The organism is Streptomyces sp. V3I7 (assembly GCF_030817495.1).
GTDB lineage: Bacteria > Actinomycetota > Actinomycetes > Streptomycetales > Streptomycetaceae > Streptomyces.
Map to the genome: position 1 here is coordinate 2,384,885 of NZ_JAUSZK010000001.1, position 113,719 is coordinate 2,498,603.

99 protein-coding genes, 2 tRNA genes and 5 pseudogenes (2 of these 106 cut by a window edge) are annotated in these 113,719 nt (G+C 71.8%); 54 read left to right on the forward strand and 52 right to left on the reverse strand.

The window, feature by feature from the left end; all coding sequences use genetic code 11:
• The 11 genes and pseudogenes from QFZ74_RS11100 to QFZ74_RS11150 all read right to left on the reverse strand — a co-directional run.
• On the reverse strand, positions 1–250 hold the 5' portion of the coding sequence (locus QFZ74_RS11100) for a tyrosinase family protein (protein WP_307620642.1). It extends 617 nt beyond the left edge of the window; only the first 250 of its 867 coding nucleotides appear in the window; it begins with the start codon at positions 248–250; its stop codon lies off the left edge, out of view.
• Positions 234–755: a tyrosinase family oxidase copper chaperone gene (locus tag QFZ74_RS11105; protein ID WP_307620643.1), complete on the reverse strand. Its 522-nt coding sequence runs from the start codon at positions 753–755 to the stop codon at positions 234–236. Before QFZ74_RS11105 ends, QFZ74_RS11100 begins: the two co-directional genes overlap by 17 nt.
• A 177-nt stretch (positions 756–932) precedes the next feature.
• Positions 933–1,448: pseudogene (locus QFZ74_RS11110) on the reverse strand (hypothetical protein).
• Positions 1,445–2,133 (reverse strand): annotated as a pseudogene (locus tag QFZ74_RS11115) (vitamin K epoxide reductase family protein). The pseudogenes QFZ74_RS11110 and QFZ74_RS11115 overlap by 4 nt, the downstream one beginning before the upstream one ends.
• Positions 2,133–2,630, reverse strand: coding sequence for a DUF5949 family protein (locus tag QFZ74_RS11120; protein ID WP_307620644.1), 498 nt, complete (start codon positions 2,628–2,630; stop codon positions 2,133–2,135). The pseudogene QFZ74_RS11115 and the gene QFZ74_RS11120 overlap by 1 nt, the downstream one beginning before the upstream one ends.
• A 144-nt stretch (positions 2,631–2,774) precedes the next feature.
• Complete coding sequence (locus QFZ74_RS11125; protein ID WP_307620645.1) at positions 2,775–3,065, reverse strand: hypothetical protein; 291 nt, start codon at positions 3,063–3,065, stop codon at positions 2,775–2,777.
• Positions 3,066–3,194: 129 nt separating this feature from the next.
• Positions 3,195–3,827 (reverse strand): hypothetical protein, encoded by a 633-nt coding sequence (locus tag QFZ74_RS11130; protein ID WP_307620646.1) that lies wholly within the window; start codon positions 3,825–3,827, stop codon positions 3,195–3,197.
• A 250-nt stretch (positions 3,828–4,077) separates the two neighbouring features.
• The gene (locus tag QFZ74_RS11135) at positions 4,078–4,317 is read right to left on the reverse strand and encodes a chaplin (protein ID WP_307620647.1); all 240 of its coding nucleotides are present in this window, start codon (positions 4,315–4,317) and stop codon (positions 4,078–4,080) included.
• A 274-nt stretch (positions 4,318–4,591) separates the two neighbouring features.
• Positions 4,592–5,422 carry a chaplin gene (locus QFZ74_RS11140; protein ID WP_307624116.1) on the reverse strand — a complete coding sequence of 277 codons (831 nt, stop codon included), beginning with the start codon at positions 5,420–5,422 and terminating at the stop codon, positions 4,592–4,594.
• A gap of 135 nt (positions 5,423–5,557) precedes the next feature.
• On the reverse strand, positions 5,558–5,812 hold the full coding sequence (locus QFZ74_RS11145) for a chaplin (protein WP_307620648.1): 255 nt from the start codon (positions 5,810–5,812) through the stop codon (positions 5,558–5,560).
• A gap of 239 nt (positions 5,813–6,051) precedes the next feature.
• Positions 6,052–6,462 carry a rodlin gene (locus tag QFZ74_RS11150; protein WP_307620649.1) on the reverse strand — a complete coding sequence of 137 codons (411 nt, stop codon included), beginning with the start codon at positions 6,460–6,462 and terminating at the stop codon, positions 6,052–6,054.
• A 263-nt stretch (positions 6,463–6,725) separates the two neighbouring features.
• On the opposite strand from QFZ74_RS11150, the gene QFZ74_RS11155 reads away from it, so the two are divergent.
• Both QFZ74_RS11155 and QFZ74_RS11160 read left to right on the forward strand, forming a co-directional pair.
• Positions 6,726–7,136 carry a rodlin gene (locus tag QFZ74_RS11155; RefSeq protein ID WP_307620650.1) on the forward strand — a complete coding sequence of 137 codons (411 nt, stop codon included), beginning with the start codon at positions 6,726–6,728 and terminating at the stop codon, positions 7,134–7,136.
• A gap of 301 nt (positions 7,137–7,437) precedes the next feature.
• On the forward strand, positions 7,438–7,848 hold the full coding sequence (locus QFZ74_RS11160; protein WP_307620651.1) for a rodlin: 411 nt from the start codon (positions 7,438–7,440) through the stop codon (positions 7,846–7,848).
• A 91-nt stretch (positions 7,849–7,939) separates the two neighbouring features.
• Here QFZ74_RS11160 and QFZ74_RS11165 read toward each other — a convergent pair whose 3' ends face one another.
• From QFZ74_RS11165 to iolC, 9 genes are all read right to left on the reverse strand, one after another.
• Entirely contained in the window at positions 7,940–9,859 is a 1,920-nt protein-coding gene (locus QFZ74_RS11165) for a long-chain fatty acid--CoA ligase (RefSeq protein WP_307620652.1), read from the reverse strand.
• A gap of 99 nt (positions 9,860–9,958) precedes the next feature.
• A complete protein-coding gene (locus tag QFZ74_RS11170; protein WP_307620653.1) occupies positions 9,959–10,825 on the reverse strand; it encodes an ABC transporter permease in 867 nt (288 codons plus the stop codon).
• Positions 10,822–13,479, reverse strand: coding sequence for a CocE/NonD family hydrolase (locus tag QFZ74_RS11175; RefSeq protein ID WP_307620654.1), 2,658 nt, complete (start codon positions 13,477–13,479; stop codon positions 10,822–10,824). Before QFZ74_RS11175 ends, QFZ74_RS11170 begins: the two co-directional genes overlap by 4 nt.
• A 153-nt stretch (positions 13,480–13,632) precedes the next feature.
• Positions 13,633–15,039 carry an APC family permease gene (locus QFZ74_RS11180; protein ID WP_307620655.1) on the reverse strand — a complete coding sequence of 469 codons (1,407 nt, stop codon included), beginning with the start codon at positions 15,037–15,039 and terminating at the stop codon, positions 13,633–13,635.
• 301 nt (positions 15,040–15,340) lie between these two features.
• Positions 15,341–16,843, reverse strand: a complete 1,503-nt coding sequence (gene mmsA / locus QFZ74_RS11185) for a CoA-acylating methylmalonate-semialdehyde dehydrogenase (RefSeq protein ID WP_307620656.1) — start codon at positions 16,841–16,843, stop codon at positions 15,341–15,343.
• 14 nt (positions 16,844–16,857) lie between these two features.
• Complete coding sequence (iolD, locus tag QFZ74_RS11190; RefSeq protein ID WP_307620657.1) at positions 16,858–18,780, reverse strand: 3D-(3,5/4)-trihydroxycyclohexane-1,2-dione acylhydrolase (decyclizing); 1,923 nt, start codon at positions 18,778–18,780, stop codon at positions 16,858–16,860.
• Entirely contained in the window at positions 18,777–19,610 is an 834-nt protein-coding gene (iolB, locus tag QFZ74_RS11195; protein WP_307620658.1) for a 5-deoxy-glucuronate isomerase, read from the reverse strand. The genes iolD and iolB overlap by 4 nt, the downstream gene beginning before the upstream one ends.
• 7 nt (positions 19,611–19,617) lie before the next feature.
• Complete coding sequence (locus QFZ74_RS11200; RefSeq protein ID WP_307620659.1) at positions 19,618–20,562, reverse strand: deoxyribose-phosphate aldolase; 945 nt, start codon at positions 20,560–20,562, stop codon at positions 19,618–19,620.
• Positions 20,559–21,509, reverse strand: a complete 951-nt coding sequence (iolC, locus tag QFZ74_RS11205; protein ID WP_307620660.1) for a 5-dehydro-2-deoxygluconokinase — start codon at positions 21,507–21,509, stop codon at positions 20,559–20,561. The genes QFZ74_RS11200 and iolC overlap by 4 nt, the downstream gene beginning before the upstream one ends.
• Before the next feature lie 178 nt (positions 21,510–21,687).
• Here iolC and QFZ74_RS11210 point away from each other — a divergent pair, with 178 nt between their 5' ends.
• Both QFZ74_RS11210 and QFZ74_RS11215 read left to right on the forward strand, forming a co-directional pair.
• Entirely contained in the window at positions 21,688–22,623 is a 936-nt protein-coding gene (locus tag QFZ74_RS11210; RefSeq protein WP_307620661.1) for a sugar phosphate isomerase/epimerase, read from the forward strand.
• A gap of 216 nt (positions 22,624–22,839) precedes the next feature.
• Positions 22,840–23,040, forward strand: coding sequence for an AlpA family transcriptional regulator (locus tag QFZ74_RS11215; RefSeq protein WP_307620663.1), 201 nt, complete (start codon positions 22,840–22,842; stop codon positions 23,038–23,040).
• A 59-nt stretch (positions 23,041–23,099) separates the two neighbouring features.
• On the opposite strand, the gene QFZ74_RS11220 is transcribed toward QFZ74_RS11215, so the two are convergent.
• Complete coding sequence (locus QFZ74_RS11220) at positions 23,100–24,143, reverse strand: zinc-dependent alcohol dehydrogenase family protein (RefSeq protein ID WP_307620664.1); 1,044 nt, start codon at positions 24,141–24,143, stop codon at positions 23,100–23,102.
• A gap of 166 nt (positions 24,144–24,309) precedes the next feature.
• On the opposite strand from QFZ74_RS11220, the gene QFZ74_RS11225 reads away from it, so the two are divergent.
• The 3 genes from QFZ74_RS11225 to QFZ74_RS11235 all read left to right on the forward strand — a co-directional run bounded on the left by QFZ74_RS11225 (position 24,310) and on the right by QFZ74_RS11235 (position 27,400).
• Positions 24,310–24,576, forward strand: coding sequence for a hypothetical protein (locus QFZ74_RS11225; protein WP_307620665.1), 267 nt, complete (start codon positions 24,310–24,312; stop codon positions 24,574–24,576).
• 116 nt (positions 24,577–24,692) lie between these two features.
• Positions 24,693–24,932 carry a heavy-metal-associated domain-containing protein gene (locus QFZ74_RS11230; protein WP_307620666.1) on the forward strand — a complete coding sequence of 80 codons (240 nt, stop codon included), beginning with the start codon at positions 24,693–24,695 and terminating at the stop codon, positions 24,930–24,932.
• A gap of 134 nt (positions 24,933–25,066) precedes the next feature.
• Positions 25,067–27,400, forward strand: a complete 2,334-nt coding sequence (locus tag QFZ74_RS11235) for a cation-translocating P-type ATPase (protein WP_307620667.1) — start codon at positions 25,067–25,069, stop codon at positions 27,398–27,400.
• Between the two features lie 501 nt (positions 27,401–27,901).
• Here QFZ74_RS11235 and QFZ74_RS11240 read toward each other — a convergent pair.
• The 3 genes from QFZ74_RS11240 to QFZ74_RS11250 all read right to left on the reverse strand — a co-directional run bounded on the left by QFZ74_RS11240 (position 27,902) and on the right by QFZ74_RS11250 (position 32,415).
• Positions 27,902–29,191, reverse strand: a complete 1,290-nt coding sequence (locus QFZ74_RS11240) for a citrate synthase (protein WP_307620668.1) — start codon at positions 29,189–29,191, stop codon at positions 27,902–27,904.
• 178 nt (positions 29,192–29,369) lie between these two features.
• Positions 29,370–31,634 carry an ATP-dependent RecD-like DNA helicase gene (locus tag QFZ74_RS11245; RefSeq protein ID WP_307620669.1) on the reverse strand — a complete coding sequence of 755 codons (2,265 nt, stop codon included), beginning with the start codon at positions 31,632–31,634 and terminating at the stop codon, positions 29,370–29,372.
• A gap of 238 nt (positions 31,635–31,872) precedes the next feature.
• Positions 31,873–32,415, reverse strand: a complete 543-nt coding sequence (locus QFZ74_RS11250; protein WP_307620670.1) for a hypothetical protein — start codon at positions 32,413–32,415, stop codon at positions 31,873–31,875.
• Between the two features lie 108 nt (positions 32,416–32,523).
• Between QFZ74_RS11250 and QFZ74_RS11255 the strand changes: the two genes are divergently transcribed.
• A complete protein-coding gene (locus QFZ74_RS11255) occupies positions 32,524–33,456 on the forward strand; it encodes a bifunctional helix-turn-helix transcriptional regulator/GNAT family N-acetyltransferase (protein ID WP_307620671.1) in 933 nt (310 codons plus the stop codon).
• A complete protein-coding gene (locus QFZ74_RS11260; protein WP_307620672.1) occupies positions 33,453–34,256 on the forward strand; it encodes a sugar phosphate isomerase/epimerase in 804 nt (267 codons plus the stop codon). Before QFZ74_RS11255 ends, QFZ74_RS11260 begins: the two co-directional genes overlap by 4 nt.
• 9 nt (positions 34,257–34,265) lie before the next feature.
• On the opposite strand, the pseudogene QFZ74_RS30415 reads toward QFZ74_RS11260, so the two are convergent.
• Positions 34,266–34,466, reverse strand: a pseudogene (locus QFZ74_RS30415) (AhpC/TSA family protein); the annotation flags it as partial.
• A 43-nt stretch (positions 34,467–34,509) separates the two neighbouring features.
• Complete coding sequence (locus tag QFZ74_RS11270; protein WP_307620673.1) at positions 34,510–35,034, reverse strand: CGNR zinc finger domain-containing protein; 525 nt, start codon at positions 35,032–35,034, stop codon at positions 34,510–34,512.
• Positions 35,035–35,110: 76 nt separating this feature from the next.
• On the opposite strand from QFZ74_RS11270, the gene QFZ74_RS11275 reads away from it, so the two are divergent.
• Positions 35,111–35,728 (forward strand): LysE family translocator, encoded by a 618-nt coding sequence (locus QFZ74_RS11275; protein WP_307620674.1) that lies wholly within the window; start codon positions 35,111–35,113, stop codon positions 35,726–35,728.
• A 140-nt stretch (positions 35,729–35,868) separates the two neighbouring features.
• Positions 35,869–37,773: a glycoside hydrolase family 3 protein gene (locus QFZ74_RS11280; protein ID WP_373462368.1), complete on the forward strand. Its 1,905-nt coding sequence runs from the start codon at positions 35,869–35,871 to the stop codon at positions 37,771–37,773.
• 105 nt (positions 37,774–37,878) lie between these two features.
• Here the strand turns inward: QFZ74_RS11280 and QFZ74_RS11285 are convergent, their stop codons facing one another.
• The 4 genes from QFZ74_RS11285 to QFZ74_RS11300 all read right to left on the reverse strand — a co-directional run bounded on the left by QFZ74_RS11285 (position 37,879) and on the right by QFZ74_RS11300 (position 44,577).
• Positions 37,879–39,315 (reverse strand): S28 family serine protease, encoded by a 1,437-nt coding sequence (locus tag QFZ74_RS11285; RefSeq protein ID WP_307620675.1) that lies wholly within the window; start codon positions 39,313–39,315, stop codon positions 37,879–37,881.
• A gap of 90 nt (positions 39,316–39,405) precedes the next feature.
• On the reverse strand, positions 39,406–39,798 hold the full coding sequence (locus QFZ74_RS11290) for a hypothetical protein (RefSeq protein ID WP_307620676.1): 393 nt from the start codon (positions 39,796–39,798) through the stop codon (positions 39,406–39,408).
• Positions 39,799–39,893: 95 nt separating this feature from the next.
• Complete coding sequence (locus QFZ74_RS11295) at positions 39,894–43,622, reverse strand: ABC transporter ATP-binding protein (RefSeq protein ID WP_307620677.1); 3,729 nt, start codon at positions 43,620–43,622, stop codon at positions 39,894–39,896.
• 103 nt (positions 43,623–43,725) lie between these two features.
• Positions 43,726–44,577 (reverse strand): serine hydrolase, encoded by an 852-nt coding sequence (locus tag QFZ74_RS11300; protein ID WP_307620678.1) that lies wholly within the window; start codon positions 44,575–44,577, stop codon positions 43,726–43,728.
• 228 nt (positions 44,578–44,805) lie between these two features.
• On the opposite strand from QFZ74_RS11300, the gene QFZ74_RS11305 reads away from it, so the two are divergent.
• Both QFZ74_RS11305 and QFZ74_RS11310 read left to right on the forward strand, forming a co-directional pair.
• Positions 44,806–45,210 carry a peptidase inhibitor family I36 protein gene (locus QFZ74_RS11305; RefSeq protein WP_307620679.1) on the forward strand — a complete coding sequence of 135 codons (405 nt, stop codon included), beginning with the start codon at positions 44,806–44,808 and terminating at the stop codon, positions 45,208–45,210.
• 139 nt (positions 45,211–45,349) lie between these two features.
• The gene (locus tag QFZ74_RS11310; RefSeq protein WP_307620680.1) at positions 45,350–46,483 is read left to right on the forward strand and encodes a hypothetical protein; all 1,134 of its coding nucleotides are present in this window, start codon (positions 45,350–45,352) and stop codon (positions 46,481–46,483) included.
• Between the two features lie 295 nt (positions 46,484–46,778).
• Here the strand turns inward: QFZ74_RS11310 and QFZ74_RS11315 are convergent, their stop codons facing one another.
• The 3 genes from QFZ74_RS11315 to QFZ74_RS11325 all read right to left on the reverse strand — a co-directional run bounded on the left by QFZ74_RS11315 (position 46,779) and on the right by QFZ74_RS11325 (position 50,973).
• Positions 46,779–48,464: a thiamine pyrophosphate-binding protein gene (locus QFZ74_RS11315; protein ID WP_307620681.1), complete on the reverse strand. Its 1,686-nt coding sequence runs from the start codon at positions 48,462–48,464 to the stop codon at positions 46,779–46,781.
• On the reverse strand, positions 48,461–49,438 hold the full coding sequence (gene speB, locus QFZ74_RS11320) for an agmatinase (RefSeq protein WP_307620682.1): 978 nt from the start codon (positions 49,436–49,438) through the stop codon (positions 48,461–48,463). The genes QFZ74_RS11315 and speB overlap by 4 nt, the downstream gene beginning before the upstream one ends.
• Positions 49,439–49,512: 74 nt before the next feature.
• Entirely contained in the window at positions 49,513–50,973 is a 1,461-nt protein-coding gene (locus QFZ74_RS11325; RefSeq protein WP_307620683.1) for a sodium:solute symporter, read from the reverse strand.
• A gap of 193 nt (positions 50,974–51,166) precedes the next feature.
• On the opposite strand from QFZ74_RS11325, the gene QFZ74_RS11330 reads away from it, so the two are divergent.
• Positions 51,167–52,873, forward strand: a complete 1,707-nt coding sequence (locus QFZ74_RS11330) for a PucR family transcriptional regulator ligand-binding domain-containing protein (protein ID WP_373462369.1) — start codon at positions 51,167–51,169, stop codon at positions 52,871–52,873.
• 81 nt (positions 52,874–52,954) lie between these two features.
• Positions 52,955–53,743, forward strand: coding sequence for a phosphatase (locus tag QFZ74_RS11335; RefSeq protein ID WP_307620685.1), 789 nt, complete (start codon positions 52,955–52,957; stop codon positions 53,741–53,743).
• A 95-nt stretch (positions 53,744–53,838) separates the two neighbouring features.
• Here the strand turns inward: QFZ74_RS11335 and QFZ74_RS11340 are convergent, their stop codons facing one another.
• From QFZ74_RS11340 to QFZ74_RS11360, 5 genes are all read right to left on the reverse strand, one after another.
• Complete coding sequence (locus tag QFZ74_RS11340) at positions 53,839–54,261, reverse strand: hypothetical protein (RefSeq protein WP_307620686.1); 423 nt, start codon at positions 54,259–54,261, stop codon at positions 53,839–53,841.
• A gap of 299 nt (positions 54,262–54,560) precedes the next feature.
• Entirely contained in the window at positions 54,561–55,436 is an 876-nt protein-coding gene (locus tag QFZ74_RS11345) for an acyl-CoA thioesterase II (RefSeq protein ID WP_307620687.1), read from the reverse strand.
• Between the two features lie 34 nt (positions 55,437–55,470).
• Entirely contained in the window at positions 55,471–56,628 is a 1,158-nt protein-coding gene (locus tag QFZ74_RS11350) for an acyl-CoA dehydrogenase family protein (RefSeq protein ID WP_307620688.1), read from the reverse strand.
• 113 nt (positions 56,629–56,741) lie between these two features.
• Positions 56,742–57,326, reverse strand: coding sequence for a Uma2 family endonuclease (locus tag QFZ74_RS11355; RefSeq protein ID WP_307624118.1), 585 nt, complete (start codon positions 57,324–57,326; stop codon positions 56,742–56,744).
• Positions 57,327–57,381: 55 nt separating this feature from the next.
• The gene (locus QFZ74_RS11360; RefSeq protein ID WP_307620689.1) at positions 57,382–57,987 is read right to left on the reverse strand and encodes a TetR/AcrR family transcriptional regulator; all 606 of its coding nucleotides are present in this window, start codon (positions 57,985–57,987) and stop codon (positions 57,382–57,384) included.
• A 96-nt stretch (positions 57,988–58,083) separates the two neighbouring features.
• Between QFZ74_RS11360 and QFZ74_RS11365 the strand changes: the two genes are divergently transcribed.
• From QFZ74_RS11365 to QFZ74_RS11380, 4 genes are read left to right on the forward strand one after another with little or no spacing between them, the layout of a single operon-like run.
• Positions 58,084–59,700, forward strand: a complete 1,617-nt coding sequence (locus tag QFZ74_RS11365) for a carboxyl transferase domain-containing protein (protein WP_307620690.1) — start codon at positions 58,084–58,086, stop codon at positions 59,698–59,700.
• Between the two features lie 11 nt (positions 59,701–59,711).
• Positions 59,712–61,733, forward strand: a complete 2,022-nt coding sequence (locus tag QFZ74_RS11370; protein ID WP_307620691.1) for an acetyl/propionyl/methylcrotonyl-CoA carboxylase subunit alpha — start codon at positions 59,712–59,714, stop codon at positions 61,731–61,733.
• Complete coding sequence (locus QFZ74_RS11375) at positions 61,730–62,674, forward strand: hydroxymethylglutaryl-CoA lyase (RefSeq protein ID WP_307620692.1); 945 nt, start codon at positions 61,730–61,732, stop codon at positions 62,672–62,674. The genes QFZ74_RS11370 and QFZ74_RS11375 overlap by 4 nt, the downstream gene beginning before the upstream one ends.
• A 5-nt stretch (positions 62,675–62,679) precedes the next feature.
• Entirely contained in the window at positions 62,680–63,840 is a 1,161-nt protein-coding gene (locus QFZ74_RS11380; protein ID WP_307620693.1) for an acyl-CoA dehydrogenase family protein, read from the forward strand.
• A 55-nt stretch (positions 63,841–63,895) separates the two neighbouring features.
• On the opposite strand, the gene QFZ74_RS11385 is transcribed toward QFZ74_RS11380, so the two are convergent.
• Both QFZ74_RS11385 and QFZ74_RS11390 read right to left on the reverse strand, forming a co-directional pair.
• A complete protein-coding gene (locus QFZ74_RS11385) occupies positions 63,896–64,525 on the reverse strand; it encodes a biliverdin-producing heme oxygenase (protein ID WP_307620694.1) in 630 nt (209 codons plus the stop codon).
• Positions 64,522–65,667 carry a polyprenyl synthetase family protein gene (locus tag QFZ74_RS11390; protein WP_307620695.1) on the reverse strand — a complete coding sequence of 382 codons (1,146 nt, stop codon included), beginning with the start codon at positions 65,665–65,667 and terminating at the stop codon, positions 64,522–64,524. The genes QFZ74_RS11385 and QFZ74_RS11390 overlap by 4 nt, the downstream gene beginning before the upstream one ends.
• 213 nt (positions 65,668–65,880) lie before the next feature.
• Here QFZ74_RS11390 and QFZ74_RS11395 point away from each other — a divergent pair, with 213 nt between their 5' ends.
• From QFZ74_RS11395 to QFZ74_RS11420, 6 genes and pseudogenes are all read left to right on the forward strand, one after another.
• A complete protein-coding gene (locus QFZ74_RS11395) occupies positions 65,881–66,930 on the forward strand; it encodes an ABC transporter substrate-binding protein (protein WP_307620696.1) in 1,050 nt (349 codons plus the stop codon).
• A gap of 55 nt (positions 66,931–66,985) precedes the next feature.
• Positions 66,986–67,835 (forward strand): annotated as a pseudogene (locus tag QFZ74_RS11400) (siderophore-interacting protein).
• A gap of 154 nt (positions 67,836–67,989) precedes the next feature.
• Positions 67,990–69,432, forward strand: coding sequence for a lysine decarboxylase DesA (gene desA, locus QFZ74_RS11405; RefSeq protein ID WP_307620697.1), 1,443 nt, complete (start codon positions 67,990–67,992; stop codon positions 69,430–69,432).
• On the forward strand, positions 69,416–70,699 hold the full coding sequence (locus QFZ74_RS11410) for a lysine N(6)-hydroxylase/L-ornithine N(5)-oxygenase family protein (protein WP_307620698.1): 1,284 nt from the start codon (positions 69,416–69,418) through the stop codon (positions 70,697–70,699). The genes desA and QFZ74_RS11410 overlap by 17 nt, the downstream gene beginning before the upstream one ends.
• Positions 70,700–70,725: 26 nt before the next feature.
• Positions 70,726–71,265, forward strand: coding sequence for a GNAT family N-acetyltransferase (locus QFZ74_RS11415; RefSeq protein WP_307624119.1), 540 nt, complete (start codon positions 70,726–70,728; stop codon positions 71,263–71,265).
• On the forward strand, positions 71,262–73,031 hold the full coding sequence (locus QFZ74_RS11420) for an IucA/IucC family siderophore biosynthesis protein (RefSeq protein WP_307620699.1): 1,770 nt from the start codon (positions 71,262–71,264) through the stop codon (positions 73,029–73,031). Before QFZ74_RS11415 ends, QFZ74_RS11420 begins: the two co-directional genes overlap by 4 nt.
• Before the next feature lie 60 nt (positions 73,032–73,091).
• Here QFZ74_RS11420 and QFZ74_RS11425 read toward each other — a convergent pair whose 3' ends face one another.
• A complete protein-coding gene (locus QFZ74_RS11425) occupies positions 73,092–74,663 on the reverse strand; it encodes a beta-N-acetylhexosaminidase (protein WP_307620700.1) in 1,572 nt (523 codons plus the stop codon).
• Between the two features lie 116 nt (positions 74,664–74,779).
• On the opposite strand from QFZ74_RS11425, the gene QFZ74_RS11430 reads away from it, so the two are divergent.
• From QFZ74_RS11430 to glmS, 3 genes are all read left to right on the forward strand, one after another.
• Positions 74,780–75,664, forward strand: coding sequence for a DUF4429 domain-containing protein (locus tag QFZ74_RS11430; protein ID WP_307620701.1), 885 nt, complete (start codon positions 74,780–74,782; stop codon positions 75,662–75,664).
• Between the two features lie 130 nt (positions 75,665–75,794).
• Positions 75,795–76,052 carry a hypothetical protein gene (locus tag QFZ74_RS11435; RefSeq protein ID WP_307620702.1) on the forward strand — a complete coding sequence of 86 codons (258 nt, stop codon included), beginning with the start codon at positions 75,795–75,797 and terminating at the stop codon, positions 76,050–76,052.
• Between the two features lie 26 nt (positions 76,053–76,078).
• Positions 76,079–77,896 (forward strand): glutamine--fructose-6-phosphate transaminase (isomerizing), encoded by a 1,818-nt coding sequence (gene glmS / locus QFZ74_RS11440; protein ID WP_307620703.1) that lies wholly within the window; start codon positions 76,079–76,081, stop codon positions 77,894–77,896.
• A gap of 146 nt (positions 77,897–78,042) precedes the next feature.
• Here glmS and QFZ74_RS11445 read toward each other — a convergent pair whose 3' ends face one another.
• Positions 78,043–78,603 carry a GPR1/FUN34/YaaH family transporter gene (locus QFZ74_RS11445; protein ID WP_307620704.1) on the reverse strand — a complete coding sequence of 187 codons (561 nt, stop codon included), beginning with the start codon at positions 78,601–78,603 and terminating at the stop codon, positions 78,043–78,045.
• A 184-nt stretch (positions 78,604–78,787) separates the two neighbouring features.
• Complete coding sequence (locus QFZ74_RS11450; protein ID WP_307620705.1) at positions 78,788–79,315, reverse strand: universal stress protein; 528 nt, start codon at positions 79,313–79,315, stop codon at positions 78,788–78,790.
• A gap of 322 nt (positions 79,316–79,637) precedes the next feature.
• On the opposite strand from QFZ74_RS11450, the gene QFZ74_RS11455 reads away from it, so the two are divergent.
• From QFZ74_RS11455 to QFZ74_RS11480, 6 genes are all read left to right on the forward strand, one after another.
• Positions 79,638–79,937, forward strand: a complete 300-nt coding sequence (locus QFZ74_RS11455; protein WP_307620706.1) for a hypothetical protein — start codon at positions 79,638–79,640, stop codon at positions 79,935–79,937.
• Between the two features lie 378 nt (positions 79,938–80,315).
• Positions 80,316–81,530: a helix-turn-helix domain-containing protein gene (locus QFZ74_RS11460; protein WP_307620707.1), complete on the forward strand. Its 1,215-nt coding sequence runs from the start codon at positions 80,316–80,318 to the stop codon at positions 81,528–81,530.
• 135 nt (positions 81,531–81,665) lie between these two features.
• A complete protein-coding gene (gene orn, locus QFZ74_RS11465; protein WP_307620708.1) occupies positions 81,666–82,268 on the forward strand; it encodes an oligoribonuclease in 603 nt (200 codons plus the stop codon).
• A 116-nt stretch (positions 82,269–82,384) separates the two neighbouring features.
• A tRNA-His gene (locus QFZ74_RS11470) sits at positions 82,385–82,457 on the forward strand.
• Between the two features lie 261 nt (positions 82,458–82,718).
• The gene (locus QFZ74_RS11475) at positions 82,719–82,841 is read left to right on the forward strand and encodes an HAD family hydrolase (RefSeq protein ID WP_307620709.1); all 123 of its coding nucleotides are present in this window, start codon (positions 82,719–82,721) and stop codon (positions 82,839–82,841) included.
• A 56-nt stretch (positions 82,842–82,897) separates the two neighbouring features.
• The gene (locus tag QFZ74_RS11480) at positions 82,898–83,335 is read left to right on the forward strand and encodes a GNAT family N-acetyltransferase (RefSeq protein ID WP_307620710.1); all 438 of its coding nucleotides are present in this window, start codon (positions 82,898–82,900) and stop codon (positions 83,333–83,335) included.
• 134 nt (positions 83,336–83,469) lie between these two features.
• On the opposite strand, the pseudogene QFZ74_RS11485 reads toward QFZ74_RS11480, so the two are convergent.
• Positions 83,470–84,526: pseudogene (locus QFZ74_RS11485) on the reverse strand (LacI family DNA-binding transcriptional regulator).
• Between the two features lie 248 nt (positions 84,527–84,774).
• On the opposite strand from QFZ74_RS11485, the gene QFZ74_RS11490 reads away from it, so the two are divergent.
• The 4 genes from QFZ74_RS11490 to QFZ74_RS11505 are packed head-to-tail and all read left to right on the forward strand — an operon-like array spanning position 84,775 to position 89,525.
• Positions 84,775–86,097 (forward strand): ABC transporter substrate-binding protein, encoded by a 1,323-nt coding sequence (locus tag QFZ74_RS11490; RefSeq protein ID WP_307620711.1) that lies wholly within the window; start codon positions 84,775–84,777, stop codon positions 86,095–86,097.
• Complete coding sequence (locus tag QFZ74_RS11495; protein ID WP_307620712.1) at positions 86,094–87,122, forward strand: carbohydrate ABC transporter permease; 1,029 nt, start codon at positions 86,094–86,096, stop codon at positions 87,120–87,122. Before QFZ74_RS11490 ends, QFZ74_RS11495 begins: the two co-directional genes overlap by 4 nt.
• Positions 87,119–88,006 carry a carbohydrate ABC transporter permease gene (locus tag QFZ74_RS11500; protein ID WP_307620713.1) on the forward strand — a complete coding sequence of 296 codons (888 nt, stop codon included), beginning with the start codon at positions 87,119–87,121 and terminating at the stop codon, positions 88,004–88,006. The genes QFZ74_RS11495 and QFZ74_RS11500 overlap by 4 nt, the downstream gene beginning before the upstream one ends.
• Positions 88,007–88,064: 58 nt before the next feature.
• On the forward strand, positions 88,065–89,525 hold the full coding sequence (locus tag QFZ74_RS11505) for a GH1 family beta-glucosidase (protein ID WP_307620714.1): 1,461 nt from the start codon (positions 88,065–88,067) through the stop codon (positions 89,523–89,525).
• 14 nt (positions 89,526–89,539) lie between these two features.
• Here the strand turns inward: QFZ74_RS11505 and QFZ74_RS11510 are convergent, their stop codons facing one another.
• Positions 89,540–90,409 carry a spermidine synthase gene (locus tag QFZ74_RS11510; RefSeq protein WP_307620715.1) on the reverse strand — a complete coding sequence of 290 codons (870 nt, stop codon included), beginning with the start codon at positions 90,407–90,409 and terminating at the stop codon, positions 89,540–89,542.
• A gap of 66 nt (positions 90,410–90,475) precedes the next feature.
• Entirely contained in the window at positions 90,476–90,877 is a 402-nt protein-coding gene (locus QFZ74_RS11515) for a hypothetical protein (RefSeq protein WP_307620716.1), read from the reverse strand.
• 285 nt (positions 90,878–91,162) lie between these two features.
• On the opposite strand from QFZ74_RS11515, the gene QFZ74_RS11520 reads away from it, so the two are divergent.
• Complete coding sequence (locus QFZ74_RS11520) at positions 91,163–92,608, forward strand: hypothetical protein (protein ID WP_307620717.1); 1,446 nt, start codon at positions 91,163–91,165, stop codon at positions 92,606–92,608.
• A 9-nt stretch (positions 92,609–92,617) separates the two neighbouring features.
• Here the strand turns inward: QFZ74_RS11520 and QFZ74_RS11525 are convergent, their stop codons facing one another.
• Positions 92,618–93,214: a histidine phosphatase family protein gene (locus tag QFZ74_RS11525; RefSeq protein WP_307620718.1), complete on the reverse strand. Its 597-nt coding sequence runs from the start codon at positions 93,212–93,214 to the stop codon at positions 92,618–92,620.
• Between the two features lie 175 nt (positions 93,215–93,389).
• Here QFZ74_RS11525 and QFZ74_RS11530 point away from each other — a divergent pair, with 175 nt between their 5' ends.
• The 7 genes from QFZ74_RS11530 to QFZ74_RS11560 all read left to right on the forward strand — a co-directional run bounded on the left by QFZ74_RS11530 (position 93,390) and on the right by QFZ74_RS11560 (position 99,787).
• On the forward strand, positions 93,390–94,352 hold the full coding sequence (locus QFZ74_RS11530; protein WP_307620719.1) for a phosphatase PAP2 family protein: 963 nt from the start codon (positions 93,390–93,392) through the stop codon (positions 94,350–94,352).
• A complete protein-coding gene (locus QFZ74_RS11535) occupies positions 94,303–95,451 on the forward strand; it encodes a hypothetical protein (protein ID WP_307620720.1) in 1,149 nt (382 codons plus the stop codon). The genes QFZ74_RS11530 and QFZ74_RS11535 overlap by 50 nt, the downstream gene beginning before the upstream one ends.
• Positions 95,442–97,031 (forward strand): hypothetical protein, encoded by a 1,590-nt coding sequence (locus tag QFZ74_RS11540; protein WP_307620721.1) that lies wholly within the window; start codon positions 95,442–95,444, stop codon positions 97,029–97,031. The genes QFZ74_RS11535 and QFZ74_RS11540 overlap by 10 nt, the downstream gene beginning before the upstream one ends.
• Positions 97,028–98,365, forward strand: coding sequence for an AAA domain-containing protein (locus QFZ74_RS11545; protein ID WP_307620722.1), 1,338 nt, complete (start codon positions 97,028–97,030; stop codon positions 98,363–98,365). Before QFZ74_RS11540 ends, QFZ74_RS11545 begins: the two co-directional genes overlap by 4 nt.
• A 250-nt stretch (positions 98,366–98,615) precedes the next feature.
• Positions 98,616–98,987, forward strand: coding sequence for a hypothetical protein (locus QFZ74_RS11550; RefSeq protein WP_307620723.1), 372 nt, complete (start codon positions 98,616–98,618; stop codon positions 98,985–98,987).
• Positions 98,988–99,120: 133 nt separating this feature from the next.
• On the forward strand, positions 99,121–99,723 hold the full coding sequence (locus tag QFZ74_RS11555; RefSeq protein ID WP_307620724.1) for a bifunctional DNA primase/polymerase: 603 nt from the start codon (positions 99,121–99,123) through the stop codon (positions 99,721–99,723).
• A tRNA-Lys gene (locus QFZ74_RS11560) sits at positions 99,714–99,787 on the forward strand. The genes QFZ74_RS11555 and QFZ74_RS11560 overlap by 10 nt, the downstream gene beginning before the upstream one ends.
• 88 nt (positions 99,788–99,875) lie before the next feature.
• On the opposite strand, the gene QFZ74_RS11565 is transcribed toward QFZ74_RS11560, so the two are convergent.
• Positions 99,876–101,090 carry a M6 family metalloprotease domain-containing protein gene (locus tag QFZ74_RS11565; protein ID WP_307624120.1) on the reverse strand — a complete coding sequence of 405 codons (1,215 nt, stop codon included), beginning with the start codon at positions 101,088–101,090 and terminating at the stop codon, positions 99,876–99,878.
• 359 nt (positions 101,091–101,449) lie between these two features.
• Between QFZ74_RS11565 and QFZ74_RS11570 the strand changes: the two genes are divergently transcribed.
• Positions 101,450–103,315, forward strand: a complete 1,866-nt coding sequence (locus tag QFZ74_RS11570; protein ID WP_307620725.1) for a bifunctional diguanylate cyclase/phosphodiesterase — start codon at positions 101,450–101,452, stop codon at positions 103,313–103,315.
• Here the strand turns inward: QFZ74_RS11570 and QFZ74_RS11575 are convergent.
• The 3 genes from QFZ74_RS11575 to QFZ74_RS11585 form a co-directional block, all read right to left on the reverse strand.
• Complete coding sequence (locus QFZ74_RS11575) at positions 103,294–104,382, reverse strand: LLM class flavin-dependent oxidoreductase (protein WP_307624121.1); 1,089 nt, start codon at positions 104,380–104,382, stop codon at positions 103,294–103,296. The two genes, QFZ74_RS11570 and QFZ74_RS11575, sit on opposite strands and share 22 nt — an antisense overlap.
• A 798-nt stretch (positions 104,383–105,180) precedes the next feature.
• Complete coding sequence (locus tag QFZ74_RS11580) at positions 105,181–105,912, reverse strand: aspartate/glutamate racemase family protein (RefSeq protein WP_307620726.1); 732 nt, start codon at positions 105,910–105,912, stop codon at positions 105,181–105,183.
• Complete coding sequence (locus QFZ74_RS11585; RefSeq protein WP_307620727.1) at positions 105,909–106,697, reverse strand: aspartate/glutamate racemase family protein; 789 nt, start codon at positions 106,695–106,697, stop codon at positions 105,909–105,911. Before QFZ74_RS11585 ends, QFZ74_RS11580 begins: the two co-directional genes overlap by 4 nt.
• 315 nt (positions 106,698–107,012) lie before the next feature.
• Between QFZ74_RS11585 and QFZ74_RS11590 the strand changes: the two genes are divergently transcribed.
• A complete protein-coding gene (locus QFZ74_RS11590; RefSeq protein ID WP_307620728.1) occupies positions 107,013–107,981 on the forward strand; it encodes a D-2-hydroxyacid dehydrogenase in 969 nt (322 codons plus the stop codon).
• A gap of 16 nt (positions 107,982–107,997) precedes the next feature.
• The gene (locus tag QFZ74_RS11595) at positions 107,998–109,425 is read left to right on the forward strand and encodes an amidase (RefSeq protein ID WP_307620729.1); all 1,428 of its coding nucleotides are present in this window, start codon (positions 107,998–108,000) and stop codon (positions 109,423–109,425) included.
• Here the strand turns inward: QFZ74_RS11595 and QFZ74_RS11600 are convergent.
• A complete protein-coding gene (locus tag QFZ74_RS11600; protein ID WP_307620730.1) occupies positions 109,406–109,924 on the reverse strand; it encodes a DUF3830 family protein in 519 nt (172 codons plus the stop codon). The genes QFZ74_RS11595 and QFZ74_RS11600 overlap by 20 nt on opposite strands.
• Positions 109,925–109,971: 47 nt before the next feature.
• Between QFZ74_RS11600 and ehuB the strand changes: the two genes are divergently transcribed.
• From ehuB to QFZ74_RS11625, 5 genes are all read left to right on the forward strand, one after another.
• Positions 109,972–110,898 (forward strand): ectoine/hydroxyectoine ABC transporter substrate-binding protein EhuB, encoded by a 927-nt coding sequence (ehuB, locus tag QFZ74_RS11605; protein ID WP_307620731.1) that lies wholly within the window; start codon positions 109,972–109,974, stop codon positions 110,896–110,898.
• The gene (gene ehuC, locus QFZ74_RS11610) at positions 110,895–111,623 is read left to right on the forward strand and encodes an ectoine/hydroxyectoine ABC transporter permease subunit EhuC (protein WP_307620732.1); all 729 of its coding nucleotides are present in this window, start codon (positions 110,895–110,897) and stop codon (positions 111,621–111,623) included. The genes ehuB and ehuC overlap by 4 nt, the downstream gene beginning before the upstream one ends.
• Positions 111,620–112,270: an ectoine/hydroxyectoine ABC transporter permease subunit EhuD gene (gene ehuD, locus QFZ74_RS11615; protein ID WP_307620733.1), complete on the forward strand. Its 651-nt coding sequence runs from the start codon at positions 111,620–111,622 to the stop codon at positions 112,268–112,270. Before ehuC ends, ehuD begins: the two co-directional genes overlap by 4 nt.
• Entirely contained in the window at positions 112,260–113,042 is a 783-nt protein-coding gene (gene ehuA / locus QFZ74_RS11620; RefSeq protein WP_307620734.1) for an ectoine/hydroxyectoine ABC transporter ATP-binding protein EhuA, read from the forward strand. The genes ehuD and ehuA overlap by 11 nt, the downstream gene beginning before the upstream one ends.
• Before the next feature lie 620 nt (positions 113,043–113,662).
• Positions 113,663–113,719, forward strand: partial view of an IclR family transcriptional regulator gene (locus tag QFZ74_RS11625; protein WP_307620735.1) — the start only. It continues 702 nt past the right edge of the window; only the first 57 of its 759 coding nucleotides appear in the window; it begins with the start codon at positions 113,663–113,665; the stop codon falls past the right edge of the window.

Sequence of the window (113,719 nt, forward strand, 5' to 3'; positions counted from 1 at the left end):
CGGTCACCGACGCGTCGACCCGGCGCAGGGCACGCTCCAGGTCCAGCAGGTACTGCCGGTGCCAGGGCAGGAACGAGGGCGTCATGTGGGCGGCGCGCAGGCGGCGGTCGCCGTCGCCGATGAAGTGGTCGACGTGGACGCGTACGAACTCGTCGTACTCGCCCCGCCGTTTGATCTCCAGCAGCGCCTTGACGAACCGCCGCCGCTCCCCGCGCGTCAGCGCGCTCACGTCCTTACGCACGTACGCCATGCGGTCCCCCCATGTGCGCGTGCGCGCCGACCGGGCCCGGGGCCATGTCGCGCAGCCGCTGCGCGGGGCCGAGCTGGTCGACGGCGGCACGGGTCGCCTCCAGCGGGGTCCGGTAGGAGCTGTAGTGGTCGAGCATGCTCAGCCAGGTCCCGTCGGCGCGGCGCATCAGGTGCAGCGGGTGACCGTCCACGGTGACGTGCCAGTCGCCCCCGTCGGCGACCCGCCCCACCGCGGGGATCGCGATCCCCTGGATACGGCGGCCGTGGTACGTCTCCTCGAAGGCGTCGCGGTCGCTCTCGCCCGCAGGCGGCTGGGGGCGGGAGGCCGCGACGACGGGGGCGAGGGCCAGGGCCGCTGCGGAGGCGAGCAGCCCCCGCCCCAGCTCCCGCCGCGTCCGCCCGTGCGGCCCGCTCGCCACCCGGCTCCCCGTCTCCCGGTTCCCCGTCTCCCGGCTCTCCGTCTCCCGGTCCGCACCGACCGGTACTCCGCCGACACTGACGGCCATGGCTCACTCCTCGTACGGTTCGGTTGTCCGCAGCGGTAACCGCCCGAGCGGGCACATGGTTACCGACGCGCGGCCATACGGCGGTGAGCGCGGCGACGACGCCGACGGCACCGGGGCGTCCACGACGCCCCGGTCCGCTCGGGTTCCGCTGCCGAATTCCCTTGTCCGGGTACGGGGTTACAGGCCTGGGCCCATTCCCAGGTTCGCGCCGGAGACCGTGCGCAGGGCCGGGGTGAGCACGCCCACCTGGGGGAGCCGCGGGTCGGGCAGGCCGAAGTGGTCGGGGTTCGGCGCGGTCAGCGGGGCGTCGGCCGTGAGGCCGGGGGCGAGGGCGTCGAGGCCGGCGGCGGGGGCGTCGACGCCCACGTGGTCGAAGCCCTGACCGACGGCGTGCGGCACGGGCGCGCGCAGGCCGGCGCCGGGCAGGCCGCCGTTGAGCGGCAGTTGGGGCACCACGCAGTCCGGCAGGAGCCGGCCCTCGACCTACCGCGGCCCCTCAAGCGCGCCCGGCGCCGGAACCGGCAGTTCCCCGCCGACCGTGGGCAGTTCGACGTTGAGGGATTTCTCGACGCCGTCCAGCGGGACGGGGACGGGAACCGCCCCGATCGCGGCGGCGGGGGTCGCGGCGGCTCCGACGGCGGCGGCGACGCCGGTGACGATGGCGGCGAGGGTTCCTCGGGTGCTGGGCTTCATGTCAGGTCCGGTCCTTTTCGCGGTACGGGAGATGCGTCCTCCGTACCGACCAACGAGCCGGGAAACGACACCAGTGCGGGATTCCCCCGGACGCGGCAATAGTCAGCTCGTCCAGAAGTCCCACCACGGGTGAGAATCAGAACGCCGACGACCGCGAGGTGCAACAGCGGCAGCACCCAGGTGAACTCGTCGAGGAACGACACCGCCCGGCGCGGCGCGGGCAGGAAGCGGTTCCGTACGACGCTCGACGCGACGTACCAGAACATCAGGATCGTCGCCGCCCAGGCCAGACAGCACCACAGGCACAGCGCGCCGATCCGGTACAGCGACTCGAACGGGAGCCAGGTCACGAACCCGACGCCGAACAGGCACCCGGCCTCCAGGCCGAGCCAGTACCAGCCGGTGAACCGCGCGCCCGCCAGCAGGCTCACGCCGACGCAGGCCACGGCGGAGTAGGCGACGAGGCCCAGCATCGGGTTGGGGAACCGAAGACCCGGGCCTGGTCGCTCTTCATCACGCTGCCGCAGGACACCACCGGGTTCAGGCTGCAGCCCGGGGTGAAGCCCGGGTCCTGGAGCAGTCTGAACTCGTCGAGGGTGATGACCCAGGACGCCGGCAGGCCGGCCGCCGCGGTGAGCACCAGCAGGAGCGCGAACGCCCGGCTGCCGCCTGCGGTCCTGGCCATCAGCCGCGCAGGCTGCGGGCGGGCAGGAGGACGTGCGCGGCGGCGTTCAGGGTCTCGTCGGCGCCGGCGAAGGCGGCGAGCGCGGGCGGGTCGACCGGGGTGCCCGGACGGCCCTCGGGCCAGGGGCGGGCAGTGAACAAGAGGTAGGCGCAGCCGCGTTGCCGCACCGCCGCGAGCCACTCCGGCGGGGCGGGGCACTGCGCGTTGAGCGGCGGCATGGTGACGACGGCCTGGCCGCCCTCTACGAGCAGGGTGATCGGCAGGCTGGGCCTGGTGGTGCCGTCGACGAGCTTTCCGAGCGGCAGCCCGTTGTCCCTCAGCAGTCGCTGGACGGCGGCGGCCGTCATGCCGGGACCGCCCTCGGCGTCCCCCAGGGAGTAGGCCAGCAGGTACGGCATGTCGGCCCCGTCGGAGGCCTCGCCGCTCCAGGCCAGCATGACGATCGTGCCGAGTTCGGCCGCGCGGAAGGGGTGCGTTGGGCTTGGGGTTGAGGTCACCGCGCGACCTTATCGACGGGCCCGCGCGCGGCCGGGCGCGCTCTCACCCGACCGGCGGATACCGCGGGGGGTGCTCCACACGAACGAGGGACGCCTCACGACGTCCCTCGAACACCACGCACGCGGCCGGGTGCCGGCCGCCGGTCAGCTCTGCAGCGGCAGGCCGCCCAGCAACGGGTTGTGCTGGTTGAGCGCGGTGGTCGCGCCCTTGACGGTGTTGAGCACGGAGTCCTTGTTCTCGGTGTCGAGAGCATTGGACTGGTGCTGGAGCGGCATCACGTCGTCCACCTGGAGGGGGTGCGCGGCGAGCGTGTCGACGGCGCCGTTGAGGCTGGTGGGCGGGAGGTCGGAGGCGGTCTGGGCGAACGCGGGCGCGGCCATGCCGGCGAGGGCCACGGAACCGGCGACGACTACGACGGCCTTCAGGGACTTCATCGTGTTCCTTTCTCAGGCAACTCGCGTCACCTCAGGGAATTCTGACGCTCTGTCCAACGAGTCCCGGCCGGGCCGGAAACCCCGCCGCCACAAGACATATGAGATCCCACGCAGAGGGAGCGCCTCGGGTCACCCGCTCGACGCCGACAGGTCCGCCAGGGCCGGCTCGGGCAGGCCGCCGCCGAGCAGCGTCGCGGCGACGAGGTCGACCAGGCCGGTCACCACGCCGGTGGCGGTGGGGAGCACCAGACCGGTGTCTCCGGAGGTGACGGCCTGCAGCAGGCTCTCGACCGACTTCTGCAGGTCGGCGAGCACGTCGCCCTGGAGGTCCCCGGCCGCGGGCGCCTTCGCGTCGCCCTGCCCGGGCAGCGAGCCCGCGCCGGTCGCCGGTGCGGCCTCGACGGCCGACATGGACGGCGGGGTGATGGCGGACGTCTCGGGCGCGGCCGGGGGCGCCGCGGTGATCTTCTCGATGGCCGTCTTCACGGCGTCGACGAACTTCTGGGCGGCGGCGGGGGCGAGTTGGCCGTTCTTGAGTGCCTGGTCGAGGAGGTCGGTGACCGGCTGGAGCACGGTCCCGAGAGCGCCCAGGGTGGCGACCTGGGCGAGCAGCGCGTCCGCGCCGGGAACGGGCGCACGGGATGCCGCGTGCGTGCGCTCCCGGGCCGAGTCGGCTGCGACGGCGGCCGGGACGGCGGCGCCGACGAGGACGGTGGCACAGAGAGCGGTGGACGCGAGACGCCCCGCGGGCAGACCACGCATGGGGGGTGTTCCTTTCGATGTGCGTCGGATCGTGATGCCCACCGTGGGATCGCCCGTCGCCCCCTGCAACCGCTCCGGCACCCCACGCGACCGGCCGCCCGTCGTTCGGGCGGCATCGTCCCTGGTGGGGCCGCCTGTCAAGGACGCCGCGCCGGGATGCGCCCGCCGTCGCCCGTTCGGCGGAACGCGAACCGGCCGCCCTCCCGCGGGAAACCGCGGGGGACGGCCGGTGGGGGATCCGCTGCGCCGGTCAGTAGTTGCCGCAGGGGTTGCCGAACGCCGGGTTCAGCAGCGCGATGACGTTGACGGTGTTGCCACAGACGTTGACCGGCACGTGGACCGGGACCTGGGCGACGTTGCCCGACGCAACGCCCGGGGATTGGGCGGCGCCGCCGTACGCGCCACTGTCGGCGGCGGCGGCACCGGCACCGCCGGCTACGGCCGCGACGGCAACGGTGGTCAGGGCCAGGCCCTTGGCGATACGCGACATGGAGAAGTGCTCCTTGGGGGTCGGTCGGTCGAGAGGAACATCCGGGCGGTGATGCCCGGCGCTGTGTCAACGCGCTGTACCGCCGGGGGTTGTGCCGCCAAAGGAGTGATCTCCGGTCGGACCGGGCTGTGACCAGCACGAACGGCAGGGGCACGGTGGGCCCCCGGATCGCGCATGCCCCTGACAGGGAGCTGCCGGTGCGGAGGGAGAGGTCCGCACCGGCGGGGTGCTTCGGTACATGGGTGCCGGGCGTTGCCGTCCGGCACCCGGTGGGTCACCTGTGGGAGCCGGCTCGGCCTCGGCGGTACAGGATCGTGCCGCCCGCGATCAGTGCGGCGCTGAGCGCGGAGGCCGCCAGCATCGCCTCGCTGCTGCTGCCGGTGTGCGGCAGGGTCGGCGGGTGGTGCCACGGGGGTGCCGAGGTGGGCGGCGCCGTCGTCGGTGGCGTCGTGGGCGGCCTCGTCGTGGGTGGCGGCGTGGTGGGGGGCTTCGTCGTCGGCGGCTTCGTCGGCGGCGGAGGTGTCGTCGGCGGCGGAGGTGTCGTCGGCGGCTTCGTCGTCGGCGGCTTCGTCGTCGGCGGCTTCGTGGTCGGCGGGGGGCTGGTGGGCGGCGGCGTCGTGCAGTCGTTGCCGTAGGCGGGGTTGAGCGCGCCGACGACGTCCACCGAGTTGCCGCAGACGTTCACCGGTACGTGGACGGGGACCTGCACGCTGTTGCCGGAGCCGATGCCGGGCGAGCCCGTCGCCTGGCCGGACGCCGAGGCGCCCGAGGAGCCGGTGGCGGTGCCGGCGGACGGCGTCTCGTGCGACCGGCTGCGCGGGCCGCCGCCGCTGCCGTGGCTCGCACCGCCGTGACGCGGGGTGCTCGCGGCGCTCTGCGGCGAACCGGAGCTATTGGCACAGGAGTTGCCGAACGCCGGGTTGAGCGCGGCGGCCACGTCGACGGTGTTGCCGCAGGCGTTCACCGGCACGTTCACCGGCACCTGAACATTGTTGCCCGACGCCACGCCGGGCGACCCCACGGCCGCTCCGTCCGCGTTCGAGTCGGCGAGCGCGGTACTGCCGTAGAGGGACAGAATGCTCGTCGCGGCGGCGGCCACGACCACTCCCCTGCTCAGGGTCTGTCGCAATCTCGTTGTCTTCCTGCTTGAAGAAGTGGGGAGGCCGGCCCCGGAGCGAAGAATCGAATCGACGGTCCGAGGCCGGCCTGGCACAGCCAGAGGCTGCGGTGTGTCGCGCCGTCAGCCGTTGTTGGCGCAGGCGTTGCCACCGGCGGGGTTCAGCAGACCGATGATGTCCACCGTGAGGCCGCAGGCGTTGACGGGAATGTGCACGGGGACCTGGACGACGTTGCCGGACAGCACACCCGGGTTACCGACAGCGGCACCCGAGGCGTCGCCGTCCGCGAAGGCCGGGGCGGCCATACCGAGAGCCAGAATCGCACCCGCGACGACGGCAGCGGTCTTCTTCATGAACTTTCCCTTCTCCGCGGTCATGCCTTGATGACGGCCGAAACCGAGCGGGAGCCTTGGACGCCCGCACCATGACCGACAGCTGTAAAACGAGGAATAGACCGCGGAGGAAACTACAGAACGCGAGCCGCGGGGTAATTCACTCGAACGCCTTCACAGAATTAACACGCAGGAAGGAGCGATTCACCCGGACGCAGAAGACCGCCCGGGCGGTGGTGCATGAAACACCACGCACGCCGGGCGGCCTTTACGGAGAATTCGGATCAGCTGTTGCCGGTTCCGTTGCCGGACAGCGCCGAGATGTCGTCCAGGACGTGCGAGACCGGCTCGTCGCCCTTGGCCTGCGTGGAGTTCTCGGCGCACTGCTGGGTCTGCGGCGACGACAGGACGGGGATGTCCTGGACGGCGATCGGGATCGCGCCGAGGACCGAGCCCACGTTGGCCTTGATCGGCGCCCCGACGCACAGCTTGTTCAGCGAGCCCTGGACCAAGGTGGCCTGGGGGCTCATGGAGCCGGACGTGGCCGCATTGCCGAACGACTCGGCGGCACCGACGCCGCTGGCGGAGGAGGTGCCCTGGTCGTTGCCGGTGGCAAGCGCCTGCGGGGCGACCGCCGCCGACGCACCGACGACGGACACGGCGACCGCCGCCACGGCCATTGCCTTCTTCAGCATTTCGCTTTCCTTTCCTGGCTCCCAGCCAAGATGCATGCATGTTCCTGCTGCCCCATCAACCCGATCCACTCCGAATGGTTGCGGCGCGTCACTCGTTCGGATCGTGCAGTCACCGGAAAACCACGGAAATCCCGGGCTCTTACGGCGATCACCGTCAAGGCCGGTATGTGCGCCATTGGAGTGAACGACAGGAACCGAACCGGCCGCGGGCAGTTGAAACAGGACGCTCCGGTGGACGGGGTTTCTCCAGAAGGGAATCGCAAGTGATCAAGAAGGTTCTGGCTTCCGCCACGATCGCCGCCTCCGTCGTCGGTGTCTCGGCCGCGGCCGCCCCGCAGGCGCTGGCCACCGGCAACGACCAGGGCACCAGCTCCGCGAGCGGTGTCGGTGCCAGCCAGGCGTTCGGCAACTCCTACACGACCGGCAACATGAGCCCGCAGATGGCGCTCATCCAGGGCTCCTTCAACAAGCCCTGCATCGGTCTGCCGGCCAAGGCCAACCTGGGCTCGCTCGTCGGCGCGATCCCGGTCGCCGTCCAGGACGTCCCGGTGCTGTCCTCCCCGCAGACCCAGCAGTGTGTCGAGAACTCGACGCAGGCCAAGGGCGACGAGGCGCTGTCGCACATCCTCCAGGACATCCCGATCCTGTCGGCGAACGGCACCGGCAACAAGTGACCTGACCGGCCCCCCGGGCCGGCCTGTCCCGGACCTCTTCCCGGGCTTCATCCAGCGGGCCGCCGATCCGATCGGCGGCCCGCTGGGCTGCGTTCGGAGGGCCGACGCCCCTCCCCCTCCGGAGCCGCGCGGCTCCCGCTCCGGCCCCGTTCGGGAGCCGTTCCCCAACACCCAAGGGGCGCTTGTGACTTCATCCGACTGCGCTGGGCCGATCGGGTCACACGCCGCAACCCGGGGCGGGTCGAAACCGTTGACGATCATGCAACTCCCCCACGGAGTCCGCCATTCGAAGGGAACGAACATGAAGAAGCTGTGGGCAACCGCCGCTGTCGCCGCCTCGGTCGCCGGCCTCACGGCCGCGGCCGCCCCGCAGGCGCTCGCCACCGGTAACGACAACGGCACGTCCTCCGCCAGCGGCGTGAACGCCACGTCGGAGTTCGGCAACTCGGCCACCTCCGGTGACATGAGCCCCCAGCTGTCGCTGGTCCAGGGCTCGCTGAACAAGCCCTGCGTCGGCCTGCCGGCCAAGGCGAACGTCGGCTCGGTCGTCGGCCTGCTCGTCCCGGTCGCCGTCCAGGACATCCCGGTCCTGTCCTCGCCGCAGACCCAGCAGTGCACCGAGAACTCCACCCAGGCCAAGGGCGACGAGCCGCTCTCGCACATCCTGGACGACATCTCGGCGCTGTCTGCCAACGGCAACGGCAACAGCTGAGTCCTCCCGCGCTTGCCGCAGCACGGCGGGTCACCGGTTTCCCGGTGACCCGCCGTCGCGTTGTGCCGCCGTACACCGGCTCCGTCGTATGTCAGCGCCGGTACAGTTCCTCGATCTCCCGCGCGTACGCCGCCGTCACCGCGTGCCGCTTGACCTTGAGCGAGGGCGTGAGCAGCCCGTTGTCCTCGGTGAACTCCCCCTCGACCAGGACGAAGTCCCGGATCGACTCGGCGCGCGAGACGGCCGCGTTGGCATGGTCGACGGCGCGCTGCACCTCGGCGCGCAACCGCGGGTCCCCCACGAGCTCGGCCATCGGGGTGTCGGCGGGCAGCTTGCGGACGGCGAGCCAGTGGGCGACCGCCTCGGGGTCCAGGGTGATCAGGGCGGCGACGTAGGGGCGGTTGTCGCCGACGACGAGGCACTGGCCGACCGGGGCGCGGCTGCGCAGCCGGTCCTCCAGGACGGCGGGGGCGACGTTCTTGCCGCCGGAGGTGACGAGGATGTCCTTCTTGCGGCCGGTGATCGTGAGGTAGCCGTCGGCGTCGAGGGAGCCGAGGTCGCCACTGGCGAACCACGCGTCCCTGAGCACCGCGTCCGTCGCGGCCGGGTTGTTCCAGTACGCCCCGAAGACGAGCCCGCCCTTGATGAGCACCTCGCCGTCGTCGGCGATGCGGACGGCCGCGCCGGGGACGGGCTGGCCGACCGTGCCGGGGCGGGGTTTCAGCGGGGGGACCACGGTGGCGGCGGCGGTGGTCTCGGTGAGGCCGTAGCCCTCGTAGACGATGATTCCGGCGGCGTAGAAGAAGAGGTTGAGGTCGCGATCGAGCGGGGAGCCGCCGCTGATGGCGTAGCGCATGCGGCCGCCGAGTTCCCTGCGGATACGCCGGTAGACCAGCAGGTCGTACAGGGCCCAGGCGGCGTACAGGCCGGGGCCGGGGCCCTTGCCGGTGCCCAGGAACTTGCGCAGGTAGGCCTCGCCGAAGCGGACCGCGACGCGCTCGGCGCGGTCGAAGGAGGCGCCGCGGCCGATCTTCTCGGCGGTCGCGCGCCCGGTGTCGTGGATCCTCTCGAAGAGGTACGGCACCCCGACCAGGAAGGTCGGCCGGAACTCCCTTAGCGCTGGCCGCAGTTCGTCGGGCGTGACGCTGGGGAAGTGGCCGGTCTCGATGCGGGCCATCAGGCAGGCGATCTGGAGGGTGCGGCCCATGATGTGGGCGAGCGGCAGGAACAGCAGGGTCGACGCGGTCTGGCCGGTGACCGCCTTGAAGACGGGGTGGAGCAGTTCGACCGTGTTGGCCGCCTCGGCGTGCAGGTTGCCGTGGGTGAGGACGCAGCCCTTGGGGCGGCCGGTGGTGCCGGAGGTGTAGCAGATCGTGGCGATGGTGCCCGGGGTCAGGGCGGCACGGCGCCGGGTGACCTCCTCGTCGGAGATCTCCCGGCCGAGCTCGGTGAGTTCGGCGAGGGCGCCCTCGTCGAGGGTCCACACGCGCGGGCGTTCGGGGTGGCTCGCGGTGCTGGCGGTGACCGTGGCGGTGTGCTCGGCGGTCTCGGTGACGACGTACCGGGCGCCGGAGTCGCGGACGATCCACTCCACCTGCTCGGCGGAGGAGGTGGCGTAGACGGGCACGGTCCGGCCGCCGGCCGCCCAGATCGCGAAGTCGAGGACGGTCCACTCGTAGCGGGTGCGGGACATGAGCGCGACGCGGCCGCCCGCTTCGAGGCCGACCGCGATCAGGCCCTTGGCGGCGGCCAGGACGTCGGCGGCGAAGGCGGCCGCGGTGACCGGCCGCCAGGTGCCGCCCTCGCGGCGGCGCAGGACCACCGTATCCGGGGCCTCGGCGGCGTTGGTGAAGGGCAGGTCGGCCATGGAGCCCTTCGCCGGGGCCGGGACGAGGGCCGGGGTACGGGCCTCGCGCACGACGCCGTACTCGTCCCTGAGGGTCTCCACCCGGACGCGGGCCGCCAGGTCGGCGCGCTGTGCGGCCCGCTTCAGATCCCTGCGTACGCCCATGACGGCTCCCGGTCGTGGCTGACGGTGACGTACTGCCCGGGAGGCCAACCTACTCACGCGTAGGCGTGGGTCAATGGATCCGACAGCGCCACCGGTGTCTCAGGAGACGATGTCCTTGCGGGCGAAGCCCCTGAAGGCCAGGGCGAACAGCACGAGCGCGTACGTCACCGAGACCGAGGTGCCCTGGATCATGCCGGACCACTCGGGGTGCGGCTGTACGGCGTCGGCCCAGGCGAACTGCCAGTGCGCGGGCAGGAAGTCGCGCCAGTCGCCGAGGGCGGTGACGGCGTCCAGGACGTTGCCGACGATGGTCAGACCGACCGCTCCGCCGACCGCGCCGAGCGGGGCGTCGGTCCTGGTCGACAGCCAGAACGCCAGAGCGGCGGTGACCAGTTGGGACACGAAGACGTACGCCGTGATCACCACGAGCCGCTGGGCGGCGGTGCCCGCGTCGAGCGCGCCGCCGGTGGGGATCTGCAGCGGGCCCCAGCCGTAGGCGGCCGTGCCGACGGCGAGCGCGACGAGCGGCAGCAGCACCATCGCGGCCAGGCTGAGCCCGAGCCCCACGGTGAGCTTGGACCACAGCAGCCGGGCCCGGGGCACGGGCGCGGCCAGCAGATAGCGCAGGGAGGACCAGCCGGCCTCGGAGGCCACCGTGTCCCCGCAGAACAGGGCGATGGGGATGACGAGGAGGAAGCCCGCCGACACGAACAGGTTCACCGCGGCGAAGTTGGCGCCGGACGCGGTGGCCGTGTCCAAGAGCGTGATGCGGTTGTTGCGGCCACCCGGGTCGCCGCCGATCGCGAAGGCGAGAAGCAGCACGAAGGGCAGGGCGGTGAGGATCGCGCCCATGACCAGCGTGCGGCGGCGCTTCAGCTGGCGGGCCAGCTCGACCCGCAGCGGCAGGGTGTGTCCGGGCCGGTAGCCGGGGGCCACCTCCGCCGAGGGCTCGGCGAGGGTGCTCATGCGGAACCTCCGATCAGGGTGAGGAAGGCGTCCTCGAGCCGGCGGTGCGGGCCGACCGACTCCACGGACACGTCCAGCCGGACGAGTTCGGCGACCAGGCGCGGAGTGCTGCCGCCGGGGTCGAGGCGGACGAGGAGCCCGTCCGGCGTGCGGACGGCGGAGGCGACGCCGGGCAGGGCGGCCACCTTCTCGACGACCGGGTCCTCCAGGGGCGCGGCGGCGGTGACGAGCAGCGTGTCGCCGGAGCCCACGATCTCGCCCACCGGGCCCGCCTGGACCAGTCGGCCGCGGTCCATCACCACGAGGTGGGTGCAGGACTGCTCGACCTCGGCCAGCAGGTGGCTGGAGACGATCACCGTGCGGCCGCCGGCGGCGTACCGGATCATCACCTCGCGCATCTCGCGGATCTGGGGCGGGTCGAGGCCGTTGGTCGGCTCGTCGAGGATGAGGAGGTCGGGCAGGCCGAGCATGGCCTGGGCGAGGGCGAGGCGCTGGCGCATGCCCTGGGAGTAGGTGCGCACCGCGCGGGCGAGCGCGTCGCCGAGGCCCGCGATCCGCAGGGCCTCGTCGAGGTGGGCGTCCTCGGCCGGGCGGCCGGTGGCCCGCCAGTACAGCTCCAGGTTCTCCAGGCCGGAGAGGTGCGGCAGGAAGCCCGCGCCCTCCACGAAGGCGCCGACCCGCGACAGCACGGGCGCGCCCGGCCGGACGGCGTGGCCGAAGACGCGGATCTCGCCCTCGTCCGGCGTGATGAGCCCCATCAGCATGCGCAGGGTCGTCGTCTTGCCCGCGCCGTTCGGCCCGAGCAGGCCGAGCACCTGCCCCTTGTCCACCTGGAAGGACAGTTCCCGGACCGCATACCGGTCCGCCGACCTCGCGTACCGCTTGCTCAGGTCCGTGATCTGGAGGGGGACGTCGGCGAGGGCCGGGTCGGGCGCGGGGTGCGCGGTGCGGCGGCGGCCGGTCAGCAGCAGGGCCAGGGCGACCAGCGCGCCCGCGAGGGGCAGCCACCACACCCAGGCGGGCAGCGTCGGCGGCGCGGTCGTCACACCGGGGGCGGTCGGCACGTGCAGGTCGCCCTTCAGGGAGACGGTGTACGTCGCCGGGGACGCCGGGGAGGCGTAGCCGAGGTCGGTGGAGGCGAGGACCAGGCGGAGCCGGTGGCCCTTCTGGACCTGGTGGTCGACCGGCGGGAGCGTGACCGTGACGTCCTTGCCGGAGCCGGATCCCGCACCCTCGACCCGCAGGGGCGTGACCAGTTGGGAGGGCAGCACCTGCCGGCGTCCGCCGGGCCCGACGTCGTACACCTTCGCGAAGAGGACGGCGTCCTCGCTCGTCGACCGTACGTGCGCGGTCGCCGTGGGGGAGCCGGTGATGCGCAGGTCGCGGCGCATGGGCGCGGAGTCGAAGCGGGCGTACTGGCCGGGGAAGTCGAAGGACACCCCGACGCCGAGCGCGGACATCTGGCCGAGGCCGCCGCCGTCGAGGCCGGGCAGGGCGGAGAGGGCGGGCGGGCTGGCGCCGGCCGGGTTGGTGACGCGCTGCTCGCCGCCGCGCAGCGCGACCGGGCGCGGGTGGCCGTCGAGTCCCGGGTACGTTCCCGAGCTCGCGCCCCGCAACCGGGCCGCGCCGTCGGTGGAGTCGACGCCTCCGGTGCGGGTGACGCGGAAGGCGGGGCCGGTGTCGGCGGACCGGTCGCCCTTGAGGTAGCGGTCGAACCAGGCCGTCACGCGGGCCTGGACACGCGCCGTCTCCATGTCGCCGCCGTCGTGTCCGCCCGCGATCCAGTCGACGTCGACCGGGGCGCCGTTCGCCCGGATCGCCTTCTCGGCGGCGTCGGAGTGGGCGAGGGTGAACAGGGAGTCGGTCTGGCCCTGGAACAGCAGCGTGGGGACCTTGATGCGGTCGGCGACGGCGACCGGTGAGCGCTCCTGGAGCAGCTTGCGCGCGGCCGCGTCCGGCTTGCCGGCCGTGGCGACCCGGTCGTACATCCGGCACAGCGCGGGCTCGAACTCCTCGCAGCCGCCGCCGGTGTTGTAGAAGAGTCCGGCCCACAGCCGCTTGAACACCCCGCCCGGGAAGAGGGCGTCGGCGAGGTTCCAGTAGGTGATCGCCGGGGCGATGGCGTCCACCCGGTGGTCGTACCCGGCGGTGAGCAGGGAGACCGCGCCGCCGTAGGAGGCGCCGGCCATGCCCACGCGCGGGTCGCCGGGCCCGTCGAGCTCGACCTGGGGCTGCTGGGCGAGCCAGTCCACCAGCCGTGTGGCGTCGGCCACTTCACCGCGGGGGTCGTTCAGCCCGATCGGGCCGGTCGAGCCGCCGAAGCCGCGCGCGGACCAGGTCAGGACGGCGTATCCGTGCCGGGCGAGGTCCTCGGCCTGCTGCCGCAGGTCCGCCTTGCTGCCGCCGAAGCCGTGCGCCAGCAGGACGGCGGGGCGTCTGCCCGGGGCCGTGGAGGTGAAGTAGGAGGTGTCGACGCGCACTCCGCCGCCCATGGCCATGACCTGGTCGGTCCGGCGCACCTGGGGTACGTCGTCGGAGGCGACGGCCGTCGTCCACGTACCCGCACCGGCGAGCACGACGACGGCGGCCGCGGCGGCCACTATCCGCCGCGGCCCCCGAAACAGCCTCCGCAGTCCGGCGGTTCGAAGATCCATGTCCCCCACCGTACGGGTCACCCTCGCCGACCCGAAGCGCCTGCGAGGCTGAACCTCCGCCCCTCCCGAGGGAGTACGGGCCCGGTGCGGCATACCGCGGCCGTGGTACGGAGGCTGACGTTCCGTCGTCGGCGGGCGTCGTGCTGCCGTGTGTCAGGCCCGCGCGTCCTCCGGGATGGAGACCAGCCAGTGGGTGGCGTGGCGGGGGCGGAGGTAGAGGGCCCAGTAGAGGGTGGCGACGGCGGTGATGCCGCCGGTCCACAGCAGGTAGCTCATCTCCTGCTGGCTGAGGATGTAGGCCAGGACGGCGATGAGCAGCACCGGCATGGCGGGCCACAGGGGCATGCGCCAGGCGGGCGTCTCGCGGTGGGCGCCGCGGCGGGCGAGCAGGGCGGCGACCGCGACGAGCAGGTACATGGCGGTCACCGAGACGCCGGTGACGCCGTACAGGGTGTCCAGGTTGACGAAGCAGAGCAGGGCGCCGGGGACGCCGACCGCGAGGGTGGCGACCCACGGGGAGCCGAAGCGGCCGAGCTTGGCGAAGAGCTGGTTGACCGGCTCGGGCCAGGCCTTGTCGCGGGCCGAGGCGAACAGGACGCGGGAGTTCTGGATGACCATCACGATGCCCGCGTTGACGATCGCGAGGGCCACGCAGAGGCTGACGAAGGTACCGACGGCGGTGTTCGACCAGGCGGTGACCATGGAGCTGATGTCGCCGCCGGTCAGCTCCTTCAGGTCCGAGGCGCCCAGGGTGATGGCGACGACCGGCACCAGGATGATCACGGAGGAGATGGCGAGGGTGGCCAGGACCGTGCGGGCGACGGTGCGGCGCGGGTTCTCCAGTTCCTCGGAGAGGTAGACGGCCGTGGAGAAGCCCTGGGTGACGAAGAGGGCGATGGCGAGGCCGGAGACGACGAGCATGCCGGTCACGGTGTCCGTGTGGTGGCCGGTTCCCGCGACCTGCATCGACAGCAGGCTGCCCGGGCCGCGGTGGCTGTGCGTGAAGCCGAGCAGGGCGACGACCGCGGCGGCGATGACCTCCAGCACCAGGAAGACGCCGGTGATCCAGGCGTTGGCGCGCAGGTCGAGCAGGCCGGCGAGGGTGGCGAGCAGCATCACGCCGGCGCCGGCCATCGCCGGGTCGAGGTGGACGAGCGGCGCGAGGTAGTCGGCGGTGCCCATCGCGATGACCGGCGGCACGATCAGCACCACCAGCAGGGACAGCACGAAGACGAGCCAGCCCGCCAGCCGTCCGGCGAGCGTCGACACCATGGCGTACTCGCCGCCCGCGCTGGGGATGAGCGTGCCGAGCTCCGAGTAGCAGAACGCCACCGCGATGCAGAGCAGGGAGCCGATGGCGATGGTGAGGGCGGTGGCGGTGCCGAGCGAGCCGAACAGGTCGGGGACCACGACGAACAGCGTGGAGGCCGGTGTCACGCACGACAGGGTCAGCAGGGTCCCGCCGACCACTCCGATGGAGCGCTTGAGCGTCTGGGGGCGGTCCGAGGTCCCCTCGGGGACGGGGTCGGCGGCCGGGGCTGAGCGGAGCGTGTCGGTCATACGGGGGTCCGATCGACTCGTGCGGTGATGGCTCGTACGGGAGCGCTATCGCCTCCGGAAGGCTCGTGGCGTACGTCTCTCTCGCTCCCAGGCGCTGCATCGAACACCGACGAAAACCATTGCGTCAATGGGTGTCCACCTACGGAATTCGTAGGTGAACAGCGGCTGTTGGCGCGCTTACAGCAGCATCACGCCCAGATTTCCCCGCCGTTCCTCCATACGGGAACCGCAGGTGCCGCCGCGAAAAAAAATCGGGCCCGGAAGCAGCGGTGACTGCCTCCGGGCCCGGGATCCCGCGGGCTCAGTGGTTGCGCGGGAACCCGAGGTCGACGCCGGCCGGGGCCTCGGAGGGGTCGGGCCAGCGGGTGGTGACGACCTTGCCGCGGGTGTAGAAGTGCGTGCCGTCGTTGCCGTAGATGTGGTGGTCGCCGAAGAGCGAGTCCTTCCAGCCGCCGAAGGAGTGGTAGCCGACGGGGACCGGGATCGGCACGTTGACGCCGACCATGCCGGCCTCGACCTCGAGCTGGAAGCGGCGGGCGGCGCCGCCGTCCCGGGTGAAGACCGCGGTGCCGTTGCCGAAGGGGGAGCTGTTGATCAGCGCCACGCCCTCCTCGTACGTGTCGACGCGCAGCACGCACAGCACCGGGCCGAAGATCTCGTCCCGGTAGGCCTTCGCGTCGGTCGGCACCTTGTCGAGCAGCGAGATGCCGATCCAGTGGCCGTCCTCGAAGCCCTCGACCGTGAAGCCGGTGCCGTCGAGGACGACTTCGGCTCCCTCGGCGGCGGCACCGGAGACGTACGAGGCCACCTTGTCGCGGTGGGCGGCGGTGATCAGCGGGCCCATCTCGGACGTGGGGTCGTTGCCCGGACCGATCTTGATCTTCTCGGCGCGCTCGCGGATCTTCTCCACCAGCTCGTCGCCGACGGAGCCGACCGCGACGACCGCGGAGATGGCCATGCAGCGCTCGCCCGCGGAGCCGTACGCGGCGCTCACCGCGGCGTCCGCCGCCGCGTCCAGGTCGGCGTCGGGCAGGACCAGCATGTGGTTCTTGGCGCCGCCGAGCGCCTGGACGCGCTTGCCGTGCGCGGAGGCGGTGGCGTGGATGTGCCGGGCGATCGGGGTCGAGCCGACGAAGGAGACGGCCTTGACGTCCGGGTGCTCCAGCAGCCGGTCGACGGCCACCTTGTCGCCGTGGACGACGTTGAGGACACCGTCGGGCAGCCCGGCCTCGGCGAGCAGTTCGGCGAGGCGGTTGGCGGCTGACGGGTCCTTCTCGGACGGCTTGAGCACGAAGGTGTTGCCGCAGGCGATGGCGAGCGGGAACATCCACATCGGCACCATGGCCGGGAAGTTGAACGGCGTGATGCCCGCGACGACGCCGAGCGGCTGGCGGATCGCGGCCACGTCGACCCGGCTGGCGACCTGCGTCGACAGCTCGCCCTTCAGCTGCACGGTGATGCCGCACGCGAGGTCGACGATCTCCAGTCCGCGCGCCACCTCGCCGAGGGCGTCGGAGTGCACCTTGCCGTGCTCGGCGGTGAGCAGCTCGGCGATCTCGTCGCGGTGGGCGTCGAGCAGGGCGCGGAACCGGAAGAGGATAGCGGTCCGCTGGGCCAGCGAAGACTGGCCCCAGGTCGCGAAGGCGTCCTTGGCGGCGGCGACCGCCGCGTCGACCTCGTCGACCGTCGCGAAGGCGACCCTCGTGGTGACGGCGCCGGTCGCCGGGTCGGTGACCGGCCCGTACGTCCCCGAGGCGCCTTCGACGGTCTTGCCGCCGATCCAGTGGTTGACGGTCTTCGTCATGCCCGGTCACTCCTTCACAGATGGCGGCGTCGGGTCGACACGTGCCGTTCGTACAGCTCGCGTGCCTTGACCGCCGACGGTCGGGTCGCGGTCTCGGCCACAGGAACATCCCACCAGGCCTGGGCTCCGGGCGCGCCCGACACAGTGTCGTCCGTTTCGGTCTCGACGTAGACACATGTGGGGGTGTCGGCGGCGCGCGCCTCGGCGAGCGCCGCGCGCAGCTCCCCCGCAGTCGCCGCCCGCAGCACGCGCATGCCGAGGCTGGCGGCGTTGGCGGCGAGGTCGACGGGCAGGGGGTCGCCCGTGTAACCGCCCTCGGGGCCCTGGTAGCGGTAGGCGGTGCCGAACCGCTCGGCGCCCACCGACTCCGACAGGCCGCCGATCGAGGCGTACCCGTGGTTCTGCACGAGCAGCATCTTGATCGGGATGCCCTCCTGCACGGCGGTCACGATCTCGGTCGGCATCATCAGGTACGTCCCGTCGCCGACCAGCGCCCACACGTTCCTCTCCGGCGCCGCGAGCCGTACCCCGATCGCGGCCGGGATCTCGTAGCCCATGCATGAGTAGCCGTACTCCACGTGGTACTGGTCCCGCGACCGCGCCCGCCACAGCTTGTGCAGGTCGCCGGGGAGGGAGCCGGCGGCGTTCACGATCACGTCGGTCTCGTCGACCACGGCGTCGAGCGCGCCCAGCACCTGCGCCTGGGTCGGCCGTGCGCCGGGATCGGGGGCGGCGTAGGCGGCGTCGACGCGCCGCTCCCAGCGCCGCTTCTCCTCGCCGTACTCGGCCACGTACGTTTCCTCGACCCGGTGTTCGTGCAGTCGGAGCGCCTCGGTCAGCTCCTCCAGGCCGCTGCGCGCGTCCGCGATCAGCGGCAAACCGGCGAGCCGGTGGCCCTCGGACGGGGAGAGGGTGAGGTTGACGAAGCGGACGTCCGGGTTCTGGAACAGGGTGCCGGAGGCGGTGGTGAAGTCGGTCCAGCGGGTGCCGACGCCGATCACCAGGTCGGCGGTGCGGGCCAGTTGGTCCGCGGTGGCGGTGCCGGTGTGGCCGATGCCGCCGACGTCCTGCGGGTGGTCCCAGCGCAGGGAGCCCTTGCCGGACTGGGTGGAGGCGACCGGAATGCCGGTGGCCGCTGCGAACTCGGCGAGCGCCTCCTCGGCGCGGCTGTGGTGGACACCGCCGCCCGCGACGACGAGCGGCCGGCGCGCGGCGCGGATCGCCCGTACGGCCGCGGCGAGTTCGGCCGGATCCGCACCCGGACGCCGTACGGTCCATACGCGCGTCGCGAAGAACTCCTCGGGCCAGTCGTACGCCTCGGCCTGGACGTCCTGGGGCAGCGCGAGCGTCACGGCACCTGTCTCGGCGGGGTCGGCGAGCACGCGCATCGCCTGGAGCGCGGACGGGATCAGGGCCTCGGGCCGGGTGATCCGGTCGAAGTACCGCGACACCGGGCGCAGGCTGTCGTTGACCGACACATCGCCCGCGTACGGGACCTGGAGCTGCTGGAGGACCGGGTCGGCGGGGCGGGTGGCGAAGGTGTCGCCGGGCAGGAGCAGTACCGGCAGGTGGTTGATGGTGGCGAGGGCGGCGCCGGTGACGAGGTTGGTGGCGCCGGGGCCGATGGAGGTCGTCACCGCGTGCGTGGACAGCCGGCCCGACTGCCGGGCGTAGCCGACCGCCGCGTGCACCATGGCCTGTTCGTTGCGGCCCTGGTGGTACGGCATCACGGGGGGTGTGGCGGGTGTCTCCCCACTGGGCACAGTGGCGTACTCGACGAGGGCCTGCCCGATCCCGGCGACGTTGCCGTGCCCGAAGATGCCCCACGTCGCGCCGATCAGCCGCTGCCGTACGCCGTCCCGCTCGGTGTACTGCGCGGAGAGGAAGCGGACGAGCGCCTGTGCGACGGTGAGCCGCTCAGTGGCCGGCGAGGTCATCGGTAGCCCTCCGTGTGCTCGGGGTGGAAGCGGATCCGCCATTCCCGGCTCTCGCCGGGTCCGGCCATGACGTTGAGGTAGTACATGGCGTGGCCGGGCTGGGCGACGGACGGGCCGTGCCAGCCGTCCGGGACGAGGACGACGTCGCCGGTGCGGACCTCGGCAAGGACGTCGGCGCCGCCCTCCCGCGAGGGGAACACCCGCTGGTAGCCGAAGCCGTGCGGCCCGTCGATCTCGAAGTAGTAGATCTCCTCCAGCTCGCACTCCTCTCCCGGCCGGTGCTCGTCGTGCTTGTGCGGCGGGTACGAGGACCAGTTGCCGCCGGGCGTGATCACCTCGACGGCGATGAGCCGGTCGCAGTCGAAGGCGTCGGCGGCGGCGAAGCCCCGCACCTGGCGGGCGCAGGTGCCGCTGCCGCGCTGTTCGACGGGGACCTCCGGCGCGGGGCCGTAGCGGGCGGGGAGTCGTCGCTCGCACTTCGCTCCTGCCAGGGCGAAGCGGCCTCCCGCGCCGGAGGCGATCTGGACCCGGGCGTCACGGGGCGCGTACACGAAGTCGGAGACTGCCGCGAACACGCTTTCCCGTCCCAGGATGTGAAACTCTCGGTCCTCTTGGTCCTCTGCGCCGTCCTCGACACGCACCGTACAGCCGCCGCTGAGCGGAAGCACGATCCACTCCCTCTCACCGGTGACGAATGTGTGCGTGGCCCCCGGATCGAGTGCGAGGACCCGCAGCGCGCCGTACGTCCACCCGGCCCGCGCGGGGTCGACGTCGACGGCGTACGGGCCGCGCGCGGCCGCGCCGTCGGGCAGGTACAGGTCTTCGGTCATGCGGTCCTCACAGCGGTCCTGTCGCGGTGTCCACGAGCGTGGCGGCGGTGTCCACGGCGGCCGTCACGTCGCCGTCCGCCGGATACAGCAGCGAGCGGCCGACCACCAGGCCGCGCACGGTGGGGAGTTGGAGGGCGCCGCGCCACTTCTCGTACGCGGCGAGCTGGTCCTCGGGATCGTCGCCCGGGTCGCCGCCGAGGAGGACGGCGGGCAGCGTGGAGGTCTCCAACACGCGGGCCATGTCGTCGGGGTGCTCGGTGACGGGGATCTTCAGCCAGGTGTAGGCCGAACTGCCGCCCAGGCCGGAGGCGATGGCGATGGCCCGGGTGACCGCCTCGGCGCTCAGGTCGTTGCGCAGCCGGCCCTTGGGGGTGCGGCGGCTGATGAACGGCTCGACGAACAGCGGGAGTCGGCGGGCCGCCATGGCGTCGACGGTACGGGCGGCGGACTCCAGGGTGGTGAGGGAGCCCGGGTCGTCGAGGCAGACGCGCAGGAGCAGCTTGCCCGCGTCGAAGCGGCGGCGCTCGATGGCCTTCGGGCGCAGGCCCGTGAAGCGGTCGTCCAGTTCGAAGGAGGCGCCGTGCAGACCGCCGCGGTTCATCGAGCCGAGGACGACCTTGCGGTCCAGGGCGCCGAGCAGCAGCAGGTCGTCGAGGATGTCGGCGGTGGCGAGGACGCCGTCCACCCCGGGGCGGGACAGCGCCAGGCACAGGCGTTCCAGGAGGTCGGCGCGGCGGGCCATGGCCAGGGCGCGGTCGCCGACGCCGAGGATGCCGCGGGCCGTGTGGTCGGCGGCGACGATCAGGAGCCGGCCGCGCGGTCCGAGCAGCGGCCTTCTGATCCGGGCGGCGGCGGCCTCGGCGATGGCCTCGGGGTGATGGGTGCGGGTGTGGACGAGCGCGGGCACGTCGACCCGTACGTGTCCCTCGCCGTGGGCCTGGGCGGTCGTCATCGCACCGCTCCCGCGGCGAGGGCGGCGGCCACCTCGTCCGGGGTGGGCATCGCCGAGGAGCACTCCAGCCGGGAGGCGACGATCGCGCCGGCCGCGTTGGCGTGCCGCATGATCTGCCCCAACTCCCAGCCCGAGAGCAGCCCGTGGCACAGGGAGCCGCCGAAGGCGTCGCCGGCGCCGAGCCCGTTGAGGACGGTGACCGGGAGCGGCGGGACCTCGGCGGACTCGCCGTTCCGGCCGACCGCCAGGACGCCCTCGGGTCCCTGTTTGACGACGGCGAGTTCGACCCCGGCGTCGAGCAACGCGCGGGCGGCAGCGTGCGGTTCGCGGGTCCCGGTGGCGATCTCCACTTCGTCGAGGTTGCCGACGGCGACGGTGGCGTGGCGCAGGGCCTCGGCGTAGAAAGGGCGGGCGGTGTCCGGGTCGGCCCAGAACATGGGGCGCCAGTCCAGGTCGAAGACCGTCGGGCCGGCCCTGGCGCGGTGGGCGAGCGCCGTGAGGGTGGCCGTGCGGCTGGGCTCCTCGCTCAGCCCGGTGCCGGTGACCCAGAAGACGCGGGCGTCCCGGACGGCGTCGAGGTCCAGCTCGCCGGCCTCGATCTCCAGGTCGGGGGCCTTGGGCCGGCGGTAGAAGTACAGCGGGAAGTCGTCCGGCGGGAAGACCTCGCAGAAGGTGACCGGGGTGGGCAGCCCGGGGACCGGGGTGACCCAGCGGTCGTCGACGCCGAAGCCGCGCAGGGCCTCGTGCGCGTAGACGCCGAACGGGTCGTCACCGGTGCGGGTGATGACGGCGGTACGCCGGCCGAGGCGGGCGGCGGCAACCGCGACGTTGGTGGCCGACCCGCCGAGGAACTTGCCGAAGGTCGACACGCGCGCGAGCGGGACGCCCGTCTGCATCGGGTAGAGGTCCACGCCGATCCGCCCCATGGTGATCAGGTCGTACCCCATCGGCATCCCTTCCGCGTCCCACGGTGCGCCGGCGCCTGAGGGGGTTGTGCCCTCGGGTCACCTGGTCCGCGCGGCTCTCCCCGGTTTGTAGCCCCGCACCCGAAGCCCTGTCAATGCTTTGTCCGGACATTCGGACCAGTGCTTGACACCCCTTTCCCGGACCCGCACGCTGGCGGCCATGACGTCGCTGTCATCCCGGTCCTCCCAGTCTCCCGATTCCCCCCTCTCCCGCATCCGCGTCGGTTCGGCGCCCGACTCCTGGGGCGTCTGGTTCCCGGACGACCCGGTCCAGGTGCCCTGGCGGCGCTTCCTCGACGAGGTCGCCGAGGCCGGCTACGAGTGGATCGAGCTGGGGCCGTACGGCTATCTGCCCATCGACCCGGCCGTCCTCACCGAGGAGACGGCCCGGCGCGGTCTGACGGTGTCGGCCGGCACGGTGTTCACGGACCTCCACCACGGCCCGGGTGTCTGGGAGCGGACCTGGGAGCACGTCTCCCGCGTCGCCGCCCTCACCCAGGCCATGGGCGCCCGCCACCTCGTCGTCATCCCGTCCTTCTGGCGCGACGACAAGACCGGCGAGGTGCTGGAGCCGGACACGCTCACCCCGGACCAGTGGCGCGACCTGACCTCGCTGACCGAGCGGCTGGGGCGCCGGGTGCGCGAGCTCTACGGCCTGGCGATCGTCGTCCACCCGCACGCCGACACCCATATCGACGGCGAGGAGAACGTCGCCCGCTTCCTGGACGGCACCGACCCCTCCGCCGTGTCCCTGTGCCTGGACACCGGGCACTACGCGTACTGCGGCGGGGACAGCGTCGAGCTGATCGAGACGTACGGCGAGCGCATCGGCTATCTGCACCTCAAGCAGGTGGACCCGCGGGTGCTGGCCGGCGTACGGGCGAACGGCACGCCGTTCGGACCGGCGGTCGCGCAGGGCGTGATGTGCGAGCCGCCCGCCGGGGTGCCCGCGCTGGAGCCGGTCCTCGCGGCGGCCCGGAAGCTGGACGCCGACCTGTTCGCCATCGTCGAGCAGGACATGTACCCGTGCGATCCGGACCGGCCCCTGCCGATCGCACGCCGCACCCGCGCGTTCCTGAGGTCGTGCGGGGCGTAGCCCCACGTTTGCCTCGACTGTGTAACAAACTCCCCCTTCCTGTCACACATGTCACGTGTACGCGCGCTCTCGGTCACACCCGCACGACAGGCACCACCCTCCCCTTCGGGCTCGTCGTTCACCGGACACAGGCTTGGTGATCGCCAGCACAGCGCCCGGCTACCCCGACGACCGCTCCCCGGTCGCCGCCGCGGCGTGCGCAGGGAGGTGCGAGTCATGACCGACCGAAGGCTCTGGTCCTACAAGGAGATCGCGGCGCACATCAAGGTGCAGCCGGACACCGTACGGTCCTATCGCAAGCACGGGCTGCTGCCCCCGCCCGACCACGTGGAGGGGGGCAAGCCCTTCTGGTACGCGGACACCGTCCGCTCCTGGGTCGCCTCCCGGCCCGGCAACCGGGGCAGAAGAGAGGCCTGAGGCGGATCCGGAGGACTGAGACCGGAGGCGGGAGGCGGGAGGCCGGAGAAGGATCCGGCTCAGCTCCAGGGTTCGATGACCGTGACGCCCGCGCCCGGCGCCGTGCCCATCGCGGCGAGGGCGGCGGGGGCCGCGTCCAGGGAGATGGTGGACGTCACCAGCAGATCGGGGCGCAGGACGCCCGTGCGGACCAGTTCCAGCATGCCCGGGTAGGTGTGCGCGGACATGCCGTGGCTGCCGAGGAGTTCGAGCTCCAGCGCGATGACGCGGGCCATGGGGACGGGCGTGGTGCCGTCGGGCGAGGGCAGCAGGCCGACCTGGACATGGCGGCCGCGGCGGCGCAGGGAGCCGGCCGAGGCCGCGCAGGTGGCGGGTGAGCCGAGGGCGTCGAGGGAGAGATGGGCGCCGCCGCCGGTCAGCTCGCGGACGGCGGCGGCCGGGTCCGGTACGGCCGAGGCGTCCAGGCACTCCGCCGCCCCGAACTTCCGCGCCAGGTCCAGGGCGCGCGGTGAGACGTCCACGGCGACCACCCGTGCTCCCGACGCCGCCGCGATCATCACCGCGGACAGTCCCACGCCCCCGCAGCCGTGCACCGCGACCCACTCCCCCGCCGCGACCCGGCCCTGCTGCACGACCGCGCGGAAGGCGGTGGCGAAGCGGCAGCCGAGGGCGGCGGCGGTGGCGAAGGTCATCTCCTCCGGCACCGCGACCAGGTTCACGTCGGCGTGGTCGAGCGCCACGTACTGGGCGAAGGAGCCCCAGTGGTGGAAGCCGGGCTGCGTCTGCCGTTCGCACACCTGCTGATCGCCCGCCGCGCAGGCGGGGCAGCGGCCGCAGGCGCAGACGAAGGGCACGGTGACCCGGTCCCCCGGGCGCCAGCCGGTCACCCGGGCGCCCACCGCCTCGACGACACCGGCGAGTTCGTGACCGGGCACGTGCGGGAGAATGATGTCCGGATCGTGCCCCTGCCAGCCGTGCCAGTCGCTGCGGCACAGCCCGGTCGCCCCGACCCGTACGACCACGCCGTGCTCGGGCGGCTCCGGGTCCGCCACCTCCCGTACCTCGGCCGGCTCCCCGTATCGCTCGAACACCACAGCCCTCATGCGCCGCACCCTCCCCGTCCGTGAATCCGTGACTGTCCCGACCGATACCCGACGCGAGCGCGCATCAGCCGCGCTCCCGCTCTGCGCCGGCGGGCGCGACTGCATAAGGTGCGGACAAAGCAACCCATCGGTGTGCACAACCCCCGCAGGATGACGAGGGATCGCCGTGACCCACGCCCCGCCGCCCGACGCACCCCGCCGTGCCCGCATCCCGGGCCCGCGGCACTCCCCGCCGCCGCGCCGCCGCCCGCGGGCGAGCTCGTGGCGCCGGCGACTGTGGGGCGCGGCGGCGCTGTGCACGCTGACCGCCCTGGTCACGCAGGCGGTCCGGCACCCCGCCTCGCCGCCCGCGCTGGCCCTGCTCGGCGGCGTCCTGTTCTGCTCGGCGTACGCGGTGCGGACGTACCGGCGGCACGGCCGCGACGCGGAGTGAGACCGGCGGCGCCATCGCTGGAGTAATACCCCCTAGGGGTATAGTGTGAGTAACGCGGGCCCCCTGGGGACCCGTCCGGTACCACCCGCATCACGTCGCCGACGAGGAGTCATGCCATGAGCGCCCAGACCGACACCAAGGGCCCCGTCACCGCCGTCTACAAGGTCAGCGGGATGACCTGCGGCCACTGCGAAGGCGCCGTCTCGGGCGAGATCTCCGAGATCCCGGGCGTCAGCTCGGTGAAGGCGGTCGCCTCGACCGGCGAGGTCACCGTCGTCTCCGCCGGCCCGCTCGACGAGCAGGCCGTCCGCTCCGCCGTCGACGAGGCCGGCTTCGAGCTCGTCGGCGCCCGCTGAGCCCCGGAGTTCGACACTGAGCCCCCGAGCTCGACACCCCTTGACACCCACCTCCTGGCCCGGGCCGTAGGGATCCACTGCCGGTCGGCCGATACTGGATCCATACGGCCCGGTCCGTCGTCTGGAGTCCGGACATGACCACCAGCATCACCACAGGAACCACGGGCGAGGCACCGGCGCAGGCAGCGGCCGGCGCCCGGGTCGAGCTGCTCATCGGCGGGATGACCTGCGCCTCCTGCGCCGCCCGGGTCGAGAAGAAGCTCAACCGCATGGACGGCGTCACCGCCACGGTGAACTTCGCGACGGAGAAGGCGAAGGTCGCCTACCCCCCGGGGGTGGAGGTCGCCGATCTGATCGCCACCGTGGTGAAGACGGGCTACACCGCCGAGGAGCCCCCGCCGCCGCGGCCCGCACCCGAGCCGGAGCCCGGCGCCCCGCAGGACGCCCCGGACCCCGAACTCGGCACGCTCCGCCACCGGCTGCTCGTCTCCGTGCTGCTGGCCGTCCCCGTCGTCCTGCTCGCGATGGTCCCGGCCCTGCAGTTCGAGAACTGGCAGTGGCTCTCGCTCACCCTCGCCGCGCCGGTCGTCGTCTGGGGCGGATGGCAGTTCCACCGGGCCGCCTGGACGAACCTGCGGCACGGCGCCGCCACCATGGACACGCTCGTCTCGGTCGGCACGATGGCCGCGTTCGGCTGGTCGCTGTGGGCGCTGTTCTTCGGCGACGCGGGCATGCCGGGCATGCACGACGCGTTCCGCCTCACCGCCTCCCGCATGGACGCCGCGTCCACGCTCTACCTCGAAGTGGCCGCCGGTGTCGTCGCCCTGATCCTGCTCGGCCGCTACCTGGAGGCCCGCTCCAAGCGGCGCGCGGGCGCCGCCCTGCGAGCCCTGATGGAGCTGGGCGCCAAGGACGTGGCGGTACTGCGATACGAGGGGGGCGAGCGCGAAGCGCTCCCGGTCGAGGGCGGTGGCGGGCGACGGGCGGGCGGGCGCGAGGTGCGCATACCGGTGAGCGAACTGGCCGTCGGCGACCGGTTCGTCGTACGCCCCGGCGAGAAGATCGCCACCGACGGCACGGTGGTCGAGGGCACCTCCGCGATCGACGCCTCGATGCTGACCGGCGAGTCGGTGCCGGTGGACGTCGGCGCCGGGGACACAGTCACCGGGGCCACGGTCAACGCGGGCGGGCGGCTCGTCGTCGAGGCGACCCGGGTCGGCTCGGACACGCAGCTCGCCCGGATGGCCCGGCTGGTGGAGGACGCGCAGAACGGCAAGGCCGAGGTACAGCGGCTGGCCGACCGGATCTCCGCGGTGTTCGTGCCGGTCGTCATCCTCATCGCGCTCGGCACGTTCGGGGTCTGGCTGGGCGTCACCGGTGACGTCGCCGCCGCCTTCACGGCCGCCGTGTCCGTCCTGATCATCGCCTGCCCCTGCGCCCTGGGCCTGGCCACGCCGACCGCGCTGATGGTCGGCACCGGCCGGGGCGCGCAGCTCGGCATCCTCATCAAGGGCCCCGAGGTCCTGGAGTCCACGCGCCGCGTCGACACGGTCGTCCTGGACAAGACCGGCACGGTCACCACCGGCCGGATGACCCTCCAGGAGGTGTACGCCGCCGAGGGCACCGACGAGAAGGAGCTGCTGCGGCTCGCGGGCGCCCTGGAGCACGCCTCCGAGCACCCGGTCGCCCAGGCGATCGCGGCGGGCGCCGAGGAGCGGGCCGGGAGGCTGCCGGAGGCCGAGCACTTCGAGAACGTCCCCGGGCGGGGCGTGCGCGGGCGCGTGGACGGTTACGAGGTGGTCGTGGGACGGCTCGCGGAGAACGGGACCGGACTCCCGGCGGAGCTGGCCCGCGGCAAGGAGGAGATCGAGCGGGCCGGCCGTACGGCCGTCGTGGCCGGCTGGGACGGGGCGCCGCGCGGTGTCCTCGCCGTCGCCGACGCGGTCAAGGAGACCAGCGCGCAGGCCGTACGGGAGCTGCGCGCCCTGGGGCTCACGCCGGTGCTGCTGACCGGCGACAACAAGACGGTGGCCGAGGCCGTGGCGCGAGCCGTCGGCATCGACGAGGTCATCGCCGAGGTGCTGCCCGAGGACAAGGTCGACGTCGTACGGCGGCTGCAGCGCGAGGGCCGGACGGTCGCCATGGTCGGCGACGGGGTCAACGACGCGGCCGCGCTGGCGGTCGCCGATCTCGGCCTGGCGATGGGCACGGGCACGGACGCCGCGATCGAGGCGGGCGATCTGACCCTGGTGCGCGGGGACCTGCGGGTGGCCGCGGACGCCATCCGGCTCTCGCGCCGGACGCTGGCCACCATCAAGGGCAACCTGGTGTGGGCGTTCGGCTACAACGTGGCCGCGCTGCCACTGGCCGCGGCCGGACTGCTGAACCCGATGATCGCGGGTGCGGCGATGGCCTTCTCGTCGGTGTTCGTGGTGACGAACAGTCTGCGGCTGCGCAGGTTCCGCTGACCGTCTTGGAGACCAACCCCCCTCTCACATAAGCTCTTCACAAGCCTCGCGCATGATCCTTACGCTTGAACCCCGATCGAGGTATCGGGGCTCTTGCGTATGTAACGGACATATGCAAGAGACGCAGATCACAGTGAGGTGAACGTAACCACCGAAGGGGTTCGACGGTCTAAGTTGACGATGTCGGACAGCGCCTTGGGGGGCGCTGGACGTCATCTGGGGATGTCTTGGGGGACCTCCTCGGAACCGCGTTGCCGGGGCTCGTACTTCGGGAAGCTTTGAGCGGCCCTCCCGATCCGTGCGCGTCCCGGCAGACCGCACTGCACCGCAGCGATTTCAGGCGCTGCCCTCACCAAGCGCCCGGCCGGATCCCGTGGGGGGAATCCGCACCGGGACATGGGAAGGCGCCCTGGCCGCCGGCCCGTGGGGGGACCGGTGCGCCAGGGCGCCTTCTGTTTCGCTCTCGTCTCCGCGGGCTTTCGCCCTACGCGGTCAGGGAGTTCAGCGCTCCTCGACCGGGACGAAGTCGCGCTCGACGACGCCCGTGTAGATCTGGCGCGGGCGGCCGATGCGGGAACCCGGCTCCTTGATCATCTCGGTCCACTGGGCGATCCAGCCCGGCAGGCGGCCGAGGGCGAACAGGACCGTGAACATCTCGGTCGGGAAGCCCATGGCCCGGTAGATCAGGCCGGTGTAGAAGTCGACGTTCGGGTAGAGCTTGCGCTCGACGAAGTAGTCGTCGGAGAGCGCGTGCTCCTCCAGCTTCAGGGCGATGTCGAGGAGTTCGTCCTCCTTGCCCAGCGCGGAGAGCACGTCGTGCGCGGCGGCCTTGATGATGCGGGCACGCGGGTCGAAGTTCTTGTAGACCCGGTGGCCGAAGCCCATCAGGCGGACGCCGTCCTCCTTGTTCTTCACCTTGCGGATGAAGGTGTCGACATCGTTGCCCGAGTCGCGGATGCCCTCCAGCATCTCCAGCACCGACTGGTTGGCGCCGCCGTGCAGCGGGCCCCACAGGGCGCTGATGCCGGCCGAGATCGAGGCGAACATGTTCGCCTGCGACGAGCCCACCAGGCGGACCGTGGAGGTCGAGCAGTTCTGCTCGTGGTCGGCGTGCAGGATGAGCAGCTTGTCGAGCGCGGAGACCACGACCGGGTCCAGCTCGAACTCGTCCGCCGGGACCGAGAAGGTCATCCGGAGGAAGTTCTCGACGTAGCCGAGGTCGTTACGCGGGTAGACGAACGGGTGGCCGATCGACTTCTTGTACGCGTACGCCGCGATCGTCGGGAGCTTGGCGAGCAGCCGGATCGTCGAGAGGTTGCGCTGCTCCTCGTCGAACGGGTTGTGGCTGTCCTGGTAGAAGGTGGACAGCGCCGAGACGACCGAGGACAGCATCGCCATCGGGTGGGCGTCGCGCGGGAAGCCCGTGAAGAAGTTCTTGACGTCCTCGTGGAGCAGGGTGTGCCGCGTGATGTCGTTCTTGAACGAGGAGAGCTCGTCGACGCTCGGCAGCTCACCGTTGATCAGCAGATAGGCCACCTCCAGGAAGGTGGAGCGCTCGGCCAGCTGCTCGATCGGGTAGCCGCGGTACCGGAGGATGCCCGCCTCGCCGTCGAGGTACGTGACGGCGGATTTGTACGCGGCCGTGTTGCCGTAACCGCTGTCCAGCGTCACCAGACCGGTCTGGGCGCGGAGCTTGCCGATGTCGAAGCCCTTGTCACCTACGGAGCTGTCGACCACCGGGTAGGTGTACTCGCCGTCGCCGTACCGCAGTACTACAGAGTTGTCGCTCACGTCTTCCCTCACCGACGTAGTGCCTCATCTTCGAGGTGCCCTGACTGTCTCTACCATCCCCCATTTGGCTCAGGAGAGTGCACTCGGGGTCGACCACTGGTGCCTCTGGCGGCACTCAGTGCCGTCAGCCTGCCCATCCTGCCCCCTCCACCCTGGTTCCGGAAGTGCTCTGTGACCTTCACGACTCATTTGATCGATCATTTTTCGCGGGGGCGCTCCGAACCGGTGACAGCAGCCTGAAATCAAGGGCTGTGCAGCGCCGTCCGGCCGAGAGCGTGCGCACCGCCTGGCCGATCGCCTTGCGTGAACCGACGAGCACGACCAGCTTCTTGGCGCGGGTGACCGCCGTGTAGAGAAGGTTCCGCTGGAGCATCATCCAGGCGCCCGTGGTGACCGGGATGACCACGGCCGGGTACTCGCTGCCCTGCGAGCGGTGGATGGTCACCGCGTACGCGTGGGCTAGTTCGTCCAGTTCGTCGAATTCGTACGGAACCTCCTCGTCCTCGTCGGTCAGCACCGTGAGCCGCTGGTCGACCGGGTCGAGCGAGGTGACGACGCCCACGGTGCCGTTGAAGACACCGTTCTTTCCCTTGTCGTAATTGTTGCGGATCTGAGTGACCTTGTCGCCGACGCGGAAGACGCGGCCGCCGAACCGCTTCTCGGGCACGTCGGGTCTGCCGGGCGTGATCGCCTGCTGGAGCAGCCCGTTGAGGGCACCGGCGCCGGCGGGACCGCGGTGCATGGGCGCGAGCACCTGCACGTCCCTGCGGGGGTCGAGCCCGAAGCGGGCCGGGATGCGCCGGGCCGCGACGTCCACCGTGAGCCGCCCAGCCGCCTCGGTGTCGTCCTCGACGAAGAGGAAGAAGTCCTTCATGCCGTCGGTGACCGGATGCTGCCCGGAGTTGATGCGGTGCGCGTTGGTCACGACGCCCGACTGCTGGGCCTGCCGGAAGACCCGGGTGAGCCGCACGGCGGGGATCGGGCTGCCGTCCGCGAGCATGTCCCGCAGCACCTCACCGGCGCCGACGCTGGGCAGCTGGTCCACGTCCCCGACGAAGAGCAGATGCGCTCCCGGAGGCACCGCCTTGACCAGCTTGTTGGCGAGCAGCAGGTCCAGCATGGAGGCCTCGTCCACGACCACCAGGTCGGCCTGGAGCGGGCGGTCGCGGTCGTACGCCGCGTCGCCGCCCGGCTTGAGTTCGAGGAGCCGGTGGACGGTGGAGGCCTCGGCTCCGGTGAGCTCGGCCAGCCGTTTGGCGGCGCGTCCGGTGGGCGCCGCCAGGACGACCCTGGCCTGCTTGGCGCGGGCCAGCTCCACGATCGAGCGGACCGTGAAGGACTTGCCGCAGCCGGGACCGCCGGTCAGGACGGCCACCTTCTCGGTCAGCGCCAGCCGGACGGCGGCCTCCTGTTCGGGCGCGAGATCGGCGCCGGTACGCCCCTTGAGCCAGCCGAGCGCCTTGGTCCAGTCGACGGCCTTGAAGGCGGGCATGCGGTCCTCGCCGGTGCGCAGCAGGCGCAGCAGCTGGGCGGAGAGGGAGAGTTCGGCCCGGTGGAAGGGCACGAGGTAGACGGCGGTGACGGGCTCGCCGCCGTCGGGTCCGGGCACCTTCTCCCGTACGACACCGGGGTCGGCCCCCTCCTCCTCCGGCTCGGCCAGCTCGGCGAGGCACTCGATGACGAGCCCGGTGTCGACCTGGAGCAGCTTCACCGCGTCGGCGATGAGCCGTTCCTCGGGCAGGAAGCAGTGGCCCTGGTCGGTGGACTGCGACAGCGCGTACTGCAGGCCGGCCTTGACCCGCTCGGGGCTGTCGTGCGGGATGCCGACGGACTGGGCGATCTTGTCGGCGGTGAGGAAGCCGATGCCCCAGACGTCGGTGGCCAGCCGGTAGGGCTGGTTCTTCACGACGGAGATCGACGCGTCGCCGTACTTCTTGTAGATGCGCACGGCGATGGACGTGGACACCTCGACGGTCTGGAGGAAGAGCATGACCTCCTTGATCGCCTTCTGCTCCTCCCAGGCGTCGGCGATCCGCTTGGTGCGCTTGGGGCCGAGGCCGGGGACCTCGATCAGTCGCTTCGGCTCCTCCTCGATGATCCGCAGCGTGTCCAGCCCGAAGTGCTGGGTGATGCGGTCGGCGAAGACCGGCCCGATGCCCTTGACCAGGCCCGAGCCGAGGTAGCGCCGGATGCCCTGGACGGTGGCGGGAAGGACGGTCGTGTAGTTCTCGACGGTGAACTGCTTGCCGTACTGCGGATGCGAGCCCCAACGGCCCTCCATCCGAAGGGACTCGCCGACCTGGGCGCCGAGCAGCGCGCCGACGACCGTGAGCAGGTCCCCGCCGCCGCGGCCGGTGTCGACGCGGGCGACCGTGTAGCCGTTCTCCTCGTTGGCGTACGTGATCCTTTCCAGCACGCCTTCGATTTCCGCCAGATTGGACATGATCCGACGCTACCGCCCGGGTCGGACAACGCGGCCGCCCTGTGGACAACTTCGGCCGGTGGACACCTTGGCCTGTGGACAGACTTCGAGGGGGCCCGGTCCGTCGACCGGGCCCCCTCGGCTTCCCCTCCCGCCGGAATCCCTCGCGATCCCCCCAGGATCCCCCTCCAGGTGTTCCGACGCAGATATGACCGGCGAGGCGGGGAAGGGGTTGTACGGGATTCCGAGATTTTTTTCGTCAGGCTTCCGTGGCCTGTTCCGGCTGCCGGGCACCCGACACCACCGCGCGGATCGCACCGGCCGCCCAGGGGCGCTGCGGCGCCAGCCGGCCGACCACGGCACCCAGCCACTCCGGGTCGCCGAGCAGATGCGCCTCCCTGGCCGCGGCCGTCTGCCGGAGCAGTTCCTCCAGCAGCAGCAACTCGACCAGGGGGTACCGGTGGGGGTGCCGGTCGAAGCGGGCGAGCCAGTCCTCGTACGGATGCCGCAGGGTCAGGTGCAGATAGCCGCCGCCGCGCCCCCGCCAGGGGCCCGGCAGACCGCCGAGCAGACCCAGCAGACCGTAGTGGGGGTTGTCCGGGTACTTGGCGCCGAGGGTGATGTGCGGCGCCAGCATGATCCGTCCCCAGGGGATCAACTGCCCCTCGCCGCCGCGCTCGTGCTCGTACAGCCCGTCCTCGCGGAACTCCACCCAGCAGCCGTCCGGCCGCCGTACGTCCCCCACGACCCAGCGGCCGTCGAGCAGGTGCAGCGGCCCCAGCGAAGCAATCGTCTCCGTCACGCGCTCATCCGATCACGCGTTCTTCTCCCCGTCCCGTGGATTTCCGCGAGCGAGGGGTTACCCTCGAAGCGAGGACATCTCTGACTGAGTCAACCGTCGGACCGCATCATGACCGTCCAGGACATCCGCGCCTTCAACCGCTTCTACACGAACCTGATCGGCGCCCTCGACTACGGCCGCCACCTGTACGCGCCCTACACCCTCACCGAGTCCCGCGTCCTGTACGAGCTGGCCCACTCCCTGCGCACGGACGCCGCCGATCTGCGCGGCGAACTGTCGCTCGACGCGGGCTACTTGAGCCGCATCCTCAACAAGTTCGAGCAGGACGGCCTGATCGAGCGCGGCCGCTCCGACAGGGACCCCCGCCGGCGGCGCATCACGCTGACCGCGCGCGGGCGTGAGGCCGCCGTACTGCTGGACGAGCGGGCGCGGGAGACCGTCGGCTCGCTGCTCGCGAACGTGGCCGCCGCCGATCGGCCCCGCCTGGCGGAGGCGATGCGCACCATCCGGACCCTCCTCGGGGACACGGACGCCCGGGACCCCGACGACGTCGTCCTGCGCGAGCCCGGCCCCGGCGACCTCGGCTGGATCGTGCAGCGCAACGCCGCGCTGTACGCCGCCGAGTACGACTGGAACGCCGAGTACGAGGCCCTGGTGGCGCGCATCGTCGCCGATTTCGCGGCGGATCACGACCCGCGGCTGGAGCGGGTGTGGATCGCCGAGCACGACGGCCGTCCGGTGGGATGCGTGATGTGCGTACGGGACGACGCCCCCGGCACCGCCCGGCTCCGGCTGCTCCTCGTCGAGCCAGACGCGCGCGGGTTGCGCATCGGGGACCGACTGGTGCGTGCCGTGGTCGACTTCGCGCGCGAGGCCGGCTATCGCGATCTGGTCCTATGGACCAACGACGTCCTCGGCGCCGCCCGCCGCATCTACCAGCGCCACGGCTTCACCCTCGTCGCCGAGAAGCCGCACCACTCCTTCGGCAAGGACCTGGTGGGCCAGGACTGGCGCCTGGACCTGCACGGCCCCGCGTCATGAGGCTCGCCTTCTCCACCCTCGGGATCTCCGGCCTCCCCGTGTCCGAGGCCCTGGCGCTCGCGACCGCCCACGGCTGGGACGGCATCGAGCTGCGCGCCCACCCCGAGGAGCCGGTCCACCCGGGCCTCGACCGGGCCGAACGGACGCGAACGGCCGAGGAGTTCGAGGCGGCGGGGGTGCAACTGCTGGCGCTCGCCGGGTACGCGCGCGTCGCCGCCCCCGGGGACGACGGCCCCGTACTGACGGAGATCAGCCAACTCCTCACTCTCGCCCATGACTTGAAAGCCCCCTTCGTACGCGTCTTCCCGGGCGCCACCCGCGGCCAGTCACGCACGGACGCCGACGCCACCGCCGCCCGACGACTGGGCACGGCCGCCGAGGAGGCCGCCGCGCTCGGCGTCCGCATCCTCCTGGAGACGCACGACACGCACCGCACCGGCGCCGACGCCATCCGCGTCCTGGGCCCGGTCGGCCACCGCCACGCGGGCGCCCTGTGGGACGTACTGCACACGTGGCTGGGCGGCGAGCATCCGAGGGAGACGTTCGCGGCGCTGTCCCCACACCTCGGCTACGTCCAGGTCAAGGACGTCGCCTCCCCCGACGACACCACCCCGCTCCCCCTCGGCACCGGCGCCGTCCCGCTCGCCGAGTGCGTGCGGGCCCTCGTACGGGGCGGCTGGGACGGCTGGCTGTGCTGGGAGTACGAGAAGCGGTGGTACGAGGCGGCGGCCCCGCTCCCCGAACTGCTGGAGGCGGGCCGCGCCCACCTCACCCGCCTGCTCATCAACGAGGCGGTGTAGCACCGGGGTTCAGTCCAGCGCGTCGAGAGCGGCGACGATGTCGGCGGGTTCGGCGCGGGCGGTGTAGTCGGTGCCGACGAAGGCCCAGCGGATCACGCCGGCGCGATCGATGACGTAGGTGGCGGGCAGCGGCAGCGTGCGCGGGTGGCCGCCGTTGACGCACTGGAGGCCGAAGCCGAGCTTGTCGTAGACGGCGGCCAGGTCGTCGGGACCACGGGTGGACATCTATGGCGACCAGTCGCGGCGCGAGTCGTCACCGTTCCCGCTGACGAGCGCGGTGCCGACGGACGGCATCCCGGCTGCCGCAGCGTGGTGAGCAGTACCGCTGGGTGCCGTTCCGCGAGGTGTCGACGACGACGTTCGTGCAGGGGTGAGCGGCGCACCGGCCGAGGCGATTCATGCCACGCGTTGTCAGGTGCAGGGCCGTCCCGACGCTGAACACGGCGTGCAGCACTCGCGGTAGGTCGTCGTCGACGTCGCGATAGTGCAAGTGCCAGCCCTCGCCGTTGTGGTCGGTCAGGCGTGGATACGCAGTCGCGGCGGCCATCTGCTCGTTGAGGATCGCTGCCCGCTCGTTCGGGTCATGGGCGTCGACGACCCGGAGCCAGTCGTCGAGCACTGCCCGGCAGCGGGCGTGGTCGTCGGGCCGCTCGTGGAGGGGCATCGTCATGCCGAACCCCCGGGTCCGCTCGACGATCCCGGCCCGGGTGTCGGGCCAGTCGTCGGTCAAGGAACGGGCGAGGAGTACGGCATACTCGCCGTAAGGGTTGAGATGCATAAGGCCATTACATCAAGGTGAGTGCATGCCTCTCACCTCGTTGTCCTCACCCGTCTTGGGTGCGTCCGTCCTCGGGATGGCGCTCACCGCGCTGGCCATGGTGCTGACTCCCGGGCCCAACATGATCTACCTCGTTTCGCGCAGCATCAGCCAGGGGCGCGCTGCGGGGCTCGTCTCCCTGACCGGCACCGGCGTCGGCTTCGTCATCTACATGCTGATGGCCAACCTCGGCCTCGCGGTCGTGTTCGTCGCCGTGCCCTGGTTGTTCATCGGCTTCAAAGCCGCCGGCGTCCTCTACCTGATCCACCTCGCCTGGCAGGCCCTACGCCCCGAAGGGCAAGGCGTGTTCGAGGTCCGTGACATTCCCCGTGACAGCCCGGCCCGACTCTTCCGTATGGGGCTGATGACGAACCTGCTCAACCCCAAGGCCGCGATCATGTACCTGACCCTGATCCCGCAGTTCATCGACCCCCGTCGCGGTCATCCGACCGTGCAGGGCCTGACTCTCGGGTCGGTCCAGATCGCGGTGAGTCTGACCGTCAACACCCTGATCATCATCGCCGCCGGCGCCATAGCCACCTTCCTCGGGCAACGCCCGAGCTGGGCCACCGTGCAACGCCGCATCACCGGCACCCTCCTGGGCGCCGTCGCACTTCTGCTCGCCCGCGAGGTGCCCGCTCAAGCCCGAGTCTGACGAGACCCCCTACCAAGAACAGGTCTTGCCTGTCTGCACCGCGCCCCTTCCTGTGCGGTCCCTTGACGGAAAGAAACTTCCCGGATATTGGTGACACCTCGGAAGTTTCCTTCAGCGGTTCTCCTCCGGAAGGAGCGCACGTGCAGGACAGCAGCACGGGAAGATCGGGAACATCGGGTAGATCGGGAAGCTCGGATCAGCCCCAGGCGCGGCCCCACGCGCGGCCGTCCCGGCGGGCCGTTCTCGCCGCGACCGCGACCGTCGGCGTCACCGCCGCACTGGCGGGCGGCGGCGGAACCGCGTACGCCGGCACCGACGCCCCCACCGACGCCGCCCAGGCCGACCGCAGGCTCCAGGCCCTCATCTCCCGCATGACGCTCGAGGAGAAGGTCGGCCAGCTCTTCGTGATGCGGGTGTACGGGCACTCCGCCACCGACCCCGACCAGGCCGACATCGACGCCAACCTCAGCGAGATCGGCGTACGCACCGCGGCCGAGCTGATCGCCAAGTACCGCGTCGGCGGCATCATCTACTTCACCTGGGCCCACAACACCCGGAACCCGCACCAGATCGCCGCCCTGTCCAACGGCATCCAACAGGCCTCGCTCGACCTGCCCCGCGGGCTGCCCCTGCTCATCGCCACCGACCAGGAGCACGGCATCGTCTGCCGGGTCGGCAGGCCCGCCACCCTCTTCCCGGGCGCGATGGCCATGGGCGCGGGCGGATCGCGCGGCGACGCCCGCACCCTCGGCCGGATCTCCGGCGCCGAGCTGCGCGCGATCGGCATCAACCAGGACTACTCCCCCGACGCCGACGTGAACGTCAACCCGGCCAACCCGGTCATCGGCGTCCGGTCCTTCGGCGCCGACCCGGAGGCGGTCGCCGGTCTGGTGGCCGCCGAGGTGAAGGGCTACCAGGCCTCCGGCGTCGCGGCCACCGCCAAGCACTTCCCCGGACACGGCGACACGGCCGTCGACAGCCACTTCGGCTTCCCGGTCATCACGCACAGCCGGGAGCTGTGGGAGGAGCTGGACGCCGTGCCCTTCCGGGCCGCGATCCGGTCCGGCATCGACTCGATCATGACGGCCCACATCCAGTTCCCGGCCCTGGACGACGCCGGCGACCCGGCGACCCTCTCCCACCCGATCCTCACCGGCATCCTGCGCGGCGAACTGGGCTACGACGGCGTCGTGGTGACCGACTCCCTCGGTATGGAGGGCGTGCGCACCAAGTACGGCGACGACCGGGTGCCGGTGCTCGCCCTGAAGGCGGGCGTCGACCAGCTCCTCAACCCGCCGAAGCTGGACGTGGCGTGGAACGCCGTCCTGAACGCGGTGCGCGGCGGCGAGCTCACCGAGGCCCGGCTCGACGAGTCCCTCCTGCGCATCCTGCGCCTCAAGGCGAAGCTCGGACTCCTCCAGGACCCGTACGCCGACGAGGCCGCCGTCGACCGCAGGGTCGGCACGGACGAACACCTCGCGGCGGCCGACCGGATCGCCGAGCGCACGACGACACTGCTGGTCAACGAGGGCGGCATCCTGCCGCTGTCCCGCCGTACGCACACCAAGGTGCTGGTCGTCGGCGCCGACCCGGCCTCCCCGTCGGGTACGACCGGCCCGCCCACCGGCGTTCTGGCCGGCGCACTCACCGAACTGGGCTTCGCGGCCACGGCCCTGTCGACCGGCACGGCTCCCTCGGCCGCCACCATCGCCAAGGCGGTCGCGGCCGCGCAGAACGCGGACGCGGTGGTCGTGGGGACGTACAACCTCACGGCGAGCAGCAGCCAGAAGACGCTCGTGCGGCAACTCCTCGCCACTGGCAAGCCGTTGGTGGCCGTGGCCATCAGGAACCCGTACGACGTGGCCCAACTGGGCGAGGTCCGCGGCTACCTGGCGTCCTACTCCTGGACCGACGTCGAACTGCGCGCCGCGGCCCGGGTGATCGCCGGGCAGGTGGACCCGCAGGGCACGCTGCCGGTGCCGGTGCAGCGGGCGGACGATCCGACCCAGGTGCTGTACCCCGTCGGCCACGGGCTGTCGTACTGACGGTACGCAACGCGTACGCACCGCATCGGGCGTCGCGCCCGCCCGCTGCGATGAGCGGACGGGCGCGGCCCCCGGTACCTCAACTGCCTTACGGCAGCGGCCGGATCACGGACGCAGCGCCTGCTCCCGCTCCACGTCCCGTACGTCCAGCCGGGCGTCGTGACGTGCCAGCGGCTTCGCCGCAGACGGGTCGGCCTGGACGGCCGCGGAGGCGACACCGGCCCACTCAAGGATCCGCGCGGTGGCGAGCGCCTTCTCGTCGGGGACCAGGCCCGCCACGTTCGCGCCGTGGTTCATTCCGGGCGCGGTGAAGACGTACGAGTCGCTCGCGCCGTTGCCGAGGCGGAACCGCTCGGCACCCCACGGGTCGTTCTGCCCGTAGACGTAGAGCATCTGGTGGGCGTTCTGACGCACCCACGTGTCCACGTCCCGCATCGCCGACGGCTGGAACTTCATCGGGATCGAGCGCGGGACGAAGTTCCGCGGGGGCTGGGAGCCGTACCGGATCAGCTCCTTCTCGATGTGCGGGAACTCGATCGTCGGCGCGCCCAGCTGCGTGCCCGCCTGGTAGTAGTACGGCGTGTACCGCTCCAGGCCCTGGTCGGCGTAGGCGGAGAAGCCGGAGATCGTGTCGATCGAGTCCCAGATCTCCTGGTCGGTCGCGGTCTTCGCGTCGGCCGGGATCGTGTCGCAGTCGGACAGCAGGCTGTACTGCCAGAAGCCCCAGACGTAGTCGAGGACGACGGCTTCGTAGGCGCGGTCCAGGCTGCCGACGGTGGTGAAGGTGTAGCCGTTGTCGGCGGCGTAGGCCTCGTACTTCTTCTCCAACGGCTCGCGGCGCACCAGGGCTTCGCGCTGCACCGCGTTCAGCCGGTCGCGGCACTCCTTGGTGCCGACGCTCGCGAAGAAGCGGTCGTACGCCGAGTCCTCGTCGTTGACCACGTCGTTGGGGGCGACGTAGGCAACGACGCCGTCCATGTCGCGCGGGTAGAAGCGCTCGTAGTAGGTGGCGGTCATGCCGCCCTTGGAGCCGCCGGTGGAGATCCACTTGTGGTCGTAGACCGGCTTGAGCGCCTCGAAGATGCGGTGCTGGTCGCTCGCCGCCTGCCAGATGTCGAGCTTGGACCAGTCGGCCGGGTCGGGGCGGGACGGCGTGAAGAAGCGGTACTCCATGGAGACCTGGTTGCCGTCCACGATCTGGGTGGGCTCACGGCGGCTGGGAGTGGTGGAGACGTTGTAGCCGCCGGTGTAGAAGACCGTCGGGCGGCTGACGTCCTTGTGCAGCACGGTGATCCGCTGCTGGAACGTGCCCGCCGACGGGTGCCGGTGGTCGACCGGCTGGGTGTAGTTCAGGACGAAGAAGCGGTAGCCGGTGTAGGGCTTCTCCTCGACCAGGCTCATGCCCGGGATCGCGAGGAGCCGCTCCTTGATGTCGGTGCTGCCGGTCGTGGCCTCCGGCTGGGCAGCGGTGGCCGCCCCGGCCGTGCTCAGCGTGCCTATGAGCACCGTGAGCGCGAGCAGCCATCTGAGCGCCTTGCGCATGACCCTCCCCTGTTTCCTGTGAAACACATGTGCGCCGGAAGCTATCGGAGCAACTGCCTTCACACCAGGGGGTATTGAGCTATCGGGACGTCAGCACAGGATCCAGTCCGAACTCACCGAGCCCCGCCCCACCGAGCCCTTCACGCGCACACAGCGGTGCCCGGCGTGCACCGTGACCGGTCCGGCGCGGTACGTGTACCGGCCGCTGTCCGTGACCGGGCGGCTGCCGCGGGCCTGCACGCCGACCGTCATCGGGCGCTCGCCGCCGGGCTTTGCGGGGAGGGTGACGACGCAGACGTAGCCGCCCTGCCGGTAGACGTGGACGGCGCCGGTGGAGAAGGGCAGGACGCGCACCTCGCGTCCGGCGCAGGTGCCGTCCGCCGCCGCCTGCGCACTGCCGGGTACCGCGAGCGCGAGCGCCCCGGAGGCGGCCAACACGGCCGCGGCGAGCGCCAGTCGCCGCCGTATCCCACCGCTGTCCACTGCCGCCCCTCCCGGATGACCGTATGACCGTACTGCTGTACGGACGCACGGCATGGGTCGGACGGTTGCGCGACCGCCGGAAAGCGCCCCGGCGGTCAGCGGCCGGCGCCCACCGGCTCCTCCGGTTCCGCCTGGCCGAGGAAGGTCCGCCACAGCTCGGCGTACCGGCCGCCGCGCGCGATGAGTTCGTCGTGTGTGCCGTCCTCCGCGACGCTCCCGCGGTCCATCACCACGACCCGGTCGGCCCGGGCGGCGGTGGTGAGACGGTGCGCGACCACGAGCGTTGTACGGCGGCCGGTCAGCCGGTCGGTGGCCTGGTTGACCTGGGCCTCGGTGGCCAGGTCGAGGGCTGCCGTCGCCTCGTCGAGGAGCAGCACGTCGGGGTCGACGAGCTCGGCGCGGGCGAGGGCGATGAGCTGGCGCTGGCCCGCGGAGAGGTTGCGGCCGCGCTCGGCGACCTCGTGGAGGTAGCCGCCGTCGAGCGTGGCGATCATGTCGTGCGCGCCGACCGCCCGGGCCGCGGCCTCCACCTCGGCGTCGGTGGCGTCGGGGCGGCCGTAGGCGATGGCGTCGCGGACGGTGCCGGGGAAGAGGTACGCCTCCTGCGGGACGACACCGAGGCGGTGGCGGTACGACGTCAGGTCCAGCTCCCGCAGATCCGTGCCGTCGGCGGTCACCCGGCCGCCCGTCGGGTCGTAGAACCGGGCCACCAGCTTCACCAGCGTCGACTTGCCGGCGCCGGTCTCGCCGACGAAGGCGACGGTCTGCCCAGCGGGAATCCTCAAGTCGACGGCGGTGAGCGCCTCTTCGCCGTCCCCGTACGCGAAGTGCACGTCCTCGAAGGCGATCTCGCCCTTGAGGGAGCGGACGCCTTGCGGCTTCTCGGCGGACGCGGTGGACGTCGGCTCGCGCAGCAGCTCCTGGATACGGCCGAGGGAGACGGTGGCCTGCTGGTAGCCGTCGAAGACCTGGGAGAGCTGCTGGACGGGTGCGAAGAACAGGTCGATGTAGAGCAGGTAGGCGACGAGCGCGCCGGTGGTCAGCGTGGCCGCCTCCACCCGGCCCGCGCCCGCGATCAGCACGGCGGCCGCGGCGACCGACGACAGCAGCTGCACGAACGGGAAGTAGACGGAGATCAGCCACTGGCCGCGGATACGGGCGCGCCGGTAGTCGTCGCTGCGCTCGGTGAACCGCTTCCTGCCGTCCTCCTCGCGCCGGAAGGCCTGCACGATCCGCAGCCCGGACACCGACTCCTGGAGGTCGGCGTTGACCGTGGAGACCCGCTCACGGGCGAGTTCGTACGCCTTCACGCTCGCGCGGCGGAAGAAGAAGGTCGCGACGATCAGCGGGGGCAGGGTGGCGAAGACGACCAGCGCCAGCTGCACGTCGATGACGAGCAGGACGCCCATGATGCCGAAGAAGGTGACGACCGAGACGAACGCGGTGACCAGGCCGGTCTGCAGGAAGGTCGAGAGGGCGTCGACGTCGGTCGTCATCCGCGTCATGATCCGGCCGGTCAGCTCGCGCTCGTAGTAGTCGAGGCCGAGCCGCTGGAGCTGGGCGAAGATCTTCAGGCGCAGGGCGTACAGGACGCGTTCGCCGGTGCGGCCGGTCATCCGGGTCTCGCCGATCTGCGCCGCCCACTGCACGGCGACGGCGAGCAGGGCGAGCAGGGACGCCGCCCACACCGCGCCGAGGGCGAGCCGGGTGACGCCCTGGTCGATGCCGTGCCGGATCAGCACGGGCAGCAGCAGGCCCATGCCCGCGTCCATGGCGACGAGCAGCAGGCTGATCAGCAAGGGCGCCCCGAAGCCGCGCAGCAGGCGCTTCAGGCCGTACGACACCTCGGGCCGCACCGCCTGCGCCTCGTCGACGTCGGGAGTGTCGGCGGCCGGGGGCAGCGCCTCGACCTGGGCGAGGAGCTGGGGGGTGGCGGGGGCGTCGGCGAGGGCTGCGTCCTTGGTGGACTTGGTCTCGCGGTCCCCGGTCCACAGGTGCGGGGTGACGCCGCGCTCGGCGTCGAACTCGGCGTCCAGCTCCTCGCGGACGGAGGTGTCCTCCTCGGGGACGGTGGGGGTGGCGTGGCCCGGGGAGACGCCGCCCAGCTCGTCGGGGTCGGTGAGCAGGCGGCGGTAGAGGGCGGAGCGCTCCTGGAGTTCCTCGTGGGTGCCGATGTCGGCGAGCCGGCCGGCGTCGAGGACGGCGATGCGGTCGGCGAGGTTGAGGGTGGAGCGGCGGTGGGCGATGAGCAGAGTGGTCCGGCCGCGCATGACCTGCTGGAGCGCCTCGTGGATCTCGTGCTCGACGCGGGCGTCCACGGCGGAGGTGGCGTCGTCGAGGACGAGCAGCCGCGGGTCGGTGAGCAGGGCGCGGGCGAGCGCGATGCGCTGGCGCTGGCCGCCGGAGAGGGTGAGGCCGTGCTCGCCGACCGTGGTGTCGTAGCCGTCGGGCAGCTCGGCGATGAAACGGTCCGCCTGGGCGGCGCGGGCGGCGGCCTCGATCTGCTCCTGGGTCGCGTCGGGGCGGCCGTAGGCGATGTTGGCGCGCACGGTGTCGGAGAAGAGGAAGGAGTCCTCGGGGACCAGGCCGATCGCGGCCCGCAGCGAGTCGAGGGTCAGCTCGCGCACGTCGTGGCCGCCGATGAGGACGGCGCCGTGGGTGACGTCGTAGAAGCGCGGCAGGAGGAGGGAGACCGTGGACTTGCCGGAGCCGGAGGAGCCGACGACCGCGAGGGTCTCGCCGGGGCGGATCTCGAAGCTGAGCCCTTCGAGGACGGGGCGCCGGTCGTCGTACCCGAAGGACACGTCGTCGAACTCGACGGTCGCGGGTGCGTCGGCGGGAAGGGTCTTGGTCCCCTCTTCGAGCGTGGGCTCGGTGTCGATCAGCTCCAGGACGCGCTCGGAGCCGGCGCGGGCCTGCTGGCCGACGGTGAGCACCATGGCGAGCATCCGGACGGGGCCGACGAGCTGGGCGAGGTAGGTGGAGAAGGCGACGAAGGTGCCGAGCGTGATGTGCCCCTGGACGGCGAGCCAGCCGCCGAGCGCCAGCATGGCGACCTGGCCGAGGGCGGGTACGGCCTGGAGGGCCGGGGTGTACTTGCTGGTCAGACGGATGGTGCGCAGCCGCCCGGCGTACAGCCGCCGGCCGACCTCCCTGAGCTTCCCGGTCTCCTGCTCCTCCTGCCCGAAGCCCTTGACCACGCGTACGCCGCTGACGGCACCGTCGACCACGCCCGCGACGGCGGCGGCCTGGGCCTGGGCGTACCAGGTGGCGGGGTGGAGCTTGGCGCGGCTGCGCCTGGCGATCCACCACAGGGCCGGGGCCACGGCCAGGGCGACCAGGGTCAGCGGCAGCGACAGCCAGGACATGATCACCAGGGAGATCAGGAAGAGCAGGACGTTGCCGATGGTCATCGGCAGCATGAAGAGCAGGCCCTGGATGAGCTGGAGGTCGCTGGTGGCACGGCCGACGACCTGGCCGGTGGACAGCTCGTCCTGACGGCGGCCGTCGAGCCGGGTGATCGTGGCGTACATCGCCGTGCGCAGGTCGTGCTGGACGTCGAGGGCGAGGCGGCCGCCGTAGTAGCGGCGGATGTAGGTAAGGACGTAGACGAGGACGGCGGCGCCGAGCAGGAGGCCCGCCCAGGGGGCCATGGCCCGGGTGTGGTGGCCGATCACGTCGTCGATGATCACCTTGGTGATCAGCGGGACCAGGGCCATGACGGCCATGCCCGCGAGGGAGGAGCCGAGGGCCAGGACGACGTCCTTGGGATAGCGCCAGGCGTAGCCCGCCAGCCGTCGTGCCCATCCCCGTTGCGCTGCCACTCCGGTGCCTTCCGTCGGTCCTGACCTCTGTCCTGATCTTCCGGAAGGCACCAACGCCGTGGGCGGCGGATTTCATCCCGCCGCAACAGACGGTGGGGCCACGTCAGGCCGCCAGGTCCCGGTGGATGACCTTGGCGACGCCCTGGATGGTGTTGATCCCGTAGCTCATCGTGCTGTTCCCGTGGGTCAGCACGGTGATCATGTAGTCGTGGCCGTTGCCGTTGAACGTGCCGACGCTGTGCACCCGCCAGCCGTGGGTGGAGCGCTGCAGCCAGCCGTTCTTGACGTGGACGGCGACACCGGATGGGGCGCCGTACGGGGTGCCCCAGCGCTGGGACGAGATGACCTGGCCCATGAGCTTGAGGATGTAGGCACGCGAGTTGTCGCTGAGCACGGCGTTTCTCGCGGTGATCAGCTTCAGCAGCTTCTGCTCGTCGGTGACCGTGATCTGGGTCAGCCCCCAGTAGCCGTTGGCGCCGGGGATCGTCTGTGTCATCCCTGCGTCACTCAGGAAGCCCCTGATCTTCGTCAGACCCAGCTGCTTCCACAGCGTGCTGGTCGCGGTGTTGTCCGACTGGGTGATCATCGCTTTGGCGAGCGAGACCTCGCGGTCGGTCAGGTACCGGTTGTGCTTCTTCGCGTCCCACAGCAGCGTGGCAAGGACGGTGACCTTGACGACGCTGGCGGAGTCGTAGGCGGTGGTGGAGCGCAGGGTGCAGGTGGTGTTCGTGGTGCGGTCGTAGAGGCCGACGGCGATGGTGCCGGCCCGGCTTGCGAGGGCGGCCGTGATGTCGGTCCTCAGCTTGTCGGCGAGGCCGGCCCTGGCCGACGTACAGCTGACGGCGGGCGCCGTGGCCGCGACGGCGGGCGAGGCCGCCGCCACCCCCGACACGAGCACGCCCGCGACGATGCCGGCGCCGAGCACCCGGGTGCGCCCGGATATCCGGTGAGTCATGGAGGTTCCCCATTCCGTTGGACGACGTCGAGCGGCCGGTGGGGACGCTCGCTCTCCTGACTCGCCGAGCTGGCCGAAAGTTGTACAGGAGTTCGCGCGACGGGGGCGGGGCGGGGCGGGCAGCGACCGGTGCGACTAGTTCGCTCACGCAGGTGATGTCGATCTTCGGCCCGGGCGTGTCCGCACGTCAGGTCGGCAGCATGGGGACATCTCGGCGGATCGGCCGGGATGTCCCAACTCCCCCTCCTGGAGAGTTCGATGAAGCTGCGTTCCTGGTCCCTCGGTGCCGCGCTCGCCCTGACCGCCCTGCTCCTGCCCGCCCACGCGGCCTCCGCCCAGGCCGCCCCGCCTCCGTGTCCCGACGGTTCGGTGTGCTTCTGGAGCGGGGAGGGATTCTCAGGGAGCTACTGGGAGTGGACCGCCCGCAGCGGCTACCGCGACATGCCGCCCAGCCTCCACGACCACGTCGGCTCCGCCGTCGCGAGCACCCGGGCCTGCTTCATCAACTGGTCCCCCCTCGAGAAGCGCGACGTCTTCAACGGCGACTGGCGCCTCCCGCTACCTCGGCGACTTCGGCGGCCGGATCGACGGGGTGGGTCCGGGCGTCTGCTGAGCCGCGCCACCATCGACTGACGCGCGCCGCCGCCCGATCCGCCCGCGCCAGACGGGTCGGGCGGCGGCTGCCTCCCGCCCCAGGGGGGCGTCGAAACTTGTCCAGGACTTGAATTGACGGCGGATCACCTTCAACAGCGCGCCCGTTACATTCCCGCTCATGAAGATGAACCTGACCCGCCGAAGCCTGATACGCGGCGGCACCGGCCTCGCCGCAGGCGCCGCCGCCGTGATGGCGCTGCCCGCCCCCGCCGCCTCCGCCGCCCCGGTGAACCCGGCGAGCATCCCTACGGGCGCGCCCCTGATCGATGTCGCCGACGGCTCCACCCGCTGGCTGGGCGGCGTCACCAACCAGGACACCTCGACCACCCTCCAGGGCATCGCCTTCGACTCGGTCAACGGTCACCTCTACACGCTCCAGATCGCGGGCGCGAGCCAGGTCGCCTACCTCCGCTCGGGCAGCCAGGTCGCGGTGACGTCGTCGATCGGCGCCCCTGACCACGACACCTCGGGCGACCTCTGCCTGACCCGCCACGACCTGGCCACCGGCGCCGTCACCGGCTACGTGTACCTGCTGGGCTTCGGCCACGGCGTCTCCCTGGGCATCGAGCCGGCGAACGGCAGCACGCCTGCCTACGTCTGGACCGAGGCGGGCGCGGGCCAGAGCGGCTACGGCCAGGAGTTCGTCCGCTTCCCGTTCGCCAACCAGACCGTGCTGTGGACCAGCCACCCGGCCGTCCAGCGCTTCGGCTCCCCGGACCCGGCGGCGACCTCGATGACCCCGTCGGTGGACGTGGACCACAACATCCTGCTGATCCGCTACGCGATGGGCTCGGACCACTGGTTCGCGGCCTACGACCTGTCCGCCGCCATCGCCACGGCAAACACCGGCACGCTGCCCGCTCCGCTGGCCCAGATCCAGCAGCCGCCGCTGTACAAGTACGACGCCAACGGCACGCCGACCAGCACCCCGGCGACCTTCCAGGGCTTCACCTCGTACGGTCAGTACGCCTACATGCTCGACGGCGACCCCCGCATCAGCACCCCTTCGGGGACCCTGACCGGCGTCGACAAGTGGGCGATCCACACGACGTCGTTCGACCTGAACGGGACGCAGAACGACCCGACCACCGGGTACATCAAGAGCACCCACTCCGAGGCCGACGCCGCCGCCGACCCCCGCGAGCCGGAGGGCATGGCCATCCACACCGGAAGCGGCGCCCCGCGCCTGTGCTTCGGCATCACCAACAACGCTGGTTCCACGCGCCAGTTCGACCTGTACTACAAGGTCTGAGCGGGCCGGAGTCTCCGAGGACAGCGGCGCCCACCCCTCGCTTCACTCACCGTGGTGTGGTCGCCGCTGCCACGAACATCGGCACTGCCACGAAGAGCCGGTCGGCCTCAGCCCGCTCCCGCTGACCGGCGATCCAGCCGTCCGTCTGTTCGCGGGTGAGCGCCGGTGGTGCGGGCCGCTTGGACCAGTCCGGCGAGCAAGGGCAAGCAAGTCGACCCGGTGAACACACCCGTGTGCACGTTCAGCTCCACGACCCGCCCCTCGGCGCCGAAGGCAGTGCGCGAATCAACACACCTCAGCCCAGGTGCGTCGGCGCGAACATCCGCAAGAGTGCCGGGAGTACGACCACCGACGGGCCCGGGGAGGCCAGGGCCTTCGCCAGGTCGGCCTCCAGGGCCTCCGGGGTCGTACGGATTCCCGGGACGCCGAAGGATTCGGCGAGGGCTACGTAGTCGGGGCGGGTCAGCTCCGTTGCCGTTGCCTGGCCGAAGGCGTCGGTCATGTATTCGCGGAGGATGCCGTAGCCGCCGTCGTCGATGATCAGCCAGGTCACCGGGAGTTCGTACTGCTTCGCCGTTGCCAGTTCGGCGATCGAGTACAGGGCTCCGCCGTCGCCGGAGACCGCCAGGACCGGGTGGGCCGGGTCGGCGGCGGCCGCGCCGAGCGCCGCCGGGAAGCCGTAGCCGAGGCCGCCGGCGCCCTGGGCCGAGTGCATGGTGTTGGCGCCCCGGGGGTCGAAGGCCGACCAGGCCCAGTAGGCGAGGATGGTCATGTCCCAGAACGACGGGGAGTCGGCGGGCAGGGCTCGGCGGACGGCCGTCAACACGTCCTGCTCCAGGGTGAGTTCCTGGGAGGCGATCCGGTCGGCGACCTTCGCGAGGACCGCGCGTACACGCTCCGGGGCCGACTCGTCGACGCGCTCCTCCACCGTCTCCAGCAGGGCCTGGAGCGCGAGCCGCGCGTCGGCGTGGATGCCGAGGGCCGGGTGGTTGGACTCCAGCTTGCCGAGGTCGGCCTCGATCTGGATGACCCGGCCCCGGGGCTTGAACGTGTGGTAGTTGGAGGAGAGTTCGCCGAGGCCCGAGCCCACCACCAGGAGGACGTCCGCCTCCTCCAGGAAGTCCGTCGTGTGCCGGTCCTCCAGCCAGGACTGGAGCGAGAGCAGGTGCTCCCAGGGGAAAGCGCCCTTGCCGCCGAAGGTCGTCACGACCGGGGCGTTCAGCTTCTCGGCCAGTTGCAGCAGCTTGCCCGACGCGTCCGCTCGTACCACTCCGCCGCCCGCGATGATCGCGGGCCTTTCCGCACGTGACAGCAAGTCGGCGGCCACCGCGGTCAGTTCGGGGCGCGGGGCCAGGTCCTCCGGGGCCGCGTCCACCGCCGTCACCACCGGCAGCGCGGTCGGAGCAAGCAGCACGTCCTGCGGGATCTCCACCCACACCGGGCCGTGCGGAGCGGTCAGCGCCGACTTCCAGGCGGCCGCCAGAGCGGACGGGATCTGTGACTGGGTGCGGACGGTGTGGACCGACTTCACCACGCCCCGGAACGAGGCCGACTGGTCCGGGAGTTCGTGCAGGTAGCCGTGGCGGCCGCCGCCCAGACCGGCCGTCGGGATCTGGCTGCTGATCGCCAGCACCGGGGCGGAGGCGGAAGCCGCCTCCTGGAGGGCCGCCAGCGAGGTCAGGGCGCCCGGGCCCGTGGAGAGGAGCAGCGGCGCCGCCTGGCCGGTGATCCGGCCGTACGCGTCCGCCGCGAAGCCCGCGTTGTTCTCCACGCGCAGGCCCACATAGCGGAGAGAGGAGCGACGCAGCGCGTCGAACATTCCCAGCGCGTGCTGGCCGGGCAGGCCGAAGACCGTCGTCGCGCCCAGCCCGGCCAGGGTCTCCACGACCAGGTCTCCGCCGTTGCGGCCGGAGGGAGGGTTCAGAGCAGCGGAGATCTGCGCCTCCGTCGGGCGGAGCACCAGGTCGTGGTCGTGGGTCACTTCGAGCGAGCCTCTGCAATCTGGCGGGACATGATGGTGGTCAGCTCGTACGCCGTGTGGGAGGCCGCCACCGACGTGATCTCGGCGTGGTCGTACGCGGGGGCGACCTCGACGACGTCCGCCGAGACGAGGTTGCAGCCGGCCAGGCCGCGCAGGATCTCCAGCAGCTCCCGCGAGGTCATGCCGCCCGCCTCCGGCGTACCGGTGCCGGGGGCGTGCGCCGGGTCGAGGCAGTCGATGTCGATGGAGATGTACAGCGGGCGGTCGCCGATGCGCTGGCGCAGCTGGTCGGCGACCTCGTCGGCGCCGCGGCGGTAGACGTCGGCGGAGGTGACGATGCCGAAGCCCATCTTCTCGTCGTCGGTGAGGTCCTGCTTGCCGTACAGCGGGCCGCGGGTGCCGACGTGGGAGAGGGCCGAGGTGTCGAGGATGCCCTCCTCCACCGCGCGGCGGAATGGCGTCCCGTGCGTGTACTCGGCGCCGAAGTACGTGTCCCACGTGTCGAGGTGGGCGTCGAAGTGCAGGAGCGCCACCGGGCCGTGCTTCTTGGCCACCGAGCGCAGCAGCGGCAGGGCGATCGTGTGGTCGCCGCCCAGGGTCATCAGGCGCGCGCCCGTGCCGAGGAGGTCGTCCGCCGCCGCCTCGATGGTCTCCACGGCCTCGTTGATGTTGAACGGGTTCGCCGCGATGTCGCCGGCGTCCGCGACCTGGGCGAGCGCGAACGGGGAGGCGTCCTGCGCGGGGTTGTACGGGCGCAGCAGCCGGGACGCCTCGCGGATGGCGTTGCCGCCGAAGCGGGCGCCCGGCCGGTACGAGACGCCGGAGTCGAACGGCACGCCCACCACGGCGACGTCGGCCGTGCCGACCTCGTCGAGGCGCGGCAGCCGCGCGAAGGTGGCGGGGCCCGCGTACCGCGGGACGCGGGACGAGTCGACGGGACCGACGGGACCGCGAGGCGTCTCGTTGCTGCTCATGCTGGATTGCCTTCTTTCATGCGCTTCGTCGCGGATGAGGTGGATGCGCTGGATGCACTGCTTGTCGTACGACTCTACTGGTGAGCCGGGACGGGTTCGGACGCGAGTTCGGTGGACCGTCCGGCGAGGCGCTCGCGCCAGGCGGAGAGGACGGCGGCGTCGGTCGGCTTCGTCGCCAGTGAGACGGCGACGTAGGCGGCGAGGGAGGACAGGAGGCCGTAGTAGACGGGCTCGTTGGCGAGGATGCCGTACGTCGCCATGAGGCCGATGACCGCGAGGCCGCCGACGATCACCGAGGCGAGGGCGCCCTGCACGGTGCCCCGCTTCCACAGCAGTCCGCCGAGGATCGGGACGAGGAGCCCGCCGACGAGGAGGTTGTACGCCACGGTCAGCGCCTCGACGACGTTGTTCAGCGCGATGGCGGTGCCGATCACGGCGAGACCCATGATGAGGATGAAGGCCCGGTTGCCCTTGACCTCGTCGTGCGCGTCCTCGGAGCGGTGCGCGACGCCCCGCAGCCGCGACCAGATGTCGTTGTTGGCGACGGTGGCGCAGGCGATCAGGGCGCCGGAGGAGGTGGACATCACGGCGGCCAGCGCGGCGGCGAGCACCAACCCGCGGACGCCGATGGGCAGTTCGTCCTTGACGATGGTGGCGAAGGCGTCGTCGGGGCTGCTCAGCTTGGGGTAGAGGACCTTGGCGGCGGTGCCGATGACGGAGCCGGCGACGGCGTACGCCAGGCAGTAGGTGCCCGCGACCGTGCCGCCCCACTTGGCGGTCTTGTCACCGCGCGCGGTGAACACCCGCTGCCAGATGTCCTGACCGATGAGCATGCCGAAGGTGTAGATCAGCACGTAGGTGAAGATCGTCTCGCCGCCGATGCCCAGCGGGTCGAAGTACTCGGTGGGCAGCTTGGCCTTCATCTCGGAGAAGCCGCCCGCCTTGACGACCGCGATCGGCAGGAGCAGCAGGAGCACGCCGATCGTCTTGACGACGAACTGCACCATGTCGGTGAGGGTGATCGACCACATGCCGCCGAGCGTGGAGTAGGCGACGACGATGGAACCGCCGAGGATGATCGCGACGGTGCGGTTCATGTCGAACAGGACGTCGAAGATCGTGGCGTACGCGATGGTCGAGGTGACCGCGAGCATGAGGGTGTACGCCCACATGACCACGCCGGAGATGACGCCGGCCCGTCCGCCGTAGCGCAGGTCGAGCATCTCGGAGACGGTGTAGACCTTCAGGCGCGCGATGCGGGCGGAGAAGAAGACCGACAGCGCGAGCAGGCCGAGGCCGATGGTGAAGACCATCCAGGCGCCGGAGAGTCCGTACTGGTAGCCGAGGCCGACTCCACCGATGGTGGACGCGCCGCCGAGGACGATCGCGGCCATGGTGCCGGAGTACATGACGGGACCGAGCCGCCGTCCGGCGACCAGGAACTCGCTCTTGGACTTGGCGCGGCGCATGCCCCACCAGCCCATGGCCAGCATCCCGGCCAGATAGACGACGATCACTGCATAGTCGACGGCCATAGGGGCCCTCCTTCGCGCACATCGGTGGCGTGTCGTGCAGAAACGGGGGGTGGCGACGTCGGCAGCGGCTCGCGGGGACATCCGCCCGTACCCGCGGGCTGCCGGACAGGACTTGACCCTAGGTGGCCGGAAAGCGACTGCGAAGTGTACGTTTCATCCATTCCAGCGGCACAGGATGGAGGGATCGCACACCATGCCGGACTCCCCTGCGCCGATCGCCCCGGCCGTCCCGCCGACCCCACCGGTCCCCTTGGCGGCCCTGCTGGCCCGCGAGGACCTGGGCCTGAGGCAGATCGCGGGCCCCGCCGGCCCGGACACGGTCGTCCACTGGGCGCACACCTCGGAGATGGCCGACCCCTACCCCTACCTGCTGGGCGGCGAGCTGCTGCTGACGGCGGGCGTCCACGTCCCGCGGTCCGCGGACCCGGCGCACTACTTCGACACCTACGTCTCCCGGATCATGGCGGCGGGCGGCGCGGCCCTCGGCTTCGGCCTGGCGCCGGTGCACGACACGGTGCCGCGCGCCCTGGTCGCCGCCTGCGACGCCCACGGCCTGCCGCTCCTGGAGGTGCCGCCCCGGACGACCTTCTCGGGGGTGGCCCGCGCCGTCTGGCAGCTCATGGCCCAGGCCCGGCTGGCCGAGCTGCGCCGGGTCACCGAGGCCCAGCAGAGCCTCGCGGCCGCCGCCTCCAGCCCCGATCCGGTCCCCTCCGTGCTGCGCAGGCTCGCCCAACGGATCGGCGGCTGGGCCGCGCTGTACGGCCCGGACGGCACCCCGATCGCGACCGCGGGCCGCGCACCGGAGGACGGCGTGCGGACGGCGCTGGAGGACCTGACGCGCGTCGTCCGCCCGCTGCCCGACGACGACCGCCCGATGACCGACACTCCCCACCCGATGGCCAACGGCCCCCGCCCACCGGCCGACGCCCCCCAGTCGATGGCGGCCGGCCCCCGCCCACCGGCCAACGCAACCCACCCGCTGCCCGCCGGCCCCCGCCCGCCGGCCAACGACCCCCGGCCGATGGCCGACGCCCCCCAGTCGATGGCGGCCGGCCCCCGCCCAGGTCCGGAGCGGCCCCGGCGCGAGACGCCGCCCTCCTCGGCCACCGACACCCACGCGGCGGCCCACCTCGCCGCATACGCCCTCGGCGCCGGGCACGGCTTCGTGCTCGGGGTCGCCGCGCCCGGGCGCGAGTCCGGCGACCACACCATCGCGTCCGTCGCCTCGGTGCTGCTGTCGCTGCTCACCGGCGAGCACCAGAGCGGGGCCGGGGCCGCGCGGTCGTCGGCGCTGGTACGGCTGCTGCTGGGCGAGGGACCGCAGGAGGTGGCACCGCTGCTCGGCAGGGGGCGCTGGGTCGTGGTGCACGCCCGGCCGGACGCCCAGGTCCCCGACACGGTCGCCGCCTCCGCGCTCGGGGCCGCACTCGGCTCGGCGCTGGTGGACCTCGCGGGCGATGTCGTACGGGTGCTCGTGCCGGCCGACCGCGAGCCGGACCCGCAGCCGGGGTGGACGCTCGGGGTCAGCGACGCCGTCGCCCCGGGCGAGTGGCCGTCGGCCGACGCCCAGGCGGCGCGCGCCCTGGCCCGCGCCCGGGCGACCCGGACCACCCTGGTCCGGCACGGCACCCGGGCCGGACTCGACGAACTGGTCCCCCGCGCGGAGGCCGAGGCCCACGCCCGTGCCCTGCTCGCCCCGCTCGCCGCCACCCCGGCCCTCGCCGAGACCCTGCGCACCTGGCTGTCCCTGCACGGCAGTTGGGACCGTACGGCCGTCGCTCTCGCCGTCCACCGCAACACGGTCCGTCAACGCATCGGCCGGTGCGCGTCCTTGCTGGGCGTCGACCTCGACGACCCCGACGTCCGCATGGAGCTGTGGTTCGCGCTGCGGCACGGGTGAGCGGCCGGCCTCGGCGGTGAGCCGTACGCCTGACTCGGTCAATCACTGCCCGGCACGACGAGCAGCGGCACAATGGGAAGCATGCCGATACCCGGGACACCCAGCCGCGCCGAGCTCGTCGACCACCTCGTGAGGACCCGCATCGCGGGTGAGGTCGCCACGCCCCGCGAGAACAACCTCGCCCACTACCGCAGGCTGGCCAACGGCGACCGCCAGTTCTGGTTCGGCCTGGAGCTGGGGGAGCGCTGGAGCGACGAGCAGGACGTGCTCGCGGTGATGGCGGAGCGGGTCGGGGTCAGCGACGATCCCGGGCACCGGCACGGACAGGACACCATCGACCCGGAGTTGACGGTCGACGCCCTGGAGCGGATGGCCCGGCGGCTGCGCAAGGCGGCCGACGGGCAGCAGCGGGTGCTGTTCGCCACCGGCCATCCGGGCGGTCTGCTCGACGTGCACCGGGCGACGGCCGCCGCGCTGCGCGCCGCCGGCTGCGAGATCGTGGTGGTCCCGGACGGGCTGCAGACACAGGAGGGTTACGTCATGCAGTTCGCGGACGTGGCGGTGCTGGAGCACGGCGCCACGCTGTGGCACACCCATTCCGGAGAGCCGATGCGGGCCGTCCTGACGGGACTTGAGCGGGCGGGGCGTCCACTGCCCGACCTGGTCGTCGCCGACCACGGCTGGGCCGGGTACGCCGGGCAGCACGGCGTCGACTCCGTCGGCTACGCCGACAGCAACGATCCGGCGCTGTTCCTCGCCGAGTCGGAGGGCACCGTCCAGGTGGTGGTGCCGCTCGACGACCATGTGCTCAGCCCGCGCTACTACGACCCGATGACGGCGTTCCTGCTGGCGGAGGCGGGCCTGGCGTAAGGGAGTTCACGGCTGGGCGCCCCTCCAAACGCCGCGATGTGCGGCCCGTTGACGGAACCGCACATCGTGCCTTGCCTGTTGTCGGATCACCTGGCTCAGTGGCCGCCACCGCCGTGACCGCCACCACCACCGTGACCGCCACCACCACCGTGACCGCCACCACCGTGACCGCCGCCACCGTGACCGCCGCCACCGTGACCGCCGCCATGGCCGCCACCGTGACCGCCGCCATGGCCGTTGCCATGGCCGTTGCCATGGCCACCGTCGTGGCCATTGCCGTGACCGCCGCGGCCGTCGTGGTCGCCGTTGCCGTAGCCGTCGTGACCACGACCGTGACCGTTACCCCAGTCGCAGTCGTCGTCGCCCCAGCCATGGTTGTCGTAGCAACTGCTGTGGCTGCCGTGGTCGTAGGACGAGGTGGCGGATGCGGTGCCCGCTGTGCCGATCGCGATACCACCCGCGGCCATCAGACCGGCGGCGGTCACCGCGAAGAGGCGCTTCGCGCGTTGTGCTCGCATGGGAAATTACCTTTCGTTCCATCGGCTCCCGCGCCTCCTGGAACAGAAGGTCGCGCGAGGATGGCCGTTGCCGCACGGGGAAGTGTGCGGAACGGTCTAGGCGTACCGCGTATTCATGTGAAGCACGGGCTCGACCGCCGACGCCACCAAGCCGCCCGCATGGGTCGTGGGCGAGCGCTGCGGCCTTGTCCAGGCGTACCGGAACTGATCGGCCGGGTGTGCCGTGCCTGCGGCTTTCACTCCAAGAGCCTAGTCCGGCAGCGGCTACTCGCAACCCGGGCGTCACAAGGGCCACATGTTCACCGGGGGACCCGGACCACGCCCTCCTGGATCACCGAGACGGCGAGCCTTCCGTCCCGGGTGTAGATGCGCGCCTGACCGAGTCCGCGGCCGCCCGAGGCCGACGGCGACTCCTGGTCGTAGAGCAGCCATTCGTCGGCGCGGAAGGGGCGGTGAAACCACATGGCGTGGTCCAGCGAGGCCCCGACGACGTCGCCGACGGCCCAGCCGCCGCGGCCGTGCGCGAGCAGGATCGAGTCGAGCAGCGTCATGTCGGAGACGTAGGTGGCGAGGACGACGTGCAGCAGCGGTTCGTCAATCGCGCCGTCCAGCTTGCCGTTGGCGCGGAACCACACCTGGGAGTGCGGCTCGCGCGGCTCGCCGAACTGCCCGTACGGCGGCTCGTCGACGTAGCGCAGGTCGACCGCCTCGCGTGCCTCGAGGAACTTCTCGACGACGTCGGGGGCGAGGTGGTCGTAGCCGCGCAGCCGCTCCGCGCCGGTGGGCAGCGTCTCCGGGTCCGGGGCGGCGGGCATCGGGGCCTGGTGCTCCAGCCCTTCCTCGTACGTCTGGAAGGACGCCGAGAGATGGAAGATGGGATGCCCGTGCTGGACCGCGACGACGCGCCGGGTGGTGAAGGAACGGCCGTCGCGGATGCGGTCGACGGTGTAGACGATGGGCGCGCCCGGGTCGCCGGGACGCAGGAAGTACGCGTGGAGGGAATGGGCGAGCCGGTCGGCGGGGACCGTGCGCCCGGCCGCGACCAGCGCCTGCGCGGCCACCTGTCCGCCGAAGACGCGCGGGATGACGGCGGACCGGGACTGGCCGCGGAACATGTCCTGCTCGAGCTGCTCCAGATCGAGCAGCTCAAGCAGGGATTGCAGTGCCTTACTCATGAGTCAGTTCTATCGCGCGAAGATGTCGCGGACTTTACAGACCCATGTCCTTGGCGATGATCGTCTTCATGATCTCGCTCGTGCCGCCGTAGATGCGGTTGACGCGGTTGTCCGCGTACAGGCGCGCGATCGGGTACTCGTTCATGAAGCCGTAGCCGCCGTGCAGCTGGAGGCAGCGGTCGATGACGCGGTGCGCGACCTCGGTGCAGAACAGCTTGGCGCTGGCGGCCTCGGCCGGCGTCAGCTCGCCCGCGTCGAGGGCCTCCAGGGCGCGGTCGGCGACGGCCTGGGCGGCGTCGACCTCGGCCTGACAGGCGGCCAGCTCGAACTTGGTGTTCTGGAAGGAGGCGACCGGCTTGCCGAAGACGGTGCGCTCCTGGACGTACTCCTTGGCGAACCGGACGGCCGCGGCGGCCTGCGCGTAGGCGCCGAAGGCGATGCCCCAGCGCTCGGAGGCGAGGTTGTGGCCGAGGTAGGAGAAGCCCTTGTTCTCCTCGCCGAGGAGGTCCTCGACGGGCACCTTGACGTCGACGAACGCGAGCTCGGCGGTGTCGGAGGTCTTCAGGCCGAGCTTGTCGAGCTTGCGCCCGATCGAGTAGCCCTCGGACCTGGTGTCCACGGCGAACAGCGAGATGCCGTGGCGGCGGTCCTCGGCGGTCGGCGCGGCGGTGCGGGCGCAGACGATGACGCGGTCGGCGTGGACGCCGCCGGTGATGAAGGTCTTGGACCCGTTGAGGACGTAGTGCGTGCCGTCCTCGGAGAGCTTGGCGGTGGTCTTCATGCCCGCGAGGTCGGAGCCGGTGCCCGGCTCGGTCATCGCGAGGGCCCACATCTCCTCGCCGGAGACGAACTTCGGCAGGAACCGCTTCTTCTGCTCGTCGGTGGCGAGCATCTTGATGTACGGCAGGCCGAGCAGCACGTGCACACCGGAGCCGCCGAACTGGACGCCCGCGCGCGAGGTCTCCTCGTACATCACGGCCTCGAACTTGTACGAGTCGATGCCGGCGCCGCCGTACTCCTCGTCCACGCGGATGCCGAAGACGCCGAGTTCGGCGAGCTTGTAGTAGAAGTCGCGCGGGGCCTGGCCGGCCGCGAACCACTCGTCGTAGACGGGGACGACCTCGGCCTCGATGAAGGCCCTCAGGGTCTCCCGGAACGCCTCGTGGTCCTCGTTGAACACCGTACGGCGCACCGCCGCCACCTCCACGGACTCGACATGTCTAAGCGCTTGCTCACGTCAAACTACCGGTGGGTACGCGGCATCGTCCAGAGGGGGTCGGCCGTAACGCTCGTCACGCCGGGGCGTCAACCGACGTCGTTGCCCGCCTTGCCGTAGCGGCGGAAGTCCGAGGTCTCCAGCATCCATGGGCCGAAGGGCACCAAGTCCCCGAAGATGTAGGGGTCCTTGTGCGCGTATCGCCCTTTGCACGGGTCGGAATGGTGCTCGATGACGCCGGTGCGGGGGTCGACGATCAGGTAGTGCTCGATACCCATGGCCGGGTAGTCGGCCAGCTTCTCGATGTAGTCGTTGTTCGGGTTGGACGGCGAGACGATCTCGATGACCGCGAGCACCTGCGCCGCGTCGACGGCGACACCCTCCTCGTCGAGGGCCTCCTCGGGGATGACGACCGCATCGGGAAGGCGCATGCGGCCCACCGCCGGATGCTCGATCTCGGGGCCGGTCGCACAGATGTACCCCGGGTGGGTGTTGAGCAGTTGCTCGTCCAGTTGCTTGCAGATCCGGCGAACAGTGCCCTCATGTCGCTTCGACGGGCGCATCATGGCCAGTATCGGCCCGGAAGGTCCGATCTCGACGCTCCAAGCCCCTTCGAGCTGCTCAGCGTAGGCCCCGAGCTCCACGGCGATCGCGCGCATCTTCGCGTAGTCCATGCCCATAGCCCCAGCCTACTGAGAAGCGCCCCGCCGACGGGCCCGTCGGCCCCGTTCAGCCCCCGGCCGCCCCCGCCGCCGCGAACGCCCCCCGTGCCATCCGGTGCAGCAGGGCCGCCGTCGTGCCGCGGCCCGGGAGGGTGCCGGCGCGGCCCAGGTGGGGGGTGGAGTTGAGGAGGCCGAAGACCGAGTGGACGGCCGAGCGGGCGGCCGGCTCCGTGAAGGCCGGATAGACCTCACGGACCACCTCCACCCACAGCTCGACGTACTGACGCTGGAGCTGGCGCACCAGCTTGCGGTCGCTGTCGCGCAGCCGGTCCAGCTCACGGTCGTGGAGGGTGATCAGAGGGCGGTCGTCGAGGGCGAAGTCGATGTGGCCCTCGATGAGGGAGTCGAGGACGGCCGAGGCCCCCGTCGCGCCGTCGGCCTCGGCCAGGCGGCGCTTGGCGCCGGTCAGCAACTGACCGCTGATGCCGACCAGCAGCTCCGCGAGCATCGCGTCCTTGCCCGGGAAATGGCGGTAGAGGCCGGGGCCGCTGATGCCCACCGCCGCCCCTATCTCGTCGACACCGACGCCGTGGAAGCCTCGCTCGGCGAAGAGGCGGGCCGCCTCCTTGAGGATCTGCTCGCGGCGGGTGGGGGCGTCGGTTCTGGTGGCCATGGAAGTGATTCTAGACAATGAGGTTAGCGGTCGTTAACCTGAAGGAAATGGTTAACGCTCATTAACAGTCACACCACTGGGTGAGGGGACCGCAGGATGCACGAGGCACCGGAGCTTCACAGCGCGGCCGATCCCGCGTCGGAGGCCTGGCGGGCCAATGAACAGGCCCATCTCGCCCTCGTCGGGGAGCTGCGCGGGAAGCTGGCCGCGGCGGCGCTCGGCGGCGGCGAGCGGGCGCGCGCCCGGCACACCGCCCGCGGCAAGCTGCTGCCGCGCGACAGGGTGGACACGCTGCTGGATCCCGGGTCGCCGTTCCTGGAGCTCGCTCCCCTCGCCGCCGACGGGATGTACGACGGGCAGGCGCCGGCCGCCGGTGTCATCGCCGGGATCGGGCGGGTCAGCGGCCGCGACTGCGTGATCGTCGCCAACGACGCCACGGTCAAGGGCGGGACGTACTACCCGATGACCGTGAAGAAGCACCTGCGCGCGCAGGAGGTGGCCCTGGAGAACCGGCTGCCCTGCGTGTATCTCGTGGACTCCGGCGGCGCCTTCCTGCCGATGCAGGACGAGGTGTTCCCGGACCGCGAGCACTTCGGGCGGATCTTCTACAACCAGGCCCGGATGTCCGGCGCCGAGATCCCGCAGATCGCGGCCGTCCTCGGCTCGTGCACGGCCGGCGGGGCGTATGTCCCGGCCATGAGCGACGAGGCCGTGATCGTCCGCGACCAGGGCACGATCTTCCTGGGCGGTCCCCCGCTCGTGAAGGCCGCCACGGGTGAGGTCGTCACCGCCGAGGAGCTGGGCGGCGGCGAGGTCCACTCGCGCGTCTCGGGCGTCACCGACCACCTCGCCGAGGACGACGCGCACGCCCTGCGGATCGTGCGGAACATCGTCGCCACCCTCCCCGCCCGGCGGTCCCTGCCCTGGGAGGTCACCCCGGTCGTCGAGCCGAAGGTCGACCCCTACGGTCTCTACGGCGCCGTCCCCGTCGACTCCCGCACGCCCTACGACGTCCGCGAGATCATCGCGCGCGTGGTCGACGGCTCGCGGTTCGCCGAGTTCAAGGCCGAGTTCGGGCAGACCCTGGTCACCGGCTTCGCCCGGATCCACGGCCACCCGGTCGGGATCGTCGCCAACAACGGCATCCTGTTCTCCGAGTCCGCCCAGAAGGGCGCCCACTTCATCGAGCTGTGCGACCAGCGCGGCATCCCGCTGGTGTTCCTGCAGAACATCTCGGGCTTCATGGTCGGCAAGGACTACGAGGCCGGCGGCATCGCCAAGCACGGCGCCAAGATGGTGACCGCGGTCGCCTGCACGCGCGTGCCCAAGCTGACCGTCGTCGTCGGCGGCTCCTACGGCGCCGGCAACTACTCGATGTGCGGCCGGGCCTACTCGCCCCGCTTCCTGTGGATGTGGCCCAACGCCAAGATCTCCGTCATGGGCGGCGAGCAGGCCGCCTCGGTGCTGGCCACCGTCAAGCGCGACCAGATGGAGGCGCGCGGCGAGGACTGGCCCGCCGAGGCGGAGGAGTCCTTCAAGGCGCCGATCCGGGCGCAGTACGAGCAGCAGGGCAGTGCCTACTACGCCACCGCCCGCCTCTGGGACGACGGTGTGATCGACCCGCTTCAGACCCGTCAGGTGCTCGGACTCGCCCTGACGACCTGTGCCAACGCGCCCCTGGGAGACCCCCAGTTCGGCGTCTTCCGGATGTGAGGAGGGGACCCGTGTTCGACACCGTGCTCGTGGCCAACCGGGGCGAGATCGCCGTACGCGTCATCCGGACGCTCCGCTCGCTGGGCGTCCGCTCGGTGGCGGTCTTCTCCGACGCCGACGCCGACGCGCGGCACGTCCGGGCGGCCGACACGGCGGTACGGATCGGCCCGGCGCCGGCCTCGGAAAGCTATCTGTCGGTGGAGCGACTCCTCGAGGCCGCCGCCCGCACCGGCGCCCAGGCCGTCCACCCGGGCTACGGCTTCCTCGCGGAGAACGCCGAGTTCGCGCGGGCGTGCGAGGAGGCGGGGCTCGTCTTCATCGGGCCGCCGGCCGACGCGATCTCCCTCATGGGCGACAAGATCCGCGCCAAGGAGACGGTGCGGGCGGCCGGGGTGCCGGTGGTGCCGGGGTCGAGCGGCAGCGGGCTGTCCGACGCCGAACTCGCCGACGCCGCACGGGAGATCGGCGTACCGGTGCTGCTCAAGCCGTCCGCCGGCGGCGGCGGCAAGGGCATGCGGCTGGTACGGGAGCTGACGGCGCTGGAGGAGGAGATCGCAGCCGCCCGCCGTGAGGCGCGTGCCTCCTTCGGCGACGACACGCTCCTCGTCGAGCGCTGGGTCGACCGGCCCCGGCACATCGAGATCCAGGTGCTGGCCGACGGTCACGGCAATGTCGTCCACCTCGGCGAGCGCGAGTGCTCGCTCCAGCGGCGGCACCAGAAGATCGTCGAGGAGGCGCCGAGCGTGCTCCTGGACGAGGCCACGCGCGCGTCCATGGGCGAGGCGGCCGTGCAGGCGGCGCGCTCGTGCGGCTACCGGGGCGCGGGCACGGTGGAGTTCATCGTGCCGGGCGGCGACCCGTCCTCGTACTACTTCATGGAGATGAACACCCGCCTCCAGGTGGAGCATCCGGTCACCGAGCTGATCACCGGCCTGGACCTGGTGGAGTGGCAGCTACGGGTGGCGGCGGGCGAGCGGCTGCCGTTCGCCCAGAAGGAGATCGAGGTCACCGGGCACGCGGTCGAGGCCCGCATCTGCGCCGAAGACCCGGCGCGCGGGTTCCTGCCGTCGGGCGGCACGGTGCTCAGGCTCCGCGAGCCGCAGGGCGACGGCGTCCGCACCGACTCCGGGCTCAGCGAGGGCACCGAGGTGGGCAGCCTCTACGACCCGATGCTGTCCAAGGTGATCGCGTACGGCCCCGACCGCGAGACCGCGCTGCGCAAGCTACGGGCGGCGCTGGCGGAGACGGTCACGCTGGGCGTGCAGACCAATGCCGGGTTCCTGCGGCGGCTGCTGGCGCATCCGGCGGTCGTGGCGGGCGAGTTGGACACGGGGCTGGTCGAGCGGGAAGTGGACGGGCTCGTGCCCGACGAGGTGCCGGCGGAGGTCTACGCGGCGGCGGCGCTGCTGCGCCAGGCCGCGCTCGCCCCGGGCGAGGGCAGCGGCTGGGCCGACCCGTTCGCCGCGGCGGACGGCTGGCGCATGGGCGGCGAGCGGGCCTGGACGGCGCACCACCTGCAGGTGCCGGGCCACGACCCGGTGACCGTACGCGTGCGCGGCACGGCGGACGGGGGGACGGAGCTGCTGCTGCCCGGAGCCGACCAACCTCTTCGGGGATCCGTGTCCCCGCGGCGTGGCGGGGAGGACCGGTTCGCCTTCCGGCTCGACGGCCTCACCCATACCTTCGCCGCCCTGCCGGACGGCACCTGGCTGGGCCGCGACGGCGACGCCTGGCAGGTGCGGGACCACGACCCGGTGGCCGCGTCGCTGACCCGGGCCGGGCACGCGGGCGCCGACTCGCTCACCGCGCCGATGCCCGGCACGGTCACCGTGGTCAAGGTCGCGGTGGGCGACGAGGTGACCGCCGGACAGAGTCTGCTGGTGGTGGAGGCGATGAAGATGGAGCACGTCATCTCCGCCCCGCACGCGGGCACGGTCGCCGAACTGGACGTCAGGCCCGGCGCCACGGTCGCGATGGACCAGGTGCTGGCCGTGATCGCACCGCACGACGAGGAAGGGGTGAGCGCGGGATGACCGGGCACGCACTCCCGATGACCGTACCGGCGCCGGACCTGCCCAGCCGGGTGCGGATCTACGAGGTCGGCGCCCGCGACGGGCTGCAGAACGAGAAGCTGGCGGTGCCGACCGAGGTCAAGGCGGACTTCATCCGCAAGCTGGCCGAGGCGGGTCTGACGACGATCGAGGCGACCAGCTTCGTCCACCCCAAGTGGGTGCCCCAACTGGCCGACGCGGAGGCACTGTTCCCGCTGGTGAAGGACCTGCCCGGGGTGAGCCTGCCGGTGCTCGTGCCGAACGACCGGGGGCTCGACCGGGCCCTCGCCCTCGGCGCGCGGAACATCGCCGTGTTCGCCAGCGCCACCGAGTCCTTCGCCAAGGCCAACCTCAATCGCACGCTGGACGAGTCCCTGGCCGTGTTCGAGCCGGTGGTCCGGCGCGCGAAGGACGACGGCGTCCACGTGCGCGGGTACGTCTCGATGTGCTTCGGCGACCCGTGGGAGGGTGCCGTGCCCCTGCGCCAGGTCGTCCGGGTGTGCAAGGCGCTGCGGGACATGGGCTGCGACGAGCTGAGCCTCGGCGACACCATCGGGGTCGCCACCCCGGGCCATGTGCGCGAACTGCTCTCCCTGCTCGACGAGGAGGGCGTGCCGGCCGACGTCATCGGCGTGCACTTCCACGACACCTACGGCCAGGCGCTCGCCAACACCTACGCGGCGCTGCAGCACGGCGTCACGACGATCGACTCCTCCGCCGGTGGCCTCGGCGGCTGCCCGTACGCCAGATCCGCCACCGGAAACCTCGCCACCGAGGACCTCGTGTGGATGCTCCACGGCCTCGGTATCGAGACCGGGGTCGACCTCGACCGGCTCACCGCCACGAGCGTGTGGATGGCCGCTCACCTGGACCGGCCCAGCCCGTCCCGTACTGTCCGCGCTCTCTCCCACAAGGACCAGTGATCAGCATGGACCACCGTCTTTCCCCCGAGCTGGAGGAACTCCGCCGCACGGTGGAGGAGTTCGCGCACGACGTGGTGGCGCCGAAGATCGGTGACTTCTACGAGCGGCACGAGTTCCCGTACGAGATCGTGCGGGAGATGGGCCGCATGGGCCTGTTCGGGCTGCCGTTCCCGGAGGAGTACGGCGGCATGGGCGGCGACTATCTGGCGCTCGGCCTCGCGCTGGAGGAGCTGGCCCGGGTCGACTCGTCCGTGGCGATCACGCTGGAGGCGGGCGTCTCGCTGGGCGCCATGCCGATCCACCTCTTCGGCACCGAGGAGCAGAAGCGCGAGTGGCTGCCGCGGCTGTGCTCCGGCGAGATCCTGGGCGCGTTCGGCCTCACCGAGCCCGACGGCGGCTCGGACGCGGGCGCGACCCGCACGACGGCCCGCCTCGACCCCGAGACCGACGAGTGGGTGATCAACGGCACGAAGTGCTTCATCACCAACTCGGGCACGGACATCACCGGCCTGGTGACGGTCACGGCGGTCACCGGCCGCAAGCCCGACGGCAAGCCGCGGATCTCCTCGATCATCGTGCCGTCCGGTACCCCGGGCTTCACCGTCGCCGCCCCCTACTCGAAGGTCGGCTGGAACGCCTCGGACACCCGCGAGCTGTCCTTCGTCGACGTCCGGGTCCCGGCGGCGAACCTGCTCGGCGAGGAGGGCCGCGGTTACGCGCAGTTCCTGCGGATCCTCGACGAGGGCCGTATCGCCATCGCGGCGCTCGCGACCGGCCTCGCGCAGGGCTGTGTGGACGAGTCGGTGAAGTACGCCAAGGAGCGCGAGGCCTTCGGGCGTCCCATCGGCGCCAACCAGGCCATCCAGTTCAAGCTCGCCGACATGGAGATGAAGGCCCACACCTCGCGCCTGGCCTGGCGTGACGCGGCCTCACGCCTGGTGTCCGGGGAGCCCTTCAAGAAGGAGGCGGCGCTCGCCAAGCTCTACTCCTCCACGATCGCCGTCGACAACGCCCGCGACGCCACGCAGATCCACGGCGGTTACGGCTTCATGAACGAGTACCCGGTGGCCCGTATGTGGCGCGACTCCAAGATCCTGGAGATCGGCGAGGGCACCAGCGAGGTCCAGCGGATGCTGATCGCGCGGGAGCTGGGGCTCACGAGCTGAGCGCCGAGGCTGTCGCCGGAGCGGACCGCGCCGTGGCGGTCCGCTCCGGGCTGGTTCACGAGCCCGGTGTGAGGCCAGTGGACAGTGCCTGGGATATCGCCGCGATGTGGTGGTAGGCCCGCTGGGCTGCGGCGAGGACACGGTGCTGTGCCCCGGGTTCGGTGAGCGCCTGGTTCATGCGCGCGGTGAAGGCCGCCCACCGTCCGCGGTCGCCGCTGCCGTAATAGGCCACACCGTCCCCGTTGCCCAGCCCATAGGCCTTGGTGACGTACGGGCACAGCACCAGGCCGCCCATCGTGGACCCTTCCATCACGTACAGGAACCCGAGCAGCGCCTCGGGTTCGGCTGCCGCGGCGCTCCGGATCTCCTGTGCGAACTCCTCCGCCTCGGCGGCCGCCCAGGGCTTCGGGGCCGTACCGGAGCCGGCGAAATACCGCAGATCCCGGTCGATCAGCGGGAGTCGGCCCGGATCCGCCGACCACACCGAGTCCACGGAAGGGCTGGTGGCGGCGGACAGCTCGCCCTCGAGCGCCTCCAGGACCACGCGGTAGGCGGCGAGCTGGCCGACGTACCGGTCAAGCGGCAGCGTGCCGGCGAGCATCGCCGTCGCGAACGGGGCGGCCTCCAGGGCGTCGTGCCAGGTGCGCGTGTTCGCCCGAAGGCGCTCGACCATCGTCTCCGTCATGCGCCGCCCCGCTGCCGGACCGTCCGCAGGAGGCGGTCGATGAGGTGCCCCTTGCGCTCGATGGTGATCTCGAAGTACGCCGCGCTCCGCTCGGAGCGGCACACGCTGTGTACGGCGTCCTTCGCCGCGCGCTTCAGTTCGACCGCTTCCTCGGCGAGCGTGAGCAGCGTCTGACGCAGCTCGGGGTGGCCGAGGACGAACGACTTCAGCCGCTCGCCGGACAGTTCGCCCGAGCGGCGCTCCGCGAGCGGTGCGGAGTCGAGCAGTTCGAGGAAGACCCGGTTGCTCAGTCCGTCGAAGTCCTCGTGGGTCTTGGCGCCGCCGAGTTCGGGCACGAAGTCGGAGACGTCGTTGAACAACTGGCTGGCCAGCCCGAGTCTGCGCATGGCGTCGTCCAGGGTCCGCCGCTCGTCCTCGACGACGCGCAGGGCCGCCACCGCCGCGTCGAGCGGCATCCAGAACAGCGTCCCGGTCTTGAGAGCGGCCATCGACTCCCAGAAGTCCACCCGTGTCTTGTGGGGCGCGGTCATCAACTCGGCGCGGGTGGCCGCCGAGCGCGTGGACATGTCGACGGCCTGGCCGGTGAAGCCCTTGTCGAGCGACCGCGCCACGCTGTCGACGACGGCCGGATCGGCGGCGTGCGCCATGGCGGCCATGATCAGCCAGGCGCCCGTGTTGAGCGCGATCGGTACGCCATGGGTGACATGGAGCGCGGTCTCTCCGTAGCGGGTGAGGCTGCCGTCCTGGATGTCGTCGATCGCGACGGCCGCCTTCAACACGACCCGCACGGCCACCGCCGCGCGGCGGACCGCCGCCAGTTCCGCCGACGAGGCCGCGTCCCCGGTCTCGTCGGGGAAGCCCTGGTAGTTGCGGTAGGCCCAGTAGACCATCGAAGGGCGCAGGGGGCCCTTGTCGCCGCCGGGGTGCCCGGCGGCGGGCGGCAGCGCCTCCTGTCCCACCTTGGATCCGACGGCGTCGACGACCGGCTCCCACAGGGAGCGCCGCATCGCCGCGTCGTACACGGAACCAGCGCCGTGGCGCTCCGTCAGCGAGCCGATGAACCGCGCCAGATCGTCCTCCAGCAGTGCCGCGTCACGACGCACCACCGCCTCTACGTCCGTCAGGTCCGTCATGGCTGTCATGCCACCTCCGAACATCGCCGGCCACCCGTGATGGAGGTTCAACCTATCCAGACATGATCACAACGGCTAGATGGCGCAGGGCAGTTGAAGGCAAGCGGGCACACAGGGCAGCAACACGAACCAACCCCCCTTGGACGGTCGATAAGGTTAGGCTAACCTAGCCTGAAATTGTCCGACGGGCCCTCCGCGCCCCGTTCGAAAGCAGTCACAGCCATGCCCCACGCCCGTGCCACCCTCCCCACCCGTCGCGGCATCCTCGCCGCGGGCGGCGCCGTCGGTCTGGGGGCCCTGCTCGCGGCCTGCGGCGACGACGGTACGAAGAGCGGCGGCGCGGGCAAGGGCACGGCGGCCGGCAAGCCGGGCCCCTGGACCTTCAAGGACGACCGCGGCACGACGGCGAAGGCCGGCCAGGTCCCGGCGAACATCGTCGCGTTCACCGGTGTCGCCGCCGCGCTGTTCGACTACGGCGTCACGGTCAAAGGCGCGTTCGGCCCGACGAGGACCAAGGACGGCAAGGCCGACGTCCAGGCCGGCGACATGGACGTCAGCAAGGTGACGGTTCTCGGCAACGAGTGGGGCCAGTTCAACATCGAGAAGTACGCGGCCCTCGCGCCCGACGTCCTGATCTCCACGATGTTCGACAACGCCGGCACCCTCTGGTACGTCCCGGAGGAGTCGAAGAAGAAGATCGAGGCCGTCGGCGCCCCGAGCGTGGGCATCTCGGTCTACGACCGCCAGCTGACCAAGCCGCTGGAGCGGATGCTGGCGCTCGCGGGGTCCCTCGGCGCCGACACCGCCTCCGCGAAGGTCACCGCCGCCAGGAAGCGCTTCGAGGACGCGGCCGCCCGGCTGCGCGCGGCCGCCAAGGCCAACCCCCGCATCAAGGTGATGGCCGGTTCCGCGAGCCAGGACCTGTTCTACGTCTCCGGCACCAACCTCTCCGTCGACCTGGAGTACTTCAAGGCCCTCGGCGTGAACTTCGTGGAGCCGCCGGAGAAGGCCAAGACCGAGGGCGGCGGCTGGTTCGAGTCGCTGAGCTGGGAGAACGTCGACAAGTACGACGCGGACATCATCATGATGGACAACCGCACCTCGGCCATCCAGGCCGCCGACATCACCGAGGCCACCTGGAAGAAGCTCCCCGCGGTCAAGGCGGGCCAGGTCATCGCCCGCAACCCCGAGCCGATCCTGTCGTACGCCAAGTGCGCCCCGCTGCTCGAGGACCTCGCCAAGGCCATCGAGTCGGCCAGGAAGGTCAGCTGACCCCACCGCCCCCGGCCCCTTCCTGAACCGCATCACCGCATCTCAGAGGAGCCCCATGACGACGGCCGTAGCCGCCCCGTTCCGTTTCTTCTCCCTCCAGGTCGCGCGGACGAGGCGGCTCGGCCCGTCTCTGGTCCGGGTCACCTTCGCCGGACCCGACCTGCGCGCCTTCCACTCCGACGGGCGCGACCAGTCCCTGTCGTTGTTCCTGCCGCAGCCGGGGCAGAGCGAGCCCGTCGTGCCCGTCGAGCTGGGCGACGGCTGGTGGCAGGGCTGGCGTGAACTCCCGGACGACGTACGGGCGGTGATGCGCTCGTACACCCTGCGCGCCCTGCGCCGCGATCCCGACGAGATCGACATCGACTTCGCCCTGCACGGCGTCGGGCCCGGCGCCCCCACCCTCGCCGGTCCGGCCTCCCGCTGGGCCGCCGACGCCCGCGCCGGTGACCGGGTCCTGCTGCTCGGACCGGTCGTCGCCGACAACCGCGCCATCCGCTTCCGCCCGCCCGAGGACGCCGACCTCGTGGTCCTGTGGGGCGACGAGACGGCCGTCCCCGCCGCCTGCGCCATCCTCGAATCCCTGCCCGCCGGTCTGCGCGCCCGCGCCTGGCTGGAGGTGCCGCACGCCGGTGACATCCAGGACGTGGCGACCGAGGCGGACGCGGAGATCACCTGGGTGGTCCGGGACGAGGAGACTCCCCCCGGCCGCCGACACCCTGCGCGCCGCCCAACTCCCCCACGCCACAAGGCCGTACGTCTGGATCGCGGGCGAGTCCGGCCAAGTCAAGCTGCTGCGGCGGCACTTCGTCGGCGAGCGCGGCATCGACCGCCGCCGCGTCACCTTCGTCGGCTACTGGCGACAGGGGCTCAGCGAGGAGCAGTTGAGGGCCACGGAGGCGGCGTAACCGCCGGAACCTTCGAAACCGCCGGAACCGGCCACGGAATCCGCCCGAGGGGCGAGGCCCACCACTCTTCAACTTAGGTTAGGCTAACCTAATACGACGATGGTCTCGCCCCTCGACCCGTTCCGCACGGACTCCCCTCTCGGAGGACCCCCACATGCGCTCGCACCTGCTCAATGACCTCACCGCGGAGCACTACCGCCGCTCCGTGACCGAAGGAGTGGAGCGGGTGGCGGCCAGACTCGCCTCCACCGACAGGCCGTTCACCGGGATCACGGTCGACGCCCTCGCCCCCGTCATCGAGCGGATCGACCTCGACCGTCCTCTGCACGACCCGTCCGCCGTCCTCGACGAGCTCGAAGAGGTCTACCTCCGCGACGCCGTCTACTTCCACCACCCCCGCTACCTCGCCCACCTCAACTGCCCCGTGGTCATCCCGGCCGTGCTGGGCGAGGCGGTGCTCTCCGCCGTCAACTCCTCCCTCGACACCTGGGACCAGTCGGCCGGCGGCACCCTCATCGAGCGCCGGCTCGTCGACTGGACGGCCGCCCGCATCGGCCTCGGCCCGTCCGCCGACGGCGTGTTCACCTCCGGCGGCACCCAGTCCAACCTCCAGGCGCTGCTGCTCGCCCGCGAGGAGGCCAAGGGCGACGCGCTCGCGAACCTGCGCGTCCTCACCTCCGAGGTCAGCCACTTCAGCGTCCGGAAGTCCGCGCAGCTCCTCGGACTCGGCCCGGGCGCGGTCGTCCCGGTTCCCGTCGACCGCGACAAGCGGATGCAGACCGTCGCGCTCGCCCACGAGCTGGAGCGCTGCGCACGCGAGGGCCTGACCCCGATGGCGGTCGTCGCCACCGCCGGCACCACCGACTTCGGCTCCATCGACCCGCTGCCGGAGATCGCCGAGCTGTGCGGCCGGTACGGCGTCTGGCTGCACGTGGACGCGGCCTACGGCTGCGGGCTGCTCGCCTCCCGCAAGTACCGCGACCGCCTCGACGGCATCGAGCGGGCCGACTCGGTCACCGTCGACTACCACAAGTCCTTCTTCCAGCCGGTGAGTTCGTCCGCCGTGCTGGTGCGCGACGCGGCCACGCTGCGCCACGCCACCTACCACGCGGACTACCTCAACCCGCGCCGGCTGGCGCGGGAGCGCATCCCCAACCAGGTCGACAAGTCCCTCCAGACCACCCGCCGCTTCGACGCCCTCAAACTGTGGATGACCCTGCGCACGATGGGCGCCGACGGCATCGGCGAGCTCTTCGACGAGGTGTGCGACCTCGCGGCCGAGGGCTGGCGGCTGCTGGCCGCCGACCCGCGCTTCGACGTCGTCGTCCAGCCGTCCCTGTCCACCCTCGTCTTCCGGTACGTCCCGGCGGACGTCGCGGACCCCGACGAGATCGACCAGGTCAACCTGCACGCTCGGGCGGCCCTGTTCGCGTCCGGTGACGCCGTCGTGGCGAGCACCAAGGTCGACGGCCGCCACTACCTGAAGTTCACCCTGCTCAACCCCGAGACCCGGGCGGCCGACATCGCCGCCGTCCTCGACCTCATCGCCGGCCACGCCGAGCAGTACCTGGGAGAGTCCCTTGACCGCGCGTCCTGAAACCCCGGCCAAGACCCACGACTTCGTCGGCATCGGGCTCGGTCCCTTCAACCTCGGCCTCGCCTGCCTCACCGAGCCGATCACCGAACTCGACGGCGTCTTCCTGGAGTCGAAGCCGGACTTCGAGTGGCACTCCGGGATGTTCCTGGAGGGCGCCCACCTCCAGACCCCGTTCCTGTCGGACCTGGTCACGCTCGCGGACCCGACGTCCCCGTACTCCTTCCTCAACTACCTGAAGGAACGGGGCCGGCTGTACTCGTTCTACATCCGCGAGAACTTCTATCCCCTGCGCGTCGAGTACGACGCCTACTGCCGCTGGGCGGCGGGCCGGCTGAGCAGCGTCCGCTTCGGCACGACCGTCACCGAGGTGACGTACCAGAACGAGAACGAGGTCTACGTCGTGCGCACCGAGGCCGGTGAGACCTACCGCGCCCGCCACCTGGTCCTCGGCACCGGCACGCTTCCGTACGTCCCGGAGTCCTGCCGCGATCTGGACGGCGACGTCATCCACAACTCCCGCTATCTGCACCACAAGGCGGAGCTCCAGGCGAAGGAGTCGATCACGCTGGTCGGCAGCGGCCAGTCCGCCGCCGAGATCTACCACGACCTCCTCAGCGAGATCGACGTACACGGCTACCGGCTGAACTGGGTCACCCGCTCCCCGCGCTTCTTCCCTCTCGAATACACCAAGCTCACGCTGGAGATGACCAGCCCGGAGTACGTCGACTACTTCCACGCCCTGCCGGAGGCCACCCGCTACCGGCTCACGGAGCGGCAGAAGGGCCTGTTCAAGGGCATCGACGGCGACCTCGTCGACGAGATCTTCGACCTGCTCTACCAGAAGAACCTCGGCGGCCCGGTCCCGACCCGGCTGCTCACCAACTCCGCCCTGACCGGCGCCCGGTACGAGAACGGCACGTACACCCTGAGCCTGCGCCAGGAGGAGCAGGAGAAGGACTACGAGCTGCGCTCCGAGGGCCTGATCCTGGCCACGGGCTATCACTACACCGAGCCGGCCTTCCTCGCGCCCGTCCGCGACCGGCTGCGCTACGACGCCCGGGGCAACTTCGACGTCGCCCGCAACTACGCGATCGACGTGAGCGGCCGCGGGATCTTCATCCAGAACGCCGGCGTCCACACGCACAGCATCACCAGCCCCGACCTGGGCATGGGCGCCTACCGCAACAGCTTCATCATCCGTGAGCTGCTCGGCAGCGCTTACTACCCGGTCGAGAAGACGATCGCGTTCCAGGAGTTCGCCGTATGACCAGCACGGACATGACCAGCACGGAAATGACCAGCACGAACACGGCCTTCACGTTCCGCCCCCTCGACCCCGTCCAGGACGCCGAGCTGCTCCACTCCTGGGTCACCCACCCCAAGGCGTCCTTCTGGATGATGCGGGACGCCTCGGTCGCGGACGTCGAGCAGGCCTACCGGGAGATCGCGGCCGACGCGCACCACCACGCCCTGCTCGGGCTGGCGGACGGCGTCCCCGTCTTCCTCATGGAGAAGTACGACCCCGCCCACCGTGAGCTGGCCGGGCTGTACGAGCCAGAGCCCGGCGACGTCGGCATGCACTTCCTGACCCCGGCGACCGACACCCCGGTGCACGGGTTCACCCGGTCCGTCATCACCGCCGTGATGGCGCACCTCTTCGAGGACCCCGCCACCGCCCGGGTCGTCGTCGAGCCGGACGTCCGCAACACGGCGGTGCACGCCCTGAACGAGGCCGTCGGGTTCGTACCCGACCGAGAGATACAGAAGCCGGAGAAGAAGGCGTTGCTGAGTTTCTGCACGCGCGAGCAGTTCGAGAAGGCGGTGTCCGCATGACCCCCGCCGCCTCCGTGGCCCATCTGTCCCCCGAGCGCTGGGAGGAGGCGAACCGGCTGCTCGTCCGCAAGGCGCTCGCCGAGTTCGCCCACGAGCGCCTGATCATCCCGGAGCCGGACGGGGAGGCGTACACCGTCCGCAGCGACGACGGCCTCACCCGCTACCGCTTCACCGCCACGCGCCGCGCCCTGGACCACTGGCAGGTGGACGCCGCCTCGATCACCCGCACCCGCGACGGCGAGGAACTCCCGCTCGCCGCCCTGGACTTCTTCATCGAGCTGAAGGAGACCCTGGGCCTGAGCGACGGGATCCTGCCCGTCTACCTGGAGGAGATCTCCTCCACGCTCTCCGGTACCTGCTTCAAGCTCACCAAGCCGAGGACCACCTCCGCCGAGCTCACGGAGAGCGGCTTCCAGGCCATCGAGACCGGCATGACCGAGGGGCACCCCTGCTTCGTGGCCAACAACGGCCGGCTCGGCTTCGGCGTCCACGAGTACCTGGCGTACGCCCCCGAGACCGCGAGCCCCGTCCGACTGGTGTGGCTGGCCGCGCACCGCTCCCGGGCGGCGTTCACGGCGGGCGCCGGGATCGAGTACGAGTCCTTCGTCCGCGAGGAGCTGGGCGAGGCGACCGTCGAGCGCTTCGCGCACGTGCTGTGGCAGCGCGGCCTGGACCCCGGGGACTACCTCCTCATCCCCGTGCACCCCTGGCAGTGGTGGAACAAGCTCGCCGTCACCTTCGCCGCCGAGGTCGCCCGCGGGCACCTGGTCTGCCTGGGCGAGGGCGATGACGAGTACCTGGCCCAGCAGTCCATCCGGACCTTCTTCAACCGCTCCCATCCCGGCAAGCACTACGTCAAGACGGCGCTGTCCGTCCTCAACATGGGCTTCATGCGCGGGCTCTCGGCCGCCTACATGGAGGCGACCCCGGCGATCAACGACTGGCTCGCCCAGATCGTCGAGGGCGACCCGGTGCTGAAGGCGACGGGCCTGTCGATCATCCGCGAGCGGGCGGCCGTGGGCTACCGGCACCGGGAGTACGAGGCCGCGACGGACCGCTACTCGCCGTACCGGAAGATGCTCGCGGCGCTGTGGCGCGAGAGCGCGGTCGCCTCCCTCCAGGAGGGCGAGAGCCTCGCCACCATGGCGTCCCTGCTCCATGTGGACCACGAGGGCGCCTCGTTCGCGGGCGCGCTGATCGAGCGGTCCGGCCTGGCGCCGGCCGAGTGGTTGCGGCACTACCTGCGGGCGTACTTCACCCCGCTGCTGCACAGCTTCTACGCCTACGACCTCGTGTTCATGCCGCACGGCGAGAACGTGATCCTGGTCCTGAAGGACGGCGTGGTCCAGCGGGCGGTCTACAAGGACATCGCCGAGGAGATCGCGGTCCTGGACCCGGGCGCCGCGCTGCCGCCCGAGGTGCGGCGGATCCGGGTCGAGGTGCCGGACGACAAGAAGCTCCTGTCGATCTTCACGGACGTCTTCGACTGCTTCTTCCGCTTCCTCGCCGCCCTGCTGGCCGACGAGGGCGTCCTGGCGGAGGACGACTTCTGGCGGACGGTCGCGGAGGTCACCCGCGCCTACCAGGAGTCGGTGCCCGAACTCGCCGACCGCTTTGGGCAGTACGACCTGTTCGCCCCCGAGTTCGCGCTGTCCTGCCTCAACCGGCTCCAGCTGCGCGACAACAGGCAGATGGTGGACCTCGCCGATCCGTCGGGCGCACTCCAGCTCGTCGGCACCCTGAAGAACCCCCTCGCCGGGTTCTGACCGGAAGACGGGCGGGCACCCCGGTGACGGTCCACCGGGGTGCCCGCCGGCATCCTCGGCTCAGCTCGCGGGCCAGGGCACCTGCGGCGAGCGGTAGTAGCCGATCCCCAGCGCCTCCCAGCGCGGCCCCTGCGCGGCGAGCCGCACCTTGTAGGCGTCCCAGTCGTGCGTGGACGCCGGTGACCAGCCGAGCTCGGCCGCGCCGGCCAGCCGCGGAAACGCCATGTACTCGATGTCGGCCGACTTGGTGACCGTCTCCGACCACATCGGCGCCTCGACGCCCCGGATCGCCGAATCGGGCACGCCTGGAAGGTAGTTGCCCGGATCCCAGTCGTAGGACCGCTGCACCTCCACATAGCCCGCCCAGTGCAGGCCCAGCGGCGTGTCCGGGTTGTACTTCATGTCGAGGTAGACCCGGTCCGCGGGCGACAGAATGATCCCGGTGCCGTGCTGCGCGGCCTCGGCGACCTGGGCCTTCTCCGCCGCTCTGGTGCCGTCCAGGCCCCAGTACTGGGCGATCGCGCCCTTGGCCGGATGGGCGCCGGTCAGCTGGTGCCAGGCGATGACCGTCTTGCCGTACTTGGCGACGAGGGGCTGCACCCGGTCCATGAAGGCCACGTAGTCCTCGTGGCTGGTGGAGTGCGCCTCGTCGCCGCCGATGTGGAGGTAGCGGCCGGGCGTGAGGGCGGCGAGCTCGCGGATGACGTCGTCCACGAAGTCGTACGTGATGTCCTTGGGCACGCACAGGCTGCTGAAGCCGACCCTGGTGCCGGTGTACAGCGGGGGCGCGACGCCGTCGCAGTTCAGGTCCGCGTACGAGGCGAGGGCCGCGTTGGTGTGCCCCGGCATGTCGATCTCGGGGACGACCTCCAGATAGCGGGAGGCGGCGTACCGCACGATCTCGCGGTAGTCGTCCTTGGTGTAGTGGCCGCCCGCGCCGCCGCCGACCTGGGTGGAGCCGCCGTAGGTGGCCAGGCGCGGCCAGGAGTCGATGGCGATGCGCCAGCCCTGGTCGTCGCTGAGGTGCAGGTGCAGGGTGTTGACCTTGTAGAGCGCCATCTGGTCGATGTAGCGCTTGACCTGGTCGACGGTGAAGAAGTGGCGGGAGACGTCCAGCATCGCGCCGCGGTAGGCGTAGCGCGGGCTGTCCTCGATGGTGCCGCCCGCGACCAGCCAGGGTCCGGGCTGTACGGAGTCCTTCTCGACGGCCGCCGGGAGCAGCTGACGCAGGGTCTGGACGCCGTGGAAGAGGCCGGCCGGGGCGTGGGCGGTGATGGTGACCCCGCCGGGCGAGCTGGCGAGGCGGTAGCCCTCGGCTCCGAACGGGCCCTGGGCCAGCTTGAGCCGGATGCCGCCGGGCCCTTGCGTGATGACCGGCAGACGGTAGCCGGTGGAGGGGCGCAGGATGTCCGCGAGGTACTCGCCGACCCGGCGGGCCTCACGGGTGTCGGCGACGCGGATCCGGGTGTCGCGGGTGATGCGGTACGGAGCCCCGCCGGGCTCGACCGCGGCGGGGGCCGGGACGACCCGGCCGAGCGGGGTGGCACGCGGGGTGGGGGCGGACGGTGCCGCGCCGGCGGTGAAGACACCGGCCGCTGCCACGAGTAGCAGCGAACCGAGCAACCGGGTCATACGGGGAGTCGTGCCGTGGTGCCGTCTCACATGCGCTCCCTTCAAGCGGACGCGGGGTGCTGAGACCCCGACAGGTACGGACCACTCTCTCGCAGATGCGATGAAACAATCCCCGCATGGCGGAAATCCTCCAGAAGGACGGCACGTGGGCCTTCGACGGCGACGCCCTCCGGCTGACTCCGGGACGCGACAAGAGCGTCGGGCTGCTGCGTGCCACCCTGGGTGAACTCGTCGTCCCGCTGGGCGCGTTGGCGGGCGTCTCCTTCGAACAGGGCCGGAAGTCGGGCCGGCTGCGGCTGCGGCTGCGTGACGGCGCCGATCCGCTGCTGCACGCCACCGGCGGCCGCCTCGGCGAGCCGCACGACCCGTATCGGCTGTCCGTCGAGCCCGACCGGTACGGCGTCGCCGAGTACTTCGTGGAGGAGGTGCGCGGCGCCCTGCTGCTGGACCAGGTTCCGTCCGGTCCGGTGGGCGCGTATCTGCTGCCGGGCCCGGCCGTGCCCCTGTCCGTCTCGGCCGGGGACGGGACCGCGAGCTTCGACGGCGACCAGGTGCGCCTGGAGTGGAACTGGAAGACGGAGGAGGCCAAGTCGTCCGCCGGGGTCCGGACCCTGCCCGTCGGCGACATCACCGCCGTGGACTGGCAGCCGGCCGCCGGACTGGAGAACGGCCATCTGCGCTTCACCGTGCGGGGCGTGGCCTGCGAGGTGCCGCCGAAGTACGACCCGTACGCGGTGGAGCTGTGGGGGTTCCGGAAGGACCCGCTGATGGCCCTGGTCGCGGCCGCCGTGCAGGCGCGGCTGCCCCATCCGTCGACGGCCCCGGCGAACGTACGGCCGCGGCTGCCGGAGGTGCCGGAGCAGCGCGGCGCCCCGGCCGTCGAGGACGACCACGACGCACTGCTGCGGCGGTTGCGGGAGCTGGGCGAGCTGCACCGCTCGGGCGTGCTGACGGACGAGGAGTTCGGCGTGGCCAAACAGGCGATCCTGCGGCGCATGTGACGCACAACACCCCCCAACTCGTGACGCATGCCACAGAAAGTGCGGACCGCGAGAGGGATTCCCCCGTCACAGTGCCCGAAATCGGGCAGGATTCTTGCGAAACCGCGGCCGGTCCCTCAGGATCTACCGGGTGCACGACGAACTTGTTGATCACTTGACGCGTTCCACGCCCCTGGGCAGGGGCGAGGCGCTGCGTGTGGTCCAGGACGTGCTCGCCTACTTCGACGAGACGACGCAGGACTACGTCCGTCGCCGCCACCGCGAGCTCCAGGCCCAGGGCCTGGCGAACGCGGCGATCTTCGAACGGATCGAGGCGGACCTGAAATACCGGGCGGTGGCGCCGCCGGAGCTGACGCTTCGGCAGCTGCGCCGCATGGTCTACGGCTGAGACGCCAGGCTGAGGGATACGTATACATGTGCGGAATTGTCGGATACATCGGGAAGCGTGACGTGGCTCCCCTGCTGCTGGAAGGCCTCCAGCGGCTGGAGTACCGCGGCTACGACTCCGCGGGCATCGTCGTGTCCTCCCCGAAGTCGGCCGGCCTGAAGATGGTCAAGGCCCAGGGCCGGGTGCGCGACCTGGAGGCGAAGGTCCCGGCGCGCTTCAAGGGCACGACCGGCATCGCGCACACCCGCTGGGCGACCCACGGCGCCCCGTCCGACGTGAACGCCCACCCGCACATGTCGGCCGACAACAAGGTCGCCGTCGTGCACAACGGCATCATCGACAACGCCTCCGACCTGCGCCGCAAGCTGGAGGCGGACGGTGTCGAGTTCCTCTCCGAGACCGACACCGAGGTCCTCGTCCACCTGATCGCCCGCTCCGAGGCCAAGAAGCTCGAGGACAAGGTCCGCGAGACCCTGCGCCTGGTCGAGGGCACGTACGGCATCGCCGTCATGCACGCCGACTTCCCCGACCGCATCGTGGTGGCCCGCAACGGCTCCCCGGTCGTCCTCGGCATCGGCGAGAAGGAGATGTTCGTCGCCTCGGACATCGCCGCGCTGGTCGCCCACACCCGCCAGATAGTCACGCTGGACGACGGCGAGATGGCGACCCTCAAGGCCGACGACTTCCGCACCTACACCACCGAGGGCACCCGCACGACGGCCGAGCCCACCACCGTGGAGTGGGAGGCCGCCTCGTACGACATGGGCGGCCACGACACGTACATGCACAAGGAGATCCACGAGCAGGCCGACGCCGTGGACCGCGTGCTGCGCGGCCGCATCGACGACCGCTTCTCCACCGTGCACCTCGGCGGCCTGAACCTGGACGCCCGCGAGGCGCGCAAGATCCGCCGCGTGAAGATCCTCGGCTGCGGTACCTCGTACCACGCCGGCATGATCGGCGCCCAGATGATCGAGGAGCTGGCCCGCATCCCCGCGGACGCCGAGCCGGCCTCCGAGTTCCGCTACCGCAACGCGGTCGTCGACCCCGACACCCTGTACGTCGCGGTCTCCCAGTCCGGTGAGACATACGACGTCCTCGCCGCCGTCCAGGAGCTGAAGCGCAAGGGCGCCCGCGTCCTCGGCGTCGTCAACGTGGTCGGCTCGGCGATCGCCCGCGAGGCCGACGGCGGCATCTACGTGCACGCCGGCCCCGAGGTCTGCGTCGTCTCGACGAAGTGCTTCACCAACACCACCGTCGCCTTCGCCCTGCTCGCCCTGCATCTGGGCCGCACCCGCGACCTGTCCGTGCGCGACGGCAAGCGGATCATCGAGGGCCTGCGCAAGCTGCCCGCCCAGATCGACGAGATCCTCAAGCAGGAGGAGCAGGTCAAGGAGCTGGCCGAGCAGTACGCCGACGCCCGCTCGATGCTCTTCATCGGCCGCGTCCGGGGCTACCCGGTGGCGCGCGAGGCCTCCCTGAAGCTCAAGGAGGTCTCCTACATCCACGCCGAGGCCTACCCGGCCTCCGAGCTCAAGCACGGCCCGCTGGCCCTCATCGAGCCGGCCCTGCCGACGGTCGCGATCGTCCCGGACGACGACCTGCTGGAGAAGAACCGCGCCGCCCTGGAGGAGATCAAGGCCCGCAGCGGCCAGATCCTCGCGGTCGCCCACCAGGAGCAGGAGAAGGCCGACCAGACGATCATCGTCCCGAAGAACGAGGACGAGCTGGACCCGATCCTCATGGGCATCCCGCTCCAGCTCCTCGCCTACCACACGGCCAAGGCCCTGGGCCGCGACATCGACAAGCCGCGCAACCTCGCCAAGTCCGTCACGGTGGAGTAGGAAAACCCCCGCCACGGCGGAAGCGACAACTGAGCAACCCCCACGGCGAGCAACCACCTCCGCGAGAGCGGCGCCGGTCTAGGCGCAAAGAACGGACCCCCACGTGTGCCACCAGCACGTGGGGGTCCGTTTCAGTGCTGCTGTCATCAGCCGGCGGCCGTCACTCCCCGGCCCGCAGCACGTCGGGGAAGAGCCGTCGGCCAGTGCGCCAGCGCCGCCGTCGCCGCGTACCAGGCGACCGCCCCGGAGAGTACGGCGACCCAGCCGCCGGCCTTCGCGAGCGAGGAGCTGCCGGCGAAGCTCGCGACCGCGAGCAGCAGCATCGCCAGGAACAGCAGTCCGTGCACGGCCTGGCCGAGGGTGTCGCCGCCCGCGAGGGTCAGCGTGAGCGCCACGAGGGCGAACAGGAGCAGGAAGAGCCCGGCCGCCTCGGCGGACGCGCGGTCGGCGACGGCCCAGGTGAACCAGAGAGCGCCGAGGGCTGCGAAGCCCGTACCGCCGACGCCGTCCCGGTCGCGGAGGGCCACCAGGCCGAGGAGGAAGAGGGCGACCCCGCCCACGTAGTGCGCGAGGGTCACGGCGTCGGACGCGGCCACCCCGTCGATCACGCCGGTCGTCCCGAGTCCGAACGCCAACAGCGTGACACCCAGGGCGAGTCGGCCGGCCACGGTGATGCTTCCGCTTCCCGCGGAGACGTCGTTGGTCACGGCGGGCTCCCTTCGTGCATGTGCCGCGCATGTGCCGCGCATGTGCCGCGCATGTGCCGTCGTGCGGTGACCGGTATATGCCCTTCACAAGGGCACAAACACCTCTACGCACGGGTAGTTTCCGGCTGCACAAAGGGAGTTGACGAAAGGGGCGGAACGAGACCCGTGAGGCGCGGAAGCCGCGTCAGGGGATCACGATGACGGGCCGCTGCGCCCGCTTGGCGAGCCGCCCGGCCACGGAGCCGAAGAGCCGGCCGACGAGTCCGTGCGTGGACCCGACGACGATCGCGTCGGCCTCGTACTCCCGTCCCACTTCCTCGAGTTCGTGGCAGATGTCACCGCCACGCTCGACAAGGATCCACGGCACCTCGGAGAGGTGCTCGGCGCAGGCGAGTTCGAGCCCGAGGACCTCGGTGCGGTGGTCGGGCACGTCGACGAAGACGGGAGGCTCGCAGCCCGCCCACACGGTGGTGGGCAGCCGGTTGGCGACGTGGACGATGATCAGTCCCGAGCCTGAGCGGTGGGCCATGCCGATCGCGTAGGCGAGGGCGCGCTCGCTGGAGGTGGAGCCGTCGAAGCCGACGACCACCCCGTGCTGGAAGGCGGGATCGCAGGAAGGGCGTACCTCTTCCGCGGCGAGGGGATCGGCCGCCGCGGGATCGGCGACCCGCCGCTTGCGGTCCGCGGGTTCGGAGAATTCGTGACCGGCCATGGCTGTCTCGGCGTAAGGATCCTTGATCGGGGGGACGACAGTGTGCGGCAGAGCTGTGTCCGGGAAACATCTTCCCAACCCCATACCCGCAAGGGTACGGCGGCACGCCCCCTCAGCCCAGATCCGCTCAGGGCTCGCAGGGGTTCCCCGGAGCATGCACGAGCGCCGCCCGTAACGCAATGGTTGGTGACCCGTACAGGCGGTTTGCGCGGGATTCAAGCACCTGGAGCTCCCGTCCGGCGGTAGCGCAGAGTGACCGGTCGATCGAACCCGCGTTGATCCCGCCGAGCCACCACGGGGGTGGCGCCCCAGGGAGGACGACATGTCCGAACCGCGCCCGACCGCCGAACCGCACCCCGTACAGCACCCCGCGCCGGACACCGTGAGCGACGTGGTCCGCTGGGCGGCCTTCAGCTGCGCCCTCGTCCCGGTGGTCCTCCTCTGGTACGGCACCTCCCTCGCCGGCGCCGCCGGCACGGCACTGGGCCTGGCCGCCGTGACCGGCGCCTGCCTGGTCCTGCTGCGCCGCTCGGAGCGGGTCGCGGGGCGCCGGGCGGCGGCGACGGGAGAGGCCGCGCGACGAGGCGGACATCACACCGAGGGACGTACACCGGTCGGCTGACCGGTTTCCACGCACGCGCCCGTCGCTTTTCGGCCAACTTCTGGACCATGTCCAGGACTTGCCCCGACCACCCCTCGACCCCCGTTCCACCTGCACGGAAAGGGTCCCCGAGCCACTTCGCGCCCTACGCGCTTTGGCCACTGCGACAAGGCGCACTTCCCCGCACGCTCCACGAGTGCAACGCTTCGTGATCGAATGCTTCACGCCAAGTTGTCATGTCGACAATGTGCCGCGTGCGGAACTGGCCACCGCGACGTTGCGGGACCCAGTAGATTCGATCTTGACTGTCTTACGGCGGGGGACTCGTGCAGGACCGAGGGGAAACGTGCAGGAGCGATTCAACCGAGGAGCCGCGACCACCGAGGGGGGCTTAGCAGTATGAGCCACGACTCCGCTGCCGCACCGGAAGCCGCGGCCCGGAAGCTGTCCGGGCGACGCCGCAAGGAGATCGTCGCGGTGCTGCTGTTCAGCGGCGGACCCATCTTCGAGAGTTCCATACCGCTCTCGGTGTTCGGCATCGACCGCCAGGACGCCGGGGTACCGCGCTACCGACTGCTGGTCGCCGCCGGTGAGGAAGGCCCGCTGCGGACCACAGGGGGACTCGAACTCACCGCGCCACACGGCCTGGAGGCGATCTCGCGGGCGGGCACCGTCGTCGTGCCGGCCTGGCGCTCGATCACCTCTCCGCCGCCGGAGGACGCGCTGGACGCGCTGCGCCGCGCGCACGAGGAGGGCGCGCGGATCGTCGGGCTGTGCACCGGCGCGTTCGTGCTGGCCGCGGCCGGCCTGCTGGACGGGCGCCCGGCCACGACCCACTGGATGTACGCGCCGACGCTGGCCAAACGCTACCCGTCGGTGCACGTCGACCCGCGCGAGCTGTTCGTCGACGACGGCGACGTGCTGACGTCCGCGGGCACCGCGGCCGGGATCGACCTGTGCCTGCACATCGTGCGCACCGACCACGGCAACGAGGCGGCGGGCGCGCTCGCCCGGCGGCTCGTCGTCCCACCGCGTCGGAGCGGAGGCCAGGAGCGCTACCTGGACCGCTCTTTACCCGAGGAGATCGGCGCTGACCCGCTCGCCGAGGTCGTCGCCTGGGCGCTGGAACACCTCCACGAGCAGTTCGACGTGGAGACGCTGGCGGCTCGCGCGTACATGAGCCGCCGTACGTTCGACCGCCGTTTCCGCTCGCTCACCGGCAGCGCCCCGCTGCAGTGGCTGATCACCCAGCGGGTGCTCCAGGCACAGCGGCTGCTGGAGACGTCGGACTACTCGGTTGACGAGGTGGCGGGCCGCTGCGGCTTCCGCTCCCCGGTGGCCCTGCGCGGCCACTTCCGCCGCCAGCTGGGTTCGTCCCCGGCCGCCTACCGGGCCGCGTACCGCGCCCGCAGGCCCCAGGGCGAGCGGCCGTCCGACGACCAGCCGGTCGCACCGGCGGGCCTGGCCGGGGCGGTGCCCACCGTGCTCCACCCGGAGAGCGCGGTCCCGATGCAGACCCGGCGCGCCGCTCCCGCGATGAGCCTGTCCGCGGAGCACGCCCGGGAGGCGTACCTCACCCGCGCCGGACTGTCGGGCCCACGCGGCGGCGCGTGACACGGCGCGTGATACGACGAGGGGGGCGAGGCGGCCGGTGAGCCGCCTCGCCCCCCTCGTCGTATCACCGGGTACGGCGCGAACGCCCTCGCATGGCTGGTCCCGGAAGCGGGAGGGAGCCGTAAGGTTAGACATATGAACGATCGCATGGTGTGGATCGACTGCGAGATGACCGGACTCTCGCTGTCCGACGACGCTCTCATCGAGGTGGCCGCGCTGGTCACCGACTCCGAGCTGAACGTACTCGGCGAGGGGGTGGACATCGTCATCCGCCCTCCGGACGCGGCGCTGGAGACGATGCCGGAGGTGGTGCGTCACATGCACACCGCGTCCGGGCTGCTCGACGAGCTGGCCGGCGGCACGACGCTGGCCGACGCGGAGGAGCAGGTCCTGGCGTACGTGCGCGAGCACGTGAAGGAACCCGGCAAGGCCCCGCTGTGCGGCAACTCCGTCGGCACCGACCGCGGCTTCCTGCTGCGGGACATGCCCCGCGTCGAGGACTACCTCCACTACCGGATCGTGGACGTCTCCAGCATCAAGGAGCTGGCCCGCCGCTGGTACCCGCGCGCCTACTTCAACAGCCCGGAGAAGAACGGCAACCACCGGGCGCTGGCCGACATCCGCGAGTCGATCGCCGAGCTGAAGTACTACCGCGAGGCCCTGTTCGTGCCACAGCCCGGCCCGGACTCCGACACGGCCCGGACGATCGCGGCCAGGTACGTCCTGCCCGCGCAGTAGGGCCCCGACAGGGCCCGGAGCGGGCCCCCACGAAAGGCGTGCGCGAGCACCCCTTCGGACCCTGTAGACTTCTTCTCGGCCGGTCGGGGAAACGACAAGTTCCACCGCCGGTCATGGTGGGTGTAGCTCAGCTGGTAGAGCACCTGGTTGTGGTCCAGGAAGTCGCGGGTTCAAGTCCCGTCACTCACCCTCACCGAAGAGGCCGGTGACCTGTGATGATCAGGTCACCGGCCTTTTTCGTGTCCACCTCGGCCACGCGGCTGGTCAGTGTAGAAGCTCACCCAGCTCGGCCGGGGCTCGCTCCCGGTCGCCTTGCCCAGAGCCTCACGGGCGTAGCCCAGGGACCGGGGCCGCCCGCCGCCCGCCGCGATACAGCGCCGATCGAGTGGGGCCAGTGTTCGGGAAGTGGCTCTGGCGTCGAACGCGGTGTGGCCGTCAGGATCCTGAGCCATGCGTGCAGTTGTCTTCGCCATGGATGGGACGCTTCTGGACAGCGTCCCCACGGTGTCCCAGGCCTACGCCGACACGATTCGGTCGCTCGGCGGGCCGCCGGTCTCGCCGGATGAGGTGTAGGCAGCGCCCGGCGGAACACCGGATCAGCTGAGGGCTGGCGTTTGAGGAGGGGCACCGTGATCGAGATCGGTTCGTTGCGCGAGGAGGACCGTGCGGCTTGGGAGGTCCTGGCGCGCGGTTACAAGGCGTTCTACCGCACCGCGGTGCCGGACGAGGCGTATGAGGAGACCTGGCTGCGGCTACGACGCGGTACCGACTTCCACGGCGTCGGCGCCTGGTCGAACGGGAAGCTGGTCGGCATCGCGCACTATCTGTTCCACCCGACGTTCTGGATGGAAGACAGCTGCTATCTCCAGGACCTCTTCGTCCTCGATGCGGCGCGCGGCCGAGGTGTGGCGCGGATGCTGATCGAGAACGTGGCCGATGTGTCGCGGGAGCGGGGGGCTTCACGCCTGTACTGGACCACTCAGGAGACCAACACCGTTGCCCGCGCACTGTACGACAAGGTGGCGAGCTTCAAGGGCTTCCTGCGCTACGACTACCCGCTGGCTTGAGAAGCCGTATACCCGTGGATCAAGGGCCTCCGGTGCAGCACGAGGGTTGTTGATGTGTGCCCCGCCTGGCTGGAGGACCGGGGCGGGGCAGCTGGAGGGCTGAGCATGCCCTGGTCCAAGCCCCGGTACGGCGCTCACGACGACGCCCGCGCCACCAGCTCCGTAGGCAGCACCACGTGCCGGCGCTCCGGTTCGCGGGCGGTGGGTGGGCGGCGGTCGGCGATGTCTGTGAGGAGCAGGCGGAGCATCTCGCGGCCCATCTCCTCGATCGGCTGGCGCACGCTCGTCAGGGGTGGGGTCGAGGTGGCGGGCGATGACCGAGTCGTCGTAGCCGACCAGGGCCACGTCCTCGGGGATGCGGCGGCCCGCCTCGCGCAGCGCCTGGCGGGCGCCGGCCGCGGTGACGTCCGAGCCGGCGAAGACCGCGTCCAGGTCCGGGGCCCGCTCCAGGAGCCTCGCCGTCGCCCGGCGGCCGCCCTCCTCGGAGAAGTCGCCGGGTTCGACAAGGCTCTCGTCCACCGGGTGGCCCGCGTCGCGCAGGGCGTCGCGGTAGCCGTCGACGCGCCGCTGGGCGCCGTACACGTCGAGGCGGCCGGTGATGTGGGCGATGGTGCGGCGGCCGCGGGCCAGCAGGTGCTCGACCGCCGCCCGGGCGCCGCCGTAGTTGTCCGAGTCCACCGAGGTGAGCGCCTCCTCGGCCGAGCGCGGGCCGCTGATCACCGCCGGGATCTCCAGCTGGGCCAGCAGATCGGGCAGCGGGTCGTCGGCGTGCACGGAGACCAGGAGGACGCCGTCGACGCGGTGGGCGGCGAGGTACTGGGCCAGTCGGCGGCGTTCCCGGTCGCTGCCCGCGAAGGTCAGCAGCAACTGCATCTCGGTGTGGGCCAGTTCGGCGCCGACGCCGCGCAGCATGTCCGAGAAGTACGGCTCCGCGAAGAACCGGGTCTCCGGCTCGGGCACGACCAGGGCGATGGCGTCCGTGCGGTTGGCGGCCAGGGCGCGCGCCGCGGTGTTGGGGACGTAGCCGAGTTCCACCACCGCCGCCTCGACGGCCGCGCGGGTGGCGTCGCTGACCCGGGGTGAGCCGTTGATCACGCGGGACACGGTGCCCCGGCCCACCCCGGCGCGGGCCGCGACCTCCTCCAAGGTGGGGCGGCGACCGCTCCGGCCCCGCGCTCCGTGGCTTGGCATGGGCTGCGCCTTCCTCGACACCATGATCCGGACGATCGGAATGTAACAGTGCTCGTGGCGGGGTGGTGGGCTCTGGTGGGCTCGGGTTGTCCGGCCAACTTCCCGGCAACGCAACGCGGTTGCTGCTGTCCGGTCCCTTGACACCCCCGCGTCGGCCGACGACTCTTCAACTCATCACAAGTGGGAGCGCTCCCAAGGTACCTGACACCTACACATCCCGCATGCACGTCAGGCAACAGGAGGACGCAATGCGCACGAGTACCCGCCGGTCCCACAGGCTGGTGGCCTTCGCGGCCGTCGCCGCGCTGACCACGGGAGTGCTGGCCGGCTGCGCCGAGGACTCGGCCGACGGCACGGCGGACACGGCCGGCGGCGGCAAGGGCGGCCGGACCACGCTGACCGTCGGCACCTTCGGGGTCTTCGGCTACCAACAGGCCGGTCTGTACGCCGAGTACATGAAGCTCCACCCGGACATCACGATCAAGGAGAACGTCACCACCCGTACCGACGTCTACTGGCCCAAGGTCCTCACCCGGCTCCAGGCCGGGGCCGGCACCGACGACATCCAGGCCATCGAGGTCGGCAACATCACCGAGGCCGTGCAGACGCAGGCCGCCAAGTTCGTCGACCTCGGCAAGGACGTCGACAAGTCCCGGTGGCTGGGCTGGAAGACGGCGCAGGCCACCACCAAGGACGGCAGGACCATCGGGCTCGGCACCGACATCGGGCCGATGGCGATCTGCTACCGCAAGGACCTCTTCCGGAAGGCCGGACTGCCCACCGACCGCGCCGAGTTGGCCGAGGCATGGAAGGGCGACTGGGCCAAGTACGTGGACCTCGGCAAGAAGTACATGGAGAAGGCGCCGAAGGGCACCAAGTACGTCGACTCCGCGTCCTCGGTCTACAACGCGGCCGTGGGCGGCGCCACCGAGCGGTACTACGACAGGAACGGCGCCGTCGTCTGGGACAAGTCCCAGGGTGTGAAGGACGCGTGGCACGCCGCCATGAGCGTGGCGACCAGCGACATGTCGGCGAGGCTGAAGCAGTTCGACCCGACCTGGGACAAGGGCTTCGCGGGCGGCACCTTCGCGACGGTGGCCTGCCCGGCCTGGATGATCGGCTACATCGAGCAGAAGTCCGGTGACTCCGGCAAGGGCAAGTGGGACGTGGCGGCGGCCCCGGCCGCGTCCAACTGGGGCGGCTCCTTCCTCGGCGTACCGACGGCGAGCAAGCACCAGAAGGAGGCCGTCGCGCTGGCCAAGTGGCTGACCGCGCCGGAGCAGCAGGCCAAGGTGTTCGCCAAGCAGGCCAGCTTCCCCTCGACCCCGTCGGCGTACGCGGGTCTGAAGCCGCAGGCCGACACCACCGCGTACTTCTCCGACGCGCCGCTGACCCGGATCTTCTCCGACTCGGCGAAGACCATCCCGGCGCAGCCCCTCGGCCCCAAGGACAAGCCGATCGACAGCGCGATCAGCGACATCGGCATCCTTCAGGTCGAGCAGAAGGGCAAGTCGCCGGCCGAGGGCTGGAAGGCGGCGACCGCGGAGATCAAGGACGTGCTCGGCCAGTGAGTTCCGGTTCCGAGAAGGCTCTCGCGCGTCCCGCGCCGAGCGCCGAGGCCGCGCCCGGCATCCCGCCGGGCGCGGCCCGGAGCGCTCGGGGTCGCGGTGCGCCGGCCACCGCCGTCCCCTGGCGCAGCCGGCTCTACCGCTGGGACACCAAGGCGTCGCCGTACGCCTTCGTTGCCCCCTTCTTCCTGCTCTTCGGGGCCTTCACCCTGATCCCGCTGCTCTACACGGCCTGGTACTCGCTGCACGACGTACAGCTGTCGGCGCTGGATCACCAGACCTGGCGGGGCCTGGACAACTACCGCAACCTGCTGTCCTCGGACTTCTTCTGGAACGCGCTGCGGAACACCTTCTCCATCGGCGTGCTCTCCACGGTCCCGCAGCTGGCGGCGGCGCTCTGGCTGGCCCACATGCTGAACTACCGGCTGCGCGGCTCGACCGTGTGGCGCGTGGTGATGCTGACGCCGTACGCCACCTCGGTCGCGGCCGCGACGCTGGTGTTCACGCTGCTGTACTCGTGGGACGGCGGCATGGTGAACTGGATCCTCCACTTCTTCGGTGTGGATCCGGTCAACTGGCGTGAGTCCGACTGGGGTTCGCAGCTCGCGGTCTCCACGATCGTGATCTGGCGGTGGACCGGCTACAACGCGCTGATCTACCTGGCCGCGATGCAGGCGATCCCCTCCGACCTCTACGAGTCGGCGGCGCTGGACGGCGCCAACCGCTGGCAGCAGTTCCGGCACGTGACCATCCCGCAGCTGCGGCCGACGGTGCTGTTCACCGTCGTCGTCTCCACCATCGGCGCCACCCAGCTCTTCGGCGAGGTGCTGCTGTTCGGCGGGGTCAGCGGGTCCAAGGGCGGGTCGGAGCACCAGTACCAGACGCTCGGTCTGTACATGTACGACCAGGGCTGGATCATCGGCAACCTCGGCAAGGCGTCCGCCATCGCTTGGTCGATGTTCCTGATCCTGCTGATCGTCGCGGCGGTCAACCTGCTGATCACCCGAGGACTGAGGAAGTCCCCATGACCACCAGTGAACTGCCCCTGCCGAAAGCGGCGAAGGCCACGCGGCGCCGGGCCACGGGCGCGGGAAAGCAGCTGCACGCGGGCCCGGTGACCTACGCCGCCCTGACCGTCTTCGCGCTTCTCTCGCTGGCCCCGCTGGTGTGGACGGCGGTCGCGGCCTCGCGCACCGACCGGCGGCTCGCCGAGAGTCCGCCGCCGCTGTGGTTCGGCGGCAACCTGTTCCGGAACCTTCAGGTCGCCTGGGACCAGGCCGGTCTCGGCACCGCGATGCTCAACTCGGTGCTCGTCGCGGGGACGATCACGGTCAGTACGGTGCTGTTCGCCACGCTGGCCGGGTTCGCCTTCGCCAAGCTGCGGTTCCGTTTCTCCGGGCTGCTGTTGCTGCTGACCATCGGCACGATGATGATCCCGCCACAGCTGGCCGTCGTCCCGCTGTACCTGTGGATGTCGGACCTCGGCTGGTCGAACCGGCTCCAGACGGTGGTCCTGCCGAGCCTGGTCACCGCGTTCGGCACGTTCTTCATGCGGCAGTACCTGGTGCAGGCGCTGCCGTCGGAGTTGATCGAGGCGGCCCGGGTGGACGGCGCGAGCAGCCTCCGGATCGTGTGGCACGTGGTCTTCCCGGCGGCGCGGCCCGCGATGGCCGTGCTCGGCCTGCTGACCTTCGTGTTCGCCTGGAACGACTTCCTGTGGCCGATCATCGCCCTCAACCAGCAGAACCCGACCGTGCAGGTCGCCCTGAACGCCCTGGGCACCGGCTATGTGCCGGACCAGGCCGTGATCATGGCGGGCGCGCTGCTCGGCACGCTGCCGCTGCTCCTCGCCTTTCTGCTGTTCGGCAAGCAGATCGTGGGCGGGATCATGCAGGGCGCGATCAAGGGCTGACCCGCGCCACTTCCCCTCTCACCCGCCGGTCTCCACGACCTCCTCTGGGAGCGCTTCCATGTCTGAACTGCCCGAGTCCGCACCGTCCGAGTCCGAACTGTCCGAGTCCCCCGTCACCTTCCCGCCCCCGTTCCTCTGGGGCGCCGCGACCTCCGCGTACCAGATCGAGGGGGCGGTGCGGGAGGACGGCCGTACTCCCTCGATCTGGGACACCTTCAGCCATACGCCCGGCAGGACGGCGGGCGGCGAGACCGGGGACGTGGCCGTCGACCACTACCACCGGTACCGCGAGGACGTGGCGCTGATGGCCGAGCTGGGCCTGAACGCGTACCGCTTCTCGGTCTCCTGGCCGCGCGTGCAGCCCACCGGCCGGGGGCCCGCGGTCCAGGCGGGCCTGGACTTCTACCGCCGGCTGGTGGACGAGCTGCTGGGGGCCGGGATCAAGCCGGTCGTCACCCTCTACCACTGGGACCTGCCGCAGGAGTTGGAGGACGCGGGCGGCTGGCCGGAGCGCGACACGGCGTACCGCTTCGCCGAGTACGCGCGCATGGTGGGCGACGCGCTGGGCGACCGGGTCGAGGGGTGGATCACGCTCAACGAGCCGTGGTGCAGCGCCTTCCTGGGGTACGCCTCCGGGGTGCACGCGCCGGGCCGCACGGACGCGGTGGCGTCGCTGAGGGCCGCGCACCATCTCAACCTGGCGCATGGGCTCGGGACTTCGGCGCTGCGCTCGGCGATGCCGGCCCGCAACACGGTCGCGGTGAGCCTCAACTCGGCGGTGGTGCGCCCGCTGTCGCAGGATCCTGCGGACCTCGCGGCGGCCCGGCGCATCGACGACCTCGCCAACGGCGTCTTCCACGGACCGATGCTGTCCGGCGCCTACCCCAAGACGCTGCTGTCGGCCACGGCACCGCTCACGGACTGGGGTCACGTCCGCGACGGCGATCTCGCCGCGATCAGGCAGCCGTTGGACGCGCTCGGCCTCAACTACTACACGCCGGCGCTGGTTTCAGCGGCGCCCTCGGACGCCACCGGGCCCCGGGCGGACGGCCACGGAAGCGCCGAGCACTCCCCCTGGCCGGGGGCGGACGACGTCGCGTTCCACCAGACGCCGGGCGAGCGCACGGAGATGGGCTGGACGATCGACCCGACCGGCCTGCACGAGCTGCTCATGCGCTACACGCGGGAGGCCCCCGGACTGCCGCTGTACATCACGGAGAACGGCGCGGCGTTCGACGACAAGCCGGACGCCGACGGCCGGGTGCACGACCCCGAACGCATCGCCTACCTGCACGCCCACCTGTCGGCGGTCCGCCGCGCGCTCACGGACGGCGCGGACGTGCGCGGCTACTACCTGTGGTCCCTGCTGGACAACTTCGAGTGGGCGTACGGCTACGGCAAGCGGTTCGGGGCGGTGTACGTGGACTACGCGACGCAGGAACGGACCCCGAAGTCGAGCGCGCGGTGGTACGCGCAGACGGCCCGCACGGGCGCACTGCCGCCGGTCGAGAGGACCTAGTCCGGGCCCGCGGCTCAGCGGAACACGGAGGGCGGCGGGGCCGGGGAGGCCACCGCCGCTTCGTCCGTGACGGGGAGGGCGCCGCCGGTGAAATCGAGGAGCTGCTTGCCGTGTTCGAGGCGGGCCGGGTGCGGGTCGGAGGCGACGCGGCGGGTCAGTTCGGCGAGCGGCAGCGGGCGGTCGGAGGCGACGAGGACCGCGTTGCCGAACCGCTTGCCGCGCAGCACGGCGGGGTCGGCGATCAGTGCGAGCTCGGGGAAGCGGGCGGCCGCGGTGGCTATCTGGCCGCGCAGGTGGGCGAGCGGCGCGCCGTCGGCGATGTTGGCGGCGTAGACGCCGGTGGGGTTCAGGGCCCGGCGGACCTCGTCGAGGAACTCGGTCGAGGTGAGGTGGGCGGGGGTGCGGGCGCCGCTGAACACGTCGGCGATGATCAGGTCGGCCCAGCCGTCCGGCACCTTGGCCAGACCCGCGCGTGCGTCTGTCGACCGCACCCGTATGCGAGCGGTGGGGTCCAACGGCAGCTCCTTGCGGATCAGTTGGACGAGGCTCGCGTCGCGCTCGACGACCTGCTGGGTGGAGCGGGGGCGGGTGGCGGCGACGTAGCGGGCGAGGGTGAGGGCGCCGCCGCCGAGGTGCACCGCGTGCAGGGGCTTTCCGGGCGGGGCGGCGAGGTCGGCGACGTGCCCGAGCCGGCGCTGGTACTCGAAGGAGAGGTACGCGGGGTCGTCGAGGTCGACGTGGGACTGCGGGGCGCCGTCGATCAGCAGTGTCCAGGCGCGGCCTCGGTCGGGGTCGGGGACGAGCTGCGCGAGCCCGCCGTCGACGGCCTGTGTGACGGCTTCGGCGGCGGCCGGCCTGCGCCGCGGATTCCTGGACTTCCCCATCCCGCCATTTTCGCAGGTCGGACAGGGGTGTGCGCCCCGCGCGCGGGAGCCGGCCGACAGCGACGGTCAGCGGCAGCTGTCCGCCGCCCGGATCAACCGGGCCGCCTCCCCCAGGGCCCGGCGCAGCACCGCCGGGTCGGTGGCGAGGTCGGCCTCGCCGGGGGGCACCAGCCAGTCGGAGCCCTCCACCGGCGGCTCGGGGCGCAGGCTCAGGGGGTCCAGGCTCAGCCCGCGGCCGTCGGTCTCGGTGCAGGTGCTCCCGGGGACGTCCCAGGCGGCGGCGGTGCCCGGCGGCACGAGGAAGCCGAGGGTGTCGCCCCCGTCGTCGTGCAGGACCGGCCCCACCGCCTCTCCCGGGCCGCGCCGGAGGATGTCGACCGCCTCCAGCCCCTGCCGGGTCGGCACCGTCACGAGGTCGCAGGCCTCGGCCGACGGCGTACAAGGTTCGTTGCTCCGGCTGGTCTCCATTCCGGCCTCCACCACGCAGCCCTCTTGCGGTCACCCGGTCCAACGCGGCACGGCGTCAACGGCTACGGCGCAAGTCAGCCGCAAAGGATGGCAGTTCATGGCAGATCGTGGATGAGATATCCGTTTTGTAGCCAAACACTGCGTGGCGACTCCGACACAGCCGGTACGTTCTTGCGCGCCGGACCCAGCCGGAACAAGGGTGCCATATGGGCGACTCGTCCAGTTTCACCCTGAATTCGCCCTGATTCCGGCATGGTTCGACGGTTCGCACGAGAGGACCCGGCCATGGCGTCGTCACCCGCGACCGCGTCACAGACCCACCGGCCACCGCGGCCGAACCTCGCCTTCCGGCAGCTGCGCGGCCGGCGCTCACCGGCCGAGTTCGCCGCGCTGGTACGGCGTGCCGCCCGCGAGATCGGTGAGCGGGTGAGCTGTGACGCGCGCTATGTCGGCCGCGTGGAGGCGGGTGAGATCCGCTGCCCGAACTACGCGTACGAGCGGGTGTTCCTGCACATGTTCCCCGGCCGCACGCTCGCCGACCTCGGCTTCGCGCCCCGCTCGTCCGTCCGCGGACGCGCGGCGCGCCCGCCCGGGGAGGCACCCCCCACGCTCCTCACGGTCCCGGCGCCCGCCGCGGCCGGGACGCGGGAGGACACCGAGCCGTATGACCCGCACGACCCGCACGATCTGTACGACACGCACCAGAACCACAAGGAGAGCGACGTGCTACGTCGCGCATTCATGACCGGCGGCGCCACCGTGGCCGCCGCCCTGGGCCCGTTCGGGCTCGCCATCGACGCCGTGGCGGCCGGCCGGCCCCCGGGCCGCGTCGGGTCCGGGGAGGCAGCCGCCCTGGAGGAAGCCGTCCGCAGGATCCGGCTGCTGGACGACCGGCACGGCGCGGACGGACTGTACCGGCGCGCGGCGGAGCCGCTGCGCGCCGCGTACGCGCTGCTGGACGCCGGGGCGACCCGGCAGACCACCGCCGACCGGCTGCACTCCGGCGCGGGCGAACTCGCCATCTCGGTGGGCTGGCTGGCACACGACTCCGGCCGCTTCGACGACGCCCGCTCGCACTACGCCGAGGCGCTCGCCACCGCCCGGATGACCGGCGACGACGCCCTGGAGGCGCACGCCTTCTGCAACACGGCGTTCCTCGCCCGGGACGCCGGACGCCCGCGGGAGGCCGTACGGGCGGCACAGGCCGCGCAGCGCGTCGCGCGCCCGCTGGGCTCGGCCCGGCTGATGTCGCTGCTCGCGCTGCGCGAGGCGGGCGGCTGGGCGGGCCTCGCCGACCGCACGGGCTGCGCGCAGGCCCTCGCCCGCGCCCAGGCCCTCTACGAGCGGGGCCGCTCGGACGCCGACCCCGAGTGGATGAGCTTCTACGGCGAGGCCGAGCTGGAGGGGCTGGAGGCGCAGTGCTGGTCGGCGCTGGGCGACTGGCCGCGCGCGGCCCGGCACGCGCGGCGCGCCGCACAGCTCCAGGACCCGCACTTCTCGCGGAACATCGCCCTGTACACCGCCGAGCTCGCCGACGACCTCGCGCGCGGGGGCCACCCCGACGAGGCCGCGGCGGCCGGGATGCACGTCCTGGACCTGCTGGACGAGGTCCAGTCCTCCCGCATCCAGACGATGCTCGCGGGGACCGCGCGCGTGCTGCTCCCGCACCGGCTGACCTCGGGCGTCTCGGACTTCCTGGACCGCCACGCGAGCGCGCCGCGCACGGCGTGAGGGCGGCGCCTAGCCAGCGAGGTGCCCGAGGTCGTTCCAGCTCTCGATGGCCGGTTCGCCGTACGCCCATCCCAGGACCGACAGGGACGTCGGGTTGAGGCGGATACGGGCGCCGAAGTCGAGGGGCAGGCCCAGCCAGCGGGCGCCGATGGAGCGCAGGATGTGGCCGTGCGCGAAGACCAGCACGTCCCGGTCCTCGGCGCGCGCCCAGCGCACCACCTCGTCGGCGCGCGCCGTCACGTCGGCGACGCTCTCCCCCTCGGGGACGCCGTCGCGCCAGATCAGCCAGCCCGGGCGAACGGCCTGGATCTCGGCGGGGGTCATGCCCTCGTAGGCGCCGTAGTCCCACTCCAGCAGCGCGTCCCACGGCGTGGCCCGCTCACCGAACCCGGCGAGTTCGCACGTCGCCCGCGCGCGGACCAGCGGGCTGGTGCGCACCTCGACCCCGTCCAGCCCGTCGAACGGCGCCCGGTGCAGCCGCTCGCCGAGCAGCTTCGCGCCCCGGCGACCCTCCTCCAGCAGCGGCACATCGGTCCTGCCGGTGTGCTTTCCGGACAGCGACCACTCGGTCTGTCCGTGTCGGGCCAGCAGGATGCGCGGTGCCATGGGGGGCCTTTCGGAAGAGCGCGGTGCGGTGACAGGAGACGTCGGAGAGACGAATGAAGAGAAAACGGAGGCGGACCCTTCCATCATCACGCACGCTGTTCACGGGCAACCCGGCGGGCGAGACCTGCGTCCTTGAGGACTGGAGCGCCGGCGGGAGAAGGGGGAGGGCGAGCGGATGCCGCAGACCGAGATACCGGGCACGGAGGCATCCCCGCGGACCCCGCTCCGCACCCCGCCCCGGCCGCGCTGGTGGACCGAGCTGCCGTTGATCGTCCTGGTGTACGCCTGCTACTCCGCCGGCCGCCTGCTCGCCCGCGGCGACGTCGCCGACGCCGTCGGCCACGGCCTGGCGATCCTGCGCGTCGAGAACCTCCTGCGCCTCAACGCCGAGCTGCCGCTCAACCGCCTGTTCACGCGCGCGCCCTGGATAGGCGTGCCGGCCGACTTCTGGTACGCGGCGCTGCACTACCTGGTGACGCCCGCGATCCTGGTCTGGCTGTTCCGGTGTCGGACCGCGTTCTACCGCGCGGCCCGCACCTGGCTCATGGCCTCCACGTTCCTCGGTCTGATCGGCTTCACGCTGCTGCCGACCTGCCCGCCCCGGCTGCTCTCGGCGGGCCACGGCTTCGTCGACACGATGGCCCAGTACAGCGCGTACGGCTGGTGGGGCGGCGAGGCCAGCGCCCCGCGCGGACTGGGCGGCATGACCAACCAGTACGCGGCGATGCCGAGCCTGCACGTGGGCTGGGCGCTGTGGTGCGCAGTGATGCTGTGGCGCCACGGCGGCTCGCGCACCGCCAGGGTCCTCGCCGTGGTCTATCCGCTGGTGACCACGATCGTGGTCATGGGCACCGCCAACCACTACTTCCTCGACGCGGTCGCGGGGGTGGCCGTGATGGGCGCCGGGCTGCTGCTCGCGCCGTACGTGACGCGGAGTGCGGACGCGGTGCGGGCGTGGTTCGCCGCCCCCGTCACCGAGGCCTCCGGCGACGCGGTTTCCCCGATTGTCAGTGGGGGGTGCCAGACTTCCCCGGGTGAGCGAATTCCACGGCAGCAAGCGTCGCGGCTCGAACCGGGAGCCGAGCCGGATGCCTCTTCCCGGGCCGCGGGGGACGGGGCTCCGACACCGGCTCGCTGAGCTGCGCGGACCCGACGTCCTCCCCAAGGCCCTGGACGCGCGCGCCCTCGCGGCGCTCGCCGCGAACCCGGGGTGCCGGCGGCGCGCGGTCCTGGACGGCGCCGGGGTCGACAAGAGCGTGCTGGCAAGCGCGTTGGGCTCCCCGGCCGCCTTCGGCCAGTCGCAGTTCGCCCTCACCCGGGGCAACGCCTTCGAGGCGCGCGTGAAGGCCGACGGCGGCGCGGAGCTGCTGCGGCTGGTGCACACCCGCCTCGACCCGGGCGCCGAACCGCCGCACGGTGCCGCCGTCCCCGACCTCACCGCCGACGGCCCCGCGGGACGTACGGCGCGTACGGCGCTCGCCCTGCGCGAGGCCGCCGGGGCGCCCGGCACGTGGACGCTGCTCGACCACCCGATGCTCGCCCTGGACGTCGCCGGCTCCCCCGCCTTCCTGGAGCCGGACGCGGTGGTCGTGCACCCGGACGGCAGTTGGACCGTCGTGGAGATCAAGTCCTTCCCGATGCTGGACGGTTCGGCCGACCCGGCGAAGGTCGGCGCGGCCGCCCGGCAGGCCGCGGTGTACGTGCTGGCCCTGGAGGACGTCGCGGGGCATCTCGACTCTCCCCCGCGCGTACGCCACCGGGTGCTGCTGGTCTGCCCCAAGGACTTCTCCAACCTGGCCACCGCGTCCGCCGTCGACGTCCGCAAGCAACGTGCCGTCACCGCACGCCAGTTGGCCCGGCTCACCCGCATCGAGGAGATCGCCGACGCCCTGCCCGAGGGCACGTGCTTCGCCCCCGGTCTGCCCGCCGACGAGCTCACCACGGCGGTCGAGTCGGTCCCGGCGGCGTACGCGCCCGAGTGCCTGGCCGCCTGCGAACTGGCCTTCCACTGCCGGGACCGCTCCCGCGCGGCGGGTGCGGTGACCGCGCTCGGCCGTTCCGTCCGGGCCGAGTTGGGGGCGCTGAGCACGGTCGAGGACGTCCTGTCCGCGGCCCGCGGCGAGAGCGGCGACCCGGACGACCCGGCCGTGGCCGCGCTGCGCCGGGCGGCCCGGCTGCGCGCGGAGGCGCTGAGCGGACAGACACTGGGCGGACAGGTGGTGGCGGCATGTCGCTGATCGCCACCCTGGCCCGCCTGGAGGCGGTCAGCACCGGCCGCGCCCAGCCGGCCGCCACGGTCCGGCACCGGCATCTGTCCGACCGCCCGCTGGTGTTCGTGCCGCTGACCACCGCCGGTGAGACCGGGGCCCCGCTCGGCGCGCTGGTCGGCACCGACCGGGACGCGCCGCGTCTGCTGGTCGTCCCGCAGCCGCGCGACCGCGACCTGCGCTTCGCGTTCCTCGCCGAACTGGCCGACGTCGTCCTGCCGTACGTCGAGTCCTACGCCGACGCCGTCGAGCCCGCCGAGCGCACCGAGACCGACCCGGAGACCGGCAAGCGGGTCAAGGTCGAGGTCGATCTGTGCGCGGACGCCCCGCAGTTGATCGTGCCGAGCCGCGCGGGCGTGGAGTTCGTACGGCTGCTCGGGCGCTCCATGCGGTTCCGCCGCACCGCCGAGCAGGAGCCGGAGGCCCCGTACCCGGCGCCGCCGCGCGTGCCGTTGCTCGGACGGTGGCTGACCCACTTCGGGGAGCGGGCCCGCGTACCCGGCTCCTCGCTGCTGCTCGCGCTGACCGAGCTGCTCTCCCGGCACTGGGTCACCGGCCAGTCCAGCCTGGAGGACCAGCACCTGGGCGCGCTGCTCGCCTGGATCGATCCTCCGGACGGCGAGTCGGGCGCCGACGCGGCGCTGCGGGCGGAGCTCGCGCGGGACGGGGCCGGGCAGTTGCTGTGCCCGCCCGCGGGCCCGGCCACCGACCCGGCGTTCGACAACAAGCTGCTGGCGCCCGCCCTCGAGCGCTACGACCGCGCCCGCACCACTCTCGCCGCCGCCGAGGACGGTCTCCAGGCCGACGACCGGCTCGGTGAACTCACCGCCGCCGAGCGGGAGATACGCGAGCTGGTGCTGAGCCGTACGCTGCCCACCTGGGAGAAGGTCTGGCACGGCCTTGACCTGCTCCGGACGCTCCCCGAGGGCGCGCGCGTCGAGGAGCGGTGGACCCGCGACCGCTGGTCGTTCACCGGTCACCGCGACCGTGTGCTCGCCGGCGAGCCCCCGCAGCCGCGCCGCGACGACGTGGTCACCGCCGCGAACAAGCTGGCCACGCGCGAGCGCGAGCAGGCCCGGCTGGAGGCCCAGGAGGCGCTGGACGACCCGCTGGTGATGGCGGGCCGGCGGCTGGCCGGGGAGGCGTTCGCGGGCGAGGTGACGGACATCGTCATGGCGTACAGCGAGGGCAAGCGGCCCAGCCCGCGCCCGCTGGTCACCGTGCGCACGGACGACCGGCCGCACCTCGGGGAGCGCGCGAAGGTGTACCGCTCGCTGGACGGCAGGCCGCAGGCGGCGGAGTTCGTCGGCCAGGAGAACGACGGGCTCGTGGTGCTGCGCGTCCTCGACAAGATGGGCCGCGGCAAGGAACCCGAGCCGGGGTCGGTCCCCGAGAAGGGCGACCGGCTCTGCTTCACGCTCTTCGAGCACGACCAGCGCGGCGGGGCCAGGCTGCCCGATCCGGACGCGACCCCGTGGACCCACGGCGGCCCGCCCGGCGAGGCCGCAGCCGAGGCGCCCGACGCCCCGACCGAGGAGGACCTCCTGTGACGGCACCGGTCTTCGACCCCGCTGCCGCGGCCGCCCGCGCCACCGACGCCATCCTCCACGACACCCTGCACGGCACCCACCGCGGCGTGGTCGTCGACTCCCCGCCCGGCGCCGGCAAGTCCACGCTCGTGGTGCGCGCGGCGCTCGAACTGGCCGAGGCCGGGCACCCGTTGATGGTGGTCGCGCAGACCAACGCCCAGGTCGACGACCTGGTGCTGCGGCTGGCCGAGAAGAACCCCGAGCTGCCGGTCGGCCGCCTGCACAGCAGTGACACCGACCCGTACGACAAGGCGCTGGACGACCTGCCGAACGTCCGCACGTCGGCGAAGGCGGCGGATCTGACCGGCATCCCGGTCGTGCTGTCGACGGCCGCGAAGTGGGCGCATGTCACGGTGGACGAGCCGTGGCGGTACGCGATCGTCGACGAGGCGTACCAGATGCGCTCGGACGCGCTGCTCGGCGTGGCCGGACTGTTCGAGCGGGCGCTGTTCGTGGGCGACCCGGGCCAGCTGGACCCGTTCGCGATCGTCGGCAGCGAGCAGTGGGCGGGCCTGTCGTACGACCCCTCGGCCTCCGCCGTGACGACGCTGCTCGCCCACAACCCCGAGTTGCCCCAGCACCGGCTTCCGGTGTCCTGGCGGCTCCCGGCGTCGGCCGCGCCCCTGGTCTCGGACGCCTTCTACCCGTACACCCCGTTCCGCAGCGGCACCGGCCACGGCGACCGGCGCCTGACCTTCGCGGTCCCCTCGGACGGCTCGGGCCCGGACCGCGTGATCGACGAGGCGGCGGCCTCGGGCTGGGGCCTGCTGGAGCTGCCCGCCCGGCACACCCCGCGCACGGACCCGGAGGCGGTGCGGGCGGTGGCGACGGTCGTACGCCGCCTGCTGGACCGGGGCGGCGCGGCGACCTCGGAGCGCTCCCCCGAGCCCGCTCCCCTCACCGCCGACCGCGTCGCCGTCGGCACGGCGCACCGCGACCAGGCGGCGGCGGTCCGGGCGGCCCTCGCGGAGCTGGGCGCGGCGGACGTGACCGTGGACACGGCGAACCGCCTCCAGGGCCGCGAGTTCGACGTGACCGTCGTCCTGCACCCCTTGTCCGGCCGCCCCGACGCCACGGCCTTCCACCTGGAGACGGGCCGCCTGTGCGTCCTCGCCTCCCGCCACCGCCACGCGTGCATCGTGGTGTGCCGCGCGGGCGTGAGCGACCTCCTGGACGACTACCCGTCCACGGAACCGGTCCAGCTCGGCACGCTCGTGAAGTTCCCGGACGGCTGGGAGGCCAACCACGCGGTCCTGACCCACCTGGCGGAACACCGGGTGTCCTGGCGGCCGTGAGTCCCACTGCCGCACACCCGCCCACCGGACGGAGTCCGGCACGCCGCCGGAGGCGGCCAAGAGTGACAGCCCGGACGGCTGGGACGCCAACCACGCGGTCCTGTCCCACCTCGCGGAACACCGGGTGACCTGGCGACCGTGACTGACCTGTTCGCGTGGCGGGATTGGGGGCCTCTTGCGTGGGCGCGGGACAATGGACGGTGGCCCCGTCGGACGGCGGCGCCGAGTGAACGCACGAGGAGGAGAAGACATGGCGGAGCCCACGCCGCGTCGGAGCGAGCCGCGGCGACGCCCCGCGCCCCTGCTGTTCGAGCCCGTGGAGGCGGCCTCCGACCCTGAGCACTTCTTCGACCTGGAGTCGATCGACGACCCCAGGGCGCTGCTGACGCGGGCGACGGAGCTGACCCAGGCGTTCCGCGCGGCCACCGACCGGGCCATGGAGTTCCAGGCCATCGCGGCGGCCCAGCTGGCCGACCCGCGCCGCTTCGACCGGCTGACGGCGGCGGACATCGCCGACCGGGCCGAGTGGACCGAGGACTACGCGAAGAAGATGGTGGAGTTCGGCCGCGACCTACTGCGCGGCTCCACCGCGGAGGGTCGCGGCACAGCCGATCCGGTGTAGCTCCCTGCCGGTCCGCCCCGGCAACCCCCTCGGCATATGCCAGGCGGGCAAGATACTCCCTCCCGCCCCTCCCCGTCCCGTTTTTCCGCAACCCTCGGCAGCGGTACGGTCACCGACGGTAGACCTGTCTGCCATGAGCAGCATGAGCAGCACACCGATGGTCACCGCCGACGGCGCCGCCTGGCTCGCCTCCGCAGGAACGTATCCGCGCAGCACCCTCTCCCTCTGGGACGAGCGGCCGGACGCCCCGGTCGTCCTCCCCTGCGGCACCGCGTTCGACGTGGTGAGCGCCCCGGCGGTCTTCGGCCGCCGGATGCTGGACCGGCTGTGGAGCGACGGTCCGGGATCGGGCCCGGTCGCGGCGTTCCGGGGCCGCATGCTCCTGTTCGCCGCACCGGGCACGGCCCAGCGCCTGCCCTCGCTCCTGACCTGGGAGGAGTGGGGTGCCCGCGATCCCGGCACCCCCCTCCACGTCCCCCCGCTCCTGTGTCACGGCAACGGCGACGCGGTGACCGTCCCGGCCCTGACCGCCTCGGCCGACGTCCACGACGACGACTCCCCCGACCGCGCCGGCTCCCGCTGGCTGGTCGCCCCCGACTCTCGGCACCCCTGGCTGCCCGGCCCCGAGGTCCTGCTCTGGGCCGCCGTACGAGCCGCCCGGACGCCCGCGCAAACATCGATTTTTCCTCCCGCCGATCAGAGTGCTAAGGTCTACGACGTCGGCAGGCGCCGCTAGCTCAGTTGGTTAGAGCAGCTGACTCTTAATCAGCGGGTCCGGGGTTCGAGTCCCTGGCGGCGCACGTTGCCGATGGAGGGTCGAGTTCGCGAGAACTCGGCCCTCCATCGCGTTATGCGCACACACGCACACACGGGCGCACACGCTCCGGCTCAGGCAACCACGACCGGCGTGATCTTCACCGTCCAGGACCCCGCCCCCGTACGCGCCTCCACCTCGACCTTGACCCGGTCCCCCGGCACCGTGAAGGTCTCCCCTGCGCCGACCGGGGCGTCGGCGAGCGCGGGGTAGACCGAGCCCTCCCAGCAGGCCTCGGTGTGCGGGTGGGCGTCCACGACCTCGACCGGGCCGCCGCCCGACTCCGTGCCACTGCGCACCCGGTAGACCAGCACCCCCTCGCGGCACACCCCGCTGTCGCTTCCGGAGGGGCCGCGCGCCTCGAAGGCCAGCGCGGTCTCGGGGCCGGTGCGCACGACCGCCAGTTTCACGCCATCGCCGAGACCGAACGACGGATCCCCGACGGCCCTCTCGGCCGGCGGCCCCTCCCCGGCGGACAGGGGCTCCAGGGTCAGCCGCGTGGGGCCGGCGCCCCGCACGCACCGCACCTGGCGCGGATCGAGCCAGCCCAGCTTCCACTTGTGCCAGGCGAACAGGTCCGGTGCCAGCCCGAACTGGCTGCCCATCAGGTCCCAGTCCCCGACGTACGTGTCCCAGTCGCCCTTGCCGTCCACCGGGCGGTGGTAGAGGTCCGGCAGGTCGAAGACGTGCCCGGTCTCGTGCGCGAGGACCAGCCGGTCCGGCGGGTGCTTCTCGAAGACCGTGACGACCCGGCGGACGTCCGTGCCGTCGGCGTGCACCGGGGTGTCCAGGTTGACGACCTTCGTCGCGTCGGAGTCGACGCCGGGCGCGTCCGGATCGGCCACGAAGTAAACGACGTCGTACCGCGAGAAGTCGACCTGCTTGTCGGCCACGGCGAAGGCGTCGCGCAGATAGGCGCTGCGCCGCTCGGCGCTCCAGTCACGCTTTATGGCGTACGACACCGACGGCTGCGGCATGCGGATCCAGTGGTCGAGCGGGTGGGAGCGCAGCGTGAACCTGCCGTAGGAGGCCTGCTCGAAGAAGCGGCTGGTGGCGGGGAAGTGGTCGGCGGCCAGTTCGGCGGGCTTGGTGAGCGGGGTGGAGTCCGGGAACGAGAGGAACACCATCACGGCGTCGAGGGCGCGGGTCGGGCGGGTGTAGGCGGCGTTCCAGGTGTCCAGGCCCTCCGAGTGGTGCGCCCCGGTCCGCCGCAGGGCGCACGGAGCCGTCGTGAACGGCTCGGCGACCGACGGCACGGCCAGGATCGAGGTCGCGGCGAGCGCCGACATCGTGGTGAACACGGCGGCGGCGCTGCGCAACTGGGGACGCGGCACGAGGGACCTCCGGGGGCGGCTCACAGGACACCGCTCCCACCCTGTGCGACTTTGATCTACTACGCCCTGTTTGCCTGCACCAGAAGAGTGAGGCCGCGTCACACCCCCGAACGGCCGACACCCCGAAACACTCACGGAACGTCACAAGTGGTCGGGGGCCTGAAGAAGCCGTTCAGGCACGGGCAGAAACGATCTGTCAGAACGGCCGGTCGATCCGGGACACTGGACAGTGGCTGGAAGGCCTCGGGGCCAGCCTCTATGATCGGCACACTTTCCGGCACGGACACAGATCGAGTGCACTGCGGGAGCGAGCGGTGAGCGGAACGTCCGAAGGGCCGACGCCCGCGGCAGACCTCGACCGGTCCGCCGTAACAGCGAGTGACACCCCCGCGCCTCCTGGTGGCGGGCTCCGACCCGGGCCCGTCCCCCGCCGCGGCGAACCGGCCGCGGCCTCCGCGTACCGTTCCGTCTTCGCCGCGTCCCCGCTGTCCATGGCCGTCGTCGACGCCGAAGGCCTGGTCGTCACCGCCAACGACGCGTTCGGGGCGCTGCTCGGCACCGATCCGGACGCGCTGGCCGGGCGGGTCGCCGCCGATCTCGTGGATCTGGCCGCCGATGCCCGCGACTGGCACGCCTACCGCGAACTGCTGCGCGGCCGGCAGGCGAAGCTGCGCTGCGCGCGGCGGCTGAAGCACCACGACGGCCATGTGGTGTGGGTCCAGGTCGCGGTCGCTCCGCTGGCCGGGGCCGAGGCCGGGGTGCTGCTCTCCGTCACCGACGTCAGCACACACCGCGAACTCCAGGCCAGACTCCGGCACTTGCAGATGCACGACCCGGTGACCCGGCTGCCCAACCGCACGCTGTTCTTCGAGCGGCTGTCGGCCTCGCTGGAGACGGAGCCGGACGAACAGGGTGGCACCGGGCGGATCGGCCTGTGCTATCTGGACCTGGACGGCTTCAAGGCGGTCAACGACACCCTTGGCCACCGCGTCGGCGACCGGCTGCTGACGGCCGTGGCCGAGCGGCTGACCCGGGTCGCGGCCGAGGCCGGATCGACCCGGGCGAGCACGCCGCTGGTGGCGCGGCTCGGCGGGGACGAGTTCGCCCTGCTGGTCGAGGACTCCACCGGCACCGACCAGTTGGCCGAGCTCGCCGAGTCCGCACTGACGGCCCTTCAGCAGCCCTTCGACCTGGCGGGCCGGCGCCTGTCGCTGTCGGCCTCGATCGGCGTCGTCGAACGCCACGCGGCCGGGACGACCGCGACCGGCCTCATGCAGGCGGCGGACACGACGCTGTACTGGGCGAAGGCCGACGGAAAGGCCCGCTGGACGCTCTTCGACCCGGAGCGCAACGCGCACCGCATGACCCGTCAGGCCCTCTCCTCCACCCTGCGCCCTGCCATCGACCGCGGTGAATTCGTCCTCGAGTACCAGCCGTTGGTCGGTATGGAGGACGGCCGGCTGCGGGGCGTGGAGGCGCTGGTCCGCTGGAACCACCCGCAGTTCGGCATGCTGACGCCGAATCGGTTCATCGGACTGGCCGAGGAGGACGGCTCGATCGTGCCGCTCGGCCGCTGGGCGCTGACCACCGCCTGCCGCCAGGCCCGCCACTGGCATCTCGCGCACCCCGCCGAGCCGCCGATCTTCGTCAGCGTCAACGTGGCCGTCCGCCAGGTGTGGGACTCGGACCTGGTGGCGGACGTCGCCCGGACCCTCACCGAGACCGGCCTCGCCCCGCACCTGCTGCAGCTGGAGCTGACCGAGTCGGCGGTGATGGGCTCGGCGGGCCGACCGCTCCAGGCGCTCCAGGCGCTCAGCGACATGGGCGTACGGATCGCCATCGACGACTTCGGCACCGGGTACTCGAACCTGGCGTACCTGAGCCGGCTGCCGGTGTCCGTCCTCAAGCTGGACGGCTCCTTCGTCCGCGGCTTCCAGTACGACGGCCCGGGCGACCGCCCGAACCCGGCCGACGAGGTCGTGGTCGAGGCGATGATCCAGCTGGCCCACCGGCTCGGCCTCACCGTCACCGCCGAGTGCGTGGAGACGTCGGCCCAGGCGACGCGGCTGCGCCACATCGGCTGCGACACCGGACAGGGCTGGCTGTACTCCCGTCCGGTGCCGCCGGATCGTATCTCCGAGCTGCTGGGCGCTCAGGCCTACGCGGTGGGCAATCCGTAGGCGTCGGCGATCAGTTCGTAGGAGCGCAGGCGCTGCTCACCGCGGTGGGAGTGGGTGGTGAGCATCAGCTCGTCGGCGCCGGTGCGCTTGTGGAGGGCGTCGAGACCGGCGCGGACCTCGTCGGCGGTGCCGTGCACGACGTTGGCACTCCAGGACCGTACGAAGTCCTCTTCCGCCGCGTTGAACCGATGCTTCTCCGCGTCGGCCGGGTCGGGGAAGAGTCCCGGCCGCCCGGTGCGCAGCCGCAGCATGCTCAGCGCGGCGGCCCGCACCTGACGGGCCGCGTCCCGTTCGTCGTCCGCGGCGAGGGCGGAGACGCCGATGAGGGCGTAGGGCTCGTCGAGCACGGCCGAGGGCCGGAAGCTCTCGCGGTACAGGTCGAGCGCCGGGATGGTGTTCTGCGCGGAGAAGTGGTGCGCGAAGGCGAAGGGCAGCCCGAGCGTGGCCGCGAGCCGGGCACTGAACCCGGACGACCCGAGCAGCCAGACCGGCGGCCGGTGCGGCGACTGCACGCCGCCGGCCGCGCTGCCCTGCACGGGACCGGGGATGGCGTGGATCCGCGCGTACGGGTGTCCGTCGGGGAAGTCGTCGTCGAGGAACCGGATCAGCTCGGCGAGCTGCTCGGGGAAGTCGTCGGCGCCCTCGCGGAGCGTGTCGCTCCGTCGCAACGCGGCCGCGGTGGCCCCGTCGGTCCCCGGCGCCCGCCCCAGCCCGAGGTCGATCCGCCCCGGCGCGAGCGCCTCCAGCGTCCCGAACTGCTCGGCGATCACGAGCGGCGCGTGGTTGGGCAGCATCACCCCACCGGAGCCGAGCCGGATCCGCTCGGTGTGCGCGGCGAGGTGCGCCAGGATCACCGCGGGCGAGGAGGAGGCGACCCCGGGCATGGAGTGGTGCTCGGCCACCCAGTACCGATGAAACCCCCGCGCCTCGGCCAGCCGCGCCATGCCCACACTGGTCCGCAACGCGTCGCTCGCCGTACTCCCGGCCCCGACGGTCACCAGATCCAACACAGAAAGCGGAACGGGAGCGGCCCCCTGAACAACCCCCCGAACCCCATCCACCACCACACCCACGCCCACGCCTCCTGCAGTTCACCCGACGCCCGGTTTCCCGAGCGGGCTGACGACCAGATTCCGGGCGGGGTAACGGGGGTGGGCTGGGGGTTTATTCCGGCGGAGGAGGCGGGGGGCGAGCTGGTCGGGCGGGAGTTGGTGGGGGCGAGGCCTCTCACAAGGGGGCAAGGCAGGTGCCCAGCCTCGGGAAGGGGGCAGGGGGACGGGGTCCCCGCCAGGGCTTCGCGGGCCAGACACCCGAGCCCGAGCCCCGCGAGGGGCGCAGGGGCCTGGGGCCGCGAGGGGCGCAGGGGCCTGGGGCCGTTAGGGGTGCAGGGGACGGAGTCCCCGCCAGGGGCTTGAGGGCCAGACACCCGAGCCCCGCGAAGGGCACAGGGGCCTCGGGCCGCCAGGGACGCAGGGGCCTCGAGCCGCCAGGGGTGCAGGGGACGGAGTCCCCGCCAGGGGCTTGAGGGCCAGACACCCGAGCCCCGCGAAGGGCGCAGGGGCCTCGGGCCGCCAAGGGCGCAGGGGCCTCGGGCCGCCAAGGGCGCAGGGGCCTCGGGCCGCCAGGGGTGCAGGGGACGGAGTCCCCGCCAGGGGTTCGGGGGCGGAGCCCCCGGGCACGGGGCCTCTCCTCCTACCGAGTCGGGTGGGTGGGTGGGCAAGACCCTGGGAGACGGCCCGCGCCCGGCCGGCGAGTGAAGCGCCCGCCGGGGGGCCGGGGGCGGAGCCCCCGGGGTGCGGGGCCTCTCGTCCTACCGAGTCGGGTGGGTGGGTGGGCAAGTGGGGCGAAGCCCGGAGGGCAACGCCTCAGGCCTGGACGATCGGCTCGCGGGTGAACAGTTCGCCCAGCGCGGGCGAGTTCACCCGGCGCCCCGTGAGACGCAGGGCTTCCCAGACCGTGACCTGGTTCGCCGTGAGGACCGGTTTGCCGAGGGCCTTCTCCAGGCCGGCGACGTACGCCGCCGTGTGCAGCGCGGTGTCCGGCAGCAGCACCGCCTCCGCGTCCGGATGGTCCGCCGACTGCGCCAGCGCGAACACCTCACGCTCACCCCACGTCCCGACCTCCGCCGCCGTGACGATTCCCGACGGCCGTACCCCGGTCACCTCCACACCCCCCGCCCGCAGGAACTCCGCGAACAGATCCGCCACGTCGTCGGGGTACGTCGCCCCGACCGCCACCCGCCGCGCCCCGATCTCCTGAGCCGCGTGCACGAAGGCGAACGACGTCGAGGAGGCCGGCATGCCCGCCACCCGGGCCAGCCCACGCACCTGCTCGTGGGCGCCCTCCCAGCCGTACACGAAGCTCCCGCTGGTGCACGCCCACACCACCGCCTCCGCCCCGGAGAGCCGCAGCGACTCCACGCCCGCCGCGAGCCGCTCCGGCGCGCCCATGCGGCGCAGCGCGTCCACCCGGTGCGCGTCCTCCCCGATGTCGGTGTGCACCACGTCGACCCGGATGTCGCTGCCCAGAAGCTGCTCGATGCGGGGATAGTCGTCCTCGGCCGAGTGTCCCGGGTAGAGGAATCCGAGTGCGGTCATGTCCAGCCCTCCTGCTGTCCTTCAGGCAGTACGGGAGGCCATCCACGCGCCGACATGTCGACCAGCGCCTGATAGGGCCCCACCGCTCCGGTACCCAGCCGGCTCAGCGCCGCCCACATCGTGACCTGGTTGGCCGAGATGACGGGAAGGCGCAGTTCCGCTTCCAGCTGGGGTATCACGTCGTACGTCGGCAGATTGGTGCAGGAGATGAACAGGGCCTGGGTGCCCGTGTCGCGCACCGCCGTGCGCGCCATGTCCGCCACCTCCCGGTACGGCACCTTCCATATGTGCCGGGTCAGTCCCATGAACACGCAGCCGGTGACCTCGACCCCGGCCTCCGCCACGTACTCCTCCAGTGCCCGCGTCACCGACACGGTGTACGGCGTCACGAGCGCCACCCGCCGCACGGCGAGTTCGGCCAGCGCCTCCAGCAGCGCCCCCGACGTCGTCACGGCGGGCACGTCGCCCGCCCGGGTCATCGCCGCGCCCATCGCCCGCTCCCCGGCGATCCCGCCGACGAAGCTCCCGGACGTGCAGGCGTACGCGACGACCTCGGGCGCCACCGCGGTCAGCGCCCGCACGGCCTCGCCCAGCGTCTCGTGCTCGCTGACCAGCCGGGCCAGGTCCAGGCCGACCTCGACCGGTACGTACGGCGTCCGCGTCAGATGGAGCGACACATCGTCGGGTACCCAGCGCCACAGCTCCCGATCCAGCGCGAAGTCGAACGGGGCGACCACCCCTACACCCCGCTGCGCGCGAGGTCCACCGAGAAACGAGACGTCCATGGCAGGCACCGGCCTCACGACGAATGACGACGACGAAATTCAGCGACAGCGAACCGCAGCGAACCGCGACGCAAAACCAGGGGACAACGGATAGCGAGTACACCCGTGTTGACGAAGGTAGGTTCGGGTGCGAGCGTGGTCAATCCGTGCATGTCAGGCGCTTCCCGAACAACCCTCGAATCCCTCCACGAGCCCCCCGACACCCCGCCGCACCTCTTGACACACGCGCCCCTCGGCTCTCCTTCGCCCCCCTCGGCCCCGACTCCCGCAGTCCTCCCACCGTCGCAGTCCCGTCCGGAAACCGGAGAAAACGGCTTGCCGACACCCGCCGCCCCGTCCGACCTCCCGACCCTTCTCGTCCTCGACGCCGAGCCCCTCCCCCGCCTCGGGCGCCTCACCGGCCGCGCCCGCATCGTGCACACGGACGAGGCGGGACTCGCCGAGCGGCTCCCGGAGGCCGACGTCCTGCTCGTCTGGGACTTCACCTCCCGCGCCGTTCGCGAGGCCTGGCCGGGCGAGGGCCCGCGCCCGCGCTGGGTGCACACGGCGAGTGCCGGCGTGGAGCATCTGATGTGCCCGGAGCTGGCCGCCTCGGACACGGTGGTGACCAACGCTCGCGGCGTCTTCGAGCAGCCCATCGCCGAGTACGTCGCCGCCCTGGTCCTCGCGCTCGCCAAGGACCTGCCGCGCACCCTGGACCTCCAGCGCGAGCGCACCTGGCGGCACCGCGAGAGCCGGCGGCTGGCCGGCACGCGCGCGTGCGTGATCGGCTCGGGGCCCATCGGCCGCGCCATCGCCCGCACCCTGAAGGCGCTCGACGTGACGACGGCGCTCGTCGGCCGCACCCCGCGCACCGGCGTCCACGGCCCCGACGACCTGGACCGCCTGCTGTCCCGCGCCGACTGGGTGATCGCGGCGGCCCCGCTGACGGAGCAGACGGCCGGCATGTTCGACGCGCGCCGCTTCGGCGTGATGCAGCCCTCGGCGCACTTCGTCAACATCGGCCGGGGCCAGCTGGTCGTCGAGGAGGCGCTCGCCGAGGCGCTGGCCAGGCGGTGGATCGCGGGCGCGGCGCTGGACGTGTTCACCGACGAGCCGCTCAGCCCCGCCAGCCCGCTGTGGGAGCTGCCGGGCCTGATCGTCTCCCCGCACATGAGCGGCGACACGATCGGCTGGCGCGACGAACTGGCCGCGCAGTTCGTTGAGTTGTACGAGGGGTGGGCCGCGGGAAGACCCCTGGTGAACGTGGTCGACAAGGAACGCGGCTACGTGCCCGGTCACTGATCCGATCCCCGGAGGGATGCGCTGCATGGAGCTCACCGACCTCACCGCCGGACAACTCCTCGACGGCTACCGCAAGGGCGAGTTCGGCCCCGTGGAGGCGACCCGCGCGGCGCTGGAGCGGGCCCGGCGGATCCAGCTGGAGGTGAACGCCTTCGTCCGGCTCATGGAGCGGGATGCGCTCGGACAGGCCGAGGAGTCGGCGGAGCGCTGGCGGCGCGGTGAGCCGTGCGGGCTGCTGGACGGCGTCCCGGTCACGGTGAAGGACATCCTGCTGCTGCGCGGCCATCCGACGCTGCGCGGCTCCGAGACGGTCGACCCGCACGGCGTCTGGGACGAGGACGCGCCGTCGGTCGCCCGGCTGCGCGAGCACGGCGCCGTCTTCCTCGGCAAGACGACCACCCCGGAGTTCGGCTGGAAGGGCGTCACCGACTCGCCTCTGTCCGGCGTGACCCGCAACCCGTACGACACCACCCGCACCTCCGGCGGCTCCAGCGGCGGCGGCGCGGCCGCGGTGGCGCTGGGTGCGGGCCCGCTGTCGCTGGGCACGGACGGCGGCGGGAGCGTGCGCATCCCGGCGTCGTTCTGCGGAATCTTCGGGCTGAAGCCGACGTACGGCAGGGTGCCGCTGTACCCGGCGAGCGCCTTCGGGACGCTGGCGCACGTGGGCCCGATGACGCGGGACGCGGCCGACGCGGCGCTGATGATGGACGTCATCGCCGCCCCCGATGCCCGCGACTGGTCGGCGCTGGGTCCGGCGCCGGAGTCGTTCACGGCGGGGCTCGGCGGCGGGGTGCACGGGCTGCGGGTGGCGTACTCGCCGTCCCTGGGCGGCCAGGTGGCCGTGCAGCCGGCGGTCGCGGCGGCGGTACGGCGGGCGGTGGCGAGGCTGGCGGACCTCGGCGCGTACGTGGAGGAGGCCGACCCCGACTTCGCCGAGCCGCTGGATGCCTTCCACACCCTGTGGTTCAGCGGCGCGGCCCGCACCGTCCAGCGGCTCGCGCCGCAGCAGCGGCAGCTGCTCGACCCCGGGCTGCGCGAGATCACCGGCCTCGGGGCCCGCTTCAGCGCGCTGGACTATCTGGCCGCGGTGGACGTGCGCATGGACCTCGGCCGCCGCATGGGCCGCTTCCACGAGTCGTACGACCTGCTGGTGACCCCGACCGTGCCGATCACGGCGTTCGAGGCGGGCGCCGAGGTGCCCAAGGGCTCGCCGTACCGGCGCTGGACGGGGTGGACGCCGTTCACCTACCCCTTCAACCTCACCCAGCAGCCGGCCGCGAGCGTGCCGGTGGGCGTGGACGGCGCCGGGCTGCCGGTGGGGCTGCAGATCGTGGCCGCCCGGCACCGCGACGACCTGGTGCTGCGCGCCGCGCACGCCCTGTACGAGGCGGGGGCGGCGTCGGCCGCCGGCCCCGCTCCAGCCGTCACGCCCGGCGGAAGCTGAGCGTCTCCCCCTCCGCCCCGGACCGCCACAGGTCGTTGCAGGCCTCGGCCATCCGGTCGAGGCCGTCGACCACCTGACCCCAGACGATGCCGGGCACCCAGCCCACGTCGCCGTTGAGGAGCAGGTTGTTGCGCTCGTAGAACAGGGCGAGGTCCACCACGGTGGCCTGGGGGCCCACCTCGCGGTCGTATCCGTAGGCGCGCGTGCCCAGTTCCGTGCCGGCGAAGGAGAAGTAGCAGAGGTCGCCCGGGATCGGAGTGACCGTCGGGTTCTCCAGGGGCGGCTCGGCGTCGGCGAATGGCGGGAAAAGAGCGTAGATCTCGTTGCGGGCGTACTTGGCGTGGTAGACGTCGCCACTCAGCGGCAGGGCGTCCCACACGGCGGCGCAGGTGCGCGGAGCACGGTCGTCCAGCAGCCGTGCCGTGCAGTGAACTGACCTTTTGACCAGCGAGACTTCGATGTAGCGGGCGGCCTGGGAATCCTTCCGTGAATCCGTCATGCAATCCATGGTGCATAAGTCGAGTGCTCCCGGGTAGCCGCGCGGCCATGGCTCCACCACATGGGAACGGCACAGGCACATCCGGTCACGCGTCCAGACGCACTCGGCGCTCCGTGCTCACGGGCGCCCTGGCGCTCGGGACGCTCGGGGCACTCGGCGCGAGCGGCTGCTCGCGCGTGGCGACCGCGTCGAGCACGAACGGCGGTGAACTCCTCGACCGGCTGCGCGCCCAGGGCGTCGTGCGGCTCGGGATCGCGGGAGAGATACCCTTCGGCTATATCGACAAGGATGGCCAACTGACCGGCGAAGCACCGGAGTTGGCCAAAGTCGTCTTCAAGCGCCTCGGGGTGGACCGGGTGCAGCCGGTACCCACGGAGTTCGGCTCCCTCATACCCGGTCTGAACTCCCAGCAGTTCGACGTCGTGGCCGCCGGGATGTACGTGAACCCCGAGCGCTGCGAGCAGGTCATCTTCTCGGACCCGGACTACCAGATGCTCGACGCGTTCATCGTGCGCAAGGGCAATCCGAAGGGCCTGCACGACTACAAGGACGTCGTGGAGAAGAAGGCCAGGTTCGCCACCGGGACCGGGTTCGCCGAGATCCAGTACGCCGTCGACGCGGGGTACAAGGAGAGCGACATCCTGATCGTCCCGGACCAGGTCGCCGGACTGAACGCGGTCGAGGCGGGGCGCGTCGACGTGTTCGCCGGTACCGCCCTGACCACCCGTGAGGTGGTCAAGCACTCCGCCAAGGCCGAGTCCACCCGGCCCTTCGCCCCGCTCGTCGACGGCGAACGGCACGTCGACGGGGGCGCGTTCGCCTTCCGCCCCGGCGAGACGAAGCTGCGTGACGCCTTCAACAAGGAGCTGCGGGGGCTCAAGGCGAGCGGCGAGCTGTTCCGGATCCTGCGGCCGTTCGGCTTCACCAAGGCCGAGATGACCGACCTCACCGCGAAGGAGCTGTGCGGCGGATGACCTCGGGCCTGTGGAAACTCGTACTCGAAGGAGTCTGGACCACCGTCCAGCTGCTCGTGTTCAGCGGGCTGCTGGCCACGGCGGTCGCCTTCGCCATCGGTGTCGCGCGCACCAACCGGCTGCGGATCGTGCGCTTCCTCGCCGCGCTCTACACGGAGGTGTTCCGCGGCACCTCTGCGTTGGTGATGATCTTCTGGGTGTTCTTCGTGCTGCCGCTCGCCTTCGGCTGGCAGCTGGTCCCGCTGTGGGCGGGCACCCTCTCGCTCGGCCTGACCTACGGGGCGTACGGCTCGGAGATCGTGCGCGGCGCCCTGAACGCGGTCGACCCGGCGCAGAAGGAGGGCGGCATCGCGCTCGGCTTCACGCCCTGGCAGCGGCTGCGGCTGATCCTGCTGCCGCAGGCGGTGCCGGAGATGATCCCGTCCTTCTGCAACCTGCTGGTCGAGCTGCTCAAGGGCACGGCGCTGGTGTCGGTCATGGGCATGGGTGACCTGGCGTTCAGCGCCAACCTCGTGCGGCTGGCGCTCCAGCAGAGCGCGGCGATCTACTCGTACGTCCTGCTGATCTACTTCGTCATCGCGTTCCTGATCACGCGGCTGATGCGGCGGCTGGAGGAGCGGCTGAAGGCCGGGGTCGGCAAGAGCCCCGGTACCGAGACGGAGGCGCGTGCCGCCAAGCGGGCGCAGACGACCGGCGTGAGCGCCGCGGGTGGTGGTGTCGCGTGAAGTGGGACTGGAATGCCGTCGGCGAGTTCATGCCGTACTTCTGGGACGGTCTGCTCGTCACCCTGAAGGCGCTGGCGCTGGGTTCGCTGATCGCCTTCGTGCTGGGGCTGGTGTGGACGCTGCTGATGCGTCTGCCGAGCCGGTGGGTGCGCTGGCCGGTGGGGACGGTGACGGAGTTCGTCCGCAACACCCCGCTGCTGGTGCAGCTGTTCTTCCTCTTCTACGTGCTGCCGGAGTGGGGACTGACGTTCTCGGCGCTGACCACCGGTGTCTTCGCGATCGGGCTGCACTACTCGACGTACACCATGCAGGTCTACCGGGCCGGCATCGAGGCGGTGCCCACCGGTCAGTGGGAGGCCGCGACCGCGCTGAGCCTGCCGGTGCGCTGCACCTGGACCGCGGTGATCCTGCCGCAGGCGATCCGCCGGGTCGTGCCGCCGCTCGGCAACTACGTGATCGCGATGCTCAAGGACACGCCCGTCCTGATGACCATCACCGTCCTGGAGATGCTCGGCGAGGCGCGGCTGTTCTCGCAGCAGCACTTCCAGTTCACCGAGCCGGTGACGGTGATCGGCGTGGCCTTCATCGTCATCTCCGCCCTGGCCTCCCTTCTTCTGCGCACCCTGGAGCGTCGCCTTGTCCGTTGAGACCCATGACCAGCCGGCCGACGCCGGCGCCCGTCCGTCCGAACTGGTCCGCCTGGAGGGGGTGACGAAGCGGTTCGGGGACCACACGGTCCTCGACGGGCTCGACCTGTCCGTGCAGGCGGGCCGGCACGTCACGCTGATCGGCCCGTCCGGCTCCGGCAAGACCACGATCCTGCGGCTGCTGATGACGCTGACCCAGCCGGACGAGGGCACGATCACCGTCGACGGGCAGCAGCTGTTCCCGGCGCCCGAGAAGCAGGTCCGCGAGGTCCGCAAGAAGATCGGGATGGTGTTCCAGCAGTTCAACCTGTTCCCGAACATGTCGGTGCTCAGGAACATCACCGAGGCCCCGGTCACCGTGCTCGGCATGCCGAAGGACGAGGCCGAGGCGCGCGCCCGCGACCTGCTGGAACTCGTCGGGCTGACCGACCAGTGCGACAAGCGGCCGACCCAGCTGTCCGGCGGCCAGCAGCAGCGGGTGGCCATCGCCCGGGCGCTGGCGATGCGCCCGCAGGTGCTGCTGCTCGACGAGGTGACCTCCGCGCTCGACCCCGAGCTGGTCGCGGGCGTCCTGGACCTGCTGCGCGACATCGCCCGGAGCACCGACATCACGATGCTCTGCGTCACCCACGAGATGAACTTCGCCCGGGACATCTCCGACCAGGTCCTCATGTTCGACGCCGGCCGCATCATCGAGGCGGGCTCACCGGAAAAGATGTTCACCGAACCGGAACACGAACGGACCCGGGAGTTCCTCGGCGCGGTGCTGTGAGCGGCGCGGAGTTTTTCCGGGGGCGGCGCCAGGAGATGCGCGGCGCCGCCTCGTGCGGGTCGCGTGGCGCGGGTGCCCGCGGGGCCGGGTGAGGCGGGCGCGGCGGGATGGGCGGCCTGCGCGGCGCGGTGACCCGAGAGCGCTCGCCGTGCGCGCGAGGCATGCGCCGCACGGTGATTCCGTGGCGCGGCGCCGCGCACGGTCGGGCAATGCGGGACGAGTCCCGGCCCGCGAGGTACACGGCCCGCGCCGGCCACGCGAGGCCTGCGCGACGCGGTGACCCGAGAGCGCTCGCCGTGCGCGCGAGGGGTGGCCCGTCGCCGTGCGCGCGAGGGGTGGCCCGCGCAGTGATGCGCGTGGCGCGGCGCCATGTGCACGCCCACGGGGCGGCTCGGCGACATTTCCGGGGCGACGGCTCGATGACGGATCGTGTGTGTGCGAACACCCGAGGTCGCGCGTGCAGGGCATGACTCGGGCATATGCCTCTGTGTCTGCGTCCCAGTTGAGGGGGGCCACGATCTCGCCAACACCCTCTCCGCACCGGCCTCTTGCCGGTTATCGTGGACATCGATCCGCCCTCCGGATCGTGCGGACCGGACAGCGAGCGCAGGGGGACCACCGTGGCGCTGAAGCACCAGTCGACCGCCCCGTACCACTCGACGCAGGACGCCCTGCGC

Bases quoted from the DNA above. Each gene is read 5' to 3' on its own strand.
- QFZ74_RS11535 (WP_307620720.1), top strand. From the start codon at position 94,303: ATGCCTCTTCCCGGGCCGCGGGGGACGGGGCTCCGACACCGGCTCGCT.
- QFZ74_RS11525 (WP_307620718.1), bottom strand. From the start codon at position 93,214: ATGGCACCGCGCATCCTGCTGGCCCGACACGGACAGACCGAGTGGTCG.
- QFZ74_RS11585 (WP_307620727.1), bottom strand. From the start codon at position 106,697: ATGGACGTCTCGTTTCTCGGTGGACCTCGCGCGCAGCGGGGTGTAGGG.
- QFZ74_RS11390 (WP_307620695.1), bottom strand. From the start codon at position 65,667: ATGACAGCCATGACGGACCTGACGGACGTAGAGGCGGTGGTGCGTCGT.
- QFZ74_RS11335 (WP_307620685.1), top strand. From the start codon at position 52,955: ATGCCGATACCCGGGACACCCAGCCGCGCCGAGCTCGTCGACCACCTC.
- QFZ74_RS11490 (WP_307620711.1), top strand. From the start codon at position 84,775: ATGCGCACGAGTACCCGCCGGTCCCACAGGCTGGTGGCCTTCGCGGCC.
- glmS (WP_307620703.1), top strand. From the start codon at position 76,079: ATGTGCGGAATTGTCGGATACATCGGGAAGCGTGACGTGGCTCCCCTG.
- QFZ74_RS11305 (WP_307620679.1), top strand. From the start codon at position 44,806: ATGTCCCAACTCCCCCTCCTGGAGAGTTCGATGAAGCTGCGTTCCTGG.
- QFZ74_RS11580 (WP_307620726.1), bottom strand. From the start codon at position 105,912: ATGACCGCACTCGGATTCCTCTACCCGGGACACTCGGCCGAGGACGAC.
- QFZ74_RS11550 (WP_307620723.1), top strand. From the start codon at position 98,616: ATGGCGGAGCCCACGCCGCGTCGGAGCGAGCCGCGGCGACGCCCCGCG.
- QFZ74_RS11160 (WP_307620651.1), top strand. From the start codon at position 7,438: ATGAAGAAGCTGTGGGCAACCGCCGCTGTCGCCGCCTCGGTCGCCGGC.
- ehuC (WP_307620732.1), top strand. From the start codon at position 110,895: ATGACCTCGGGCCTGTGGAAACTCGTACTCGAAGGAGTCTGGACCACC.
- QFZ74_RS11215 (WP_307620663.1), top strand. From the start codon at position 22,840: ATGACCGACCGAAGGCTCTGGTCCTACAAGGAGATCGCGGCGCACATC.
- QFZ74_RS11565 (WP_307624120.1), bottom strand. From the start codon at position 101,090: ATGTCGGCGCTCGCCGCGACCTCGATCCTGGCCGTGCCGTCGGTCGCC.
- QFZ74_RS11600 (WP_307620730.1), bottom strand. From the start codon at position 109,924: ATGACGGATTCACGGAAGGATTCCCAGGCCGCCCGCTACATCGAAGTC.
- QFZ74_RS11125 (WP_307620645.1), bottom strand. From the start codon at position 3,065: ATGAAGTCCCTGAAGGCCGTCGTAGTCGTCGCCGGTTCCGTGGCCCTC.
- QFZ74_RS11520 (WP_307620717.1), top strand. From the start codon at position 91,163: ATGGCGTCGTCACCCGCGACCGCGTCACAGACCCACCGGCCACCGCGG.
- QFZ74_RS11170 (WP_307620653.1), bottom strand. From the start codon at position 10,825: ATGAGCACCCTCGCCGAGCCCTCGGCGGAGGTGGCCCCCGGCTACCGG.
- QFZ74_RS11380 (WP_307620693.1), top strand. From the start codon at position 62,680: ATGGACCACCGTCTTTCCCCCGAGCTGGAGGAACTCCGCCGCACGGTG.
- QFZ74_RS11230 (WP_307620666.1), top strand. From the start codon at position 24,693: ATGAGCGCCCAGACCGACACCAAGGGCCCCGTCACCGCCGTCTACAAG.
- speB (WP_307620682.1), bottom strand. From the start codon at position 49,438: ATGAGCAGCAACGAGACGCCTCGCGGTCCCGTCGGTCCCGTCGACTCG.
- QFZ74_RS11130 (WP_307620646.1), bottom strand. From the start codon at position 3,827: ATGCGTGGTCTGCCCGCGGGGCGTCTCGCGTCCACCGCTCTCTGTGCC.
- QFZ74_RS11385 (WP_307620694.1), bottom strand. From the start codon at position 64,525: ATGACGGAGACGATGGTCGAGCGCCTTCGGGCGAACACGCGCACCTGG.
- QFZ74_RS11105 (WP_307620643.1), bottom strand. From the start codon at position 755: ATGGCCGTCAGTGTCGGCGGAGTACCGGTCGGTGCGGACCGGGAGACG.
- QFZ74_RS11515 (WP_307620716.1), bottom strand. From the start codon at position 90,877: ATGGAGACCAGCCGGAGCAACGAACCTTGTACGCCGTCGGCCGAGGCC.
- QFZ74_RS11355 (WP_307624118.1), bottom strand. From the start codon at position 57,326: ATGGACTACGCGAAGATGCGCGCGATCGCCGTGGAGCTCGGGGCCTAC.
- QFZ74_RS11275 (WP_307620674.1), top strand. From the start codon at position 35,111: ATGGCGCTCACCGCGCTGGCCATGGTGCTGACTCCCGGGCCCAACATG.
- QFZ74_RS11255 (WP_307620671.1), top strand. From the start codon at position 32,524: ATGACCGTCCAGGACATCCGCGCCTTCAACCGCTTCTACACGAACCTG.
- QFZ74_RS11285 (WP_307620675.1), bottom strand. From the start codon at position 39,315: ATGCGCAAGGCGCTCAGATGGCTGCTCGCGCTCACGGTGCTCATAGGC.
- orn (WP_307620708.1), top strand. From the start codon at position 81,666: ATGAACGATCGCATGGTGTGGATCGACTGCGAGATGACCGGACTCTCG.
- QFZ74_RS11375 (WP_307620692.1), top strand. From the start codon at position 61,730: ATGACCGGGCACGCACTCCCGATGACCGTACCGGCGCCGGACCTGCCC.
- mmsA (WP_307620656.1), bottom strand. From the start codon at position 16,843: ATGACGAAGACCGTCAACCACTGGATCGGCGGCAAGACCGTCGAAGGC.
- QFZ74_RS11530 (WP_307620719.1), top strand. From the start codon at position 93,390: ATGCCGCAGACCGAGATACCGGGCACGGAGGCATCCCCGCGGACCCCG.
- QFZ74_RS11235 (WP_307620667.1), top strand. From the start codon at position 25,067: ATGACCACCAGCATCACCACAGGAACCACGGGCGAGGCACCGGCGCAG.
- QFZ74_RS11245 (WP_307620669.1), bottom strand. From the start codon at position 31,634: ATGTCCAATCTGGCGGAAATCGAAGGCGTGCTGGAAAGGATCACGTAC.
- iolB (WP_307620658.1), bottom strand. From the start codon at position 19,610: ATGACCGAAGACCTGTACCTGCCCGACGGCGCGGCCGCGCGCGGCCCG.
- QFZ74_RS11510 (WP_307620715.1), bottom strand. From the start codon at position 90,409: ATGGGGAAGTCCAGGAATCCGCGGCGCAGGCCGGCCGCCGCCGAAGCC.
- QFZ74_RS11345 (WP_307620687.1), bottom strand. From the start codon at position 55,436: ATGAGTAAGGCACTGCAATCCCTGCTTGAGCTGCTCGATCTGGAGCAG.
- desA (WP_307620697.1), top strand. From the start codon at position 67,990: ATGCGCTCGCACCTGCTCAATGACCTCACCGCGGAGCACTACCGCCGC.
- QFZ74_RS11270 (WP_307620673.1), bottom strand. From the start codon at position 35,034: ATGCATCTCAACCCTTACGGCGAGTATGCCGTACTCCTCGCCCGTTCC.
- QFZ74_RS11365 (WP_307620690.1), top strand. From the start codon at position 58,084: ATGCACGAGGCACCGGAGCTTCACAGCGCGGCCGATCCCGCGTCGGAG.
- iolD (WP_307620657.1), bottom strand. From the start codon at position 18,780: ATGACCTCGCCGGCCACTGAGCGGCTCACCGTCGCACAGGCGCTCGTC.
- QFZ74_RS11475 (WP_307620709.1), top strand. From the start codon at position 82,719: ATGCGTGCAGTTGTCTTCGCCATGGATGGGACGCTTCTGGACAGCGTC.
- QFZ74_RS11200 (WP_307620659.1), bottom strand. From the start codon at position 20,562: ATGACGACCGCCCAGGCCCACGGCGAGGGACACGTACGGGTCGACGTG.
- QFZ74_RS11145 (WP_307620648.1), bottom strand. From the start codon at position 5,812: ATGACCGCGGAGAAGGGAAAGTTCATGAAGAAGACCGCTGCCGTCGTC.
- QFZ74_RS11395 (WP_307620696.1), top strand. From the start codon at position 65,881: ATGCCCCACGCCCGTGCCACCCTCCCCACCCGTCGCGGCATCCTCGCC.
- QFZ74_RS11450 (WP_307620705.1), bottom strand. From the start codon at position 79,315: ATGGCCGGTCACGAATTCTCCGAACCCGCGGACCGCAAGCGGCGGGTC.
- QFZ74_RS11180 (WP_307620655.1), bottom strand. From the start codon at position 15,039: ATGACCGACACGCTCCGCTCAGCCCCGGCCGCCGACCCCGTCCCCGAG.
- QFZ74_RS11325 (WP_307620683.1), bottom strand. From the start codon at position 50,973: ATGGCCGTCGACTATGCAGTGATCGTCGTCTATCTGGCCGGGATGCTG.
- QFZ74_RS11340 (WP_307620686.1), bottom strand. From the start codon at position 54,261: ATGCGAGCACAACGCGCGAAGCGCCTCTTCGCGGTGACCGCCGCCGGT.
- QFZ74_RS11300 (WP_307620678.1), bottom strand. From the start codon at position 44,577: ATGACTCACCGGATATCCGGGCGCACCCGGGTGCTCGGCGCCGGCATC.
- QFZ74_RS11455 (WP_307620706.1), top strand. From the start codon at position 79,638: ATGTCCGAACCGCGCCCGACCGCCGAACCGCACCCCGTACAGCACCCC.
- iolC (WP_307620660.1), bottom strand. From the start codon at position 21,509: ATGGGGTACGACCTGATCACCATGGGGCGGATCGGCGTGGACCTCTAC.
- QFZ74_RS11540 (WP_307620721.1), top strand. From the start codon at position 95,442: ATGTCGCTGATCGCCACCCTGGCCCGCCTGGAGGCGGTCAGCACCGGC.
- QFZ74_RS11135 (WP_307620647.1), bottom strand. From the start codon at position 4,317: ATGTCGCGTATCGCCAAGGGCCTGGCCCTGACCACCGTTGCCGTCGCG.
- QFZ74_RS11150 (WP_307620649.1), bottom strand. From the start codon at position 6,462: ATGCTGAAGAAGGCAATGGCCGTGGCGGCGGTCGCCGTGTCCGTCGTC.
- QFZ74_RS11595 (WP_307620729.1), top strand. From the start codon at position 107,998: ATGCGCTGCATGGAGCTCACCGACCTCACCGCCGGACAACTCCTCGAC.
- QFZ74_RS11500 (WP_307620713.1), top strand. From the start codon at position 87,119: ATGACCACCAGTGAACTGCCCCTGCCGAAAGCGGCGAAGGCCACGCGG.
- QFZ74_RS11175 (WP_307620654.1), bottom strand. From the start codon at position 13,479: ATGGATCTTCGAACCGCCGGACTGCGGAGGCTGTTTCGGGGGCCGCGG.
- QFZ74_RS11310 (WP_307620680.1), top strand. From the start codon at position 45,350: ATGAAGATGAACCTGACCCGCCGAAGCCTGATACGCGGCGGCACCGGC.
- QFZ74_RS11220 (WP_307620664.1), bottom strand. From the start codon at position 24,143: ATGAGGGCTGTGGTGTTCGAGCGATACGGGGAGCCGGCCGAGGTACGG.
- QFZ74_RS11210 (WP_307620661.1), top strand. From the start codon at position 21,688: ATGACGTCGCTGTCATCCCGGTCCTCCCAGTCTCCCGATTCCCCCCTC.
- QFZ74_RS11260 (WP_307620672.1), top strand. From the start codon at position 33,453: ATGAGGCTCGCCTTCTCCACCCTCGGGATCTCCGGCCTCCCCGTGTCC.
- QFZ74_RS11360 (WP_307620689.1), bottom strand. From the start codon at position 57,987: ATGGCCACCAGAACCGACGCCCCCACCCGCCGCGAGCAGATCCTCAAG.
- QFZ74_RS11555 (WP_307620724.1), top strand. From the start codon at position 99,121: ATGAGCAGCATGAGCAGCACACCGATGGTCACCGCCGACGGCGCCGCC.
- QFZ74_RS11425 (WP_307620700.1), bottom strand. From the start codon at position 74,663: ATGACCCGGTTGCTCGGTTCGCTGCTACTCGTGGCAGCGGCCGGTGTC.
- QFZ74_RS11420 (WP_307620699.1), top strand. From the start codon at position 71,262: ATGACCCCCGCCGCCTCCGTGGCCCATCTGTCCCCCGAGCGCTGGGAG.
- QFZ74_RS11415 (WP_307624119.1), top strand. From the start codon at position 70,726: ATGACCAGCACGAACACGGCCTTCACGTTCCGCCCCCTCGACCCCGTC.
- ehuB (WP_307620731.1), top strand. From the start codon at position 109,972: ATGGCTCCACCACATGGGAACGGCACAGGCACATCCGGTCACGCGTCC.
- QFZ74_RS11330 (WP_373462369.1), top strand. From the start codon at position 51,167: ATGCCGGACTCCCCTGCGCCGATCGCCCCGGCCGTCCCGCCGACCCCA.
- QFZ74_RS11165 (WP_307620652.1), bottom strand. From the start codon at position 9,859: ATGGGCGTACGCAGGGATCTGAAGCGGGCCGCACAGCGCGCCGACCTG.
- QFZ74_RS11430 (WP_307620701.1), top strand. From the start codon at position 74,780: ATGGCGGAAATCCTCCAGAAGGACGGCACGTGGGCCTTCGACGGCGAC.
- QFZ74_RS11505 (WP_307620714.1), top strand. From the start codon at position 88,065: ATGTCTGAACTGCCCGAGTCCGCACCGTCCGAGTCCGAACTGTCCGAG.
- QFZ74_RS11460 (WP_307620707.1), top strand. From the start codon at position 80,316: ATGAGCCACGACTCCGCTGCCGCACCGGAAGCCGCGGCCCGGAAGCTG.